Raw genomic sequence first — 115,343 nt, forward strand, 5'->3', positions numbered from 1 at the left:
GTCGCGGCACGACACTTAGGGTGCAAACGCAATCGTTTTAATTTGGAATCTAACAAAAATCGAGTAAACAGCAGGCCGTGTGCGCAATATGTTGCAGAACGGCATGCGACGAATGCTTTAAGACCGGAAGGAGCACTAGTGTGGCGGAATTGAAGTTCCAATCAATTGCCTTGCATTCACGTTTAGGAACTTCAAATCCGTAATCACACGAGATTCAATAAATTACTCGTATGGTTTTAACCCGAAGTTCGTTCAGACGGCCGCTTTACAGTGATACTAATTTCGGGCTCACCATACCAAGGCCAATCGACATTTAGGATCCCACTGCTGCATTTTGTGTTATTCATAGATCTCTGGATTGAATGATCTGGAGACAATGATGAGGAAGTGCTCTGAGCTGATGCCATCCCAGCGGTGTCGGCTTTGGGACCCTTTACGCGGTAAGCCAGGTGATCTAAGCAGGCACGACAAGGATAAATTATTGTTTGTCAAAGCTTTTTACGGGCTTTGCGCTCGGCGCCAATTGGCGCAATCTTATGGAATGTTCTGGCGAGTACAAGGTATATTGGAGAAGGATTTGCTCCTCACATCAATGACCCGAACACGCCTATATCATGCTCGACGACACACTGGTTCGCATCTATCGGCAGGCCGTGACCGGGAAAGGGGACCAGAACTAGGCTCTGGGGCGTTCCCGCGGTGGACTGACCACCAAAATACAAATGACTGCAGATCGTAAAGGGCCAGCCTCTCAACCAGCCTCTCAAAGTGATCACCACACCGGACCAGCGTGGTGATTTTAAACAAGTATCGACATTACTCGAAGGACTCTCGGTGCAACGCGTTCTGGCCGATAAAGCCACGATTCCAATGCACTTCGCGAAGGCCATCCCGCAGCGCAGGTTCAACAGAAAGTTCCGCGTATATTGGAATAGATACATTTTATTCCGACTCTCCCACGACTGAGCAATATACGTCGCGCACCAGAATCATTGACATTGCAGAATGGCAGAATAAACAACTGTTCAAACTCGAAATATGAACCACAGCCACACGAACCTTCAGGTCGCATCGGAAATCGAGAGAAAAAAGCTCATGGCATACGAAGATCCCGAAGCCCGGCATTTAGACACCCTGGATCGGGATTTGGGCCGCTTCGCCAAGCTTGAAATGGCAGCTAGTTACGTCTCACGTCCACTTGTGGCACCGGGCATTGCTCTCGTCTTTATCATTCTCGCCGGACTGGGCACAGCCATGTTGCTGGCTCAGGCCAGTCAGATGTTCATAGTTGTAGCCGCAGCTGTATTTGGCGCCTATATGGCGTTGAACATTGGCGCCAATGACGTAGCCAACAACATGGGACCAGCAGTCGGTGCCAATGCACTGAGCATGGGCGGCGCGATCGCGATTGCCGTCGTATTTGAAAGTGCGGGAGCGCTCATTGCGGGTGCCGACGTGGTCTCCACAGTAGCAACAGGTATCATTGCACCCGATACGCTCGAAACTCCCATCACATTCATCTGGGCGATGATGGCCGCACTGCTGGCCTCTGCGCTTTGGGTTAATATTGCCACAGCGATTGGCGCTCCTGTTTCAACGACACATGCCGTTGTAGGAGGCGTTATAGGAGCCGGCATTGTCGCAGCAGGTTTCGGAGCGGTGAATTGGACCCAGATGGCAGCAATAGCGGCAAGCTGGATTATTTCGCCGGTATTGGGAGCGGTCATTGCTGCGTGTTTTCTTTGGTTGATTAAAACACGTATTGTCTATCGCACAGATAAGATCGCTGCCGCTAGTATATGGGTTCCACTTCTGATCGGCATCATGGCGGGAACGTTTGCAACCTATCTCATAATGAAAGGACTGAAGCAATTGATCGATGTATCGATTGGTTTAGCCTTGATCATTGGATTAGCTGTTGGAATCGGATGCTGGTTCGCTATGATACCCATCATTCGCCGCCAAGCTCGCGGACTTGAAAATCGGAACAAGTCATTGAAGGTTCTGTTTGCAATACCACTGGTCGCTTCAGCTGCGCTCCTCAGCTTTGCACACGGCGCAAATGATGTGGCAAATGCCGTTGGACCACTTGCGGCAATCGTTCAAACCTCGCAAACCGGATCTTTAAGCGACGGCGTCGTAATACCGTTCTGGGTAATGTTGATCGGTGCAGCAGGCATTTCGTTCGGCTTATGTCTGTTTGGTCCCAAACTCATTCGAATGGTTGGTAATCAAATCACCAAGCTGAACCCGATGCGGGCATATTGTGTCTCCCTTTCAGCCGCAATCACCGTCATCCTTGCCAGCGGGCTAGGACTTCCTGTCAGTTCGACCCACATTGCGATCGGTGCAATTTTCGGAGTCGGCTTCTTCCGCGAGTGGGACGCGGAGCGTCGATTAAAGCAGGCCCGTCAAGCAGTACCGTCCGGTGAATCCTTACTAGCTGAAGAACGTCGCCGCCGGAAGCTGGTTCGCCGATCGCACGCCCTCACGATTGGAGCCGCTTGGGTAGTCACTGTTCCTGCTGCTGCAATCCTTTCAGCGCTGCTGTTCGCACTCTTGAAGCAAATTCCCGTCGGGATCGTTTAGCCCCAACATCGGATTCTCGCCCAACCTTGCCAAAAGCTTTCCCGCGTGGATTGTCCAGACCGGTCTCTACGTATCCGGCGCGATCAAAGCCGTGGCTTTGTCTTACCATAAGCCATAATTTCAACTTGCGGGCCGGACGTACAGCATATATATTCTTAATATGCCTGATCATTCGTCCCGACCATCGTCATTGCCAGATATTCCAATGGATGCACTGAGCGAAGTCCTAAGAGACTTTCGCTTGAATGGCGTCAATTATGGCCGCTGCGAGCTTCGACATCCATGGAGCATCGCCTTTCCACAGCAGCCGTTGCTGCGTTTTCACTTCGTCAGCCAAGGCCCATGTTGGATTCATACCCAAACAGAAGGCTGGCAGGAATTGCACGATGGCGATCTAGTGTTGCTGCCACAAGGCGTCGCGCATCGACTGGCCAGTTCACCGGACATTGTGGGGGACTCGCTTGTCGAGTGCCAGATAACCAGATTGGAGAGCAAAGTCTGCGAAGTGGTGCGGGAAGGTTCAGGTGCGGCCAGCACCCTTTTTTGCGGGTCCATGGCTTTAGGCGCCTGCGCGCTCAATCCCTTGATTTCTTTAATGCCACCCGTAATTAAGGGCTGCGATGTTGCAGGTAACGACCCAATCGTTGGTCCTTTGCTCGCAGCGATGACTGCGGAGACAGCCAAACCACAGATGGGTAGTGCCACCATCTTGTCACGCATGGCGGATCTGCTGACAGCTCGACTCATAAGGTGCTGGGTCAATTGTACCGGAGCTTCGACTACAGGCTGGCTGGCCGCTATCCGCGACCCGCATATCGGCCGTGTTCTGGCTGCAATGCACCGAGACCCCGGACATAACTGGACTCTGGAAAGCCTTGCAAGTCTGGCGGGCCAGTCGCGTTCGGTTTTCGCTGATCGCTTCAGCATGATATTGGGTGAAGGAGCGGCCCGCTATCTGGCACGGCTTCGTATGCAGCTCGCCCGGGAATTATTGGGGCAAAACGGCATGTCGGTTGCCGAAGTTGCAACACGTTTGGGCTATGAATCCGAGGCATCCTTCTCTCGAGCGTTTAAGCGTATCACTAACGTTTCGCCGGGCGTGGTGCGCCGCACGATTTCCGGACGAACGGACATGCAATTCGGATTATAGGATGCATATCATCCGATAATATTCGTTTATGAAGTTCTTCACACTCTGGAGATACTTCAATGACAGACACTACACTTCAACTTGATGATGCAGTAACAGACCTTGGTGCTGAAGCGCCAACAGCGTGGAGCGCTGCAACCTGGTTCGCGGTCCTCTCAATGGCTGCCACCAGTTTTGCGTTGGTATCGGCTGAGTTTCTGCCGGCAGGCCTGCTGACCCCGATGGCACGCGATTTGGGCATCAGCGAAGGTACTGCTGGACAAGTCGTGACCGCCACCGCTTCCGTCGGCGCGGTAACGGCGATGTTAAGTAATGTTCTCATCGGGCGGTTAAACCGCAAGGCCGTGCTGGTTAGTCTCAGCGCGCTGGCCATCGGATCCAATATTCTTGCAGCACTTGCCACCGATTTCTGGCTGCTACTGTTGGGGCGTGCTGGACTGGGCATCGCTCTTAGTGCATTTTGGGCACTTTCAGTTGCCGTGGTAGCGAGGCTCGTCGGCACCAACGCGACGGGCCGAGGTATGGCTATAGTTACACTTGGTGTCTCACTTGCCACAATCGCCGCACCGTCGATGGGTGCGTTAATCAGCGACTGGCTAGGCTGGCGGAGTGCTATGGCCATGACCGCCGGGCTGGCCGCGCTTGCGATGTTGCTTCAATGGATAAGCCTGCCGACATTGCCCGCAAGCACAAGTAACACCCTTACTGATGTCCTTCGGTTGACACGACGACGCGGTATTCAACTAGGCATGCTTGCTATTCTTTTGCTCATGACGGGGCATTTTGCCGGCTCTGTCTATGTGCGCCCTTTTCTCGAACAGGTAACGCTCCTTACGACAGGCCCGATCGCCCTGGCCTTGCTCGGGTTCGGAATCGCCGCAGTGATTGGTAACATGGCCGGGGGCCGTATGGCCGATACCAATATCCGTACAGCCCTCGTAACCACCGCTGCGTTAATGGCATTGGCCGCGCTTGCTTTGGTGCTCTGGGGCGCGCACATCGGTGTTGCCTTTAGCTTTGCCACATTATGGGGTTTTGCATTCGGTATGGCACCAGTAGTGCTACCGACCAATCTATCCCGGGCAGCTCCTGACGCGCTCGAGGCAGCAGGGAGTCTAATGGTTACTTCCTTCCAGATGGCCATCACTATCGGCGCGGTTGTCGGTGGTTATGTCGTGGACACTTTTGGTGCCACGGCACCCTTAACACTTACCGCTATTCTTGCGGCAGTAACCGCTATACTGGCGCTGCTACAACCTCGCAACTAGCTCGTTATGAGGTAAGTTGGGAGCCTGACGCAGAAGATGCGGCAACAACCTGTCGCATCTTCTGGATGCAGCCACTACCGTCCCTGTTCTCGCAGATCATAGTGTTTAAAAATGGAGCGATCTGCAACCGTGAGCTTGTGAGTTCAACGCAGGATCGATATTTCCGAACTCAATCGCTCCAAGAGCAACAAACATATAACTCAGACGTGCCTGCGGTAAATGAGGTGGAGCCGGTGATTAATGTCCCAATAATTTTCGATTATTTGTGATTAGCAAGCCCTCCAAAAACGTCCGGAACGCTTTGACAGCGCGCTTTGAAGTCATCTCAGGAACGCTCGAATTAGCAATCCATTGTGCCGCACTGCTGCTTGCAGCATTGATAAGTCGCGCTGCTGCTTCGGTATCAATTTCGACAATGATGCCATCTGCTAGCAATCTATCAAGGCTTTGAGCCATGGCTTTAATGCAGCCGCTGGCGTTTGGCCATCCTGAGGGGTCGCCAAATACCGCCGGACCGTCACGAAACATAATGCGCTGGATCTCAGGTTCAAGCGCCATTTCAATATAGGCCGCATTCTCATCAACGAAGCCCTGCCACGGATCGGGAGCGGTTTTAGAAATCGCACGTAATCTTGTCGCCATCTCCAAATCAATTTCGTTGATTACAGCTTGCAACAGGCCTTTCTTGTCGCCAAAGTGATGATAAAGAGCACCTCTTGTTAGCCCAGCAGATGCCGTGAAGTCATCCATCGATGCTTCCGCATATCCAACTGCACCAAAGGCCCTGCGGCCCGCAGCGACAAGCTTCGCCTTTGTTTCGACAATCATTTCGCTCCGCGGTTTGCGCATAGTCGCTCCCTTATTCTCATACGCCACGTATATTAGTTGACATACGCGGCGTATCAAGTATGTAATTAACATACGTACCGTATGCAAGTTTTATATATCATCACTTAGAGGCTGCACTGATGTCTAATCCATATAGGGAAATTTTCAGCGCTCCAGGCGCTGTGCGCTTTTCAACCGCAGCATTCTTCGCGCGCATGCCTTTTGCGATGGCACCAGTTGGTATTGTCGCCATGCTGGCCCAGACCCATGGGGAATATTGGCTCGCGGGAGCGGTTTCTGCCACGTTTGCGCTAACCAATGCATTTGCGGCACCGCAAATATCGCGACTCGTCGACCGTTTTGGTCAAAGCCGCGTCGTAATACCCACTACTGTCATTTCGGTAATAGCTTTCGTCTTTCTAATAGCGGCTACAAATCAGAGTTGGTCCAACTGGACGCTATTTGTTTCTGCATTCTTTGCAGGTTCTATGCCTAGTATCCCCGCGATGGTTCGGGCTAGATGGACAGAAATTTTCCGTAACCGCCCAGAACTAAATACCGCATTTGCGTTCGAATCAGCTGCGGATGAACTTGTTTATATTTCGGGGGCTTCGCTTTCTGTTGCATTGGCCGTGTCACTGTTTCCCGAAGCGGGAATGCTTATAAGCACAGCTTTTCTTGCGGTTGGAACTACTGCCTTCATTCTCCAGCGATCAAGTGAACCACCAATTCGGTCAATTGATCTGACTATCACGCGGCGTTCGGCGATCTGGTCGCGTCCAGTTCAGATTATCACGCTCGCGCTCATATTTGTCGGTTCCACATTTGCAACAGCGGAAGTCAGCGCCGTAGCAATCACCAGAGAACTTGGTCAACCCAAAGCAGCCAGCATTGTTATCGGTGTCTATGCCATCGGTTCATTCATCGTCGGAATAACGCTGGGAGCACTTGCGCTTCGCATGCCTCTGCATCGCCAGCTGATGATTGCCGTGAGCATTCTGGCGTTGACTGCTCTGCCTCTACCCTTTGCGGGAACATCGACATTGGCTCTCGCAACGGCTGTGTTCATCAGCGGCATTGCCATTTCTCCTACATTCATTACGGCCTTCGGATTGATCGAGCGTCGGGTGCCTGAAACAATGCTAACCGAAGGAATAACCTGGGTTATGACAGGCATAGGCATAGGAATGGCGTTTGGCGCTTTCGTTTCGGGGTTGGTTGTCGACCATTTTGGCGCAGCAAATGGGTTTTGGGTTTCAGTGGCGGCGAGTTTCATGGCAGCTGCAATCGTCGCGCTTAGCCAGGCCAGCCTCTCGGGAGAGACGAAAAGCGAGGAATACTGCGCTTCTTGTGCAATTGAGCTGGGCGAATAAGAAGCGCACCCATGCCTCACTTGATTATTAGAGAAAACGCGTACCACTGTATATCTAAAGTCAGGCGCAGCCGTGCGCTTGGCTCCCATTGTTAATGCATCATGGGCGGTCGCCAATATAGCCGATACCAGGATATTGATTACACAGTTTCTCTTCCCTCACGGGCTTCTAGAATACGGTCGATAATACCCCATTCTAGCGCTTCTTCTGCAGTTAAAAATCGGTCGCGGTCCATTCCACGCTCAAACTCTTCATAGGAGAGACCACAATGCTCCGCGTAAAGACGGGTCATGCGTTGTTTGATCTTCAGGGTTTCCTCCGCATGTATGAGAATGTCGGACGCCTGCCCCTGAAAGCCGCCAGACGGTTGATGGATGAGTATACTGGCATTGGGCAATGCGGCTCTTTCATTCGGCTCACCCGCCATCAGCAGGAACGATCCCATCGAACGGGCGGTCCCCATGCAAAGCGTATGAACTGGTGCACGAATAAAGCGCATGGTGTCATAAATTGCCAAGCCACTTGTAACGACGCCGCCCGGCGAATTAATGTAGAGATTGATAGGCTTCCTCGGGTTCTCTGCCTCGAGAAAAAGTAGCTGTGCGCAAACCAGAGCCGAAACCGTGTCGTTGACCTCGCCGTTAAGAAAGATAATCCTCTCGCGAAGAAGGCGAGAGTAAATGTCAAAAGACCTCTCCCCGCTACTTGATTGCTCAATGACCGTAGGGACAAGCTGCATTGCTTCGCGCATTGGCGAACTCCCAGAATTCCGGAATTAAAGTGAGGTGATACAGCGTCAGGCGGCGTGCATGAAAGGCGAACCGTTGTTGTTCGCCGCCTGTTTCTTCGTTCGATCAAGCCGTGTGTCAGTCAATTCATGGACAATCCGCAGATGTGTGCCACCCGACATATTCGGGATGATTGTAAATGTTACTATGCTTTCAAGGAAAGGTGGGGCGTCATCACGCATTCTATACCGAACTTCTTCGCTAGGCTTGATAACTGCCGATTCTGTATCGATCAACGCGTCTTTCGGCAACCAGCTTTCCCTAATTTCCCGATTGCTGATCGCGCGCCAGACCTTTTCGGGCAAAGCGTCTAAATCAAATTCCAAGTTGATACAGGCGGCCTGCTGCTTGGCCTTGTCATCGTTCATTGGTCCATATCCTTCAGCAAGGCCTTAAGAGTTTCAATGCGTTGAGGCCAGAAGGTATGATACTTAGCCAACCATAGTGCGATGAAGGCCAGCCCCTCAGGATCGACCTCGTAGTTCACAAAGCGGCCTTGTCGTTCTTCCTTCACAAGCTTTGCACCCCGCAGAACCGCGAGATGCTGAGACATCGCAGGTTGACTGATCTCCACACCCTCGCGTAACGCGCTGGCGTTCAGGCTACCTGTAGCCAGCTTCTCAAAGATTGCGCGGCGAGTGGGATCTGCCAGCGCTCGGAATACATCATTCTTAATCATGCCATCACATAAGCCAATACTTATGTGATTCGCAAGGGAATCGTTGCAGTTTTCGATACCGCGACCTACACTTTCCATATAACCGGCCACTGGTTGATCAAAATCCATCAGCTGAACAAGCGCTGAAGCACTCACGATACTTGTTGTGTATTAGCTCCTCAAAATAGTCGGTGCCCCTGAAGCCGTATCTATGATCGCGACCTTAGTCGCGCCGGACGTTGCATAGTCGCCAGTTCGCAGTCTCAAATTAGTGACGTATCCATCGACGGGTGAACGGATAGTCGTGCGGGCAAGGGTAGCTGGCGCCGCCTTATAGGCCGCGCTTGCCACAGCCGCTGCGCCGCTCGATTGCTGAGTGGCTTCTTGTGAAACAATCCTTGAGTTCACTGCCTCTGCGCCATTGTTTGGCGAACAATCATATGCCTGGCTTTGAGATCACCCTTTATAAATTACACGCAAGTCGCAGCCGATTGGACTTTCTTACTAAAGAGTGACGAAACGGTGCAAAATGTTATTGCCGAACTCGATTACCGCTCAGTCAACGCCTTTATCACGATGTTCAAAAAAGCGTCGAGGAGCACTTCCGCATTCTATTCCGCGCAACGTATTGCCCATACACCTTCAGCGATCTTAATAATGGAACGGGTCTGATCGCCGGCGATAACTAGTGGTGGCTTTGATCGACTTCACCACTTTCATTGGTACTTCAGTCATCGGAATCCGCATTACAAACCAAGGTGGGTTCTGCCGTTAAAGAAGCTTCCGCATGGCACAGCGGCTTGCCATTGGCAGCCCCGCTCGCGCCTCGGCGTCTAAGACGCCTCTCAGCCATGGGGAAAGTTCCTCACAACTAAGCGTATTAAACCCCAGACGTTGATAAAAGAGCTCGTTCCATGGGACATTTCGGAAGGTAGTTAGGGTCAGTGCATTGTTTCCTTTATCAATGGCGAACTGCTGCGTAGCCTCCATTAATCTCCGTCCAAGGCCGCGCCCCTGGTGATCTGCATGAACGGCCACCTGCCAAATGTGCAAGGCATCGTCGATCGGCTCGGCGTTGAGGAAGCCCACAATTCCAGAACCTTTCCGCTCGACGACGAAGGCGATACCATTTGCGATCAATGTACGGTGATGTTCCTCTGACTGCACATTATCATCAGCAACCCATTTGAGCGCCGATACTTGTCGAAATATCTCACCGGAGCTCCGTTCAATCTCAGGCAAAACGGTAGCATCGTATTCTTTGGCAAATCTTATGATTGTCATATCCCCAACTTAGTTAAACGACCCTTGATTGAGAAGGGCTTTCGAGGTCTGAAGGTTGAGACGGAATAGAGAGGCGCTTCTGGAATGATGGAATAGCCCCCTAATTGCCCGGACAGTTTCTGCCACTTAAATAAGTGATAGGACTACTGTTCACATTATGACTGGTAATAGCATTAAGATGGAAATTCTTTCCGGCCCTGAGCAGCGTCGACGCTGGAGTACAGCGGAGAAGCTTGCGATGGTCTACGAGACGGACGCGACGGTCAGTCTGGTCGCCCGTCGTCATGGCATTGCGCCTAACCAGCTGTTCACCTGGCACAAGCTTGCGTCACAGGGTGCATTGGTCGCAACGGCAGCCGAAGAGGAGATTGTCCCTGCCTCGGAATATCGGGCGCTTCAGGCTCAGGTGAAGGAATTGCAACGCCTTCTGGGCAAGAAAACGATGGAGGGGGAAATTCTCAAGGAAGCCCTCGAAATCGCCAACGGCCCAAAAAACCCATGCTGCACTCAATCTCGCTGCCGAAGGACGTTTTGCGATGAAAGCGGTATGCGAGACGCTAGGTGTTGCCCGGTCGAATATCGCGGCGCGAGCCACAGGCACCCTTTCCAAAGCCCTAGGGAGAGCTCCGCTTCCCGACGCTGATCTGGTTGCTCAGATCAAGGCGATCATTGAAGAAATGTCGACCTATGGCTATCGGCGCGTTCATGCCACTCTGCGGCGCAAGGCCCGTGAACAGGGCTGTTCATGGCCAAATGCCAAGCGGGTTTATCGCGTGATGAAGCAGCATGATCTGCTCCTTCAGCGCCATACCGGAGCTGCCGGTGAACGCAGACACGACGGGCAAATCGCCGTCGAGCGCTCCAATACCAGATGGCGCTCCGATGGCTTCGAAATCACGTGCGACAACAAAGAAAAGGTCCGCGTTGCTTTTGCGCTCGACTGCTGTAACCGGGAAGCAATCGCTCATGTGTCCACGACAGAAGGCATCAAGAGCGAAGATGTGCAGGATCTTGTCATCACGGCGGTAGAAAACCGCTTCGGGCGCATCAATATGCTGGCAGAGCCCATCCAGTGGCTTACCGACAATGGTTCATGCTTCATTGCGAAAAACACCGCGTCCCTGCTCCGGGATATCGGTATGGAGCAGTGCAGAACACCAGTGCGCAGCCCGCAGTCAAATGGAATGGCTGAGGCTTTCGTCAAAACATTCAAGCGCGATTATGTCCGGATCAACCCGAAGCCGGACGCCGAAACTGTCATGGCTCAACTGCCATTATGGTTCGAGCATTATAACAATCTTCACCCGCACAAGGCTTTAGGATATCAATCTCCACGAGAGTTCCTGAGCCGAAATGCTCAATCCTGAAAATGTCCGGTTTTTAAGGGGCAACTCCACATTGAAGCAGCAACGCCGAAAACACCTATCATACCAAATTTATCGAACAGTGCCTCAGCAGTTGCCAACAAAAAGGGAGCCTGCTGCAGATCCGTTAGCGCTTTTCAGGGCCACTCCAAACTCACAAATGCAAGCAAGGTAAAGTGCTGGAACTTAAATTCGGACCGAACGCGACCATTTTATCGGTTAATCTCAATAGAAAAGCGATAATACTATAGCTTCTCTAAAGAATTACCATGGAACCATAGACAGCGTAACTGTATTTGAAAACTCAAATTTGAGCGGTTATTGCGATTTGCAGCGCTCTATGGAGCTAAGTGGCGACTCTCTCAGCTTTTTGGCTTCATCCCACAAAAACCGAATAAAATCACACAGACCGAAACCACAACCTTTGCCATTGACTCTCATCTATGGCTAGTGTGTCCAACCATCGTCGGATTATAGTCCTAGCTCACGTCAAAAGCTGGCGGAAAATGCCACTTGCCTTTCCGGTTCTTCAGAAATGCGATTTTCTTGGCGTGATCGCCTTGGTTTCAAACTTGAAGCTACTTTGAAAGGACGCGATTGGGACGCTTTCTTGTCGCGAAAACATGAAAATGATAGGATCAAAATTATCCCGTCGTAGGCGTGCTATCACCTATGTGCTGCAGCGTAGTTTTAGATACAACGCGAATGTCGGCCAAGTCTCGCACAATCCTTACCATGCATGTCAGCCATCAGGTCAGCCCCCTCACCGCGCTTTTGCAAAGCCGGGATCGGTAGCGATTAATCGCTCCAGCATCGGCACGATCAGCCTTCTGCCGAATTACAGCGTTAATTGGTGCCGCGTCTGCGGGAGAGCCGTACCACTTGGTCTGCCGGCTTGGCCTGATTGAGAGGGGACCGGTCGCCGCAAATGTGGATGACATCTCCTTTGCCGCCGCTGCTCATATCAGTTGCCGTCTCGGTGAGATAGCGGGCCGGAGTTGTGCCAAGCATCCGCCGGAACATAGCGATGAATGCACTCGGGCTCTCATATCCCAGGTCGATTGCGATGTTCGTTACGGATTCGCCGTCCGCCAGCCTTTGAAGCGCAAGGCCGACATGCAGTTGCTGTCGCCAGCGACCCAATGACATGCCCGTTTCACGCTGGAACAGCCTCGTCAGTGTGCGATTGCTCGCACCGACACGAGCGCCCCATTCTTCGAGATTCAGCCTGAGTGAAGGATCGTCGAGCAGCGTATCTGCCAACCGCTTCAGTCTCCGGTCGGCAGGCATGGGCAGACGCAACGGCTCCACCGGTGCTCTCTCAAGCTCGTCCATCAGGACTGATGCCAGCCGCGCCTCCCGGATATTACCGTCCGAGGAACTGTGCGGCTCGTTGACGAAACGCAGGATCAATTCGCGCAGGAGAGGCTGGACGAAAAGAATACCGCAATCTGCCCGCTGGCCCCGGCTCTCGTCAGGTTCGACATACAGATTGCCGATCGAGACTTGGCCAGTCGCCCGCGCAAAATGGGGCACACCGCTCGGAATCCAGATAGCGCATTGCGGCGGAACGGTCCAGACACCTTGCGCGGCCTCGACCGTGATGAGCCCCTCGATGACATAGAGCAATTGGTCCTTGCGGTGCTTGTGCGGTTCCGTCTCGCCAGCAAAAGCGAGTTCGGCTTTGAGGCCGACAACGGGGCGGGCTAAAGTATCTGGAAAATCATGGGAAGGAAGAACCGGGATGCTCATGGATGATACCTCAACGCTCTCGCCTGACTGTAGCTTTCCTCTCCATTCCCAAGTTTTGCAACATAGCACGCTTCACGCAGTTTGGCTGCTGTGAATCGGCCATGGTTTGCAGCGAAACGGCCACGCATCAGGCAGATCTCGGTGGTATCAAGGGGTTAACCGGTGCCCGTTGCAGGGTGGCGGCGAGGAGCAAAGCGACGATCCCCACCCAGAAGACGAGATAGAACCCACTCACATAGGATAGCACAGTCGCCTCGCGCGCAACGACGGAAGCGACGCCTGACACACCGCTGGCGGCGCGCTGGACAACAGCAGGCTGTCCAGCCTCCACACCCGCCTTCAGCATGACGCTATGGGTATCCGACGAAAGCCGCAGCACTAGCGCTATAACGCCACTTGCCACGCCAGGTGCGAAGATGCGCGCAAGAGGAGCATAGACCCCGATGGCCGCCGCGTGCGCCGGGTTCATGTTGACGATGATGGTCGGGATAATGCCCATAAGCGTCAGGCACTCTCCGATGGCAAAGAGAATGAGGACCGGAACATATTGATCGATCCGCCATTCGTTGTTGATGCTGGAACCGCACCAGGCCGAGGTGAATACAATGATACTCAAGCCTGCGATTAGCAACAGACGTGCGTCCACACGCCGTGCGAGCCACACAACAACCGGCGTCATCGCCAGATAGACGCCGAAGACGATAATGGCGGCCGATCCAGTCTGGAGCGGCTTCAACTTTCCGATCGCGGCAAGGAAATTCGGGATCAGTACCGACGTCGGCGCCATCAGTACCCCATAGAGACAGGCGATCAGGAGCGCGGTGCGGACATTGTGGTTTCCGAGCGCGCTGAAATCGACGAACGCATCCTTTTTCAGCGCGATATTGACAATAGATATCACCAGCAGGAATGCGCCACCCGCCAGGCAGGCCGTCACCACGCCGGAATCGAACCATCCCAGGGACTCGCCGAGAGAGCATCCCGCAAACAGCATGGCTAGGCCTAAGGAAAACATCGTCATGCCTCCCCAATCGCTATTCCGCAGCTTGTCGTGATCGATCGACGTCAGGGGAAGCGCTTTCCAGGCCATGAATGCGATGAGAGGCCCGGCGAGTGTGGCAGTCCAATAGATCCACCGCCAGTCAATGACATCGACGTAAATCCCGGAAAGGCCAACACCAACATCGGTTCCGAACGAAGCCCGCAGGCTGTAGACCGCCATCGCCATGAGCCAGAGATGCGGTTTCAGGCTCCGTAGTGCCAGTGAAATCGTCAGCGGGAGATAGGTTCCCAGGCATAGCCCTACGACGACATGGAGGAAAACGAGCAAATCGTAGCTGCGCACGAAGGGTATTGTCAGGGTTGCCAGTGCAATCGTCACACTCGCCACGATGATGACGCGGGCCGGGCCGAAAATCAGCGATAGCCAGACAGTGACAGGCATGGTCAAAAGCTGCGCCGCGTTCATCGCTGTGCTCAGCCAGGCCCCTTCTATGACGTCGAGACCGAACGCCCCTCTCAGGTCAGCGAGGGACATGGAAAAAAGCCGGCCCTGCAATGTAGTGAAAAAAGCGCCCACGAAAACGACCGCCACCGTCAGCGCAGGATTTGGCGTTCGGGCACCGCGCCAGAGATGTGAGATGGAAGGGACTTTATCGAGCCGCATCGGCGTAGGTCTCTTTTGTCCCAATGAGTTGTTCACGGCCGTAGGCGGCACCCCTCGTTCCGAGCGTATCAATCCGCGCCCCGGCGGACATGCCTGGCCTCAGGAGATCAAGGTCCGCTTGCCCCGGCTGGAGTTCAATGCGCACCGGGATACGTTGAATGACCTTGGTGAAGTTGCCCGTTGCGTTGTCTGTTGGGACAAGCGACGATTCGTTTCCGCTCATCGGGGCAATTTGCTCGACGCGCCCTTGAAAGCGATGTCCGGGAAGGGCATCGATTACAACTTCCACCGGTTGTCCCGCACGGACACTCCTGAGCTGCGTTTCCTTATAGTTTGCAATCACATAGGGTCGGGTGAGAGGCACAATCGTGACAATCTGCGTTCCTGACGCCACAAGGCTGCCTATTTGAACACTGCGTCGGCCAAGCCTACCGCCAAAAGGTGCGACGATTCTGGTGTAGCCCAATTCGAGCTTTGCCGACGCAAGGGAAGCCGCAGCAACATCACGATCCGCCACGCGTTGGGCGCGTTGTCCCGCCAGCGTAAACAATTGTCGTCGCGCAAAGGTCAGGGCTGCGACTGTCGCCTCGCGAGAGGCTTTCGCCGACGCCAGTTCCGCCTTTGCGTCATCGAAAGATTTCCGCGAAACAGAGCCATTAGTTACGAGCTGGATTTTTCGGTCATAATCCTGTTGGAATTGTGTGAGGCGGGCTTCCGAAGCGCGAAGCGACGCGTCAGCTTGCTCAATCGCAACGCGCCGTTCGGCTTCCTCATTGCCGAGATTGTCGAGCACGGCTTGTGCTTTTGCGAGCGATGCTTCCGCCGCTTGGACGCGCACGGCATAGTCATCGCTCTCGATTTCGGCGATGATATCTCCGGCTTTAACGGCTTGGTAATCCGCGACGGGAAGGCTCCTGACATAGCCGCCAACGCGTGCGCTCAATACCGCAGGCTCGGATTTGACAAACGCATTCTGCGTAGATTGCGTCGGGCGGTCACTCGTCCACGCATCCCAGTTGGAAACCGTGTAAGCGACCGCGCCTATGACGGCGGCACATGCCAGCCACGGGGCCAATCTGAGATGCCTCACGCGCGGTAAAGGCGGCTCTTGGTCGGATGCTGAAGGTGAAGTGGCGGTTGTTGCTGCACGACTTGGCATGAAACTTCTCAACTCGAATTCTATAGTTTGTTGAGAAAGATATTTCAACAGTTGCGGATTCTTTGCGCTTGCGAGAAGGACAGAAAACCGTTCAACGCGGCCAATTTATTCTGCTGTTATGAAATTTAATCCGCGAGCAATACTTTCATCAAATCTGCGACGTGCTGCAATCCTGCATCCTTTGTCCGCCGCCGGTGCCATGCTAGATGCAGAGCGAATCCCGGCACATCAATTGGCGTTGGCAAAATAGTGAGGCCGTCAGCTAGCACGGCGACACGTGAGGGCAGCATCGCTATCATGTCAGAGCCACGCAGGAGTTCAGCCACCATTCCAAATGACGGAACCACCAAACCGACACGCCGCGCTCGCCCGATCCGCGAAAGTTCCATGTCCAACGGACTGCGTCCTTCTCCCTTGCCCGAAACGAGAATGTGCGGAAAATCCAGCCATCGGTCGAGATTGAAGCCGTCCGCAGCCGGATGGCCCTCACGAAGCGCAATGACATAGTGCTCATTTAGCAGCGTATCGCGATGGATATCGTCATCGTCATCCGGAAGGACGGAAACGGCAAAATCGATCGTGCCGTCGATCAGTGCCGCCCGTGCCGCATCTGTTCCGTTCCACGGCAGGATCATCAAATCTATGCCGGGCGCTGAGGTCTGCAAAGCGCGCTGAAGCGGCGGCAGCACGAAGAGCGCCGGATAGTCTGCCATTGAAAGACGCAGGGTTTGCCTAATCTCCTTGAGCCGAGGCTCCGGCAGATCGACAAGGTCTGCGATCCCGGCAAGCAGGGATTTGAGCGGAGCACGAAGCGATTCCGCCCTGGCAGTCCGACGCATCGTTCCGCGTCCGCGTTTGAGGAGTTCATCACCAAACAATTGGCGGCATCGCTGCAAGGCAGCCGAAGCGGCGGGCTGCGAAAGGCCCACCCGGTGGGCAGCCCTGCTGACATGTGTTTCATCCAGCAGCGCATCGAGGATCACAAGCAGGTTCAGGTCGATCGATCTTAAATTCATGCGACAAATAATAAGATAGAAAATATATCGATTGGAATAATTTTCCGACTTCCAGCATCGTCTCTCCAACAGAATATTGGAGTTGATGATGACCAAGACCCTTGTGCTTCTCTTCCATCCCGATCTCAGCCGTTCCAAGTCAAACGCTGCACTTGCCGGGAGGGCGGGAGCCCTGCCCAATGTCGAGGTAATCGACATGCAGGGGACCTATCCCGGCGGGATGGACATGTACCGTGACGGCGAACGCGAAGCGGCGCGATTGCTCGAAGCGGCCCGGATTGTCCTGCAGTTCCCGGTTCAATGGTATTCGACGCCGCCGCTCCTGAAAGCCTGGCAGGATGCCGTGCTCACACGCATGTTCTATATCGCGTACGAGGCGGAGGGGCGCCATCTTGAGGGTAGGCCGTTGATGATAGCGGCAACCGCTGGCAACACGGCCGAAGCATATCGGCCCGGCGGGGCCAACATGTTCGCGATTGCCGACATATTCACGCCCCTGCGCGCCACGGCGAACCGATGCGGACTGATTTGGACGACCCCGTTCGTCCTATATTCTGCCGACAAGCTCTCTGCCGGCGAGATCGAGACCGCCGGCGAAAACTATGCCGCCGCCCTCACAAACTGGATCGCCAATTCCGGTTCAAAGAAGAGGATAAGCGATGACAAAGGTGCATGACACATTGCTCGGTACGCCTTTCTGGTTCGTCCTGTCCGCGCGGCTGCTTTCATTGGGCATTCTTAGTCAGTTCCTGAGTGCCGGAGTGGCGCTGTTCATCGGTGCATGGGATTGGCAGATACACCTGGTGATCGGAGGAGCCCTGCCCCTGCCGATAATAATCTTGTGCGCCGGTGTGTTTGCTGTACCGCGCCTGCGTGGTTTCAACTGGTGGGCTGGATTGGTTTTCGCACTCTATATCGTCCAGTTCGCATTGGCGGCTGGGACGGATTCGCTGCCGCTCGCATTCCATCCATTTAATGGAACGCTCCTGGTGATCGCCAGTCTGGTTCTGCTTGCCAAACTCCAGCGCCGATTGACGAAGAGCAGTACGGATCTGGCAACTTCCCGAGCGCGTAGCGTGGCGAGAAGATAGAGCCGATAAGAAGACGCGGCCGTTGCGCTAGCGCGTCGCCCTGTTCGATGCCCCGGACGGATGCTTTCGGCCAAGTCAAGCCGGTGGCCGAGATCTAAACGAGAGAATAGCTGAAGAATGCAGCCAGGTCGCTTATCGGGCCTACGACGCGTGCCGAGCACCTCGCTGCCACGCTGCGAGCAGTCTCGGTCTCGCGAATGATCTCCGTGGCGCGACACAGGTCGGTATTGGCCGCCAACGCCTCCTCGACATAGGCATCGAGCCTTGCATCGCGATAGAGGCGCCACCGATGTGGCGGCGGTTCTTCCTCGCTCACGACCACGTGGTCGATGTCGAGGATGGGCACGGCGGCTTCTGGGCGCTCCGTTATTGTGCTGTGCTGAACATGATAGGCTGGCCCCCCAAGCAACCGGCTAGCAACGGGCCCGACAGGAACGGAAGCGCACGTTTCATGGCCGCGCCTCCGTGGTCGCAACACCTGTCGCAGGGGTGATCTCGACGGTCGCTGTCATGCCTGCTGCGAGATCGACACCGGACGGCACACGATCGATATGAATGCGCACCGGGATGCGCTGGGCAAGACGCACCCAGGAAAATGTCGCCGCCACATTGGGCAGGCCGAGATGACCGGGCGCGTCGTTGCTGTTCTCGATCCCGCGACCGAGGCTTTCGACATGGCCAGCGACTGGCTGATCAAAGCCCATCAGCATGATCCGTGCCGGGTCGCCAACGCGAATCTGCCTGATCTTGGTCTCCTCGAAATAGCCGGTGATCCAGAAGCTGTCGGCGTCCAGGACGGCAACCTTCGTCACACCGGCCGTCGCATAGTCGCCCGGACGCAGCCTCAGATTGGTGACATAGCCATCGACCGACGAGCGGACGGTCGAGCGGGCAAGGTTGAGTTTGGCCAGATCGAGCGCCGCCACCGCTGACGAATAGGCGGCGCCGGCGACCGCGGCCGCGCCGCTCGATTGCTGGACCGCCTCCTGGGAGACGACGTCCTTGAGTTGGCTGTGCCGCCGTGCCGTTGCCTGACGAACGATCATATCCTGGTGTCTGGCTTCCACGTCAGCCTCAGCCAACGCAACGGCGAGCCGGAGCCGCTCGGGGTTGATCTGGTAAAGGATGTCGCCCCGGCGCACATATTGATTGTCCACCACGGGAACGGTGCTGACCGTGCCGGAGACTTCCGGCGCGATCTGCACGACATCGACGCCAACTCGTCCATCGCGGCTCCAGGGCGTCCGCTCGAAATGGTTCCACACCTTCAGCGCGATAAAGGCGGAGACGGCGACGAGGCAAAGGGTCAGGGCGTAGCGGCCCAGCAGGGATAGAACAGGGTTCAAGGCAAGAGTCCGATCGATGGCAGGTACTGCACGAGCAGACCGTAGATGATGACAAAGGTGGCAATCTCGACGAGCGGCCGATAAGCGAACAGGCGATTGAGGCCGGCGGCGGCGATCAGGCGGAGCGTCGCCATGGTGGCGACCAGCGCAATGAACGCGAGCACCACCAGGCCGGGGATGAGGACGCCTCCGACATTGAGATCAACGATCATCGGTCGTGGTCCTCACGTCTGCCGGGGGCGCCGAGCGCGAACCGCAGGTCGATGAGCAGGTCGATAATCCGCAGGCGGCTCCAGAGCGCGCTGCCCGCCACCGTCTCGATCAAGGTCTCGATCCGCTGATCGAGGTCGAGGAGGTCGGCAGGCGTTGACGACTTCCTGCCACTGAAGCGCCTGGCGATCACGGATAGAAGTTCGCTCAATTCGACGCCGGCCTCGCCCTTGATCTGCGGGATCATCTTGCGAATCTGTCCGGCGACATGGCCGATGCGAAGATGGTGCAGCGTATCGTCGAGCACATCCGGATAGGCTTTGCCGGTGAGCCGCAACCTTGGCAGCAGCAAGGCTGTCCGATCGATCATCAGGCTCGCCCAGCGCGCCTCGTGGGGCGCAGCGGCGAGCACGCGCCGGCCGACGTCCCGGCGGCTCAAGCGAAGCAAGCGGTTGATCGCCGCATCGACCGGCACGGCCTGGAACAGGGACATGCTCACCGCGCCGAAGACGACCGCCGCAAACAGCGCGATCACACTGTTGAGGGAGGTGGCGAAGTCGCCGGTGTAATGGGGGCCGAGACCCGAGAGGATCGGAATGGTGAGCGTGATGCCGAGCGCCATGAAGGTCGTCGGCAGGCGTGCCTGGAGAGAGCCGGCGAACAGGAACGCCGGGGCGAGCACCGCCACAAGAACATGGAAGTCCGTGACCTGGGGCAGGATGACGAAGCTGTAGATGAGACTGATTACGACCCCGTAGATCGAGCCGATGATATATTTGACGACAAAGGGCACGGGCGCATCGAAATTGCCGAACAAGGTGCAGCACACGCCGAGAATGGAGACGGCCATTCCGCCCTCCGGCCAGGCCGACCAAATCCAGAAGGCGCAGCCGATGAGGATTCCGACGATGGCGCCGAGCGCGGCGCGACCCGCCATCCTGGGATCTCGGTGATAGACATAGCCCTTCGCTCGCATCGGTCCGTGAAGCGACGTGACATCGCGCAACCGCCCGGTCGCTGCGATCTTCTGCTCGAGCCTGTCGCAGTCCTGTAGCAGACCGACCATTTCCGCGAGATGACCTGCCAGATTGGCTGCAAGCCTGTCGCCGGGCATCGTAGCGTCGGCGCCCAAACTTTTCTGGACTGATCGTGCGCGCGTGATGAGCTGGGATGCGGTAGCCTCCCGATCTTCCGCTTCGGCGTTTGCGGCCCAGGCACCGATGTCACCGACCAAGGCGATCAACTCACCAGACGCATTGCCATCGCCCAAGCGAAGAGCCTCAATCCGATCTTCAATCTCGGCCGCGAGCCACAGCAAACGGGCAAGCCGGTCATGGATGAGTTGCAGTATCTGGCGTGGGGGTGTTGGCGCCGGATCATAGGGCAGATGCGTGGCAAGTCCCTGGATTGCTAGCAGGTCCGCTGCAAGCTGGTGACGGTCACGACGGTTTTCTCCCGGGGTTCCACTCAGTGCATCGCCCGCCAGCCGACGGGCGTCCCCCAGAGTGGCCGACAACTTGCCGGTAAACTGGCCGGTCATGCGTTTCGGCAGGATGTAGCGATGTATCAGGACAGCGCACAGAATCCCGATCGAGATTTCCTGGACGCGCACCGACGCCGTCTCGAAAACCCCTCCAGGATCAAGCACACTCGGAAAGCCAATCAGGCTCGCCGTGTAACCCGCAAGCACAAAAGCGTAGGCTCGTGGCGTGCGGTCCAGTAGCGAGAAGAAGAGGCACAGGCCGATCCAGCCTGCGAGGATCATGCTGCACACGATGGGGTTGTTTACGAAATTCGGAACGATCGCGACCGTCGCGATCGCGCCGATAAACGTCCCGGCAAAGCGATACACACCACGGCTGAGTGACGCTCCGGCGGACGTCTGCGAGACGATGTAGACAGTGACGATGGCCCAGAACGGCTTGGGAAGCCCGATCCGCAGCGAAATGTAGTACGCTAGCATCGCCGCGGCGAAGCTCTTTGCCGAAAACAGGATCGCATCCGCATCCGCCTTCATGGAGGGGGTGCGAAGGACGCTCGTTCGAACTCGCAAGGCTTCAAAGGCCTTGTATGAGAGGGTGTTTGGAGGCTGCGCGGTGTTCATTCCTCCAGTTGTGTCCGATTTGCATAAGCAAATAAATTCGGTATTATGACATAAAATACCTAAAAATGGCCATTCCGATGCCTATGCTGCGATCCGCTGTTTCAGTTTTCGATCCCGACCTCACGCTTTTGCCTGCGGTCGCCCACAAGCTTGATTTCGCCGATCATGAGGCAGAGGTGCCTCTTCACGTACACCGAAAGGGTCAGTTGATCCTTGCTCTACATGGAGCCGTCACATGCACCGCGGGCAACGAGATATGGATCGTGCCCCCGAATTGCGGGGTCTGGATTCCCGGCGGCGTGCCCCATAGCGCCCGCGCGACCGCGAACGCCCAGCTCAACTATCTGTTCGTAGAACCGGGGTCGGCGGAGCTACCCGAGAGCAGCTGCACCCTCTCGGTTTCCCCTATGATCCGCGAGATGGTCGACCGGCTTGCCCGGGAGCGTGCGGACTATCTGGCCGACAGCCATGCCGCACGGATCGCGCAGGTGATCCTCTATGAACTTGCGCAGATGCCGCATGAGCGGTTCAATCTACCGATCTCCAGCCATCCGAAAATCCGGGCGATGGCAGATGCTCTGACGATCGAGCCTTCAGACCGCAGTACGCTGAGCGATTGGGCGAAGCGGGTCGCAATGAGCGAGCGGTCACTGGCGCGCCTGTTGATCCGGGAGACGGGACTGACGTTCGGACGCTGGCGGCAGCAACTTCACCTTATCGTCGCGCTTCGTGAACTGGCCAGTGGCGGGACGGTGCAGAATGTTGCCGCTGAACTGGGATACGAGTCGGTCAACGCATTTATCACTATGTTCAAGAAAGCCTTGGGAAGCACGCCAGCTCAGTATTTTGCGCAACGTAGTGCGTCCATGTATTAAGCCGAGAAAGCAAAGCTGCATTGGGTTGCCGATCTCCACAACTACCAGCCACTTTGCATACCCGGTAAAAGTCTGAGGACGAGAAAATCAAATACTGCCCCGCTGTCGCCCAAACTGCCACGACTCCGAGCCGCCCTGCACGATGCCCGTAACCTTGAGGCCGAGCTGATGGTCGATGACCGGGCATCACGGAACGAGGGCGAACACGTGGCTCTTCTCGGCCACGGCGAACTTGCCGCTCGATCGCTTCACAATCCCCGGTAAATATGCAGATGACGCTCTCGCCACCCGGGGTCGCGCTACTTGACGTTGGAATTCTAACAAGATGACTATAGACTTTGTGATAACAAACACCGATGTGAAATCATAAAGTACTGTCCTTCTTTGAAGTGTCTGAAACCCCAATAAGGTAATCAGCGACGCGTGAGCTACGATCAGAGCTCTTGTAAGCTTGATTGCTCGAAGCGTGTTTGGGAAACATGCATGGAAGACATTTCACAAAAATTTCTTATTGCCGTCCTGTTTGGCGGACGGTCAGCCGAGCACGATGTGTCGGTGCTTTCCCGGGGGCCATAGTTGGACAATCGCTTTCCCAAACGAAGAAACGCCTCACGAATTGCCTAAGCGATGTACTTTCCCGGCTTACACGGCCTGCGTGGTGAAGATTGAGCGATACACCGAAGGCAGAAGTGGCGAGTGTGCCGCTTGCTGGACGTGGCATTAGTGGCTCCGTAAATGCACTCGACAAGGGTTTAGCAAAACGTCTGTTTAATGGCATCTGGTCGGTTTGCGTGGGTGTTGTCACTGCTATCCGTACACGGTAGACTTGGGCGAAAGTAATGCTGTCTAGACTTTGCCAAAATCGCAAGCCGCCATTAATATTGTCGCCAAGCATCTGAAAAACCAACGTTCTCGCGAGGAAACAACAACCTAGCATTCAGGAACGCGAGCGCAATCGTCAATGCTGCCGGAGAAGGTCGCAACATTTTCAAGATGCTCCCTGCAGCATCCTTCCCGTAGGCACAGACATCGTTCGACAGCCACACCCGACCGTTTCTAATAGCGCCTGGGGGTTGTGTTCGTCCGGGAACATAGAATGTAGGTCCAGGTTGTGACTTCATCGTCTATCAAAATTAGCCGGCGGACCTAGCTTGTAGGGTGGCCGCGTCACATGGTTTCGTATTGCTGAAGGTTAATCGCAGCATGTAACTCTGTTGCGCTTGGCTTTACGAACCTGACAAAAATCATACCTACACAAAAGCAAAGGGCACAAAACGGATCACCTCATGTTCGGAAGACGCTTTATGCTGTGCTCGCGCCGCTCATGCCTGCGGCTCCAACGCAGACCGGGCCACATCATCGCGCCGCAAACCGAGACGTGCGCGCTCATCCAGTTATTCACCCTTAGCTGTGAGAGCAGCAACCCGAACGCGTCGGTCTTCTTCATCCACTGTCGTATGGACCAGAGATCGCAACATCAAAGGACCCAGATTTGCCGTAGCTGTTGCCTGATCTATCCCAACGCTATCTGCTAGTGCACTCAGGCCAATAGTCTTTTGTCCCGCGATAACACCAAGCACAATTATCTGTTGGCTGGTCAATCCTATCGGACGCAAAAACTGTATCAAGCTGCCGCGAGATAATGCAATTGATCCTTTGCACGGCTATGCAGAGACTGTAATACGACAAGCCTCTCATATCCTTTACCGTTTCTTTCTCGCGAGATTCTGTGTTGCAAACCTGTTGGTATTTCTCAACTAATGCTCCTCTGTTCTAAAGCCATCGCTCAGTGCTTGGCTAGCTCGGAATAATTACATGATGAATAGCGCGCGTTATCGCTGGTTGCTTTATCCGGAACCACACAGCATACAACGCAGGAAGGAAGAGGAGGATCATCACCGTCCCCGCTGCAGTTCCTCCAATCAATGTGTATGCCATGGACCCCCAGAACACTGAGTGGGTTAATGGTATGAACGCCAGAATTGCAGCAAGTGCCGTCAGGATCACTGGTCTTGTCCGTTGCACCGTCGCCTCAATGACAGCGTTGTAGTCATCGAGCCCAGCCGCCTGGTTCTCCTTGATCTGCTCCGTCAGGATCAACGTGTTGCGCATCAGAATGCCAGCCAGTCCGATCAAGCCGAGAATGGCGTTGAACCCGAAGGGTTGATTGAACAAAAGCAATGTCGGAACCACCCCGGCAAGACCAAGGGGTGCGGTTAGCATAACCATTGTCATGGTCGACAAACTGCGAACCTGCAGGATGATAACGATCAGCATGGCAGCAATCATCAGCGGGAACACCTGCGCAAGCGCAACATTGGCTTTGAGAGATTCCTCGATGTTGCCACCCATCTCGATGCGATATCCAACGGGAAGCGATGCGATCAGCGGCTGCAGGGCCTTCATGACCTGTTGGGAAACCTCCGGAGGCTGCGTCGCCTCGTTGATATCCGACCTGATCGTGATGACCGGGGTCCGGTCACGACGTTTCAGGATAGGTTCTTCAAACCGGATCTCCGAGTGCCCGAGCTGATCCAACGGAACCTGACGGCCATCCCTGCTCATCAGCGAGAAGTCGGCGAGACGTGACGGATCGAGGCGATTTTCGCCAGCACTTCGCGCAACGACAGGCACGTTGCGGATATTGTCGCGCACCTGCGTGATGGGGATGCCGGAGAGCAGCATCTGCAACTGCTGGGCCGCCTCCGATGGAGAAAGACCAATCAGATTGAGCCGCTCCTGGTCGGGCACAAATCGCAGAACAGGTGTGCGGTTGCCCCAATCCCTGTTGGCCTGACGAACATCGGGCACGGTCTTCATGATCGCCAGAGCCTGCTCGGAAATCTTGTAAAGCTCATCCTGATCAGGACCCATGATCCGGAACTCGACCGGGAACGGTGTGTATGGACCAAAGACAAGTTGGGTCACACGCACGGATGCCTCGGGAACGAGACCCTCTGATATGGCACCTCTCAAGCGGTGTTTGAGTTCTTCCCTGGCGTGGGCGTCAGGCGTCAGCACGACAATTTTAGCAAAGGCGGAATCGGGCAATTCCGGTGCCATGGCAAAGAAGAACCGGGGTGCACCCTGTCCTACGTAAGACGTAACGATATTGGTTTCGGGCTGGGTCTGCAGCCAGTCTTCAACCCTCTTCACCGCCGATGTCGTGGCCTCGATGCTCGTGCCCTCGGGCATGCGCACTTCGACCAGGACCTCTGGACGATCTGATGTCGGGAAGAACTGCTGCTTCACGCCGCCCATGCCGACAACCGAAACGGCCATGGAAATGCCGACCACAGCGCAGACCATGAACTTATGGCGGACGGCGAACTCGATCACGGAACGCAAACGACGATAGTTCGGCGTGTCATAAATAGCGTGATGACCGCCCTCGACCGGCTTGATGTTGGGCAACATCTTCACACCGAGATAGGGCGTGAAGGTGACAGCGACGATCCAGGATACGATGAGCGCAAAGCCCACGACCCAGAAGATGTTGCCGGCATATTCGCCTGCGGTCGACTTGGCAAAACCCACGGGCATCAGTCCGATGATCGTGACCAGAGTGCCGGACAGCATCGGCGCTGCCGTATGGCTCCAGGCATAGGCGGCCGCCTTGATGCGGTCCATGCCCTCTTCCATCTTCACCACCATCACTTCGATGGCAATGATGGCATCATCGACAAGAAGGCCAAGCGCGAGGATCAGCGCGCCAAGCGTAATGCGGTCGAAGAAACGCCCAGTCTCCAGCATGATGAGGAAGACCACCGCAAGGGTGAGTGGCACAGCAAGTGCGACAACGATGCCAACGCGCCAGCCGAGTGCCACCAGACTGACAAACAGAACCACGCCAAGCGCCATCGCGAACTTGAGCATGAACTCGCCGACTGCCTCATCGATATTGACGGCTTGATCGCTGACTTTGGTCAGCGTCATGCCCAGCGGCAGTGTCTGTGCAATGGCGGCGGAGCGAGCCTCGAGTGCCTTGCCAAGATCAAGGCCATTCCAGCCTGCCTGCATGACAGCGCCCAGCATGATTGTCGGCTCGCCCTCGTGGCGGATGATATAGGTGGCAGGATCCTGATAACCGCGCCGCACCTCCGCCAGATCGGACAACTTGAGCGTACGTCCAGCAGCTACGATCGGTGTGTCAGCAATCGCCTGGACGCTGTTATAGGCTCCGTCGAAACGGATAAAGACTTGTGGGCCGCTTGTATCGATAGAACCGGCCGGCGTAACCGTGTTCTGTCGCTGCAACGCGGAAGCGATATCTTGCGCGGATATGCCGAGTGTCGCGAGCTTCGCGTAGGAGAACTCGACAAAAATCTGCTCGGGACGCTCGCCGACGATGTTGATTTTCTTGACGCCGGGAACATGCAAAAGATCCTGGCGTATGACCTCCGCTTGCCGCACGAGATCGCGCATCGGCATACCCTTTGCCTTCAGTGCGTAAAGGCCGAAGCTGACATCGGAGTATTCGTCGTTGACGAACGGACCCATAACACCCGGCGGAAGATTGCGGGCTTCGTCCCCGAGTTTCTTGCGCGCCTGATAAAATTCTCCAGCGACTGCGCTGGCCGGGGTGTTGTCCTTCAGTGTCACCGTGAGGTAGGCGTAACCCGGTCGCGTCGTCGTCTCGACACGGTCGTACCATGTGAGTTCCTGGATACGTTTCTCGAGTGGCTCAGCGACAAGGTCCTGCATTTCCCGCGCCGTTGCGCCCGGCCAGACCGAGGTGACCGTCAATGTCTTGATGGTGAACGACGGATCCTCGGCGCGTCCCAGCTTCACAAAGGCGTAGGCTCCGGCGGCGGCGAGAAGAACGATAAAGAACAGGGTGATGGCGCGTTCGCGAACGGCGATGGCGGAGAGATTGAAGTTCATCAGTTTTTCACCTCCTGTTGCGAGGCAATCCTGACGGTCACGCCATCGTCGAGAAGATGTGCGCCCAGAGCAACGACCTGCTCTCCGGTGCCAATCCCCGTGACAAACGCAGTCTCCTCGCCAATCTGGCGAACCTTGACCGGCGTAAACTTCACAGTCGATGGGGTGCCGTTGACAATCCACACGCCCGTGCGGCTACCGTCGTCCAGAATTGCACCCACTGGTATGGCGACCTCCGACTGGCGGTCGGCATCGAGAATTTTAATCGTCACTGTCGAGCCGAGGGGCGCGGAGGCTGCGCCTCCTTCGAGAACGTACCGGGCTTCGTAGGTCCGGGTTTGAGGATCAGCCGAATCGGATATTTGTCTCAGCTTGGCGTTTCCGCTGAGTCCGTCGCTTCCATAGACACTGGCCTGCGCTTCCGATCCCACCTTAGGTCGCAGCGTCTCAGGCAGCCAGATGATCGCCTCGCGAGGACCTGCCTGCGCCAGTTGTACGACCGTCTGGCCAGCAGCCACCACTTGCCCCGGATCACCGGCCGTTTCGACAACTGTTCCATCCGAGTCTGCAAGAAGAGTGGTGTAGGTCGCCGCATTTTCGGCCACCTCTGCGTCTGCCTCCGCCGCAGCCAGCTGTGCCGTGGCAGTGTCGAGCGCTGCTTTCGCCTGTTCGTAACGCTGGGGCGTGGCAGCCAACCCATTCTTCACCAGGGCCGCATAGCGCTTTTCGTCCGCCTGCGCCTGAACCAGAACTGCACGTGCTGCGGTAACGGTGTTGCGTTTCGCCGTCAGCGCAAGCTGCAGATCAGTCCCGTCAATCCGCATCAACGGTTGGCCCTGCTTCACCTGCTGGCCGACATCGACCAGCCGCTCAACGATCTTGCCAGGGACTCTGAATCCCAGGTTGCTCTGCACGCGGGACGCGACCGTGCCCGTGAATGAGCGTTCCGCTGTACCGGTGGTCGTTGCCTCCGCCACCCTTACGAGGGGAGAAGCCGTTCTTGGGTCAGCGGCCAACGCTTCCTGCTTGGTGGGTTCAAAAACCACGAAAAAGGCCCAGGCTGCGCCGGCCGCTGCCACGAGACCTACGAAAGTCAGGACAAGTTTGCGTTTCATTTTGAGTTTCTCTTCTTGACGGGCGACATGGATTATTTAGATTGCGATATAAATCTATGTTTGATATAGATGTCAAATGAAATCTAATAGGAGGCCGATATGAGAGTGAGCCGGGCACAGGCCGAAGAAAATCGCGAAACGGTCATTAACGTTGCAAGCCGTCTGTTTCGAAAGCATGGATTTGACGGAATTGGCCTCAAGGATCTGATGAAGGGCGCCGGCCTTACGCAGGGCGGTTTCTACAAGCAGTTCGCATCGAAGGACAACCTTGCTGCATTGGCGTCGAGGCGTGCGATGGAAAGTGCGACCCGGAGATGGTCGACGGCGGCCGCGAACAGTTCCGATCCCCTTGAGGCGGTAATTGCGTTTTATCTTTCCTCGGACCACCGGGGCGAGAAGGCTGAAGGCTGCCCTCTGGTGGCGCTGGGATCTGATGCCACCCGCCAGAGCGAAGAGGTCAGGCGACCGTTCGAGGACGGGATACGAGCTCACTTCGAGGTTCTGGATGAACTGATGGAGGACAGCAAGGGCTCCGATCCCAGCGCAAAATCGATGGCGATATTGTCCCTTATGGTCGGGGCTGTGACATTGTCGCGGATCATCGAAGATGAGCATTTATCTCAGGGCATCCTCGACGCAGCGGCCGGCGAGGTCAGACGCATTGCGCAGGGCGACGAGGTTGCTTGAAAGCTAGGCCGAGCCGCTGGCGTGGCGTGGATAGGGCTGAGGCTTAGCCCCGCCCTGGCAAGGTGAGTGCATCCCAAGGCTCTTGCTTAAACCGCATGCCTATAAAAGTGTGCCTCACCGCATCGTCGGACAGGGTGCCGAAGGCACGCCTCTTTATTACAGTGAAACAGGTAAAAACTTATGCGTCGTATCGTTGTTACAGGAATGGGAGCTGTCAGCCCCCTTGGTGCAAATGTCGGGATCTCCTGGTCCCGCCTGCTTGCGGGACAGAGCGGTATCCGACGGTTGACCGACGATATCGTCGCAGACCTGCCGTCCAAGATAGGCGGCGTTGTTCCTTCTATCATGGAAGATCCAGAAGGCGGCTTCGATCCCGACACGATCATGGCTCCCAAGGATCAGCGCAAGGTCGACAGGTTTATCATCTTCGCACTGGCGGCCGCTGAAGAGGCTCTCGCACAGGCGAACTGGACGCCGACGTCGAATGAAGACCAGCTAAGAACAGCGACGATCATCGCATCGGGGATCGGCGGCTTTCCCGCAATCACCGAAGCCGTGCGTACCGTCGATCAACGCGGTGTACGCCGTCTTTCGCCTTTCACCATTCCCTCGTTTCTCGTCAACCTCGCAGCGGGGCAGGTTTCGATCCGCCATGGCTTCAAAGGCCCCCTTGGTGCGCCGGTCACCGCGTGTGCCGCCGGTGTTCAGGCAATCGGCGATGCTGCAAGGCTCATCCGATCCAATGAAGCCGACATCGCGATATGCGGCGGAACCGAAGCCTGCATGAATATCGTCAGTCTGGGCGGTTTTGCCGCCGCAAGATCGCTATCGACCGGGTTCAATGAGACCCCGAGCAAGGCATCGCGTCCCTTCGATGTGTCGCGTGACGGGTTCGTCATGGGCGAAGGGGCCGGCATGCTGGTCATCGAAGCGCTGAGCCACGCTCTTGCGCGCGGCGCCACGCCGCTTGCCGAACTCGTCGGATACGGCACGACAGCTGACGCCCATCACATCACCTCCGGACCCGAAGACGGCAACGGAGCGCGCAGAGCGATGGAAATTGCCATTGCACAAGCAGACATTTCCGCATGTGAAATTGGCCATCTGAATGCTCACGCGACTTCAACTCCCGTTGGGGATTTAGGAGAGATGAGGGCCATCAAAAGTGTTTTTGGTTCTGACAGATCGATCGCTGTCAGCGGCACAAAATCGGCGACCGGACACTTGCTGGGTGCTGCAGGAGGCATGGAAGCCATCTTCACAATTTTGGCTCTCCAAAACCAGATCGCACCACCGACGCTAAATCTCAATGACCCGGATCCTGAGGCTGACGGTATCGATTTTGTTGCTACTCATGCGCGATCACTGAACACTGAATTCGCCATATCAAATGGCTTTGGTTTTGGCGGCGTCAACGCAAGCGCAATTTTCCGACGGTGGGACTAATAGGTTGGTGGCCCTCACTTGCGATTGGCTGATCCCAGTCTTTAAAGCGACCACAATCAGGCCATGTCAGTGCAAGATAACATGGACCCATCGCATTTTTGACCTTCGTTAACGCAATGCAGAGCGTCCATGAAGTTAAATCCTGTCGTGATTTCCAATGCGCGTATCCTCGGTGCCAAACGTCCTGATCTATTGCTTCACATCTATTTCCCAGCAGCGACAAGTTGGATATTTTCGTCCTCGCGCACATTGGTAGGTTTTTGCAGTATTTGGTATCATCATCGGCGAGTATTTAGGTTCGTCTGCCGTCTTGGCTACCTTATCGCTCAGGCTGAAGGGAATTTCGATGCCGTGGGCGTTCTTGCAGGCTTCTTGATTTTAGCGATGTTATTTTTCAAATTCTGTTGTTCAGGCACTTATGGGGCCATTTAACAGTCTCTGACGCGAAGTGTTGTATTGTCTAGGAGGAGCAACCGGGGGAGCTTGTCTTTAACGACGACAGGTGGCAGCTGGCTGCCCATCCTGGAGAAAAGTCGCCTCACAGCCTTGGTTTTACGGCGTGCTTGAACCAGTATATCGGAAACATCGCCGTCGGCGTCAGTTTCACCCTAGAGCCAGAATATCTTCAACATCAAGTGTTATCGATGCAAACCGGTGACAGGCCCACACTGCGGGGGCGACAATTTCGCGCGAAAAAAGCCCCCTTTTTGACCTGACAATGAGCTCGCAAGTTTCACTATATCTCAATACCAAAATGCGCGTTCAACAACTCAGCAGCGCGTGCGACCGCTCAATATTGGCGCCAGTAAGGCCCACGAGTCCAGCGCGAACAATCGACGTGAATAGTGCTGCACGATAGGCAGACTGACCTCCTCAATAGTTAGAGACTGGAAGCTGCGCTTGATTGCAAGCAATCGGCAGACACGAGAAGCAGCCGTTTAATGCATATGAAGAGGTCTTGACAGGTTGAAATTTGTTGTGTGTTATAACACTCGACACATTACGATTTGAATAGGAAGTATTATGATCCAGCAACACGGTATGCACCGACTACAGGAGCGCCTCACCGATCCTTCGTTGTTGCGCGACAAGGCGTATATCGCTGGCGAGTGGGTGAGCGCCGACAGCGGTGATACAGTCGCTGTCATTGATCCGGCGACGAATCTCAAGATTGGTTCGGTGCCCAATATGGGCGCATCTGAGACTCGCCACGCCATCAAAGTTGCAGAAAAAGCTCGTCACGGCTGGGCTGCCCTGGCTGCCATGGAACGCGCAATAGTATTGCGTCGCTGGTTCGACCTGATTGTTGCAAATCTTCCGGATCTTGCAGTAATTATGACAGCTGAGCAGGGGAAGCCTCTGGCTGAAAGTCAGGCAGAGATCCGCTATGCAGCCTCCTTCGCGGAATGGTTCTCGGAAGAAGCAAAGCGCGCATATGGCGACCTGATTCCTGCACCGCGCGCCCGGACTCGCATTATGGTCCTTAAGCAGCCGATAGGCGTTGTCGCAGCGATCACCCCGTGGAACTTCCCCGCTGCGATGATTACCCGCAAATGCGCTCCGGCTTTTGCTGCAGGCTGCTCCGTTGTAGTGAAACCCTCCGAATTTACGCCATATTCGGCGCTGGCCCTGGCTGAGCTTGCGGAACGAGCCGGCATACCGAAGGGTATTTTCAACATCGTAACCGGTGACGCTGCAGCAATCGGGGGAGAGTTGACCTCAAGCCCGATCGTGCGCAAGATCAGCTTCACCGGTTCCACCCGCGTCGGCAAGCTCCTCCTCGAACAATCGGCAAATACAGTGAAAAAGGTCGCGATGGAGCTTGGCGGTAACGCCCCACTCATCGTCTTTGATGATGCTGATCTCGATGTCGCTGTGCAAGGGGTTCTCAACGCAAAATTCCGTAACACCGGACAAACCTGCATCTGCCCGAACCGTATATATGTGCATGAAAACGTCCACGATGTATTCATTGACCGGCTGTCGACCGCAGTTCGTTCAATGAAGGTCGGCGACGGATTTGTCGACGGCGTGCAACAAGGCCCCCTGATCAATGAGGCAGCATTGACGAAGGTGGAACGTCATGTCGCCGACGCGCTCAGCAAAGGCGCGAGAATTGTGGTGGGGGGAAAGCGCCACGTGCTCGGAGGGACTTTCTACGAGCCTACCGTACTGACGAACGTGGATGCGACAATGCTATTCGAGAACGAAGAAACGTTCGGCCCTGTTGCCCCCGTGCAGCGCTTCTCGGATGAGAAAAGCGTCATCAAAGCTGCCAATGCTACCAGCTCCGGGCTCGCAGCTTACATATTCACCCGCGATCTCGATCGAATGTGGCGGGTTGCCGAACAGATCGAGTCCGGGATTGTCGGTGTCAATGAAGGACTTGTGTCGAACGAGGTTGCGCCGTTCGGCGGCATCAAAGAATCCGGTATCGGTCGCGAAGGCTCAAAGTACGGGATCGAGGAGTTCCTCGAGTTGAAATATGTCTGCATTACTCAATCCGCAACCTGAAGGCCCGTCTACATAAAGTAGATGGGCCTCATATAGACGCATAATAAAAGGGGAATAACGTGAAAATCACGAATACTATGAAACAAGGAGTTCTGGCCGGCGCAACCGCCCTTATGGGAGCAATGGCCTTTGCAGGAGCTGCGCAGGCAGGCAGCGCCTTGGAAGCCATCAAGTCGCGGGGCACGCTCGTCTGCGGCGTCGGCCAAGCAGTCCCCGGCTTTTCAGCACCAGCAGCGAACGGTGAACTCGCTGGTATCGATATCGATTATTGTAAGTCGATGGCAGCCGCCATTCTCGGCGACTCTTCCAAGGTAACTTATCGTCAGACGTCCTATTCAGAGCGCTTCGTGCTGCTGTCTTCAGGCGAGATAGATGTTCTTGCTCACGACACGACGACCACGCTAAACCGCGAAGGCGCTCAAAGCGCTCGGTTTACATCGCCAAACTATTTCGATGGGTACACCTTCATGGTGCCGAAATCACTCGGCGTGGACAGCCCGGACAAATTAGCCGATGCCACAGTTTGTATCTTGCAGGGCTCGACCTTTGAAGTGAACACTGAGAATTTCTTCAAGTCGCGCGGACTGAAATATACACCGCTGGTACTAAGTGCATGGGAACAGCTTGACGCTGCCTTCTTTGGAGGCCGTTGTGATGCCTTTGGCGGCAACTACGGCAACCTCGCGGGATCACGGGCCGGTAACGGCAACGTCGATGACTACATCATCTTCCCAAACTTCATAACGTTGGAGCCCTACGCTCCGGCCGTGAAGAGCGGTGATGAGCAGCTCTTCCTTATAGCTCGCTGGGCTATGTTCGCTCTTGTCGAGGCCGAGCGACTCGGCATCACGCAAGCAAATGTCGCAGATCTTGCGAAAAACTCGGTTGATCCGGAAGTGAAGCAGATATTAGGTACAACGCCGGGTAACGGCAAGGATCTCGGCATGTCAGATGATTGGGTCGTGCAGATCGTCTCAGCCGTCGGGAACTATGGCGAGAGCTTCGAACGTAACCTTGGAAAGGCGTCGCCCCTCAAACTCGACCGCGGTCTCAACGACCTGTGGACGAAAGGCGGCCTCATGTATGCAGCACCGTTACGTTAATGCGTAGCGAGCGCCTTCAAAACGCGCTGTTTGTCGCGGCAGTCATCGCAATCCTTGCATGGCTGTCGCACAACCTTGCGTCCAATCTCGCCGCCCGTGGCATCAACATTGACTATGGTTTCCTCTGGGGACCCACATCATTTCCGATCGGGGAATCCCTGATTTCTTTCAGTTCGGGCGACAACTACTTCCGCGCCCTACTAGTCGGGCTGCTGAACACAGTCAAATTGGCCTTAGTCGCAATTATTCTGTCCACGGTGCTTGGTCTTCTTATTGGCCTCGCAGGGCGTGCGAGCCATCCACAGCTTCGTACAGTGGCAAGAACGTATATTGAGGTTACGCGCAACACACCGCTTCTACTCATCCTCGTTGTCTGCGCGACTGCAGTACGGGTGCTTCCGCCGCCACGTCAAGCCTGGAATTTTTGGGACTCCGTCTTCGTCTCGAGCCGTGGTGTTCATATTCCGACCGTGCTAGTCGGTGATGCTGGGCCCGCTTTGGCCATTATAACTGTGGTCGGCTTTCTCAGCTGTTACACGTTTTGGCGTCTCATGGTGCGCAAGCGCAACGAGACAGGCCTTTTCTCCCGTCCTGCGACACGCGGCTTTTTCTTTTCGATCGCAGCACTTGTGGGCGTCGTTATATATACATTCAGTTGGTGCGAGATCCAGAAACCATCTCTAACAGGCTTCAATTTCCGTGGCGGCATGGGCATGACCCCGGAATACATCGCGATGTTGGCCGGTCTCTCTTTCTACACTTCGGGGTTTATTGCCGAGATCGTGCGGGGAAGCCTTGCAGCATTGCCAAAAGGACAATCGGAAGCAGCCGGCTCACTTGGCCTCAGCCCATTGCTAACACTCTATCTGGTTCTGGCACCGCAGGCTTTGCGGCTCATGCTACCACCGTTGGCCAACCAGTATTTGAACACGATCAAGAACACAACGCTGGCGGTCCTCATTGGTTACCCGGATCTAGTTTCCGTGGGAAACACCGCACTTAATCAGACCGGACGAGCTATTGAGACAGTCTCCATATATCTAATAATATACCTCACGCTCAGTCTACTGACCTCTGCGGTCATCCGATGGCTGGAAAAGCGCGCTCAATTGGTGAAAACATGAGTGAACTGACCACAACACTTCGACGTCCTTCGAATGGTGGCTTTGCAATCTGGCTCCGCCCCTATTTCCACCCATGGACGCATGCCCTACTGACGCTGATTATTTCCAGTGGTGTGCTGTACCTATTTTCGCGCTTCTATCAGTGGGCAGTCACCGATGCCGTTTTCGGACCGGCATCACCAGACATCTGCCGCGCGGCAGCGGGTGCCTGCTGGGCATTCCTTCACGAGCGCTATCACATCATACTGTTCGGCAGCTATCCCATAGATCAGTACTGGCGTCCGTCGCTAGCGGTCGTGCTGGTACTCACCATCCTCATCTTCAGTGGATTCCGTCGTTTCTGGAAACCGACATTAGCACTGGCTTGGGTCCTAGTTATGGTGACCAGCCTACTCTTGATGAGGGGCGGTATTCTGGGTCTGCCATTTGTATCGACGAGCCGTTGGGGTGGGCTGCCGCTGACGGTCGGTCTGTCCGCCTTCGGCATCGTGATTGCACTTCCGCTGTCGGTACTAATCGTGCTCGGTCGACAGTCGAAGGCGGCAGTAATCCGGCGCTTTTGCTCACTTTATGTTGAGATCGTGCGTGGCCTTCCGCTTATCGCAGTGCTGTTTATCGCCTCAACCATGCTCCCCTTTCTACTGCCCGGCGGCAATCTGATCGACAACATTCTGCGAGCGCAGGTTGCTTTGATCCTCTTCCAGGCAGCCTACCTTGCGGAGGCGATCCGCAGTGGTCTCGAAGCCGTACCGCGCGGACAATCGGAAGCGGGGCTCAGCCTTGGCCTCTCAGGCAGCCTAATCTCGCGCCTTATCGTTTTGCCACAGGCATTTCGAATTGCTCTACCCGCGATTATCAACACTTTCATCGAGTCTATCAAAGACACAACGCTGATCAGCATCATCGGCCTCATCGACGTGCTTGGCGGAGCTCGCGGCGCGATCGCCGACGGCGCTTGGCTCGGCTTCTATCGTGAAGCCTACCTCGTCGTCGGCAGCGCATTCTTCATATTTTGCTTCATCCTCTCTGTGCATTCTCGACGACTTGAGCGGGAATTTGCTCACGAGAAGCGTTGAAGATGGGCAACGAGGAAATCATATTGGCCGACGAAGGCTACGTTCAGACTTACAAGACGCTCGTGCAGGATACGCTCAATGAGCAGATCTATCAGCAAATCAAAGAGAAGCTGATTGTGGGGGAATTTCGTCCCGGGGACCGCCTCGTCCTGCGCAACCTGGCGGCAGCGCTGGGTACAAGCGTCGTTCCTGTTCGCGATGCGCTTCAAAAACTAGAAAGTCTCGGTGCGCTGCGACTTGAACGCACCTTTTTTGTCCCCCGCCTGACTATCGGTGAACTCACCGAAATCAGGGATATCCGTGTGGCACTTGAGGGGCTGTCGGCCGCTCGTGCAGCGTGCACTTCAACCCCCGAAAGCCTCGCAGGGTTGCGCGTCCATTTCGACGCGATGACAGAAGCCGCACGCGGCAACGATACCAGCGGTTTCCTGCGCGCTAATGCACGCTTTCATCTACACATCGCGGACATGAGCAACTCGCCCATCTTGCGAGACATGATCGAGCCGCTTTGGCTGAGGATGGGTCCCTCTGTGCGCCTTGCCAAGGCCGAACCCGGCAAGCTGATAAACGCTATTCCCGACCACGAGATCGCATTCGCTGCCATCGCATCCAAAGATGCCGCTGCAGCGTGCAACGCAATCGTTGCCGATGTCGTCAACTGTTTTGGCATTCTAGCCGATGCATCTCGGAACACTGGCAAATGATGGCGCGACTAAGCACTGAGCAAGCGCAAACCGTTGCGCTACACCATTTCGGCATCAACGGCCAGGTCACCGAACTTGGTGGGGAACGCACTCAGAATTTCCGTATCGTCGCGGCGGACCGCACCACATTCACACTCAAGGTTTCCGATCCGCATGAAAGCGCTGAATGTATACTGCTCGAAAGTGCTGCGCTTCTTCATATAGCGAAAGTAGCGCCTGACATCGCGGTTCCCCGTATTATGCATGCTCTAAACGGAGAGCTTTCAGTCTACCTCGGAGCGGCGGATGGGCGGCGCCTGCGGATCCTGACTTATCTTGATGGCACGCCATTTTCCTTTGTAGAGGCACCGACGAGCGCGCTACGAAATACCATCGGGTGGGCGGTCGGTACACTTGATAACGCACTGGCGAGCTTCGACCATCCTTTTGCACGTCAGCGTGACCTGATCTGGGACGTCAAAAATATCAGTCGTCTGCGTCCTCATCTACAATTGATCGACGCAAAGCGTCGCCCTCTGGCCGAGGCAATGCTTGACCGCTTCGAAGCAGTGGTAAGCCCGAGGCTGGCACACTTACCCACGCAAGCAATACACAGCGACATGAACGGCCAGAATATCCTCATCGGTGGCGACAGAATGGCAGGGTTCATTGATTTCGGCGATCTTGTCCATGCGCCCCGTCTTGTCGATCTTGCTGGCGCCACTTTGTTGCAATTTCGAGACGGGGAGAACGACGTGAAGGACGCCGCCGACGTCGTTGCCGCCTACAACGAAGCCGCGCCTTTGACCTATCTTGAAGTGGAATTTCTACAGGATTTTATGATTGCCCGCTGCATCATCAATGTCCTGGTGACTGAGTATCTGGCGGATCAAAATACGGCTAACCGCGATTACATCATGAAAAACAACCACGTCTCCTGGAAGCGGTTAGTCCGATTGTCGTGCATGCCACAAAATCTATTCAAAAGCCCCTCCTGAAGCGAAAGCACATTCCATGAGCATACCCGTGATGATCAACGCGTTCGACACGAAGAAAGCCGGAAACCTGGATGAGCGCACCCGCAGTCTCGTCGAGCGCCGCCAGCGCGTTTTGGGGCAGCCATATCGCATGTTCTATGAGGAACCCGTGCATTTCGATCGGGCAAGCGGTGTACGGCTTTACGATAGTGAAGGCAATACCTATCTGGATGCGTATAACAATGTGCCATGCGTTGGTCATTGCCATCCTCGCGTAGTGAATGCCATTGCCGAACAGGCGGCACGGCTCAACGTGCATACGCGCTATCTTGATGAAGGCATTGTTGGTTATGCGGAGCGATTGCTCACCCACTTCCCCACAGCAACCAATCGCCTGATGCTGACCTGCACCGGCAGCGAAGCTAACGATCTCGCGCTGCGCATCGCGCGCATTCATACTGGTGGTACAGGCTTCATCGTCACCGCTAACGCCTATCACGGTATTAGCCACGCGATCGCCGCCATGTCACCATCGCTCGGCCTGAACGTGCCGTTAGCAATCGACGTCCGCACTATCGCAGCACCCGATCCACGCCTCGCCGGCTCTACCGAAGAGGTCGGTGCGTTCTTCGAGCGGGAAGTGCGGGCCGCCGTCGTTGACATGCTGCGCCACGGCATCCGTCCCGCAGCACTTCTGGTTGACACGATCTTCTCCAGCGACGGCGTCTTTGCCGAGCCGGCTGGCTTCTTAGCGGGAGCGGTCGCCGCAATCCGTGAGGCCGGCGGTCTTTTCATCGCCGACGAAGTACAGGCCGGTTTCGGTCGCTTGGGCGGGCATATGTGGGGCTTTCAGCGCCATGGACTCGTGCCGGATCTCGTTACCATGGGCAAACCGATGGGCAACGGCTACCCCATTGCAGGCGTCGTCGCGCGCGAAGAAGTGCTCGAGCGTTTTGCCCGTGAAGCGCGTTACTTTAACACTTTTGGCGGCAACCCAGTCGCCTGCGCCGCTGCCTCGGCGGTTCTCGACATCCTTCAGGAAGAAGACCTGCTGGCGAATGCAGTAAAGGTCGGCGCGCATATGAAAGCCAACTTCGAAGCCCTGTCGCAGTCTCAATCTGTTATCGGTGATGTTCGCGGCGAAGGTCTCTTCCTTGGCGTTGACATTCTCGACAGTACCGGCGCGCCCTCCCCGCGCATCGCAGGTGATCTCGTCAACGCCCTTCGTCGCCGTCGGGTGCTTATCAGCGCGTCGGGGCCGCTGGGCCATGTCCTCAAAATCAGGCCGCCACTCCCATTCTCCATAGCCGACGCAGACGAACTGGTACAGGTCTGCGAGGATATATTGGGTACTCTCTGAAACGAAAACCAGGTTGGCGATGTTTCGTCTTCCGAAAAGCCGGATCAACCGCGTCGCCCGGTGGGCAAAGGCGCAGCATTGCAGGAGGAGCTCGAATGGCGAGCGAAAATGTCATACGTGCCGACGATCTTCAGGCAAACACGGTAAAAATAGCGGTGTCGAAGACCGAGGTGGCCATCGAACTTAAGAACATGCACAAATGGTATGGTGAGTTTCACGTTTTGCGTGACATCAACCTGAAGGTCATGCGCGGCGAGCGCATCGTTGTTGCCGGACCGTCGGGATCAGGCAAATCGACGATGATCCGTTGCATCAACCGTCTGGAAGAGCACCAGAAGGGCCAGATCATCGTTGATGGTATTGAACTCACCAATGACCTCAAGAAGATCGATGAAGTGCGCCGTGAAGTCGGTATGGTGTTCCAGCACTTTAATCTCTTCCCGCATCTGACTATTCTGGAAAACTGCACGCTTGCGCCGATCTGGGTGCGTAAAATGCCAAAGAAGAAGGCGGAAGAAGTCGCCATGCATTATCTGGCACGCGTGAAAATTCCGGAACAGGCGAACAAATATCCGGGCCAGCTTTCTGGCGGTCAGCAGCAGCGTGTGGCGATTGCGCGTGCGCTTTGCATGAACCCGAAGGTCATGCTGTTTGACGAGCCGACCTCAGCACTCGACCCGGAAATGGTTAAGGAAGTGCTCGATACGATGGTGAGCCTTGCCGAAGAAGGTATGACGATGATTTGCGTAACCCACGAAATGGGCTTTGCGCGTCAGGTTGCAAACCGCGTGATCTTCATGGATCAGGGCCAGATCATCGAGCAGAATTCGCCGGCCGAGTTCTTTGACAATCCTCAGCACGAGCGCACCAAGCTGTTTCTCAGCCAGATCCTGCACTAGAGCATTCAACCCTAACGCGGAAACTGATTTTGCGTAAACAGAATACTAAAAACCAATAGTTTGAGCATTTCCACAAACTCGCTCAGCCGTCATTGGCGGTTGAGCGATTGGTCAATCCAACGCAGAGAGAATGGCATCTGCAATAACCTCGATCTTGTCATTGCCCGGCATAACACCGACGACCCGTGCGGTCGTTCTGTCTATAGCTGCCGTTACGCGGCCAGCCGCATCAAATTCGACAATATCCTCGAGCATCATGGCGCGAGACCAGATTGCAGCAATCGGATTGGCAATGCCAAGATGAGCGATGTCCAGCGGGGAGCCATACACTGATTCGAACATCGACGGAGCGCTGCGGTCCGGATTGATGTTGGCGGAAGCGCCAAAGCCGAGACCGGCCTGAATAGCTGCTCCGAGGTCTGACGAGATATCACCAACCAAGTTGGAGGCGACGTCACAGCGCTATCACCATGCGAGCTGCCATTGCATCGATGTGATAGCTCAACACTTCAACATCAGGAAACTTATAGAACTCCGTCGAGTTTCTGCGCATTGGACTAGGCGCTTTAACGGGTTACCCGGCAGCACCGAGCAGTATAGAATCGAAGGCACGCAGCGTCTCGACGCCGTCATCGGGCATCATCGCGCCGGTTTCGTTGTAATACGCGCAGGACGAAGGAAATACTGTATCCACCAGCTTGAACTCCTTGCCAGCTGCCGTTTTGAGAACGGCCCAGGCCATTTTGGTGACTGATTTACCGAAATGACCTGGGCCGGGTATGAGCGCGATCAAATAGGTTTTCATGGGATAGTTCTCCGAACCAGTCAGCAAAGAATCGAAGAAAAGGGCATCGCGATCGTCGCGGTGCCCTTAGCAATTTCAGTTCAGGTTCTCCTCTGTACGCCACTGCGCCGTGTCATCGAGCGCCTTGCGCAGGCGGTTTACGGTCTCGTTCACCTGCTCCTCGTTGATGATGAGGGGCGGGCAAAGTGCCACGACGTCACCTATCGCGCGGACGATGAGACCATGTTCGTGTCCGGCAGCAAATGCGCGACTACCGATTTTGCCCGCGGCAGCGAATGGACGGCGGGTTTCTTTATCAGCTACTAGCTCAAGACCCGCGATGAGACCCGCGCCGCGTACTTCACCGACGAGCGGATGCTCCGCAAGCTCCGCAAGACGAGCCTGAAGGATAGCGCCCATGCGGGAAGCGTTATCGATGAGGTCACGCTCTTCGATGATCTTGAGGTTCTCAAGTCCGACAGCGGTCGCGACAGGATGGCCAGATGCAGTAAAACCGTGACCGAAGGTGCCGATCTTCGCCGTATTGTCGGCGATTGCATCGTAAACAGCTTCTGTAAAGACTACAGCGGCAAGCGGCATGTAGGATGATGTCAATTGCTTGGACATGATAATTATATCCGGTTTGAAGCCGTAATACTCGCAGCCGAAACTCGAGCCCAGACGGCCAAAACCGCAGATCACCTCATCGGCGATAAGCAAAATGTCGTGTTTGCGACAGAGGGCTTCGATGCCCTGCCAGTAGCCGGACGGTGGAGGCATCACGCCGCCCGCAGCCATCAGCGGCTCGCCGATAAAGCCGGCAATAGTTTCCGGCCCTTCTTCAAGGATCACGGCTTCGGCTTCGGCAATCAGGCGCTGGGTGAACTGCGCCTCATTCTCACCAGGCAACCCGTAGCGGTAGAAGTGCGGGCAGGTTAGGTGGCGGACCGGTATAGCCGGAAGGTCAAAGTCGCGATGGTTGTTCGGCAGGCCGGTCAAGCTGCCAGAAGCGATGGTAATGCCGTGATACGCACGAGTACGGGCGAGGAATTTTTTCTTCTGCGGACGTCCGAGCGCGTTGTTCATGTACCACACCATTTTGATCATGGTATCATTTGCTTCAGAGCCGGAACTGGTGAAGAACACGCGAGTCAATGGCTCGGGGGTCATCTCGATTATCTTCTCGGAGAGACGGATGGAAGGCTCATGCGACTTGTGGCTGAACGTATGATAGTAAGGCAGTTTGGCCATCTGCTCTGCCGCAACCTTAACCAAACGCGGCTCATCGAAGCCGACAGCTACAGACCAGAGACCTGCAAGGCCTTCGATATATTCCTTGCCAGCGTCATCATAGATATAGATGCCCTTGCCGTGATCGATAATCATTGGCCCTTGGCGCTCATGCGCGCGGGCGTCGGTATAAGGATGCAAAGTGGTCGAAATATCAACATGGGCGAGGGAATTGGAGAGCTTACCGCTCATAGTTATTTTCCTCCTTAAGGCGTTTCCGCGAACGCGGGTTCCCAATGCGGCGGATGTTAAACCTCCACCGAATTAATGTTTATCCAGTGTCCTTCCGGCGACTGTGAGAAGCCAAAGACTGCGGGGCAGATATCCATCTTTGGCAAACCACGACTACATTCCACGCTTCGAACTTCATCAAAACGGCTGAAAAACTGCTCTCAACGGCCTGAATAAATTCGGCTTAGGCGAAGTGCCACCACATCATGCTTGTATTTCCCCAAAGACCGAAAGAATCTCGGTTAGAAGACCCCCTGCATTCCTGTCTAGTGTTATAACACATGCCTGTCGATGTTTTTGGTGTCAAGCGTTATGTTCGGTGTTATGACAAGAAGATACAAACAGGAGAATCTATGAAAAGCCGTGAGATCGTCCGCGACGGGGCAGCTGCACCTGATCTATCCCCAGTGTCCCGTGATATGCTGCACGAGCAGATCTATGAGATGCTTAAACGCAATCTTATGATGGGGCGATTCACGCCCGGTCAGAAACTGCCTCTACGTGGACTTGCAAAAAGTCTTGGAACCAGTTTGATGCCAGTACGCGATGCTCTGCAAAGACTGGAGAGTGTTGGGAGTGTGGTCTCGACGGCCAGTCGCACAATGATGGTGCCTATGTTCAGCAGCAAAGAGCTGCACGACATTCGCGTCCTGCGAACCATTCTTGAGAGTGCGGCGTTGGAACGCGCAGTTCAAAACCACACACAAGAGCAACTCACTAGACTAAAAGTCTATGTGTCTGACATATGCCACTCTAGGGACATTAGCGATCTGGACCTGTTTCTTGAAGCGAATTACCATTTTCACATGTTGATCGCCGAAATGAGCAATCTGGCTTTTATTAGTCAGCTTCTGGAACCTCTGTGGATGCATATTGGCCCATCGGTCCGACAATCAGTTCCCAACGATGCTCTATTTAAAAGTTCAGCGCAGAACCACATCGATGTCTTTGATGCAATCGTTGCCAAGGACGTCAAGGCAGCGATAGCTGCTTTGGAGAACGATATCTCCGAAGGCTATAATTTTTAAGTGGTGTGAAATGCATGCTGCGTGCATTACGCAATTCTAACGATTCATCTTAAAGGCCGCGCATTCGCGAAAAAACCCTCGCTCAGTCACTGGGCCAGCCCAATCTAATCCTCTTGAGTTTTGTCTTCGTGCAGTACCGCAAACCAATTACGAGCAGCTGGCGAAAAATCAGAAGGGCCTCTACTTAACACAATGGCTGATTTGGTTTACGCAAACCGTGCTAGTTCACAACAGCTCGCACTGTAGCATTTGTACTTTCATCTCACCAAGGCGCATTTATTGCTTTCACAGCGCATTCGCTTCGCGGCAGGGCCCGCTGAGCTTCACGCACTATGCTTTAAACGTAGATGGAATATCGGCTTGGTGCGCCATGCTCAGATGCTCTGGATGCTGCTCTTCGCAGTGATGACAAAACGCGGACAGTGTTGCAACAGCCACAAGCATTGGGAAAGGAGGCGCAGCATGAGGTATTATGCCGGACTGGACGGTGCGCCGTGAAGGCGCGGGAGGTCATCATGAAGTGAATGTGATCTCCTATGCTTGCTGATTTTCGACCGGCGGCTGCAATGCCGCCCAGCCTGTGGGAGCAACAGGTGGAAGGGGGCCGAGAAGCTCAATCGGGCGTCGCCGATAGAGTGTCATAAGCAGATCGGCCTTAAATGTACCGGATGCGGACCATCGTCTGTAGGCCGGGCTACCGCAGTATCTATGGCGAGACAACGAAGTAGGCGATTGAAGCCTCGGAATAACCGGTAACGCCTCCAAGTCGCGCGATGGCGTGGGAGGCAAGACATGCGATCGGAAGCGGTGAGGTTCGTCTATCCTCTCTGCTGGGCACGGGAACCGTGTCCGAAACGGGCACAGCTCTCTTGGCCCGTCTCCTGCATCGCCTGGGGTAAAGCCAACCGCCTAACGATACGAAGGTTGAAGATCGGAACACGGGAACTCGGCACGCCTGCCCAGTGCGGACTGGGCTAGCTGCGACGGCCAGAGACGGACGATGCCCACGCGGAAAAGACTGCGTTGGCGGAATACCTTCGCCGGACCACAGGCCTCGAGTTGTCATCGGAAAAGACGAAGGTCACGTCCATGACGGACGGGTTCGAGTTCCTCGGATTCCGCTTCGGCATATATTGGGATAAGCGCTATGGCTACGGCCCGCGCGCCCAAATCCCCAAGGCCAAGGCTTGTGATCTTCGTTGGAAAGTCAAGCAACTGACAGGTCGCAACACCTCGTCCAGTCTTGGCAATAAACTCAAGGAGATCAATCCCATCCTGCGCGGATGGGCGAACTATTACCGTCACTGCGCCTATGCAGGCCGGGTGTTCACCAGTCTTGACTGGTACACGGGCATGCGAATCTGGCGTTGGTTGCGAAGGAAACGCCCAAAAGCACGAGAACGCGACTTATGGGAAGCCTATCAACCCAGCAGTCGCCGCACAACGAGACGGCTCTGGCGCGAGGGTCCGATCGAGCAACATCTGCTCGCTTGGACACCCGTTTGCCGGTTCCGCCGCGCATGGATGGAGACGCCTGACTTCGCCGTGTCTTCTGGAGAGCCCGATGCGTAACGAAAGACGCACGTCCGGTTCGGCGAGAGGCAGTGAGAAACCCGCCGTCGAAAGGTGGCCCGGCGCTCACTGCCTACTCTACTGTCTTGAAAGAGAGGCCGTTTGCATCATCGACGAGACCGGCAGGCTCCTCAAGAACTGATTTAAGTATTGATCACCTCAGGATGGCAGATTGAGAAGGTTCGGCTTGGAGCTTGGCCATTGCCATAATGGCTCTTCAATGGATTGGCCCGAGCTGGCGTGCCGGTGATCTGCATCGAGGCGTCCTAAGCGCAGGTTAACAATACCGATCGGAACGATACACGTGGTATTGCTCAGACGACGCGGATCAACCTATATCTACAGTTGCACGTAAAGACGCCGGCTCATTTCTGATTGAAAGTAGAGTCAAAAAGCGCACTAATTGTGCCCTTTAGTACACATCCGCCCTCGCCCGCGAAGCAGGCGTTACCGGATCCCAATTAAGTCAACGCGCATCGAAGCTAGAGCGTGTCCTTTGAACGCTGAACCGATTTTGAAGTGACAATCGGCAATTTGTCTGTTTCGAGGTTTCCAGTATGGAGGCTTTTGATGGCTCGAACATTAAGCGCTGATTTGCGATCACGCGTTTTGAAGGCCGCAAGCGACGGAATGGCGGCACGCACTGCGGGTGTACGGTTCGGGGTGTCAGTAGCGACAGCGATCCGTCGGGTTTCTCGTGCGCGATGGTGAGTTGGAAGCATGGCATCCGGGTCGACGACGCGGTTCAAGTCTTGTGATCATGGACAATTTGCCTGCTCATAAGGTTGTCGGCATCAAAGAAGCGAGTAACGAGGCAGGTGCACAACTGCAGTATCTGCCGCACGACAGTCCCGACTTCAATCCAATAGAAATGGCGTTCTCAAAACTCAAAGCACATCTGCGTGCAAAAGCCGAACGCACCGTCGAAGCTCTGTGGGATACCATCGGCCAAGTCATAAGATTGTTCGAACCAAACGAGTGCGCCAAATACTTACAGCTTGCTTCTATGACCCAACATAAAACGGATACGCTCTAGATCACCCGCATTGCTGTCCGGCGCTTTCCAACTCCTTAACGGTCATCAGGACGCTCTCCGCGGCTGCATGGAAACAGAAGGGTTTTCAGTGATCCTTCAGTTGATCCAAGCGCGGTTCAGATGGATAGATGGCGGCGTGCCCAGCAAACAATCTTGAGAATCTTTCACTGCATTGATTCAGCGATCTCGGCAGCTGAGAGCCGGCCCAGATATGGTGCGAGGATAACACCTGGGTGAGCAACTACCACATACAATCCTTCAATGCTTGGAACAAAACCGCGCAACGGCACTCCCCCGTCAGTCATGGGACGATACCCTGCAGCAATGGAACGCAGTGATGGTTTCAGTGATGAACCAAATATTTTAGCAATCGTTTCGGCAGTTTGTACTCCAAGTTCAGCAAACCCTGATTCACCTGCGCTTGGATAATCTTCCGCTGAAACAAGACCGCCAAATCGCCCAGGGCGCAGCTCTACATCATCTCCCAATAGAAGATGATTGATCGTCGCTTCCGCTGAAAAGCGCATGAGAACTGCTGGAGCAACGTGAACGGGAAGCACAATTCCCAACTTAGCAACGAGCGAAGTCGAAGAAGCACCGTTTGCTATAATCACAAAGTCCGCCGCCAGAATTCCAAGCGCGGTTCGTATCCCAATCACACGGCTTCCCCGTGTTTCTATATCATCAACACATGATCCACAAACAACCTTGGCACCTGCTTCGCGTGCAGCCTTGAGAAGTTGGTGCGTCAAATCAATGGGCTCCACAGCAAAATCATGGGGAGCCCATGCGGCCAATGGCGGAGGAGTGATAAGCAGCGGCTCTAACTCTTTCACCCGTGAGCGACTTAGATATTGGATACTAGCACCGGCGTTCTGCTGTTCCGCGATCAGTTTCGATGTATTCTCTTCTTGATCGCACCAAATGAGAGCTCCACGTGTCGCGATCGGAAGGGATCCAAGTTCCGATTCAAGACGATCAAACTCAGCAATCGCGTCCAGCTTCGTGGCAAAGTTAATCGGATCGTCTGAGGGCAACGTACTGGCTGTTCCTACCCAACCATACGACCACTTGGTAACGCCGCCAGCGGGCTCCGGTTCTTTTTCTAGAACTGTCACTTGCATTTGTTGTCGCGCGCAATGCCAAGCAATCGACGCGCCCATAATCCCTCCTCCCACGACAATGACACTTGCCGGGCGGCGCACGTTAAATTTCAATTAGTTGCTCCTAAAAAGTTGGATCGAGTGCTGCGAACAATGCACTAATGGCTAGAACGTAATCCGTAAGTCCTAAGATTTAACATTCTAAAGGATTCCGTCGCTACCAACCTCTATTCCGCCATGCGAAAAATAGACATCTCCGGTAAAGACCGGCCAATCTTAAAATGCGTTCTTGGTATCCAACCTTGCATCAGGCGACGCTTCAACCCGGTAACCATCAAAATAGCTTCTACCATGGCGAGCCAATTCTTGATCTGTTAGTGACAGCAGGGCCATCTGCTTGCCCTACAGCTTCCGCGAATGCTTGGGCTGCGATGTTTGCGAGTATGGAATCAAGCCGATATAGGAGGCGTGGCCCCCACTTTCTGTTTTCAGTCCACTGATTGCGCCCGAGAAGAATGGGGTCGATCAGAAGAGGATAGAGTTGGAAAGGGCTTTGTTGCAAAATTCAACGTGTGGTGGCAAATCCGGTCATCGGCTTGACCGCGGTTCGCGGAACCGGAGGAGAAATATTCCCAGCGCCATCGCAGCCATGCTCGCCAGAAGCACGGCTGCGACTTGGAAAAGTCCTTCATAGCCTAAAGCTATGATTACCAGAGTGCTGAGCAGCGGGGAGATAAATTGTCCAGTGAAAACCGAAGCCGTCAACAGTCCACCGGCTAATCCACGGCGATGTGGTGGAGCAAGAGCGAGCGTGAGCGCAACAAATGTCGGGGACACCGCTGCATAGCCCGCACCGATCAGTGCCGAACCTGCCAAGGTGAACAAAGGTGTCGCTGAAGTTACCAGCAGCAAGAAACCCGACGCCATAGCGGCAAACCCGGTTGCATAGATGCCGGGGTAACCGATAGCCCGCTGTATCCGGGAGAAGACCAACGCCACGCTGCCGCCACTCAACATCAGCACGCTAAGTGTCAAGCCAGTTATTGCGGGATTGCCATAGCCCCTGGCATCGAGGAAGAATGGTAGCTGCGTCGGCATGATGAAGAAAAACATGTTCGTTACCGACTGTAGGACAACCAAACCAAGAAATGGCAGATGCCATTTTCGCTGCTCAGCTGAGCCGGTCAAATAGGAAACGTGGCTCATTGAAGGCTTCCGCTGCGGCTCCTTGATCACCATCCATGCAATCGGCAGCACCAGCAACGCCAATCCATACACACCAAAGGCGGATCGCGGCGATACTATCGCAACTAAGCCCGCCAACAGGATGAAGATCAAACCGCCAAAGTTTCGCGCAGAAATTTGTAGGCCCGTCAGCGCGTTCCGGGCCTCACCAGAAAAATAATCACCGATCAGCGCCGTCTGCGCAGTCATGATAAACGCAACGGCGACCCCCAATACAATACGGCTCATGAAGATCGTCGACAAGGTAGGGAGGTATAGTCCCGCGCTGCCCGCGATCGCAAAAAGTATAATACCGGCAAGAAGCGGAATGCGTCTTCCGATCCGGTCCACTGCAAGTCCCGCCAAGGGAGCGAGGAGAGCAACACTTAACGATGGAGCCGTAATCAGAAGCGGCGTAAGCAATGCGGCGTGGGGGGCGTCTGCAAACAGTTTACGCAAACCAGGGAGCGCAGGGCTGATCGTCGCGTTCGCCATTACGGTGAGCGTCGCCGCCATCAGAAGCGCGACGGCGCGACTATCGCGCCAAATCGGTATTTCCGTCGTTCTTGATATGCTTTCCATCTGATTTCCCTTGCACCAATTGTAGTTGCAGGAGATGCTACAACTTTAAGCCAACTTGAGGTCAAGCATGAAAATGATGGATATTGCAGAGGTAGCAAAACGTGCATGCGTCCCGCCCTCTACGCTGAGGTACTACGAAGAAATTGGGCTTATACTATCCATTGGCCGGCATGGATTGCGCCGACAGTTCGACGGAGACGTACTGTTGAAGCTCTCCCTTATCGCGCTCGGCAGAACGGCAGGTTTCTCCCTTGCCGAAATCGCTGCGATACTTGGACGGAACAGCCATTTAGAGTTACCGAGGGAGGAACTGCTGTCCAAGGCGAATGAGTTGGAACGGCAGATGGCTGGTCTGCGCATTTTGCGCGACACGCTGCGGCATGTCGCCGGTTGTAGAGCGCCAAGCCATCTCGAATGCCCGAACTTCCGTAAGCTCCTGAACACAGCGTTGAAAATTGCAAAACCTCGCAAAACACCAACACGGACGGGGGTATAGAATAGACCAGATGGCGCGCCTGCGATACAGATTCTGATTGGAGCCAGTTGCTGATCCTTGCGATTTAGGAAGAAAATCCGGAATGGACCCAACAACGGACTGACCGCGCAGCACTATGGTGGCCAGTTAAAATGTCACAATGGGTCGCTTAATGTCCTCATTTTACCCGCTCGCTCTGGCTGCTGGCGCTTACACGGTTGGCGGTGAACCCAATAATCCCAGGCGAACATAACGACTGTATACCGCGGCAACACCATTGTCGCGTCAGTCATCACTGGCTCGGCCTCGTTGCCAATGAGTTGCGGATCATCGTCTTTGGCGCAGTCGGTGATCTATCAGTTATGACCTTGCTCCACTCAACAATGTCGATGCCAGAACATGAAAGTCGAAACACGTGTACAGCCAGGTCGAACTTAAGCCAGTATCTCGTAACCGCAATAAAACCCATGTTGACGAAGCTCTCATCGAGTGATTTGTTTCCTTAAGCATCGCAGTATAAGAGCCACTTCAGAGAGTTGTGCTTCTTGTGTTCACCCAATGGAAAATTGAGCGTGGCCTCGTGCCCTTTCGTTCTGTTTCGCAGCTTGAGATCGCCGCAAACCGCCTCGATTATCTCTGTCGCAATGACAATTCCCAGACAGTTACCAGGGAGTTTCTCGTGGAGCCTGTAACAGCTAGGAGCAATTTCAACAGGGCCTTCACGGGACATTCCTCCACCATCGTCGCCAATATGGATGCTGGCTCATCAATAATCCGGCTGCGCGGCCTTTTCCTCATCTCCAGGATCGTGCAGCTTAGGAAGCCGTCTTCAGGGGGGTCGGGCGTAAACTTCCAGACCCTACATTATTGCAATCAAGATTCTCTTCCTTGTCGGGGTGGCAACAAACACAAAGGTATACACCTAACGGTGAACGCGCTGTACGAAATGGAAATTCCCGAGAACAACGAACTATCATACACTCGAGGAGATCCGATCTTACGTTCATTCAACCACGCACGTTCTATAAATTTGCCACATTTTAAGAGTTGTCGTCGATTTCATTAGAAAGAAGTCTGCAGTCTTTCGAGACGGCGGACAATTCGAATGTATCAGACCCGAGCCACGAATAATTTAAGGACAGTGAAAGCTGAGTTTGGATCACCTATGTCTTTCCTAGAAACTATTCGACGTAAGTTCTTCGCGATCACACCTGAATATCGGCGTTTTGTCCGACCTTTTCCAAAGTTTCATGAATTGCGGCAATCATTAAAAACTAGCGGCACAGTCGTTGGATTTTACACGAGAAATTCATTTTATGCGGACGAAGCCAAACGCATGGAAAAGTCTGCCAGACGCTTAGGCCTTACCGTTGAAACAACTGCGATGGATGGTGCTGGATCGTGGGTAAAAAATGCAGCCCTTAAGCCTACGTTCCTTCTGGAAGCGCGGGAAGCACACAAGGGGCCTTTGTTATATGTCGATGTCGACGCAGTTTTCCATAAAGATCCCTGGCCGAAGCTCGATGCTATTGACGCCGATATTGGGGTTTTTTATTCGCGTGAAGGCAACTTAATTTCGGCAACCATTTTCCTTGCGGACACCCCGGAAGTCCTGGAATTGTTGCGTCAGTGGAAAAATGCCTGCGACAGTCAACCGGAAATCTGGGATCAAGTGACTTTGCAAGAAATCCTGTCAAATATCTCGGATAAAAGGCTTAGTATCGCGCGGTTGCCCGTGTCATTCTGCTGGGTTTTTGATCGATTCAAAAATGGCTTTTCGGATGAAGTTTTTATTGAGCAGCTTCAGGCCAGCCGTCAAGCCACCTCGAAGAGGAGGTTGTTTGGCCGACGCAGCAAGAGGCTGGTTCGTCGCGATGAGCGTATAAAGGAAATCGAGCATATTCTAGCGGAAGATCCCTAATCCAGGTCGCGCTTACAAACGGCGTAGCCTTGGGTGTATATTGAGAGAGCTTGCCTCCTAGCAAGGTTTGAGCATCTACGTGAGATCATACCACTTGTATGTCGTTTGGTAGAGATTCTCAACCAACCGAAACACAGCAGTGGGTAGGTCCGCGCTATTGCTGAGCATCATGAAAGTGATCAACCAGCGTAAGCTTGACCGTGTCTCCGTCCATCAATCGGAGTTGTTCACGAAGAATAAAGGGCGAGATCAATTCGAGATGCTGCCGCATATGAGAGCCAATCCGGCGAAATACCCAAACATTCTGCGTGCCTGCGTGGGCCGATAAGATGGCTCTCCATGCCTGTCCGGTTCCGCGACGGGGTTTCAAGAACTTTTTGTGAAGGCTATTATTACCAATCGCGTTCTGAGGTATTGTGAATGCAGCAGGAATCTTTCCTTTGTCCAGAGCTTTGAACCCTTGTCGTCGAGGAACCTCGTGAGGAAGGGTTGGTACAAAAATATTCAGTGAACCCGCAGCAAAACGAATGGGCCAATCGTAGGGAGCAGAATCGATTTCTTCACTGCCCGGAATATGCAATCGTGAATGATAACCTAGGCCCTTTTCGACAATTCCCTGCACTAAAAGTAGCATCGGTGGAAAAACCCCTGGCAGTTTCGTGATAGTTTCTAGAATTTTTTGTGACAACTGATTGATCTATCTCACAGAGTACAATCGTCAACGTTTTTCTTTTACCGTTTACCGTCATTGCTTCGCTCGGCTTGGCTTGATAACAAGATTCACCCGAACTCCGTAAGGGTGCTATTGAACTCTCACAATTGACCGCTGATTAGCCTTGGCGGCGCAGCGGGACGCACATGCATCTCAAAAATCCTTTGATCCGCGTTTCAACATCGACCTGCAGGGTGCAGCGGGATTTGTGACTGATTGTCGTTTTGTGGCGGGCGAGCACAAATTAGCGCCCCGGGGCTAATCCCCATTCAAAAAGCGTTCGCGCCACCAGATCATGTTTCCGGGCAGGCTTTACGGTGTTCGGTGCATAATGTTCTGCAGCATCTCGCGCTCAAGCGTCAGATCTGCAACGACCGTTTCAGGCGGGTATTTTCGTCTCCGAACGCGTCTGCCGCTCCGTCACATTTCCTTCGGTCGTATCTGGCTTCCAGTTATAAGATGTTGGTCCGAAATACCGTGCTTGCAGCACAAGTCAGCAACTTTCGTGTCTAACTCCTGCTCCTTCAGCACCGAAATAATAAGGGTCGACGAGCCACGGGCCTTGCCGTCAATCTGTAAAAATGTGTCCGAAACGCCGTGCCGTTAAACTATTGGGATTTCAGACGTTCTTCAATCATCAGGCAACTTTTGAACAGATACAGGAATTTTAACAATCCGTACAATTCATTGATCCCCTGAGCGCGCTATCTTATAACGCAGCTCAGGATGGACTCTCTCATGCTTTCAATCGCTCATCACCACGTGCGAAAAGCACAAAGCAATTTCCTTGTTAGCACCCAAATCCCGGGCCCACTTTATCAAAACCGGGCCATCTCCGTCATCAGCAATCCCTCCCCACACATCCTTGAAAACCTCTACACCGGATGAACTATCAAAGAAAAAATATCCTGGGTCTGCAATAGGTGTGGATGCATAGATGACCGTCCAGGTTCCAGAATGAAGCGCCGCGTCGATTTGAATGTTTGCTGGCTTAACCTTTTTATCGAGATTCTTGGCGACAAGGGACGCGTAATCGGCTTTATTCTGCTTCGTGAGGCTTTGTTCCACTCCCGTGCAAGGATTGGCAGCTATTGCGTGTTGGCTGCAACCAAGTACACAAAAGAGAACTGCTCCAAAAGTACGACCAGGTAATTTATACATCTTATAACTCCGCTGAGATCGCTTCCTAGGATAATTCATTTTGTTCTGTGCAAGCACATCGCAATTTCACCATCCAGAATTGGAGCGAAATGTAAAGTGCCATTTGGGAACGCCGCTTCCACCGACACATTTTAAAGAAAGGGCTTTAGCATTGTGTAACATCGGTGGAGTACGAGTGCCGCCGGCTTGGGGGCAACGAGCTTCAAAAAGTTCGGTGGAGTGATTGCAGGTTTTTCTTTGCAAGGCTGCGCAGACATGAGACCTGCGAGGCGCTGGAATGATATTGATCCAGCCAGGCAACACGTCAGCGTTAGCGATGGGTTCACGAATATGAAAACCACTGTCTCTAACCTCGCTGGACCACCAGGAAAAGAGCAGCAATCAAAAGCACAAAAAGCACAGCGGCACCAGCGGCTATAGCCAACAAAGCAAGCCACGTTCGAGGGTCGCGAAGGCTTGGCCTTTGCCCGTTGGCCTTCCTTGCACCAAGGAATGCTAAAGCGCCGAGGATAACCGGCGTGCCACCGCCAATTATCATTGCCATCGCCCCGTCTGGCGCAGTCGTTTGCCAGATCATCCCGAACAGATAGATGCCGGCAACCGTTCCAACGATGAGAGCCACAAGAACGAAAAGAATGCGCAATGTTTGTCTTTCGGTGCAACGAAAATGCTGTCGATTATTATTACACGGGCAAGTATGCGACGTTGCCATTTATATGTGTAGCATGCTTGGTAAGTCGAGGCAGGAATGCTGTGGTTCATTACATATAACTCACATCTATCGTGTTCATGAAAGACTTGCAACGAGTGATGAAGATGGCGGAGCCGATGCGATGGTTAGGAATATCCAAAGCCATCTGGGACGCGGTGATCGTGGCGCTGATGGAGGAAGGATGCTCTTTGGAAAAGGGCGGCGGCTTTGATCATTCAAAGGCGTCACTCTAGCGGAACAGTATGCTCATTGAGATGGAGTACGACATCTGGGGCGAGGGAGAAATTGTCATCGTTGCAGACGATGCGTTAAAGCTAGGGGCGCATCTTCCATCGACCTTGCTCATGAAGTCATGATTGCTTTGACACGCTGATTCCTTCATTGCCTTAGCGCGAAGCTCCCAGAGCTTTCCTTCCAAGTGCTTAACGTGAGGCTCGTGCAGTTGTTCTAAACCAACGCTCTCGACCATCCCCATTAAACGGATGAGGCGAGGCTGCAATCCAGCGGGAAGCCCCTCGATTTCGGTATCCACAGTGTGGTCCAGCGTCGCCGTTATCAACGGCAGCCATGTGGACACAGGAGATGATGCAGAATTGGTTAGAAATAATTGCAGAGACAAATTAGCGGCATACCGAACGGAGTTCGGTGATGGCCAGTGAGAAACAATGCATCAAATGCCGGGAGCAAACACCTAATTTTGCGGCGGACGGAGTAGGCAGAACTCTTCGCCCCGAAAGCGAAGTGCAACATAGCTACATTGGTTCATATGATCGATCAAGCAAGCTTTCTGGGGAGCTGACATTTCTTCCATCGTACAGCGCTCTTCTGCACATACCTGACTATAACTCTGACCGGTGGGAACATGCGCGACGAAGAGCGAGGTCTTTGGTCCCTTCGGGTTGAGGGTTTCATATGCGGCTGTCAACCTCTCGAAAACCGCACGATCCTGCCCCACAGGGTCAAGGTCGATCCCCATCTCGCCAACCTCGCCGACCATTGTCATGTAGCGCAGATGTTTTGATTCGGAGCAAACAAGACGATCAGCCTTTGCGGGAATCGAATACGTCAAGGCAATCGCACTGAGGATAACCGCCATCTTCCGCATCATTTTTCTTTCCGTCCGTGCTTGAGGCACCATGTAAAATTTTGGTTTTGCTGTCAATTACTTGTCTCTGTTGCCACGTCAACACCCAAATCTACGACAACTCAAGCCATCTTAGCGTCCGCTTCAAGGAAAGTCATTCATAACGCCAAACGACCACAATTGGGGTCGAAGCCGACCTTTATCAATCCCTAGACGAATGCCTGAAATGAAGGAGCATAAGGGTCGGCAGCGCTGATTACCAAGAATCCCGTTCTCTCACCAGCAATACACCTTCGATCGGGAGCAGTGGAAACACACTGAAACTTGAAGGCAGAGACACCGCGATAACGTGAATTTTATCATATATGGGTGATCCCGCTGCTTAATGATCAAGTTTCGATTTTCAAGGTGGAGGCCGCAAAACTGCGACAGATCCTAACAACGATATGCCACTGCTATTTCCGCTTTTAGCGCCTTTGCATCGCAAAATTCACGATCCAGCTATACAGCACTGAGAGTGAAGACCGGCGGTATCATGGGCTGGTTCGGCTGGGAGAAACTCTTCAATGGCGACACACCCCCTTGATATATAGCTGTTCCGGCAGCTCGGCCTACTGACCCGTCCGCTTTCCGTCATGCTTATCATCAAGATGATTGTGATACGGGTCATAGCCATGATCCCGTGCGGCTTCGGTTTTCAGCTTTCGACCGTCTGGTTCGGGGTCATAACCTATCTGAAGACAGAGGGCAGCGGACGCTGGTCCGTGGATCGATTGATCGGCAGACAGTTCCAGAGCATCCTGAAAAGTGTGAAACGGTTTTCGGAGAAGATGCGCGTCAAAATACACAGTTACAGCGCCCAAAAGGGCGGCAGATACCTACCGCCCTTTTGCCGTTCGGTTGAAATCAGCCCGCTGTGAATCGAGCTGTTCGTGGTTCTTTTCGACTTTCTGTGCCTCCATGTAGCTTTCGTTCAGAAGCTGATAAGGAGGGAAAATCTTAGTGTAGACGTTGGCCCATTCCTGAGCATCGTTACAATGCCATGTCTTTTGGAGTTCGGAAGCCACCGCTGCCGTGTCCATTGGCACGACACCGGCCTGAACAACACGAGCGAGCGTAATTTCCTGCGCCATCTTGGAATAGGTACCGGATACATCCGCCACGGCGAAAACCTTGTAACCATCCTGAACGACAATGATTGCCGGGAAGGTTATACATACGCTGGTGATGTTGCCTGCGATAATCAAGGGGTTGCGTCCCGTTGCAATGTTCACACGAGTTTATTGCCAATTTAATGAATTAATGAAGCCCGGCGCTAAAACTTCAAGTTCCTTGGGCTTAATAGGAATCTGTTGCTATACTTCATCAGGGTCTGGAGCCTATCCTTCTCGCCTCATTCAGCGCCGAAGGTTCCGGGCTTGAGTTCGTCGAATTTCGCAGCCATCGTTGGATTACCATGTGTCAGTCGTTTGACTGTCAGATCCTCAGCCTTGTCGTTTGCTAGCCGAAGGTTGTTGGCCGATTTGTGAAGCGCTTCTTTTGTTTTTTCCAAATCTTTAATGGCTTCATCTATACGCTTGACTGCTTCTTCAAAACCATCTGAAGCTAGGCGCCAGTTTCTCCCGAACGCTGCTTTAAAATCGTCGAGCTGGGATTCAAAGCTGGTGATGTCAACATTTTGCGCTTTCATCAGCGCCAGCTCTGTCTTGTATTTGAGGGAATTCATTGCCGCGTTGCGTAAGAGCGTGATAATTGGGATGAAGAATTGCGGCCGGACAACATACATTTTCGGATATCGATGGGATACGTCTACGATTCCTGTGTTGTAGAGTTCGCTCTCAGGCTCCAGCAGTGAAACCAGAACGGCATACTCACATCCCTTTGTGCTGCGATCCTTGTCCAGCTCTTTGAAAAAGTCCTCATTCTTCTTTTTTGTAGCCGTCTCGTCGTACTCGTTCTTCATCTCGAACATGATCGAAACAATTTCCGAGGCTCCCTCGTCCATATCGCGGAAAATAAAGTCACCTTTGCTGCCGCTGCGCGCGTCATTGTCTTTTTCAAAATAAGCGCGGGGGAAGGCTGTCGCCCGAATTCTGTCGAACTCGATGGCGCAATGTTGTTCAAGCGTCTCGCCGATCATCTTTGTCGATAGCTTCGCTTTCATATCCCTCAAACGCTCAATTGCGTCATCGCGGTCGCGGAGCTGTGTTTCATATTTGTCCTTAAGTGCCGTTTCAGCCAGCTGCTTTTCAAGTTCTACCCGCGAAAGACCGTTCCTCAGCTGCTCGCGCTCTTTCTCTATCGCACTGACCGCTTGAGTTACGGCAAGTTTATGCGAAAGCTCACCCACATCGAGCCTAGCCTTTAAGCTCTCGATTTCAGCGTCCTTCGTTGCAGCAGCTTTTTGTAATTCAGAAATGAGCTTAGCTTCTGCCAGTTTCGACATCGCTTCCTGATCACGTTTGGCGTTATCGAGATCGTTCACCAGCTTGTCACATTGCTTTTCGATCTCACTTAGAGCCTCGGCAACCGCAAGTTTCCGAGTAACTTCGCCTGCCTCAAGCTTTGCCCGCAATTCCTGGATCTCCAAATCCTTAGCAGAAGTCGTTTTCTGCAATTCGCTGGCGACCTTGGCCTGCGCAAGCTCAACTGCGTTCCGCTTGTCCTGTTCGGCCAACTCCAAACGCTCATGCAACTGCTTCTCGAAATCGCCGTCTCTTACCTGCTTAAGAATATTCGCATATCCAGCCTCGTCGATCTTGAAAGCCTTGTTGCAATGCGGGCAGACGATGTCGTGCATGATTGTTTCTGTTTCCTGTTGCGACCCATTGTCGAGAAAGATAGACGTATAATAGCAACAATGACACAAGAGGAAACGATGACGACCGGTACAGTTAAGTTTTTCAACGCCGAGAAAGGTTTCGGCTTCATTACTCCTGAAAATGGCGGGGCAGATGTGTTCGTTCACATCTCAGCTGTCGCTTTTGGCGGCGCACTTCAGGACGGACAAAAAGTCAGCTACGATATCGGACAAGACCGCAAAACGGGCAAGTCAAAAGCTGAAAACGTCAGCGTAATTTAGACTACAGCGGGGAACTGACCTCAGTTCTCGGCCTCGAAAGATCTTCGTCCCATGTGGCTTTTAACCACTTTCCATTCATGTGGGGCGAAAACTACCGTAGAGTGCTCATTATACGCCTATATTGATTCACGTTCGGGTAAGCCTGCTAAGTATTTGTTAAAAAGCCAATCTCTTCTCAATGCTCTGACAGGGTATCCTCCCAGTTTTGACCACCACAGTAGAAGCCAAGCACGATCCACTTTGTTACCTTTAGCATTGACATCAATTGAAACTCGCCGTTCGAATCCGATCCTCCGTAGCCCCTCACGGATATCGTTCCCCAATGTGCCCGCTCAGCAGCGCAATCGAAGCCATGCACGAAGTCCAAAACGGAATCGACTGATTCTGCCGGAGAAGGATTGATCTTCATCGCGTCATAGGAAGCTGTTACATAGTTTTGTAGCCAGCGTTCGATAACTGCATCCCATTCGCGTAAAGCTCGGATCCCCACACGGACAACCTCGCAGATCGGTGCGTAGTCGCCCGTCTTGATCTTTGAGTCGATGAATGTTGCATGTTTGCTAGGCAACTAATCGTACGTTTCTCAATGTTAGCCATTTCGCACCCGGTTTGCCCAATTCGCAGAGGTATAAATTAATTATACCTCTATTTCAGTAGGATGCGATGCCTTCGTTTGCTCAGATGCAACGGTAGAAAAACTTTTTCGCCCTGACGCTAACATGGTCTGTTCCGACCAAACTGATTTTATCAGCCCGAGGCTCCGACGAACCTCCTGAGTGATACGCGGCATCTACAATCGGAAATACGAAGTACCGCCCTAGCTTTTCGGCCGGAAGTTGTCGTTCCGGTTTCGAAAACCCACGCCGACTTCAATCGGACGAAGCCTTTTTGTAAGCGACACGGTAGCTTGCCCCCGTCCGTTCGACAAGCGCGAAGCCGGGGTCGCGCAGGTGCATACCGGCGATCAGCAGCCGATCCGAAGCGACCGAATCCAGAAGCCTCTTTCGTGTTTCGGCTGCAAGAAGCGCATCCTGATCGAACGCGATAGAGACCTCGGGGCGCGGAACCTGAATCTGCGGAAAATGAACGATGTCGCCCCAGACCAGCAGGCTCTTGTTACCTGAATCGAGCCGATAGCCGGTGTGCCCGGCGGTGTGGCCCGGAAGAGGAACCACTGTTATGTTTGGAAGTACCTCACCAGCGTCAAATGTACGAAGTCTGTCGCGATAGCCGTCGAACGCCTGACGCGCTAAGAGAAAGCTGCCGCGGGCGCGCTCGGGTGCGCGGCTCAGATTGCCGTCATCCTGCCAGAACGCGACTTCCTGATGGTGGGCGACAAGTTCGGCATTCGAGAAGATGGCTTCTCCAGAAACACCCATCAGCCCCCCGATATGATCGGGATGGGCATGCGTCAACAGGATCGCATCGATTTCGGAAGGGTGGATGCCCGCAAGCAGAAGATTGGTTTTTAATCGGCCGCCCCACCGCTTGAAACCACCTGCTCCTGTGTCAATCAGGACCGTGCGACCGCTGCCGCGCACGAGATAGCAGTTGATGTGGATCGAGGTGTGATCCTTTATCCCCGCCTTTTCCTGCATACGGGCGGCATCGGCCGGGTCGATATTCGCGAGGAAATCGAAACTGGCGTGGAGATAGCCATCGCTGACGGCGGTGATTGTTAAGTCACCGACCTGTTGTGTGGGAAATGTAAGATTAGACATCGGTTTCTCCAGGCATCAGCTCAATTGCGCGCGTGAACGCTCGACGCTTCATAGCCAAAGCAACGAATGCGCGCGGTGAGGCCGGTATTGCGTCTTATGGCGTCGTCCAGCCCCTCCATGAACCGAGCCATGACTGGCGGCGTCCGAAATTGCTCAAGGCGATACTGGATTTCTGCGAAAGCAGGGTTCCCCCGGCCATGCCGGACAGCGACATAGACAATATACACGTTGGCCAATGCGGCACGGAGAACGCCTGTGCAAAGTTCTGTACATTGCTCCGCGAGGTCTGTGAGTGCTTCGTCCGGCGGCATCCTGTCTGCGGAAATATAGATCGTGACATTCGGCATCGGTGCTACCGCACCTTTCCGACAGCGGCTTCATCGTCCTTGGTCAACTGCGCCGTCATCGGCACATAGACATGGACGCCTTCAGGTAGATGCTCGATGTCAGGCAGGGTGCCGCGCTCTACCTTGGCGAGCCAGCGGTGTTCCGGGACCTTCTCCATAGCGACCGCCTGCATCGCAGAGGGAGTGAGGCCCAGCCGAAGCAGAGGCTCGGGGCCCGTTGCGCTCAACGCCAGATATTCGCCCTCACCAATGCTCGGCGCGCGGTCGATGCCGCCATAGAGGTTCCGGTGCCAGTCGGTGATGTGCTGTTGCCAGCGTGCGAAATTGCCGCCGCCCTTCTGACGGTATTCTTTACCCATCAGGATGTCGAGGCCGTCTATCGAATGAAGGGCGAGATAGACCGGGCAGCCACCGCTCAGCGCCTTGAAGCGCTGCGAGGTTTGGAAGCCGGTCACCGAAATGAGTGCTGGCAGCTTGTCCAGGCTGTAAAAGTCGTTCCATTCCGCTTCGCTGCCCGGATCGGCAAAGCTGCATTCTACCGTATAGATCATTGCACCACCTTCGACCGAAAGCACAGCGCTCCGGGTCTTGTCTATCGTTGATATTTTTTCATGATAAACTGCCGATCCATGCCTACATATCGACAATGGATCATGCTTCAGTGATCCAATATCAAGGTGACAGCGAATCGAACGCCGAACCGTCCTGTCAGGAGCCGTCATGCGCCGCAAGATTCCCAGCAATTCCGCACTCATGGCGTTCGAGGCTTCGGCTCGTCATGGAAGCTTCGCTCGTGCGTCCGACGAACTGGCCTTAACCGAAGGAGCGATCAGTCGGCAGATAGGCCGGTTGGAAGCCTTCCTCGGCGTCACGCTGTTCGAGCGGATCGGTAATCGTGTCCGGCTTTTGCCGAATGGAGAGCGTTATGCGTTCCAGGTCCGCGAGACACTCGACAGGCTGGAGCGTGACAGTCAATATCTGATGGGGCAGCCCGGCGACGGCGCGAGCCTCGACATCGCAATCTTGCCGACGTTCGCCACGCGTTGGCTCATCCCGCGTCTGAAGCCGTTCCAGGAGCAGCATCCGAATATCACCCTGCATCTTGCTGAACGGATGGAGCCATTCGTTCTAACAGGCAGCGGGTTCGATGCCGCCATCCATTTTGAGCATGCCGCCTGGACGGGAATGAAAACGCACAAACTGTTTCACGAGACGTTGGTTCCGGTTTGCCATCCGGTACTTCTCAATAGAGACGAAGAAACGGTATCCCTGGATAAACTGCCGCGCCTTCATCGGCGCCAGAACCCGGATGCCTGGCAACACTATGCGCAGGAAACCGGGATCGCCCTGACCAATCCTGCGATCGGTCCGCGCTATGATCTTCACTCCATGCAAATCGAAGCCGCGTTGGCAGGTCTCGGCGTCGCACTGGTGCCGCGCCTCTATATCGAAAGCGAACTGGCGGAGGGGCGACTGATAGCGCCTTGGCCCGACGGTCAGTCGATTTCCAAGACTTTTTGCCTCGTCCTGCCGGAGCCAATCCGATTGAGTGAAGGGCCAATTCAAGTGTTCGCAAATTGGCTTCTCAAGGAAGCTTGTGCTCCTCAGCCGCTCAGCACTTTCGGAACGGGCCTCTCTGAGAAGCATAACCACGCTTGACAATAGCCCGTGAGGTCCGCGATTGATCATCGTTAAACTGATTGCGTTTAAAATCCCGAAAAATAGTTGAAGGGTGCCTTCCAAGCTTGCAATAACGTCAACAGAGCGCTTTGCAGTGCGCTAGAGTACTATATTTTGCCAAAGGCTCAATGGCGCTCCGTCCTAAGCGCCGCCTAACTTTACGTGTTGTAATCACGTTTTGGATTACAAGATTATTCGGTAAACTGAACGACTACACCGCTTTTAACTAGTTTTGCCAGTTCTTCTGCGTCCCAATTTGTAAGTCGGACACAGCCGTGGCTAGAAGTCTTTCCAATGCGGGATGGATCCGGTGTTCCATGTATCCCATACGTCGGCTTTGAAAGTGCAATCCAAACAGTTCCAACCGGCCCATTCGGGCCTGGAGGGATTGTCAAAATCTGCTCATTATTGCCCTGCTTGAAATTAATCCGCGGATTGTATGTATAGTTCGGATTTATCGCTATTCTCTTGACTTGAACTGTGCCCGAAGGCGACGGGGTATCAGAAGATCCGATTGTTGCTGGATAGGCGACCACAAGCAAGCCTTTCGCGTCGTATCCACGTACTTGCTTGCGGGGCTTATCAGCGATAATGTAATTAACTTTCGCGCGTTTTGGCTTTCTCAGGTTGGGTACTTTGATAACAGACCCCGGCTGATTGAAATTAACGCCTGGATTAATCTCCTTCAAGAAGGCCTCGTCGATTTGTAGACGTTCCCCGAGCATTTCGATGACAGATGTATAGGCCATTGACTCTAATTGTGCTTTCTCAGCGTAGTCACTGGGGATTGAAGCAACGAATTGCCGCCCTACATCTTCGTTGGTAATAACATACTCTTTGAAAGCGGGGCCGCCGGTTATGTTCAGTTCGGCCTCGATTGCAGCCAAGTCGGCAGGGTTTAGAAATTTACCAGTTATTTCACCATACGCCGCTGCAGCTTTATCGACGTTACTCCCCAAACGTCCATCGATTGCTCCTGGAGAAGCCCCTGCCCTGTCGAGGAGTATCTGATAGGCCGCAATCTGATCCTTAGCACCGGTACCTGTCGGCATTTCGATAGCGGGGGCCATGTCTTCGGCCGACGGAACATAGTTTGACGTTGCTGATTGATGCTTGGACTGGTTCCTGTCGATGCTTCCGGTCGTGGTCCGGTCGAGATTGTCTTTGGACGTTATTTGACGTCCACCAGCGGTTGCATTACCCACTTGCTGTTGACCATTCACACGGAAATAGTTTTTTCTAATTGACGGAAGAGACCGCTTGGATCTCTGATCTGAGTTTCGATCATTTGTTGCGTTGATCGCTTCAAAGAACTGATGCGGATTTGTGGAAGGCAACAATGTTGCAGACCAACCCGTCGTTGATTGGAGACACGCCGACAATCCAAAGACCAGTGCAAAACGGGCATAACAACAAAAATTTCGCATATCAGTAGGACCTGTTAAACTATTTTCAAATAATACTGATATGGTTAAACCTTTGTTATCGCCTGCAAAATCTGAAAGATTTATTGAGTTTATCGTTCATTCTAGATGCACCAGAAGGCGATTTTTAGTTAAGTCTGGTTTCAGGACAATCCTCGGTGTATAGCGTCCCCGAGTCTATTGCATTACAGCGCTCTACACTGCCTTGATGCACCGATCGGTTTTGGTCACACTGACCCTACGCGCGGCCTATTTCCCAAGTGCGCATCAATTCAGGACGACCAAGTTCCCTCATCGAGTTAAGTACACGCACGCCGATCCTGACTTCAATTATTTCGTCGACAAAGTTATTCGCTTCGGGTTTTGGTCGATCAGCATCTTCCATGGGCCTATCAGGATCTCACTGCGACGGCCCTGATTGGCTTGAACTGGTTCTTCGACCCTGCAGAGACCATCTCGGACCGCTCGAGTGATCGTATTGCAGCACTTGGCGGAGGTATAACCGTGCAGCATCGCATGACTTATCGGGCGAATATTTCGTCGAGCAATATGGTTATGCAGCCGCAGAAGCAACGCCACCGATTGGCAAGATACTCTCGAAAGGCGTGCTTTATGGGCACGGATGCGACGCGCGTCGCTTCTTATAATCCTTGGGTTTCGCTGTCATGGATGATTACCGGCAAGACGGTTGCCGGTATGCAACTTTATCCGCGCCGCAATTGTCTCGATCGTGAAACGGCGCATTGAGAAAGGTCAGTTCGCTGATCTGGTGGTGCCGGACAAGGGCTTCTTCAATTGCAGCGAAGACGAGATTTCATTTCTGACGTCGGATCTAACCATGGTCGACGGCAAGTTCGTCTATGGTGCAAACGCCTTCGCGGATCTAGATGAATACCCAATCCCGCCTGCCATGCCTGACTGGTCGCCGGTGCGTAAATTCGGTGGCTATGCAGCATGGGTCTCACAGCTGCCGATTGGCGGTTTCAACGGCTTCTTTCGAGCACTCGGCTGTGCCTGCTGAGCCATTTTAACCGCATCTTATTCCGAAAACCGTTTCATACTGTACGGGACGCACGCTAATTCAACTCAAGATTTATCAGGGGGCCCAATCGGCTCCTGATTTCTCCAGGCCAGAGTGATGGCTTCGCTTCCGAAATTCCACACTAGAACTGATCACCCAAAGGCATTGTTATCGCACATACGCCTACGCTGAGGAATACCGGTCGCCCCTCCTGTTTAACGGGAACGGTTGTTCGAAAATCGATATCGAGCTCGCCTGACAACAGTCATGGGTAGGCCGAGGTCCCAACGACTACATTCCCTCACTTTGCTTTGCTGCGCACAACCTACCATCGGCGACGATAGAGGACCATCCCGGCGTAATGGAGAATGTGATCAGTCCTTATTATGGACCATCTGCGCGGTTTGTTGGTTCTTGCGTTTTGGCCCTAAACCGCATTTTCTACGCCCATAGATAACGGGCAATGCTTCGGTTTTCAGTGTTGCGCTGGCGCTTGCCGATGTCATGATATTTACCAAATCCCACGGCGTGAAGACGCGGATCATGTCTGGACTTCGCCCGCCAGCCGCGCCCTGCGCATAAAGGCCCAGTCGATGAGTTCGGCCATAGACGGCCCAAGAGCCTTGCCCATATCGGTCAACGCATACTCCACCTTCGGCGGCACTTGGGGATAAACGGAACGGGTCACGATCCCATCCTTCTCCAACGCCTTCAGTTGCTGGATGAGCATCTTTTGGTTCACCCCTTCACACCGCCGTTCGAGTTCGGAGAAACGAAGCGCTTCCTTGGCCCCAAATAGTTGGCAGATGATCACGATCTTCCATTTGCCTTCGAGAACCCGCACGGCGTCCGTTGTCGCGTCCGCCCATTTGCGCTGCTGCTGCGGGTCTCCGCATCTCCACTCTCGTTCCTGGGCCATACTTACCTTTTGGTGGGTAGCCCACCTATCTGTTGGTTCTTGTCCAAATCGCAGTCTTCATTATCTTGATAGGCAGCACAACAGGAGCATCAGCATGAAAATCGGCATCATCGGAATCGGCTATATTGGCGGCACTCTCGCCCGAAAGCTTGCATCGGCGCGCCATGAGGTCAGGGTGGCGAACTCCAAGGGCGTAGATGCCGTCAGGCCATTCGCCGACGAGATTGGAGTCATTGCTGCGGACACAAAAGAAGCCATCTGCGGCGCGGACCTTGTCATTCTTTCCATTCCGCTTCTCGCCATTGAAAACCTGCCGAAGGACCTCTTCAAGGAACTGTCCGCCAACGTTCCGGTCATCGATACCAGCAACTACTATCCTGGTCTGCGCGACCCGCAATTCGCCGACCTCGACGCAGGCGAGATCGAGAGCGTCTGGGTCTCCAGACAGATCGGTCGCCCCGTCATAAAGGCCTTCAACAACATCCTCGCATATTCCCTGGCGGAACTGGGCCAGCCAAAGGGAGCGGCCAGTCGACTGGCCGTGGCGGTCGCGGGAGACGACGAAGCCGCGAAGAAGATCGCCATGGCAATCGTAAACGAGGTTGGGTTCGATCCCATCGACGGCGGATCGCTCGCTGAATCGTGGAGGCAGCAGCCGTTAACACCGAGCTATTGCTGCGACTTCGACGAACCCACCATGCGCAAGGCGCTTGATGCCGCGGTGAAGGGTGAAGCACCCACAAGATGGTCCATATTCATAAACAAGATGGCAGCGCTTGAGCCAAACTCCACGCACGCGGACCGCGTTGCCATGAACCGCTCGTTCGCCCCACTTCGATAAAACAACATTACCTTAATCTCGATCCGCAACTCGAAGAGATCTTGTTGCGGATCCGCGACAGCCGGAACGCAACAAATCCTGCAGATGACGGGGCAGGAGACTTTCTATTATCCAATAGCGTGAAAGGCCTGCCAAGCGGGGAAATCTCTCAACTTAATTGCCCAGCAACAATACCGAAACCGCATGCAATGGATCAAGCCATTGAATTTATGGTATAGTCTTGAAATTGGAGCCTTGGCGACTGAAGCTGTCCCATGCGATCAAGAATAATTGGCCCCAAATTGCGATCACGGCCAACCATAATACAAACAATTCTGTCGCTACTGATGATCTGGAAAACGCCTGATCCGCGGATTTTCATCCAGAGCCTTCAGCTTGTGGGCGTCGGATACATCCGTGCCACCATATTTGGCCTTATACTTTTAAAGGCTTACACTGCTGATCCCGTGCTTGCGGCAAACCTCAGCAGTCGGCAGACCCGCCCACTGCTCCTTCAAGATTCCGATAATCCGCTCTTCAGTGAACCGTGGACGCTTCATCCGTCCGTCTCCTTGTTGCTCTGCTCCCTCAAAACTGGACCGTTCATAATTAGAGTTCTCGCGCTACTTTCCTGGCTGGAGAAGGAATGGAAAGCATCGAAGTTTTCGGATGCCCAAAAGAGTTTATTCTCAAGCAGAGGAATGACTGGGTGCCAGTAGGAGAGATTTGTCGCAAGAGCGGGATCAGCCAAGCAACGCATTTCAATTGGAAGAAAAAATACACAGGTTTGCTGCCCAGCAGACGAACTCCGCTGCTCCGGTACTACATGCAAGCCGATGACGACCTTGAACATATCCGGGAACGGCGCAGACCGGATAACCCGCTCAGGTTTGCTTTGTAGCTCTGGGTCCTGCGGCTATCCCGGTCGTTCAAACTTGCGCTTGGCAAATTGGTGTCTTTCGATAGGCCCTGTTGTTGTATTTAAGAAAAGCTCAGGCAACAGTTTCCGGTTCCGATCATATTTGGTTTTCAATGCTTTTCTTTTCGATATAGTCCGCACATTCAAGAAGGAGTTATGCCAATGCAGCATTCGCATCGTGCTTTGGCTTTCAACCGCATAGGCTGAACGGAATATGACCGAAATTTCACCTTCCGGACCGATGGGTGCACTCGGCCGGCTACATCGCTGGATTAACGGACATAAAGCGCGGCGAGCGGCGGTAGTAATCGGGTTCTTCAGCGTGGTTTGGGTTTTGTTGTTCGGTGGGTGGATCGCAATTGCGTTGCTGCGCGGATCGACTGAACGTAACGCCGGAGCGGTAGCGCTACTATACGTCATTATGCCCTTTCTCTCTGTTGTTATGCTTTTACTATTTCACCGTATGGCTTATCGCCGATTTTGGGATGATGATCGAAAAAGGGCTCGCAACAAAAGTACGAAAGAGTGGGCCCTTGAGACTGATAGTGCCCCGCCCGCACCGGCTTTTGATTGGCCTTTGACGCTTCAGGCCCGGCACGGAATTATCTATGTACTCGCCATTACGGGATTGCTGTTTAGTTTTACGCCCTATCAACATCAGGCTGCAATTGTACAATTCATGGTGAATATTAGTTTCGGTTCGGCGACACTACGGCAGTTATCAGGGCTGTTGTTTGGATATCTGCCTCTGTTCTTTTTTGCGGTGTGTACCATGGGAATAACACATCGCCAGCAACGGCGTAATGATGCTGGCCTGCTTAGTAATCGAGAACGACTATTGCTTCGGGCTGAGATGAATTGGCTCATGTCATTCGGTATTGCCCTCGCAAGCGTTATGCTTTTGAATCAGACCTTCGGACACATGATTATTTCCCATCTCTGATATGCGGTGCATCCGCTCGCGCCCGAGGCGATTGCGCTTCGTGGAAGCATAGCTGCGTTTAGTTTCACCATGTCAAATTTTGCGACATGTGTGCACGATCTACTATTATGGGCTCTGACGCACTTTGATGACCTTATGCATAGGCTGGCTTTGGCTTTGCAAAAAGAAATAGCGCTATGGTTCGTTCGCATCGCCCTCTGAACTCATGCATACCGGCTTTGCCATCAATAAAACTCCGGTCGACGACGACAAGATCATTATCACTGTCGTACGATAAGTAGGTCGGGCCTTTGTCGGTTGCGTTCAAAATCGATAGGTATACACAGCCGACCGACAACACCTGGCAAATCTTCCGGTCGGGGATAAAATTCGTTCGAGTGGCTATTGCAGCGCGGCGGTTCCACCGCGATGCAGTGCTATGGGGCCGAAGGATATTTACCGAAGCTTCGATGCAGATGTTCTGGCGCCGTGAGCGCGGCGAACCGCGTGGCTTGACTATATTGTCATCATCCTGGGCTTGCTTTTGGCGGATGACTGTCGGCGAATTTCGACCGCGGGCTGATGGTGCCGGCGAGCAATGCGCCTTGTTGCGTGTCGTGCGACGGCGCAGCAGCCCTCATTTCGTTTCGACGACTGTGATCGAGACCACTCGCGCCTGGCTCTCGGAGCAGCCTCAGATCAGTACTGTTGCCCGCGACCGCGGTGGCACCTCATGGAAAACAACAGTCGGGCATTCTTGGGCGCGGTTCGCAAATCAATGCCCAGATAAGAACAGCAATTGGGGCCATCGCAGTCTACCTAGGCCTACTGACAAACCGCCAAGCGGATCCAATATCAGGGATACCTCGTCCGTGAAGACACAAACGCCGCCTTTCTTAACCTCGCCCAATCTGGCCTCGCGGTCAAGGAAACCGTCCGGCGAACTGGGCATAGTCGCGGTCTCGTTAGACGGGTACTACTTGGTCAACGATCCGATGCATTACGCGCGCGAACTCGCTTGAAGTTCACCTACCATGGCTCGATCCACAATGGAGCGCTGGTAATCTCGGCTCGATCTATTCTGCCAGCAGGTGCAAAGCCACGTTTGAACATAAAAAATTTGCCAGAAACTTGTTTTTTTGAAGAACAGGGGGTCCCGTCGGGCGCTTATCCCGGTTATGTTGTAAATAAATAAGATATGTGGAACAGGAGAGAAAGTTGAATATGTATCATTTGATGCTACCCACGTTTTTTATTGTGGCAAGTATTCTAACGGGCTGCCAGTCGCTCGACGATCTGGATCGGGAAGCTTATCAACGCGCTTGTGATAATCTTGACATTCCACGTGGCACGCCTGAATATTCTCAGTGCATGTTGCAGCAGCAGCAGATGGATAACGATAATTTCCAGCGTTCTATGGATCGCCAGACCGAAGAGCGTCTTATCAAGAAGATGTAGCGGACTAAATCGGCATGTACGGTATCGTACGTGCCGTTCTCACTGAAGTGAATGAATCAACCATGAGATTATGAGATTTTCCAAAACAAATAGCCTTCTTTCCGCGTTTGTAATTCTGACCTTTTTTCTCAGCGCGATAGGCAGCAGCGTGGCTCAGCAGCAGGCCACCCCTCCCCGTCCGTTGATTGCTGGCGTCTATATCAGCACACCATTTGTAACTAAGGACGGTGATCGCTATTCGGGCATGGCGATTGAGCTATGGGAAAAATCGGCAAAGGCTCTGGGCCGAACATACGAATATCGCGATTATCCCTCTTTTGAGGCCTTAATTACAGCCGTCGAAAACGGTGAGGTTGAAGCCGCGATATCGAACCTGACAATCACGAAAGAGCGCGCCGCCCGATTGCTATTTTCTCAGCCCTGGTACGATGCCGGATTGAGAATAATGGTCGCCAATGAGAATAGCAGTGGTTTTTGGCAGGTAATCAGCGGTCTTGAAAATGCCGGCCATTTGCGCGCCATGCTGTGGCTTATGGCATTTATTGTTTTAGCGACGATCTTTCTCGCATTTTTCTATCGGAGGTTCGACAAATCCTTTCCCCGAAAGTGGCATGTCGGATTGGCTGAGAGCTTCTATGAAGTTATGTCAGTCACAACATCGGGAAAGATCACGCGGCCAAATGTGCTTGGCTGGCTAGGTCGTATTTCAGGTGGTCTTTGGATGGTGTGTGGGGTGGCGGTCATTGCCTACGTAACATCGTCCGTTACCAGTGTGATGACGGCTCTTTCGCTCACGCACCAGATCAACTCCATTGCAGATCTACCCGGACGAACAGTTGGTGTGCTTGGTGGAAGCGTAGCGGAGATTTATGGCCGTGGATTACGGCTTGATGTTAGAAGCTTCGCGGCGACACAAGACGCTATTGACGCTCTTGATAATGGAGAAGTTGATGCGATTGTCGGAGATGCGCCAGTGCTTGAATATTTCGTGCACTCAAATCCGGGCTCTGCATTTTCGGTCGTAGGCGCGATTTTCCATCCTGACAAGTACGGTTTTGGCTTTCAGCATAATAATCACCTCGGCCATGAGGTGACTTTGCAGATATTAGCCCAACAGGAAACCGGAGAACTTGGAGTTCTCCGTCGCAAATATTTTGGAAATCAACAATGATCGGAGAAGGATCATCATCTGAACCATCACGGGCGCGGGTGTCCGAATATACGAGACTACTCTGCCAATGACAGCGCCTCCCGTCCCGATTTGATTGATGCATCGCCGATTGTCTCGCCATTTTTCGGTATCAAACGGTCTGTATATGCGCTGCCCGTCAGGTTATGGCGTACATAGCGTTCCAACAGTCGTTGCTGCGATTTTACAGCGTAGAGAGGATATCGGTTCAGCAGTTGGTTATTTGCGATCGATAACCCAAGAGTCAGGGGAGCTCTCTGTCGCGCAAATGCAAATAGTGGGCTGAAAGCCAATGTTGCATCTGCGTTATAAGGGTGAAAATCGGTCATCCTTGATTGGATCGCCGCAGCGTAATTAGGGGCTTTGTAGCTTGTTCGCACTGTGCACTATAGCAACTCAGCGCGGAGAACTCATGGGCGTATTGATATTATATGGCACGAGGCGTCACTGCTGTGATGGTTTCGATAAGGAGAAATTGGGGTCAGTCTAGCCCGGCTAGCAGATGGATGAGAATGTCCCTTGCGATAGAAGCCGCAGTCGGGCGTTAGACATCTAATTTTTCGTGATACAGTCATTTCCACCCTCAGGGGACGCTTACTTCTACCCGGCCGCTCTTTCGTCATTCGAAAAGTCTCCTTCTGGAAGCGGCAAATCGTGCACGTCAGTAATAAAATTCAGCGGAGCGGAAGACCGACGTGTTGTCATACTGGGGAAGAATTATCGGGGCTGCAGCCGCTGCTTTTGCACTGGAATTAATAGCTACACCCTGTTTCCGTATCGTGTTCTGCTACCGATCGCGGCTTTGGTCATTCTCTCTCGACATTGGGACGATCATCGTCCTGAAATATAATATGCCAAGGATATAAAGAAGTAATACGATACATTCTATCTTATTTTGCGCAGTTTCGCATTGTGATAGTGATCACATCATCCCTTTTGCCGTTCTATTATTACATCACAAATGTGAACCGGTTTGTGTTGTCCTCGGATCAGCGTGACTGTCGCAGTTAAACAATCATAGAACACTATCGCATGAAGCGGCGGACGCACCAGCTGAGACCATAATAGCCTCTATGAATCCATAAATAGCAAGGTCTTCACGCTCCGACCCTGCAATAAGAAATCAAACGGTCGTTGCCCAGAATTTAGTGGTTGCCATTTCCTGCAAGACCGATTCCTGCAATCAGCGAGCCCCATACCTTCAGGCGTAGGCCGACAGCCTTCACAACGCCCGTGGCCGCAATGAGGTGCCCTGCAAATCCACCAATATTGTTGGTGTAGGTTTGAACAAGGCAACCGGTGCCGTCGAGCATGATCTTCTCATGTTCTTTATGCTCAAGCTCCAGGTAGACAAGTAACGATCCGCGTGGCGCACGCCCATTAAGTTCAACCAGTTGTCCTCCCGGCACGATCTGACCTGTTGAGATGGCGGGCTGCACATGAACGACCCGTGCAGGAAGAACTGTGTTGCTGAAGGATAAGCCAATGTTGGTGTCACACGCGATTTCTGCGGGCATTCCTTCATAGATTGTCGAGCGCGCAACTTGCGAAAAGCCCGCAGTAATCCTAAGCGGCAGATTGTCTGGACGGTCTGGAATGATCACCATCGCTGGACTTAGTATGAGAGTTGAAGCGGGACTTCCCACGCTCAAGGACAATTGAGTTACGACACCATTGGTGAACGAGCGAACCTCCGTCATGCTTAGCGCGACCCTGCCGCTTTCGACTGTCGCCTCGGTAACCTTGCGTTGCGCGGGAAGCGATTGAGAAATTTCCACTTGCGCCAGGCTCAGCTGGGCCTGTGCCGCCGCCAGATCGGCCTCGCCAATCTGGAAAGCTGATTCCGCTAGGCGCACAGTATCCTTCGTGCCGGCGTTCTTAGCGAATAAAGCCTGCGCGTTCTTGAGGTCACCTTTCAGCTTTTCCAGCGATGCACTCGACACGACTACGCTCGCTTGCGCGACCTTCAAGGAGTCACTGGCTTTCGATTCTGCGGCCGCAATTCTGTCGAATTCGGCTTCGGCTTGCTTGAGCGCCGCTTTCTGCGCGCTGCTTTCAATCCGGAAGAGTAGGTCACCGGCGGAAACCCTCTGCCAATTTCGTACGGCGATTTCGGTTACGGGGCCACTGGTTTGCGCTACGGTTGACACGGTACGAAAGGGTACCAGGCCAGAATATGATTTTGGGTGGAAGTAGAAGATCACGACGAAAAGGAAAAAGGCCAGAATGGCCCACAGGAACACCGCGGTCCGCATGTTCCATACCGTCATGGATTCGCCCCGGCGTCTCAACTGGTAGTAACGGATAATGACTGGAAAAGAAGTAAAGAGAAGCTCAAGCATCTTGCGGCTCCTCTGGTTTGGCGGGGCCCATGGCAACAACTTCGTCGCTCGGCTCCGGCGGGGCTACGACCGGCGAAAAAGCGGCTTCGGGCACGACTTCGTGAATATTCGGCAAATGGAAGCGCGACCAGTCCGCCAATAAAGCGAGGAGGATTGCAGTTAAGGGAAGAAAAACGTGGAAATGCTCAAGCGGAAATATCTCGTAGAGGAGAGCAATCGTCAACAATGTTGGGATTGTCTTAGCTAGGGGGGTCCCCTTCGACCTGTGCTCTGCCCAACGGTCGAAGACTGCATAAAGCGTCACAATCCCATAGAGCGCGACACAGATAAGTATTAACCCCACCCATGCCAGCATGTCTGTTTCGCCTGGAGCCGTGAACCACGATGGACTTGTGTGTCCGAGACCGCTTTCAATCCCCATCAATCACCTCCTCAGTAAGTAATCGCCGGAATTGTTATCGAGCGGCTGTAGAATTCTACTATACAAAGAGTGGTAATGAAAGTTATCAATGAGCTTTCGGTGTCATCCCGAATTTGGGCATTTATGAGCACAGCATCTCTTTATTATGCCTGCCAGTATTGTGGTGCTCATTTTTCTCGTCTCCAAGAGGAATGGCCGATCTTGAGTCGTTTACTCCACCCCGTTTGGCTGAGCGAGGTATCCTAGACAAAACACTGCCGACTTGAAGTAGAGTGCCAGCTTCAGTCAAAGATCGCCTTCGAATCCCTTTTCAATGGAGCTGGTTTCGATCCCTTTTTGCGGGAGGTTACGAGATATTCAGTGGAGAATAGCAAAGATTTGTCCAGCTGCGCGGATAACCTTGGTGCTTATTTGACGCGTAGTGTGCTTAGTTTCTCCCAAGATTAAACCAATTTCTGCTTGAGGCAGACCGCCGAACAAGAGCATTGTAACTTTTACTTTGGCATAAAGCTGAGCGGTGATAAGAGGTCATGATCGAACCTCGTGCCTCGATTTATCACTGCCATCGTTTTCCGCCTGAGATTATCGCCGAAGCGGTGTAGCTGTATTCCCGCTTCCCATTGAGCTTTCGCATGGTTGAAGACATGCTGGCTTACAAAGGGATTATCGTTACCCACATGACGGTACGCGAATGGGCTGAAAAGTTCGGATGGCAATATTCCAATTTTGGTCCGTCGCCGTACACCCCGCCTTGGCGACATATGGCATCTTGATGAGGCTGTCGTTACGATCAACGGCGAACGACACTTTCTGTGGCGCGCCGTTGATCAGGATGGGTTTGTGCTGGAAGTTCTGATCCAGAAACGTCGCGATACCAGAGCCGCAAAGCGCTTCATTCGAAAGATGCTGTCAGGTCAGGCGCAGTTCCCCGCGTCATAGCCACGGACAAACCGAAATCTTATGGCGCTGTCAATCGGGAGATCGGCCTCACCGTTTGTGATCATCGCCAGCACAAAGGTTTAACAATCGGGCCGAGAATTCTCATCAACCTATAAGACGGCAAGAGCGGAGCATGAAGCGCTTCAAGTCATCAGTACGACACTTGCAGCGTTTCGCATCCATTCACGATCCGATCTACAACCTTCACCATTTCCCGCGCGACCGCTTCACCTCTGCCATCCAGCGCGAACTACGCCAGGCCGCCGCCACCATATGGCGCGTAATCACATGCCTCAAATCAGCGTAAACTCGACTTCATAGATCGGGATATGACCACACACAGGTTAAGGTTACACTGCCGCTGCCCTTTGTGGAAGTCAATGCCGGTATCGCTGTTCTACCTGCCTACGCCTTCACCGCCTTACGTGGCCGCGGCATCGTTGCCCGTCCCCTGACGGATCCCGCCATCGTGCGCGAAGAGCGCCTCATCACGCCTCGTGACCGCGATCAATCGGCAGCCACCGTCGCTGTGCATTCGATCTTGCGGAACCTGCTTCGCCAGATGATTTCCGAAATTCCGGGAACGGGCAGCCCGAACTAGAGCCTTTGAGCTTGCTTCACGAGCCTTTGCACGCTCAAATAAAACTGCACCGCTGTTTAGAATCATCTGAAAAAGTCGATACTGAACATCACACCGCCGAAGGTCGGTCGCGTCGCCAGCAAGGGAATGCAGTCTCATGAATACTTACGGAAAACTATTTTCAGCCGCGCTTATCGCGGCTGCGCTCAATAGCACGGCAGTTGGACAAGTCTTCGCTAAAACATTGATTTATTGCTCCGAGGCATCTCCTGAAATGTTCGACGCGGCGCAGACAACATCCGGTGCCGTCTATGACGCATCGGCGCGCAACGTGTCCAACGGGCTTATCAAGATCAAGCGCGGCTCAACGGAGCTGGAACCCGGTCTCGCGGAAAGCTGGGAGGTTTCTACCGACGGCAAGGAATATACGTTTCACCTGCGAACGGGCGTGAAGTTTCACACCACAAGTTTTTTCACCCCTACACGTGAATTTAATGCAGATGATGTGATCTTTACTTTCGACCGCCAGGGAAACAAGGAAAACCCCTACTACAACCAAGGTACATGGCCGCAATTTGGAGCCTATTCCTTTCCCTCATTGATCGAAAAAATCGAAAAGATTGACGATCACACTGTCAAATTTGTGCTGACGCATCCTGAAGCGACTTTTATCTCGACGTTGTCACTGACATTCGCCGTCATTCAGTCCAAGGAATATGCCGACAAGCTCGTCGCGGAAGGCCGCATTGCGGAATTCGGCCAGCAGCCCGTCGGAACGGGCCCCTATCAGTATGTAGCTTATCAGAAAGATAGCGCCATCCGCTATCAGGCCAATCCCGATTACTGGGCGGGCAAGCAGAAGATCGACAATCTCATCTTTGCGATCACACCTGATGCGGCGGTGCGCTATCAGAAACTGAAGTCGGGCGAGTGCCACGTCATTGCCGCTCCCAACCCTGCCGATATTGCGGAGATGAAGAAAGACCCGGCCGTCGAAATGCTGAATAAGGAAGGTTTGAACCTGTCCTTCCTCGCATACAACATCCAACAGAAGCCGTTTGATGATGTGCGCGTCCGCAAGGCGCTAAACATGGCGGTTAACAAGGCTGCGATCATTGATGCAGTCTATCTGGGCTCAGCAGTTGTTTCGGTGAACCCGTTGCCACCAAGTGTCTGGGGCTATAACAAGAACGTCAAGGACGACGCTTATGATCCCGAACAGTCACGCAAGTTGCTCGACGAAGCGGGCGTCAAAGACCTGAAGATGAAAATCTGGGCGATGCCTGTGCAGCGGCCTTATATGCCAAATGCGCGCCGCGCAGCCGAGCTCATTCAATCGGACTTCGCCGAAGTGGGCGTAACGGCGGAAATCGCCACCTATGACTGGGGTGAATATCTCAAGCGTTCACTGGACAAGGACCGCGATGGCGCTGTTATGCTTGGATGGACCGGCGGCATAGCCGATCCCGACAATTTCCTTGCCGCGCTCTTGAGCTGCCAGGCCATAGGTAGTGCCAATCGCGCAAACTGGTGCAATCAGGATTTTGAGAAGTTGATCCAAGCTGCCAAACTGACAACCGTCCAGACAGAGCGGACCAAGCTCTACGAACAGGCACAGGTCGTGTTCAAGGAACAGGCTCCCTGGCTGACAATCGCCCATCAGATCGTCCAGCAGCCCATCAGCAAGAAAGTTAAAGACTTCCGCATCGATCCCTTCGGTGGCTATCTGTTCGAAGATGTTGATATCGACGAATAGACTTCGTCCCCGCCGGTTTGATCGCTGGCGTTGATTTGCGAATAGCGGGCAGGAACGCCCGCTATTCTTCTTTGGTGCTCAGATGAAATCCGAGCCAAGCTGACCAATAGAGCATTTCCAATTTAAACCGAATTGCTGAAAATGCTCTATCTATTTGTTTTTAAGCATTATCCGACGCAAAACCGCTTCGTACTTTTGCTGGAAATGCTCTAGCCGAGAAAATAAAATGGATATCGTAGACCGCTTTCTAGCCTATACCTGCATCAACACAACCGCAGTGCCCAATGCGGACAAACTCCCCTCGAGCGCGGGACAAACCGATCTCGCAAAGCTGCTCGCCCGCGAAATGCGCGCCATGGGCATGGAAGTTGAAGAACGCGATCATTCGATTGTTGTCGGCACTTTGCCCGCCACCCCGGATGCCGATCATCAATTCCCGACAATTGCATGGGTCGCCCATCTCGATACGTCCAGCGAATATACGACCGACACCCACGCTCATGTGGTGAATTATCAGGGCGGGGATATTCTTCTCAACGAAGCGACCGGCTCTGTCATGCGACTTGCGGAGTTCCCGGAACTGGAACGTTATATCGGCGACCGGATCATTGTTACAGATGGCACCAGCCTGCTGGGTGCTGACAACAAATCCGCCATCGCCGAGATCATGCATGCCATGCAAATCCTGATTACCCATCCCGAGATTGAGCACGGCACGGTTAAGGTCGTTTTCGTTCCTGATGAAGAAATTGGACTGCTCGGAGCAAAGGCGCTCGACGTTCCTTCCCTGAAGGCTGATTTCGCTTATACGCTCGATTGCTGTGCGGTTGGCGAAATCGTGTATGAGAACTGGAACGCGGGCGAGTTTCGCCTGACTTTCAAAGGACAGCCAGCCCATCCAATGTCAGCCAAAGGCAAGCTGCGCAACGCCATACTCTATGCCCAGCAGTTCATCGCAATGATGCCTGGTGGTGAACGCCCGGAATATACGGAAGGCACCGAAGGCTATTATTGGGCTAAGGGCATTCACGGGACCGTTGCTGAGACAAGCTTGATTATCGATATTCGAGATTTCACGAAGGACAGTTACGAAGCACGTCGTGCCTTTATCGAAAACCTTGCCCAGAGTTTCAACCAACTCCATGGCGACGGTACAGTTCACGTAGACTACAAGGCCGTTTATCGAAACGCCGCCGAAAGCCTGCAAGGCGAGAAGCGTTATCCGGTCGTGCTTGCCCTTCAGGCCATGAAGGCAATAGGCGTCGTACCGACACCCCTACCGATGCGAGGCGGCTATGACGGTGCAGTGCTGTCCGAAAAAGGGCTGCCATGTCCTAATCTGTTCTGCGGCGCACACAACTTCCACTCGATTTACGAATTTCTGCCGGTTGGATCGCTCAATAAGGCGTCGGAGATGGTTGTCGAAATACTCAAGACTGCGCGAATAACCGACAGAAGCGCAGATTGATCAAGATCAGACTGAACACCGAGGATAAGTGAAGTCATCTCGTCTCCTCACTTCCTGTCTGTCTTCTCGCTACCGCCAAGGCGGTTTGTCTTTAGTATCCTATGGCGGCGCCAGCGACTGCGCGACTATCAATGGCGCCGTAATAGCGGTTGTCGCCGCCTTTTTCGATGGCTGCCATGTCCTTTCCTCCGACAAGAATACCTGCTGCCTCGCCCCAGACCGGCCAATCGTGATCCTCTCCGACCTTATACCCCATACCGGTTAGCAACCTGATCGTATCTGGTGAAAGCGCATTCGCTTCCATATAGACCCGGTCAGGCAGCCACTGGTGATGGATGCGCGGGGCATCAATCGCCTCCTGAATATCCATGCCGTGATCGATGACATTCATGATCGCCTGCAGCGTGATTGTGATAATGCGCGAACCGCCGGGGCTTCCTATGACCATGAACGGGTTTCCGTCCTTCGACACAATAGTTGGGCTCATCGAGGAGAGCGGCGACTTGCCCGGTTCGATGGCATTGGCTTCGCCTTGTATGAGACCATAGAGATTGGCCACGCCTGGCTTGATGGTGAAGTCGTCCATCTCGTTGTTAAGAAGAATGCCAGTTCCCTCGGCCACCTTGGCCGTGCCGAACGATCCGTTCAGCGTATAGGTCACAGCAACCGCATTGCCTTCTTTGTCCACGATCGAATAATGCGTGGTTTCGTTGGTTTCCTTGAATTCAGCTGGCTTGAGAGCCTCGCTGACACCGGCGCGATAAGGATCGATGCGGCCACGAATTTCTTCTGCATAGGCCTTGCTGGTAAGCTTCTCAATTGGATTGTCGACGAAATCCGGGTCGCCCAATGCCGTGTTGCGGTCGACATAAGCGTGGCGCATCGCTTCCACCATCAACCGCGTGGTTTCAGCGGAACCATAACCTAGATAGGAAATCGGATAGCCCTCGAGAACATTCAGGATTTCGCATATAATCAATCCACCCGAAGAAGGCGGCGGCGATGAAATGATGTCATAGCCGCGATAGCTGCACTTTACCGGTTCTAACTCACGGACCTTGTATTGTTCAAAATCAGCCTTGGCGAGAATGCCGCCATTTTCGTTGCTCGATTTGACGATCAGATCGGCAATCTCGCCTTGATAGAAGGCCGATGTGCCCTTTTCCGAAATCGACAAAAGCGATTTTGCCAAATCCGGCTGAATAAGCTTCTCTCCCAAGCCAAGCGGCTTTCCGTCTTTCAAAAAGATTTTCGCAGCCGCAGGATCTTTTGCCAGTCTTTCATTGCCGTCGGCAAAAGAGAGAATATCCCCCAGCTCAAGCGTAAAACCGTCCTTGGCGAGCTTAAGTTCTGGCTCGATGAGTTCTGCGCGCTTGCGGGTGCCATATTTTTCGCGTGCTTCCTCGAGGCCAGCCACTGTTCCAGGTACGCCGATGGCCAGATAGGTTTCAGTGCTGGCGCCTTCGACCGGATTGCCGCTTCTGTCCAAATACATCGTCTTGGCGGCAGCGAGCGGTGCGCGCTCGCGAAAATCCAGAAATGTGCTCTTGCCGTCATTGAAACGGATTGTCATGAAGCCGCCACCGCCGAGATTACCGGCTGTCGGATAAACGACTGCCAGTGCATAGCCGACGGCAACAGCAGCATCGACGGCATTGCCGCCGTTCTTGAGCACATCGACACCGATCTGCGAGGCAAGATGCTGAGCTGTAACCACCATGCCGTTTTGCCCTTCCGCCGGGGCTGGTGATGCCGCGTGAGCCGAAGGTAGATGACCCGCAATGGCGACGACAGCGGCAAGGGAAAGCGATTTCAGTCTGTAATGCTGCATGTCTTTCCTCCCACGTGTTCTCCCCAACGGGAGCCCAGGCAACAACGTCCGCAATATCTTGCACAAAAGCAAGGGTAAGCAATTCTGTTTAATGAAGGTTGCGGATAAAACTTCAAGCAGTAATAATATGCAGCATTCGGTTGAGATATTGCCAACGTTGAAGCTGAAACCCGAGATGAAGCTGACATCAATCAGTTGCTCGCCAAAGCCAGTGCCTCCGCCAACTTCTACCCGAGCCACATAACCGTTCGGGCTGTGGTTAAATTCCATTTCAACTTATGCGATCTCACCATGCAGGAGAAATCCATGACCTATGGTCAATGTGTCTGCGGAAATCTTAGAGTAACGCCTCATGGGCCACCACAACTGACGGCACTGTGTCACTGCTTCGCTTGTCAGCGCCGGACAGGATCGTCGTTCAGTGCTAATGCTTTCTTTGCGTCAGATTGCGCTGAAATTTCCGGTGCATCCACTGAATTCATTCGAACAGCCGAAAGCGGCCGCAAAGTCCGGATGCATTTCTGTCCAAATTGCGGCTCAACCGTTTATTGGCTGCCCGAAGCTGCACCTTCCGTGATTGGCGTAGCAGTCGGTTCGTTCGCCGATCCGGCTTTTAATACACCCTCACTATCTGTATTCGAGCAGTCGAAACATGAATGGGTGCTCCTTGATGAGACAATGAAACATTTCCCCCGCTTGCCGGATAGCGAATAACTGCAACCTGTTAGCGTTGCTATCCTTGCATTTTGCTTAGATTTAGTGAGTCTCACGTTCAATTAAGGACTATATTTTCAAGCGAATTCTGAAAGAGGCTTTCATGAATCCTGCTATCAGTTTGTTCCATTCAATCTCCGATCAGGACGGGACCGGCAAGTCAGAAATCAGCCGTTTCTCCAGATTCGTCTCTGCCGCGAAAACAAATGCAGAGACGTCAATCGCGAGAATCTCATACTTAGCCGCGGAGGTTTTCATCTCGGACACGCGCTGGCGCCAAAAGTAAGGCGCACCAGGAGCGTCCTCCGACAGGCGATTTTCCGGGAGTTGGCAGGATCGCGGCAAAACCGCGTTCAGCCCAGAACTGCGCCAGGGTGCATAGCCATCTTTGGAAGCAACATATTTTGACGGTCCGGCCCCATGCGAGAGAAGCACAATTGGCAGTGCGTCGCCTTTTGCCGGCGCGGTCAAGCGCAGTTCAAGTGGTGCGCGTCCCGCCACCGGCAGGACGATCAGGGATAGGCTACGGTCAGTGCCGCCTGGAGCGTTGGGATAAACCGCGACAGGTCGATGAGATTATTCATGTGTTGTCATCCTTTTGAGCTCCCTATGGGCACTGGGTCAAGAAGAGCAGTTCATTCATCTGTTGGCCTGGATGGCTGTCTGATTGAAGATAATTTCTGCATCGGCGCCTGCTGGCAGGCGCATCGGCGCATCTGGTTCCGTCACAGCCCGCAATACGGCCCGCGCCACGTCGTCGGCCTCTGTTTTCTCGGTCGAGCTGCGCATCTTTGCAAAATAATCTTTCACGAAAGCTTCATATGGCGCCGGAACGTCCATCCCCATGCGTGCCACGGCGTTCTTTCCAAAGGCGGTCGTTGGGGCTGACCCTGGCAGGACAAGCCGGGCATGGATGCCGAATTGCGCAGTCTCGAGGGCAAGGCTCTCCGTGAACGCATTGATGGCGGCCTTGCTGGCGCTGTAGACCGACAGTGCCGGGAACGGGCGCAACGTGACGCTAGAACTAATGTTGACGATGACGCCGGACCGGCGCGAACGCATGCCCGGCAGCACAGCCTGAGTCATAGCCATCGTGCCGAGCACATTGGTCTCGAAAAGTTCGCGGGCCTTGGCCATGTCTACACCCTCCAGCACGTTCAGCATGCCGACCCCGGCATTGTTGACGAGCGCATCAACAGCACCGGCGTCAGCGACGGCCTGCGCGATGCTGGCTGCGTCGGTAACGTCGAGCCGTAGGATGCGCAGGCGTTCGTGCCCTGTCATGACAACTGCCGCCGGGGCGCGCATGGTCGCGATGACCTCCCATCCCTGAGCGAGGAAGAGTTCTGTCGTGGCGAGACCAAAGCCCGACGAAGCGCCGGTGATAAGAATTTTGGGCATAACGTATCTCCTGTCGTTGCTACTACGAGAGATGGACAAAAAATCCCGGACTTTCTATATTTGAAAGTCCGTATTTTTTCAATGAAAGTCCGATTATATGGCTATCTCGACGACAGACCCCCTTGCCAGCGTCGTTGCGCTACTCAAGCCGGAGCCCTCAATCGCCAAGCTTGTCACGGGCGGCGGGCGCTGGCGCGTCGAGCGCACAAACATGGCAAGCCCCTTCTACTGCGCCATGGCCGAGGGTACCTGCCTGCTGACCATTAAAGACCGCGCGCCGCTTCTCCTTGAAGCGGGAGATTTCGTGCTAGTACCCGAAGTCTTCGATTTCACCATGTCGAGCATAAATCCGCCGCCAAGCGGCGTCCCGCACCTGCCGCTGGAGACCGGGCCAGGGATGTTCCGCCTGGGCGAACAAGACGCACCGTACAAAATGCGGTGCTTAGTGGGCCACTGCAGCTTTGCCTCGCCGGACCGCGAACTTCTCGTTTCGCTCCTGCCAGCGGTCATCCATGTGCGCGCACATGGACGCTTGATCGCGCTCGTTCAGATGATCCAGGAAGAGACGCAAAGTGATCGTGCAGCCCGAGACATGGTGCTCAGACGCCTTTTGGAACTGCTGCTGGTCGAGGCCTTGCGCTCCGTCGAAAGCACGATGGCAGAACCTGGATTGCTTCGCGGCCTCGCCGATCCCCAACTCGCCTTGGCGCTGCGGCAGATCCATGCAGACCCCGGTGCAAGCCTGTCCATTCAGGGCCTGGCCGCAGCAGCGGGCATGTCGCGCTCCACATTTTTTGACCGCTTTCACGGCGAGGTCGGATCCGCGCCCATGGAATATGTAGCGGCTTGGCGGATGGCAGTGGCAAAGGACATGCTGATGAAGGGCCATATCGCGATGACCGAGCTCGCACGGCGTGTCGGCTACGGGTCGGTCAGTTCATTCAGCATGGCGTTTTCGCGTCATGTCGGAACACCACCCGGCGCTTTCGCCGCCAAACACCAGGCCGCGTAAATCGCACGTCGACCAGTTCTCATCCGATGACTGCAATGTTGGGGATGTCCCGGATCGTTAATGATCAAAGGTGGTAGCTTTTAGGAAATTAGGCCTTGGCTGTGAACGGCGGACATGGGGTCGAAAGCCGGCGGTATGTCAGCGTTGCTATCCCAAGACTGATCACTCCAGTTTGCAGGTCGGGACGAACATCTCGTTATAGTCTGCGTTCATTTTACTCGCTTGTTCCATGTATTCGAGCGGCGTTCTGTTCGGCGGCCGCGGCCAGGTGAAAGCTTCGTTAGCGCTTTTGCGAGCAGCTGCCCAACACGCCAGGCTCCGCGGAGCCGATCCATAAGATGACACCCCGTTACCGATTTTCGCCTATTGCGAAGCTCGTTTTTCAGCCTCGGCGCGCTCGCTTGCAGGATCGTAGACATTTTTGACCTGATACTTCCCATCCGGCGAAACGAAACCATCCTCAACGCTAAATGATAACGCCCCGTCTGCCCGACAGAGAATATGATTTTTCTCGACCACTTCTGGGCCATAAGATGCCGGCAGGTAAGGCCAGCGAATAATAACCTCTAGCGCATCTCCCCCTCTGCCCCATGGAACCGATGTCTACCATCGCATCGGTCGGGGACTTGTACACACTATTGGAAACCCTATAGGCCGAGCCGACTGCGATCAATTTGTGATCCATCTCTTCCGCTACGCTGTCGTCCACAACAACTAAGGCCGTCAGAGCCAGAAGAACACCGGATTTTCACATGAATGGCCTCATAAACACTCTCATCCTGCCGGAATCTACTCGTCAGCATAATGTTCGATCCCGACTTCCGCTATATGCAGATTATCGTGAAAGGTATTCCATCCGGTCCAGATTTGCACTTTGCCTGACTTTCCAACAAGCCGCCGTTAGGATAAATCCGACAAACAGACAATTTGACATTTTCGATCATGAACATACTTGCAATTTCAGGCAGCGCACGCCGACAGTCCACCAACACGGCTTTCTTGAGAGCAATGCAATCCATTGCTCCGGCAGATGTGATCATCAATGTGTTTGATGGTATCGGGGATTTGCCGGTCTTTTCGCCCGACCTCGAGGGTTCTGAGGAGCCCGATAATGTGCGGCTTTTCAAACGGGCGATTTCGGAAAGTGACGGGTTAGTCATATCAAGCCCCGAATATGTCCGCAGTATCCCAGGCGGCTTGAAAAATGCAATCGACTGGCTTGTTTCCGGTAATCAGGTGATCGAGAAACCTACTGCACTCGTCCATGCCTCGCATCGCGGAGACGATATGCTGGAAACGCTCAGGACGGTGCTTTCAACGGTAAGTTCCGGTTTCAATGAAAGCCTGTTCTTCCGGCTTGCTGTCATGAATGAGGCGCCGGAACAGATTCAGAAAATACTCGAGATTCCGTCCAACCGTCAGGTTGCCAAACGGTTTCTCGTTGACTTCGCCTCCTTTTGTCGAAACCGCCTCGAGGAAGATGCGAGCTTACAGACCTGACGTTCAGGGAATATTTTGGCGCAAGCTAACGGCAGCACCTGTGAGGTGCTGCCGTTAAGCTTCAGGACTATTTCAGCTCAGCGAGCATATCGTCATAGACCTTGCAGGCGCCCTCTAGATCAGTCGCCGCCTGCGTTTGAGCAGCCGACATTTTCTGGGCAACGGTTGCAGCCTTCTGAGGGTCCTTGGCTGCAAGCTCCTGCATCTTTTGCGAGACCTCAGTGGCCTTTGCAGTGGCTTCTTCTGCCGTGCAGGCAAAAGAAGGAGTAGCTGCAATTACGAGTGTGGCGGCTAAAAGATATGCTTTCATAACAATCCTCATTAGTCATTTGATTCAACGCTCCTTGAATACAGCGCAATCCAACCGATGACACCACCGAACCGCTCAAATTACGTTTCCCGATGTTTTATTACTTCAGAATATCAATACGGCGATTACGTTTTGAAACGTAAGCCGAGCAGAAGCCAACTCGACCAGTTGCAGAGGATCCGCGCCCTCAACGCCGATAGTGAACGATCATTGCTGCAACTTCGTCGGGCTCGTTGCGGCGTAAAGCGTCCTCATTCTGAAGTTCTGGAGCCCATTTCCGGATAATTGAACGCCAAAGCTGAGCAAGCTCCGGACCCAGAAGCCGGTTCAGAAGCGAGCGCGAATAAAAGTGGCATCCGACCAATATCACAAGCAGAACCCCGCTTGCCGTGCTTACAATATAAATGAACCGCATAAAATCTAACAAAAGCCAGGCGATCAGTTCATTTATCTGACCGCCCAACGACGGCACTTTCGACAACAAAAAGACAATCAACGCTGAGACGATAATAATCGAAGCCAGAGCGACCATGGCTTTTCTGATCAAGAAATAGCGCTGATAACAGCGTCCAAAACTCCCCTCGCCCACAATCTTATCGAAAGCAAGCGTCTGTCGATAAAAATCGTCTGACTTTCCGACTGGGATGCGTTTCCAGTCCATGAGCGTATGCAGCCCCTCCAGTTGACGGCTGGCAAACTGCGATAACAATATGGCTGAGCCAAAGTTGTGAAGGAAATTCATAGGATGGCTCCACGTGTTAGCATCGATCGCGATTGAAGTCGTTGATCATATTGTTGAAATCTTGATTGAACGCGCGGACATCCATAACAACAGGGTCGGAAAGGCTGCTGAACCCCTGATCCTTGTAATCGCCTCTTTCAGCACGCTGAATGGCATTGCGTCCTCGCGCCAGGACGCTATTGACCGAACGCATCATGCTCGTGCAACCATCCGGCCTATTTTCGCGGATCTTTTTATCAAAGCCCTCCGCCATTTCATTGACCTGATTGAGACTGTCGCCAAACGCCCGAGCGGCTTTTTCTTCACCCTTCGACTGGAAGAACTCGTCGGCAAGTCGAGCAGTCTGCTTTGAATAAAGGATTATGCCCGCGCGGAAATACTCGACCGTATCCTTCTGGGCCTGCTCAAACGCAGTACGGGTGTTTACCTCGTCCCGTTTGCGGATACCGTTGTAAAACTCTTCCTCCGCCGCTGCGACTTTTGCCATCGCGGCAACGTACTCGTCATCCTTTTCACGAGCCTTTTTTCCCTTGTCTGCAAGATAACCCTTTGCCTGAGTGTAAATATCCAGTTCCGCATTCAGCGGCTCAACTTCTTTCAACGCCGCTGTAAGGGCTTTTGCAGCCTCGTCGATTTCGGGGAGTTCCGTAGGCATCGCCAGAGCTTTATCGAGCGTCTCACGCATACGCTTGATGTTATACGGACTTTCGACGGAATAGTTCTTGAGCTCATGGCCCTTTTCCAGCGTCTCCTGGTAATATTTTAGATGATCGGCGAGATTGGCTCCGAAAGACGCACTGCCGTTTGCTGCGTCAATATAGGTGTTGTATTTCGCAATCTCCTGCTGCTGGGCTGAAGGCTGCTCAGCCTCCGCAGTTGATTGCCCGTTCTTCTGGTCGTTGCAGCCCGCAAGGCAGACTCCGGCAGTGAGGCACAGCGCGGTTAGAAGCGATTTCAAAGTTGATGTCATAATAGTTCAACGTCACGCTAAAAGCGTGATCGAGCCCTTTCTTCGTGTCATGGAATTAATTCGACTTTTGTTGGATAGTTGGCGCGATACCAGCGTGTCGAAAAACACAGGCGGACAATCGCCCTTCAAATCGAGGAGGGATTGATCATCCGATGAGCGCCGTCACATTACTCGGCAAAGAATGTCGCTGCTATAAGCCATGCTGCTATAACAAAGAGCGGTACTGACCAATATTCCATCTTTATGAAGAACAGATCGTGCCGAGTTGCACTGTTCCCGCAAGAGCGTCCGGTCTTATCGTCGGAAACAAACTGCGACCCCGTTTCTTTGTTGAGCGCGCGCCCGGCTATGCAGTTGACGATACCGGCTACTATCAGTGAGAGCGCAATATCAAGAGCTTTCGTCCAGTCAGGCAACTGCAAGGTTTCCGTCACCCAAAGTGTGCCGAGCAAAGTGGCAACCGTCACCGCTCCAATAATGATCACGGAGAGAAACCCCCATCCGCGCCAGACAATAATCATTTTTTCCATCCATATTCTAAATCAACACCGGCCCATCCTCCCAAGGGCGCAAGCGCTGTTTAGACGGATGAATTATTATTTGCAAACCGACGAGTGGGATTTGCGTGTTCACTTAATTGCAGGAGAATGCGGGGAACGCACATCGCGATTAAGGCTGTGTTGAGTGATATCCCATCGTCAAATAGCCTCCTAGGGGCATATGTCGCAACTCAAGCAGACAACGGCGGGGCCAGACATTCAAGCAGCTGTCGAGAACCGAGGCACCGTAACCTTCACCAATCTCCCCTTGTCCGCTTCACCTCTGTCATCCACCACGAACTACGCCAAACCGCCAATATTATTTGGCGCGATATCGCTTACCTATAACCTGCACAATCACACCATCATATATCAACACGCTTCCGGGAATAGGTTAAGGTTACGCCGCCATTAGAAAAGCTGCCTTTTATGTAACCATGCCAGTATGACGAAACCCCGCTCTCCCGTCAGTCAACTTCATTGCATAAACCGATGTCTCAAGCGGATTAAGTTCAAAGGAGCGCCTCCCGCTCTTGCCTAGACCGAACCACGCACTGACGGGCTTCCGCATAAATTTCCGGCGAGCCTTTGACGGCAATCCGTTATCAAATGGGAGCTGGGGCGTATTCGAGCGAGAGCTGGATTGTCTCCGCCTCATCCTACCACATCAACTCAACGATGACTGACAGACCGAAATCGATTCCGGACGTAACACCGCCAGCGGTGATCAGGTTGCCATCCCGTGCCGCCGTGCTGAGTGGTGGAAGCATTCGTTCAGTGGCGACGAGGTTTGAAATTGCCGCGTCTTCAGTCGTAAAATGGTCCCAGCGCCATCGTGCGACCGGATCGGTTCATCCCGGCAAGATGGGCGGCCACCGCAAGCGGATACTCGAACCGCATCGTGATATCATTGTGCAACGGCTCGCCGAGACCCCCCACCTGGCACTGCATGGCCTGAAGGCGGCGTTGACCGAGCGGGGTATTTCCGTCTCGCACAATACGATCTGGGAATTCATTCGCAGTGAAGGGCTGCGCTTCAAAAAAAGTATGGATCGCCCGGTTTGCAAGAGGATTTTTGCGATGTTCTGATCAGTCTGCGTCAACGTATACAGTCTCATGAGTAAGCTCATTGCCAAGATGGACATCCGCACGTTCAGAGCCCCAATAAACACTTCGGCACCCAGTGCCATTTTTTTGACCGGGCTTTCTAAACGCCGTTCGACTGTCAGGCCATCTTTACGATCCTTCCTGCAAACTTCGGTGGGCTACGCGTTTCATAGTGCATAGCCGATCCTATTACGCAGCTATTGGGTAACTGCGGTCAAAGCCTGTTTCCTTGCGCAAGACGGCCCACGCTATCCTTGCCAGCTTATTTGCCAGCGCTACAATCACGGCGTTACGGTGTACGCCTCGCTCTATCATGGCCTTCAGCCATCGCCCGAGGCGTGTCACTTGTTGAAAGCGACGGTAACGCCGCGCGAGCACCATGGATGAGCAGAGTGCGCAAATAGGTGTTGCCACGTTTCGATATCCCAAGCAGTCGGGGTTTACCGCCGGTGCTGTACTGTCTGGGGACCAATCCGAGCCAGGCACCCAGGTCGCGCGCTTTGGTGAAGCTGCTCGCATCACCCACCGCAGCGACCAGGGCCGTTGCGTTAAGCACACCAATACCGGGTATCGAGGTCAGTCTGCGCATAGCGGCATCACCGCGTGCCAGCTGGATAAACTCGGTATTCAAGGCTGCAATTTTTGTGTCGAGTTCCTTCCATTCTGCGCGTAACTCGCCAATCAACTGGTATGCTCGCGACGGATACCTCATGGCTCTCTGCAAGCATGCCGTTTTCGAGACGGGCAATCGTGCTGGCAGACGTGCCAGCACGATTGGCTAGATCCGCCACGCCGCTTGGCAACGGCATTTCGTCAGCACGTGCAGCCACGTCATGTTCAGATTGCTAGTCAATATCTGGGCGATTGTAACTCTGGTCAACCTTCGTGCTCACATCGATTATTCCTGGCTTCGCAATGACTAAAATTCGGCGACTTTGCCCCATGCGCTACGGTTCAACCGTTCGGGTTTGTATGGTGTCGGATCAACGATCGGCTTCCGTCCCAAAACTATGTCAGCAATCATGTGCCCCGCGCCCGGACCGATGCCGAAACCATGTCCGCTGAAACCTGCAGCAAGGATAAAGCCTGGAACTGTTTCGATCTCACCAATCGCCGGCACGCCGTCCGGCGTACTGTCGATATAGCCTGCCCAACGGTTGGTAATCGGTGTCGTGGCAAGCTCAGGCAAAAGATCACGCGCTCTTTGATATGTAAGTCTGATCTGCCCCTCATCAGGCTTCGGATTAAGAATGCGATTTCTTTCCATTGGTGTGATTTTATCTAGGGACCACTTGCTTAGCGTTTCATGGCCTGAGCACCAGCCTTGAATGCCACCTGGTGCAAGGCTCCGCCAGCGACGTGCGAACATAGGTATGAATTCGCGACTGAACCGTAGTTGCTGCGGTGTTACATCCACACGAGCCTGGCCGCTGATTGCCAGGGTGTAGCCGCCATTATAGCGGTGTGTAAGGGAGACTTGCGAGGTATGCAAAGCATTCGGTAGTCCATTGGCTCCGGGTCCAACGGACAAAATCGACGCACGGACCGCAGCCTGCGGAAAGCGAATACCAAGCTGATTACAGAAGGACGATGCCCATGCACCGCCCGCCAGTACCGTGGTCTTCGTCTGAATCGTGCCTGCTTCGGTTACAACGCCAGAGACGCGTCCGGCGCTCAGTTCCAGGCCGCGCGCTGCGCAATTCTGATGCACCGTTCCGCCAGCAGCCATAATGCCACGCGCCACAACAGGAACAGCGCGTGAGGGATCTGCTATACCGTCTGTCGGAGAAAAAACGCCACCCGCCCACGCCCGTTTGGTTGCTTTGCCGTGTTCGGCAGCTTCTGAGGCGCTTAGCATATGCGTTGTAACGCCGACAGATTTGGCAAAATCGCGCCAGCGCGCCCAGCCCCCAATTTCTGCCTCGTCTTGTGAAAGATAAAGCAGTCCACAGCGCCTGAAGCCCGGATCTTCACCAGTTTCCGCCGCAATCCTATCCCAGAGTTCAAGGCTTTTCGTTGCCATGGCGAGTTCACGCGCATCGCGGTTCTGCTGACGGCACCACCCCCAGTTGCGGCTTGACTGTTCGGCTGCAATGCGACCTTTTTCGACGAGCGCAACCTTCACACCGCTGCGTGCAAGGTAATAGGCAGTAAATACACCGACAACGCCCCCACCGATGACAACAACATCCGCCTCTTTAGGCAAAATCGGATTGGTTTCGATGTGCAATAGCGGTGCAGACATGTGCAGGACTCCAGTGTTTCGCATATCCTAATCCGGCAAGCGAAGCGCAGTGCATCGGAGTTTGCACTTACACAGAATTTCATATGGTTTACTGAGGTTTCTACAGGGGATTATTGTGTGTAAGGCAAGTCTACTTCGTATGATAACTGAAGATGGAAAACCGTAAACCGCATGATTGCAGCTTGGACCGAAAAAGATAATAATCCGAAATAAGAATACCGAATGAATGGTTTTGACTATGAAGCTCGACAAAATTGACATCAGAATTTTATCCGAAATGCAGAAGAATGGGCGGATAACCAATGTCGAACTTGCCGAACTCGTCAATCTGTCACCTAGCCCTTGTCTGATGAGAGTGAAAAAACTTCAGTCTGAAGGATATATCACCGGATATTCGGCACAGATTAACGTGTCAAAACTCGGACACACGCTGACCGTATTTACCGAAGTCACACTCAAAAACCACCGGCAGATTGATTTTGCACGTTTCCTAGCAACGGTGGAGAAAATTGATTCCGTTATCGAATGCCATCTCGTATCAGGCGGTTACGATTATCTTGTTAAATTCGTCACCGCGGGAATCGTCGAATATCAGACGATCATGGAGCGTTTGATTGATATGGATGTTGGCATTGATAAGTATTTCAGCTTCGTTGTGCTCAAATCACCGATAGTGAAAGCACATCTCCCGCTCGACGTTATGTTCACCGAGTAGACCTAGAGTATCCGTCTTGATCAAGCCATTTTTGGTGCCCAACAGCGATGCGCTTTTAGGCGTGCATTTGCTAGCACGATGAGCTTTCGCATGACGGCTGTAATGGCGACCTTTGGCGGTTTTCCCTTTGCTCTGAGCTGATCGTATTTGGCTTTGAGGTCAGGATTGAAACGGGTAGCTCCCAGAGCAGGCATGTAAAGGACCCGTCGGATATTGGCGCGGCCACCGGCTATAAAGGTCTGGCCGCGCCATTTGCCCGACTGCCTCGTCATTGGGGCCAGCCCGGCAAGGGCTGCGGCCTGATTGGTTTCAAGTCTCCCCAGTTCTGGCATGTCTATGATCAAGGAGAAGGCAATGATTGTCGAGAAACCTGGTATGGACGTGAGGATAGAAAAATTTGCAGCCAATTGTGCATCCACTTGAATGATCGCTATGATTTCTGCTTCTATTGCTTGCATCTGGCGCTCAATCTGCTTGAGCCTTTCCGCATTCTGGCGCTTGAGCAGAGGAATGGAAAACGCCTTGGCGCGGTTCTTCGCTGCGGTGCGATCTTTGAGACGAGGCGATCAAACTCTAGCTCGACCCATTAAACGGTCTGCATATCCACGATCCGCCCCTCGCCACTGTTGGGAGAGCTCGAACTCTCTCGCAGTGGGACGAGTATCTCCCAGTTGACAGGAAACACCATAAGACAAGCAGATCGTAGAAAACTGGGAGCGATTTCCCACTTTCGGGTTACGTTGTAATAACTCATCTTCTGGTGAAGTCACGGACCAGTTCTGGGTCTTGTTGCAAGCTATCGAGCCAGCGGGTATCGAGTTTTGGCACCGACGAGAACAGAAGCCGCGAATAAGGATGGCTGGCGGTACTGCCCATCATATTGGGGCTTAATTGCTCAACCTTTTTACCTGCATACATCACAACAACTTCATCACAGATTGCGCGGACCGTCGAGAGATCGTGGCTGATAAAGAGATAGGACAACGACAATTCGCGTTGCAGTTCTTTCAGTAAATCAATAATGGAAGCAGCGACCACCGTATCGAGCGCCGATGTAATCTCATCGCAGATTATCATCTTAGGATCTGCAGCGAGAGCGCGCGCCAGATTGATACGCTGTTTCTGACCGCCCGATAGTTCACCGGGTCTGCGATAACGCATGTTGCGCGGCAGACGCACCATATCAAGAAGCTGGTCGATCCGGGCTTCACGGCTTTTGCCGTTCATACCGTGATAAAAGCGAAGCGGGCGCGCCAGTATATCTGCAATCGATTTGGCCGGATTGAGGGCCGTATCAGCAAACTGGAAGACAATTTGCAATTCGCGCAGTTGCTCACGACTGCGATGACGCAGATCGCTTTGCATTTCCTTGCCTTCAAATAGTATCTTACCGCTCGCGGCAGGCAGAATACCCGCAATAACACGCGCAAGCGTGGACTTGCCACAACCTGACTCTCCGATGATGCCCAGGTTCTGTCCTCGTGACAACTCGAGGCTGACATTGTTGACCGCAATCATCGCTGGTTCGCCAGACTTACCCACCATGCCATAACCGGCGAGCACCTTATCAACGACGAGAAGTGGCACAGGCTTTTCAACTGCGACAGTTTCAGGTTTCACATGTAAAGCGGGCTCAAAGGCAGCAAGCAATTCCTGCGTATAGGGATGCTGGGGATGATGCAGAATATACTGCGTAGAGCCCACTTCCTGCACTTCGCCGCCTTTGAGCACGACAATACGATCTGCAATCTGCGCAACGACTGCCAGGTCATGAGAAACATAAACGCCAGCGATATGCTTCTTTTTCATCACCGATTTGAAAGCACGCAGCACCTCAATCTGCGTTGTCACATCAAGGGCTGTCGTTGGCTCATCAAATATTACAAGCTTGGGATCACCAATAAGGGCCATCGCCGCTGAGAGGCGCTGCAACTGTCCACCGGAAACCTGATGCGGATAGCGATCACCAATCGTTTTAGGATTGGGCAAGGCCAATGCCTTAAACAGTTCAACAGCCTTTTTACGCGCTTCTTCCTTCGACATCAGCTTGTGGATCTTTGTCACCTCAATGACCTGATCCATGATGCGATGCGCTGGATTAAAAGATGCCGCCGCACTTTGCGGCACATAGGAAACTTCTGTACCACGCTTCTTCGAACGTTTGCGCTCCGATAGGATGACAATATCCTGACCGGCAACAGCAATACTACCACCGACGATCCGGCAACCCGGACGCGTATAGCCCATCAAACTCAGCGCAATTGTCGTTTTGCCAGAACCGCTTTCACCAATAAGCGCTACAATTTCACCTTCAGCAATTTCAAAACTGACATCACGAATGATTTCAATTTTGCGTCCTGAATCCGTTTTGGCATCGACGCGTAGGTTGTTGATCTCAACAAGATTGCTCATTCATTCGCTCCTGTCGCGGATCTTCTGCGGTAGATTGTCGATCAGCAAATTGACGCTGATTGTGAGGCTCGCAATGGCAATAGACGGAAACACAACAGCCGGTGCTGCAAAGGACAGCCCGCCGATGTTTTCTTTAACCAGAGCGCCCCAATCGGCAAATGGTGGCTGCACGCCCAGACCGAGGAATGACATGCTGGACAATAGCAGCACGATGAACACAAAACGCAGACCAAAATCGGCCAGCACTGGTCCAATGATGCCGGGCAAAATTTCCGAGCGGATGAGATAGCCGATCTTTTCACCACGTGCGCGAGCAACCGTCACGTAATCCATCGTATTGATGTTGATAGCAAGTGCGCGAGCAAAACGATAACTGCCGGGTATATAGATGACGGCCATAGTGATGATCAGGACCGGGATAGATGAGCCAACACCTGCTACGATAACCAGTGCGAGAATTTTGCTTGGGATGGATGTTAAGGCGTCAAGAAAACGGCTTAGTGCGGAATCGAACCAGCCACCAATTACGGCAGCGGTCATGCCGAGCGTAACACCAAGAAAGCAAGCCAGGAAAACAGCAGCAATTGAAATACCGACCGTGAAGCGTGCACCATAAATGATCCGCGAAAGCATATCGCGACCCAGGTAATCAGTACCCAACGGAAACTGCGCACTCAATGGACCAAAAAAATCAAAGTCGACAATTTCACCAACAGGATGCGGCGCAATCCAGGGAGCAAGAATTGCAACCAATGCCCAGCACAGGATAATCAGGAATGAAACTGTACCAACCAGATTAACTCGATAGCCGAAGCGCGGAGACTTGGTCTTTCGCGGATTTGAAACGGAAGCGGTCATGATTATCGCAGCCTCGGGTTGGAAACAATAGCGATCAGATCCGCTATCGTGATGAGCAGGAGATAGCCAAAACAAAAGATCATCGCGCAAGTCTGGATCAAAGGCAGATCGCGTGTTGCTACCGCATCAAGCATTAGTTTGGCTATCCCGGGATAATTGAAGATCGTTTCTACGATGATAACTCCACCCAGCAGATACGACAGTGAGAGTGCAACCGCATTCACAATGGGGCCGAGCGCATTGGGAAGCGCATGAACCGTCACCATCCGGCGGCGTGATGCGCCTTTGAGCAGGGCCATTTCAACATAGGGTGTATTGAGTGTCTCAAGCACGGCTGCTCGCGTCATACGGATCATCTGCGCCGAGATCACAAAGCTCAGCGTGATAACCGGCATGGCAAAGACTTTCAAAAGACCGAGGAAAGATGTCACCTCATTGGCCATCGAAAGTGCCGGAAACCAGCCAAGATAAACCGCGAACACCAGCACAGCGATCGTCGCTACCATGAATTCCGGCACCGAAATTACCGAGATTGTGAAGATGGATACAACACGATCATAGATTGTGCCGCGCATGATCGCCGCCGTAATACCGAGAAACAAAGCAACCGGCACCGAGATTGCGGCTGTGACACCGGCAAGCTTCAACGAGTTCACCAGCCGGTTGCCGATAAGATCAGCAATCGGCACATTATTGACGTAAGACACGCCAAGATCACCGCGCAACAGGTTGCCCAGCCAATACAAAAAGCGCAGGAAAGCAGGTTGATCGAGGTTCATCGCTTCGCGAAGCCCCGCAACCGCCTCAGGCGTTGCTGCCTGGCCGAGCAAGATTTCTGCCACATCTCCGGGCAGCATCGCCGTTGCAAAGAAGATCGTAAATGCAACAATCAAAAGCGTAACGACTGCAACAACAAGGCGTTTGGCGACGAGGTTCAACAATGGCGATTTTATGGTCATGCGCAACCCAATATCGGGGGAAACGATCAGTTCGGGCAAAACCAATGTTTTGCCCGAACCCGAAAAGCAAAGCTACCTGACCAAAGGTCAGGCTTCCAGCCAGGCATGTTCAGCGAAGGAATTGCCCATCAGATTTCCGCTCGGCAACGGACGAATACCTTTGACCTTTCCGCTATAAGCATCGAGACCATCATAAAATGTTGGAATGATCGTGCCAGCATCGGCACTCACGATCTCCTGGAGTTCGCTGTAAATTTCGATCCGCTTTGCGTCGTTGGTAAGGCCACGTGCCTCTGAGAGCAGAGCATCAAATTTCTCGTTCTGAAATTTACTCTCATTCCAGCTTGCGTCAGACTTGTAAAATTGTGAGAACATTGCATCAGGCGTGGGGCGGGGATTGATATTGCCGAAGCATATTGGCGCTTTGAGCCAATAGTTCGACCAATAGCCATCGGCTGGAACACGCTGGACATCGAAATTAAGACCAATCTCGGACGCAGCCTGCTGCAAGACCATTGCGATCTCGACAGACTGCTGTGCTGCACTTGAAGCAACAATTGGAATTGTCTTACCAATGAGGCCTGCCTCTGTGAGCAATGATTTTGCTTTTTCAGGGTCGTATGGAGCTGGCGCGAGGTCTTGTCGATAAAAACGGCTCGACGGTGGGATTGGCTGGTCATTACCCAGTTGCGCGAAACCTCGAAACACCGCCTTACTGACGAGGTCTCGGTTGATAAGATGTTTGATTGCCTGTACAAATTTTCCGTTGTTGCCCGGTTCCTGATCGAGACGAATAATCAGATTGGTATATTGGCCGGCAACGGTCCGAAGCAACTGGTGACCTGCATCGGTGATCTGGGCAGCCGCCCGGGGATTGACATTGGCAATAATGTCCACGTCACCCGCTAATAACGCATTCAGACGCGCTGTCTCCTCTTGGATCGCAAAGATTTCGATCTCATCAAGATAAGGTCCGCCCCCTTGCTTCCAATAGTTTTCATTGGATTTCATGCGTGAGCGAGTGCCGGGGCTAAATTCCGTGGTTTTAAACGCACCGGTCCCTATACCTTGATTAAAGTTGCTGGTTCCATTTTTTACGATGAGGAATGCCGGTGTTCCCATCAAAGCGGGAAAATCGGCATTTGCACCCGTCAATTCGACGGTAACCTCATGATCGCCGGTCTTTGTGACAGCATCGATTTGAGAGGCAATCGTTTTGGCGCTGGATCCGGTTGCCGGGTCCTTGTGGCGTAACAGCGTGAAGACGACATCGTCGGCGCCGAACGGCGAACCATCGTGAAAAACGACGTTCCTGCGCAACTTGATTATCCAGCGTTTGGCATCGTCCGTTTCGAACGCCTCTGCCAGCTCCATTTGTGGAGTGAGCGTATCATCAAGCCGAGTGAGGCCATTATAGATGCTGTTGACACGAATATAGTCGATATTGAATATCGCGCGTGCAGGATCGAGCGTATCGGCGGTGCTGCTGGCATAAGTCGCAACGCGTATTTTGCCACCTTTTTTTGCGGTCTGCGCAAATGCTTCCGTCGCTTGCGTCGCAATTGCACCTGCGCCACTCACCGTCATGCCTGCTGCCAGCAGCATTTTAAGAACATCGCGACGCGATGCGCCCGAGCGGAGGTTCTGATCAAGAGTTAACTTCTCTGTTTCACTAAGATTTTTGTAGGAGATGTTGAGTTCGGACATATCCAGTTCACCCTCTTTGGTTTTGTTATCAGATTATGCTGCAAAGGCGGAACGCATCCTGAATGGCCGAGTAAATGTCTCGACTGGCGATAGCGTCGCCGATGCGATGAATTTCAAAGCCACCACGTGCTGGGCTCGTGTCTATGGCTTCAGGTGGTTCGAAATGTGTTTCACCGAGATTGGCTGCATTTTCTCTTAAGGCAAAAAAAATATCGGCGAGTGGGATTGTGCCGTTATCGACAATGACTTGGCTCGCCAAACGTGTCGTGATCTCACCCGTCAGCTCATTTTGGAAATAAGCTTGCAACCCGTTATCTTTCCTCTCCACCTTGATAAGTCGGACATCAACGGTTCTCGGAATATTTAGTTCGGCAAACTTTTTTCGGAAGCCAGATTTGTCGGTGTAAGACATTTCAAAAGCCAACATTTCGTCCAGCATCGCATAGTGAATTTTCTTACCTCTCGTAGTAAGTTCCAAAGCGCATGACGCCGCACTCTGGCGACCGGTTCCGTCGAAGATCAAGATATCTTCGTGAGCCGGAACGGCATTGGTGAGAATATCCCAAACACTGGTGCACAGTTCACCGCCATCAATAAACTCCAGATCCGGAAGCCCGCCGGTTGCCACAATGATCACATCGGGCTGTTCAGCTAGAACATCAGTTTCGTCGACATATGCGTTCAGACGGACATCGACACCCAGTCGATCAATTTCCTCCATTCGCCAATCGACAATTCCCAGGAGATCACGGCGTTGCTTTGGTGTGGCCGCAATACGTATTTGGCCGCCCAACTCAGCCGCTGCTTCGAAAAGAACAACGTTATGCCCGCGTTCCGCACTCACACGAGCAGCTTCCAGACCAGCCGGCCCGCCACCGACCACAACGACTTTCCGGGAGGGGGCCGCTTTTGTCAGTTGATGTGGCAAGACAGTCTCGCGGCCGCTCGATGGATTATGTACGCAATGCACCTTTTTATAGAGACAATAAGATGCACCCACACAGGGACGGATACGCTCCTCCTCTCCCCGCATGATTTTATTGACAATCTGCGGATCGGCGATATGAGCCCGCGTCATTCCAATAAGATCGACGATGTTTTCACGAATTGCATAACGAGCCGTCGCCACGTCCCGTACACCAGCTGCGTGGATGAGCGGGAGTTTTACTGCCTGACGAAAAACTTCAACCTCTTTAAGAAACGGAGCACTTTTTTGAAAGAGGCCCGGCATATTATGTTCTGAAAGGAGTAGATCGGAATCCATGCGCCCATAGATGCTATTAAAGTAGTCGATTGTCCCTTCCGATTGAAAAATCCCGGCAATTTCGGCACATTCTTCCGCACTCAAGCCACCGTCTCCACCTTCGTCGATGACCAACCTTATACCAACAATGAAGCGGTCCCCGACCTCCTTACGAATGGCTTCGTGCACCAGGAGGCCAAAGCGCGCTCGATTGCGTAAAGAACCGCCAAACTCATCCGTGCGCCTGTTGGTCAGAGGAGAAAGGAATTGCCCGATCAGATGTCCACCAGTGACGGTTTCAATCCCATCAAGTCCGGCGTCCCTGCAGCGGCGCGCCGCCTTTGCATAATCCGTTACGATCCGCGCAATGTCGTAATGATCCATTTCGCGCGGAAAATTTCGGTTGCGCGTCTCGCGAACGCGCGATGGAGCAACCACTGGCAACCACGAACTTGAAAAGGCCGTTGCGCGCCTGCCGAGATGCGAAACTTGCGAGATGACCGCACAGTCGTGCTTATGAATACGCTCGGCCATCGCAGTCAGATGTGGAACAATGGCGTCGGAGCTTAAATTGAGTTGTCCACCGCCCCAGCTTGAATCACGTGACGACATGGCGGAGCCACCAATCATTGTCATAGCCAGGCCGCCCTTGGCTTTCTCTTCATGATAACGCTGGTAGCGTTCAAGCGGCATGCCCCCATCATCGAGCATTGACGCATGAGAAGTGCTGATGATCCGATTCTTCAACAGCAAGTGCTTCAGCTGAAATGGTTGCAAAAGCGGATCACCGCTAACTGCTTTCTCACTGCCAGGTTTAGCGATCGATATCATACTCACGAAGCTGCTCCATAAACGTTGCTGGCAACTCCGGTAGGATCGCGGCGGTTTCACAACCGTTTTGACCTGCTGTTGGGTACATACCTCCAGGGAGCTTGCCTGCCGCTATTAGCCTGCAGAAAGAGAATAATTTGTAGGTTCAAAAAACGTATGCTTGCTATACACTAAGCGTATGACAGAGCATCTCTCACGCAGGATCCCTTCGCCGCGAGCGCTTCTAGTTTTTGAGGCAGCCGCCCGCCATGGCAGCTTTACGGGTGCGGCCACGGAGTTCAATGTTACACAGCCCTCGATTAGCCGATGCATCGCACAGCTCGAGGATGAACTGGGTTTCCAGCTGTTTCAGCGCCATTCAAAAGGACTGATCATTTCTGCCGCAGGAAATCACCTCGTCGCGTCGGTGCGGGAAAGCATGACGGCAGTGAGCAAAACGATAAAGAATATCCGCGAAAATGCGGGGAAGCGCACGATCACAATGTCCATGTCCAGTTCGTTTGCGACCCACTGGCTGATCCCCAGACTGGGCGATTTTAATGAAGCTTTTCCTGACGTTAATCTCCGCTTTGAACTGATTTCAGGCGTAATGCAGGAGGTTACGGGCGACGTCGATATTGCAACTCGCATAGTGGACGACAACGATCCCCGCTACGCTATCTGGGATTTCGCGCCAGAGATCATTATGCCAGTCTGTAGCCCCCAGTACCTCGCGCGTAATGGGTCAGTAGACCGTCCGGCATGCCTGCCTCATCAGGTGTTTTTGCACCTTACAGATCACAGTAGGGCGCAGTGGAAGCCCTTTCTGAGCGAACAAATTGTTGAAACTGGCGAAGTCGGCACATGGAATGAATTTTCGGATTATGCGGTGATTCTGCAGGCAGCAACCCAGGGCAAAGGTCTCGCTCTCGGCTGGGTTAGCGTGATAGCCAGCGCTTTACATGACAAAACTCTGGTTATTGCGTCCGATAAGCGACGCGAGACCGGTCGAATTCACCGCCTGATTGTTCCCAGAAACAGGACCGTCCCACCCGGGACCCACGAAATATGTGAATGGTTCCAGTTAGAAATGGCCGCAGACCTGGCAAAAATCGACTGCAAGGAATCTGACAGCTAAAGCACCGGTAAAACAATGCCATTTTGAGACTTCACGTGGACTGGGCGGAGAACCCATTCTTTCGAGAGCCTTAACGCATATGCGCGCGCTCGTAGACATCAGATTTGTCCCGGCGTCCGACGGCGAGAACCAGCACGATCAACCTGCCGTCCAGCACTTCATATACAAGTCTGTAACCAATACTACGAAGCTTAATTTTATAACGCTCCCTGCTCCCGCTCAGACGATCTCCGGGAACATGCGGATTACTTAGTCTTTGCTGTAGCTTGGCGGCAAATTGCTTACGGGTATTGGCGTCCAGCTTCGACCATTCCTTCCGGGCAGCCTTGTGAAATTCAAGAGAATATTCAGTCATCGAAGACAATGTCGCCGTCTTCGATTTTTGCTTTGAACGTTTTGCCTAAATCAGCTACGCGCTCGTCAGTCAGCTTGCTGAGAGCCGCATCTTCAAGCCGCTCCAGCATCACTTCATAAACACTTGCCGGCACGCAGTAAAATGCTGGCTCATTGCGGTTTAAGATGGCAACGGCTGCGCCTTCACCAGCCCGAACTGTTCCCATGGGGTTTTTCTTGAGCTCCGATACGCTCGCTGTAACTTCGGAAAGGACAATGTGAACCATTTTGCCAGCCTTCTGCCTCTTGTTAGATGCTATTAATAGTACCTTTTAAAGTACTTTTCAATGGCTTCCTGCTTATGAAGAGTTAAAGAATCCGTTATGTCTTCCCTGTCGGCAATCCAAGCTTTAGAGTACTAAGTCGTAAACTCATAAAAGATGGCTTCAGACGACTTCTTCGTCCAAGTGGTCACCGCTGTAGATGTCGAGGTCAAGCACCAATCCACGCCGTCCGATCGCGCAGATTGTCGTTGGAGAAAGGCTTTGGCCCTCATTAAAGCCTGAGAGGAACAGGCCTACGAATATGTTTCCCCGGAAGCGTAAGGATAATGCTCTCCACGCCTCCAAATCCGTGCTCAAGGCGGCAAAGAGTGTGGCAACCTGCTTGTCGAGTTCGCCAGGACTTTCATCGGGTGCGGACAGCATCCAGTAGCCGCTCCAAGCCACAATTTCTTTCCCTTTAGGTGTAGTCCAAGTGCCGCCTTTTTTCACGCCCTTCGTCGGCTGCACCCCAAGAATGCGCGATATCTCTTCTGGATCGAGATCGTCCCCGTGAAAGCGGAGGGATGCAGCAGTTCGGTGCACTTCAGCCATTAGTCCTCAAGCCTTTCTGTCTTATACACGAGCGCGATTCCAAGCCGCTCAAAATCACTTTCTCCTACGCACAGTTCATGATTCAAGGGCCTTTATTTGAAGGAGGCAATTTATGACCCGTCGGCGTTTTGATCTGACCGATTTCGAGTGGGGTATAATCCAGCCGCTACTGCCGAACAAGCCGCGTGGAGTGCCACGGATTGATGACCGTCGAGCGATCAACGGCATCTTATGGCGGTTCCGGACAGGCTCGCCATGGGCAGACCTTCCCGGTCGGTATTGTCCATATACCACTTGCTACAACCGGTTCGTGCTATGGCGCAAGGCGGGTGTCTGGGATCATGTTCTGGACGAGATTTCCAAAGCTTTCGATGGCGATATCGTCATGATCGACAGCTCCTGTGTCCGTGTTCATCAACATGCGGCGACGGAAAAAGGGGGATCAAGACGATGGCTGCATGGGACGTTCCCGTGGCGGCCCGACCATCAAAATCCATGCAGTTGTCGATGCCGATGGTCGACCGATCCGTCTCGCGCTCACAGCTGGCCAAGCCCATGGTGGCCGCATGGCGGAACCATTGTTACAGACAATCTCCAAGGGTGCGATCCTGCTGGCGGACAAGGCCTACGATACCAACGCTATACGAGCATTTGCAAAGCAACGGCAGGCATGGGCCAATATTCCGGCCAAGAGCAATCGGAAGGGAAGCTTCCCTTTCAGCCAATGGGTTTACGGACAGCGCAATCTCGTTGAGCGTTTCTTCAATAAACTCAAACAGTTTAGAGGGATTGCCACCCGTTACGACAAAGTACCGATGAACTTCCGGGCCGCCGTCAAACTGGCAGCGGCAAGAATTTGGATCAGATCGTTATGTTGAGGTGGACGGCTCCCAACGGCATCAAATGTGCCAGAATGAGTTCGTTGAAATCCCAATCGAGGGAGACCGCCCGTGGAACAGATGATTGGCATTGGTATGGATACGTCAAAGAGCGTTTTCCAGTTACATGGCGTGAACGCAGCCGAGGAACCAATCTTGCGCAAGAAGCTCTCGCGTAAGGAAATGATGAAGTTCTTCGAGAAGACACCGCCGACAACCATTGCAGTTGAGGCATGCGGTGGTTCGCATCACTGGGCCCGATTGTTGGGATCGTTGGGTCACAACGTGAAGCTGATTGCTCGGCAACTGGCCAAGCCGTATGTCAAACGCGGCAAGAACGACGCTGCAGATGCCGAAGCATTGTGTGAGGCGATGAGCCGCCCGACTATGCGCTTCGCTCCGGTAAAGACAGCTGACCAGCAAGCAGCCTTGATGCTGATTGGGGTCAGGCAACGATTGCTTCACAATCGCACCCAACTGGCCAATGCCATTCGCGGTTTCGCGATGGAGTTTGGTATCATCTCCGCCAAGGGCATGTGCAAGATCGAACCGCTGTTGGAGCAGATCGCCGCCGATCATAAATTGCCCGAACTGACTCAAGAACTCTTCGCCATGCATGGCGAGGAGTACCGCGAATTACTTTCTCAGATCAAAGCGATCGATGAAAAGCTGATGAGGCTGCATCGTGCTGACGATTGCAGCAAACGTCTGGCCGAAATCCCCGGCGTCGGCCCGATTGGAGCGTCACTTCTGTTGATGAAGACACCGGACCCGAGGATGTTTAAATCGGGCCGGGACTTCGCAGCCTGGATCGGCCTGACACCGAAAGATCATTCGACAGCCGGAGTCAAGCTTGGTGTCATCACCCGCGCTGGCGATGAATTGTTGCGAAGCGTATTGGTTGTTGGCGCGACAGCCCTTCTCCAGCAGATCAGAACGGGTCGAAGTAGGCATGCCTCGCTCTGGCTCCTCGGGCTTCTGCAGCGAAAGAGACCAAAACTGGTTGCCGTGGCTCTCGCCAACAAGATCGCTCGTATTGCGTGGAAGCTTATGGTGAACGGCGAGACGTACCGGCAGGGAGAAAGACAGACACAGGCAACAAAAGAGATTGGCCATCACGGTGAACGGAGACAAAATGCTATCGTGTTGAGCTGATGCTTTGAACTTGCAAGAGAAAAGCAGATGATGCGATCGGACGATCCAAGTCGTGTGAAACTCCGTTAGACTCATTGGCCACCGAAGGTCGCCGTTATGTTAGGAACCCACGTTGCGGAAATCATCTTGGCCAGTGGTCATCAAGCCACGCTGAAAGGCCGCACATATGAAAGCAAGCGATCCGATCAAAAATATCTGCAAAAACACTTGCAAGCGGGAGCCGTCCACATATGAGTCTACGGCCTAACTCATCTTCTGGTGAAGTCACGGACCAGTTCTGGGTCTTGTTGCAAGCTATCGAGCCAGCGGGTATCGAGTTTTGGCACCGACGAGAACAGAAGCCGCGAATAAGGATGGCTGGCGGTACTGCCCATCATATTGGGGCTTAATTGCTCAACCTTTTTACCTGCATACATCACAACAACTTCATCACAGATTGCGCGGACCGTCGAGAGATCGTGGCTGATAAAGAGATAGGACAACGACAATTCGCGTTGCAGTTCTTTCAGTAAATCAATAATGGAAGCAGCGACCACCGTATCGAGCGCCGATGTAATCTCATCGCAGATTATCATCTTAGGATCTGCAGCGAGAGCGCGCGCCAGATTGATACGCTGTTTCTGACCGCCCGATAGTTCACCGGGTCTGCGATAACGCATGTTGCGCGGCAGACGCACCATATCAAGAAGCTGGTCGATCCGGGCTTCACGGCTTTTGCCGTTCATACCGTGATAAAAGCGAAGCGGGCGCGCCAGTATATCTGCAATCGATTTGGCCGGATTGAGGGCCGTATCAGCAAACTGGAAGACAATTTGCAATTCGCGCAGTTGCTCACGACTGCGATGACGCAGATCGCTTTGCATTTCCTTGCCTTCAAATAGTATCTTACCGCTCGCGGCAGGCAGAATACCCGCAATAACACGCGCAAGCGTGGACTTGCCACAACCTGACTCTCCGATGATGCCCAGGTTCTGTCCTCGTGACAACTCGAGGCTGACATTGTTGACCGCAATCATCGCTGGTTCGCCAGACTTACCCACCATGCCATAACCGGCGAGCACCTTATCAACGACGAGAAGTGGCACAGGCTTTTCAACTGCGACAGTTTCAGGTTTCACATGTAAAGCGGGCTCAAAGGCAGCAAGCAATTCCTGCGTATAGGGATGCTGGGGATGATGCAGAATATACTGCGTAGAGCCCACTTCCTGCACTTCGCCGCCTTTGAGCACGACAATACGATCTGCAATCTGCGCAACGACTGCCAGGTCATGAGAAACATAAACGCCAGCGATATGCTTCTTTTTCATCACCGATTTGAAAGCACGCAGCACCTCAATCTGCGTTGTCACATCAAGGGCTGTCGTTGGCTCATCAAATATTACAAGCTTGGGATCACCAATAAGGGCCATCGCCGCTGAGAGGCGCTGCAACTGTCCACCGGAAACCTGATGCGGATAGCGATCACCAATCGTTTTAGGATTGGGCAAGGCCAATGCCTTAAACAGTTCAACAGCCTTTTTACGCGCTTCTTCCTTCGACATCAGCTTGTGGATCTTTGTCACCTCAATGACCTGATCCATGATGCGATGCGCTGGATTAAAAGATGCCGCCGCACTTTGCGGCACATAGGAAACTTCTGTACCACGCTTCTTCGAACGTTTGCGCTCCGATAGGATGACAATATCCTGACCGGCAACAGCAATACTACCACCGACGATCCGGCAACCCGGACGCGTATAGCCCATCAAACTCAGCGCAATTGTCGTTTTGCCAGAACCGCTTTCACCAATAAGCGCTACAATTTCACCTTCAGCAATTTCAAAACTGACATCACGAATGATTTCAATTTTGCGTCCTGAATCCGTTTTGGCATCGACGCGTAGGTTGTTGATCTCAACAAGATTGCTCATTCATTCGCTCCTGTCGCGGATCTTCTGCGGTAGATTGTCGATCAGCAAATTGACGCTGATTGTGAGGCTCGCAATGGCAATAGACGGAAACACAACAGCCGGTGCTGCAAAGGACAGCCCGCCGATGTTTTCTTTAACCAGAGCGCCCCAATCGGCAAATGGTGGCTGCACGCCCAGACCGAGGAATGACATGCTGGACAATAGCAGCACGATGAACACAAAACGCAGACCAAAATCGGCCAGCACTGGTCCAATGATGCCGGGCAAAATTTCCGAGCGGATGAGATAGCCGATCTTTTCACCACGTGCGCGAGCAACCGTCACGTAATCCATCGTATTGATGTTGATAGCAAGTGCGCGAGCAAAACGATAACTGCCGGGTATATAGATGACGGCCATAGTGATGATCAGGACCGGGATAGATGAGCCAACACCTGCTACGATAACCAGTGCGAGAATTTTGCTTGGGATGGATGTTAAGGCGTCAAGAAAACGGCTTAGTGCGGAATCGAACCAGCCACCAATTACGGCAGCGGTCATGCCGAGCGTAACACCAAGAAAGCAAGCCAGGAAAACAGCAGCAATTGAAATACCGACCGTGAAGCGTGCACCATAAATGATCCGCGAAAGCATATCGCGACCCAGGTAATCAGTACCCAACGGAAACTGCGCACTCAATGGACCAAAAAAATCAAAGTCGACAATTTCACCAACAGGATGCGGCGCAATCCAGGGAGCAAGAATTGCAACCAATGCCCAGCACAGGATAATCAGGAATGAAACTGTACCAACCAGATTAACTCGATAGCCGAAGCGCGGAGACTTGGTCTTTCGCGGATTTGAAACGGAAGCGGTCATGATTATCGCAGCCTCGGGTTGGAAACAATAGCGATCAGATCCGCTATCGTGATGAGCAGGAGATAGCCAAAACAAAAGATCATCGCGCAAGTCTGGATCAAAGGCAGATCGCGTGTTGCTACCGCATCAAGCATTAGTTTGGCTATCCCGGGATAATTGAAGATCGTTTCTACGATGATAACTCCACCCAGCAGATACGACAGTGAGAGTGCAACCGCATTCACAATGGGGCCGAGCGCATTGGGAAGCGCATGAACCGTCACCATCCGGCGGCGTGATGCGCCTTTGAGCAGGGCCATTTCAACATAGGGTGTATTGAGTGTCTCAAGCACGGCTGCTCGCGTCATACGGATCATCTGCGCCGAGATCACAAAGCTCAGCGTGATAACCGGCATGGCAAAGACTTTCAAAAGACCGAGGAAAGATGTCACCTCATTGGCCATCGAAAGTGCCGGAAACCAGCCAAGATAAACCGCGAACACCAGCACAGCGATCGTCGCTACCATGAATTCCGGCACCGAAATTACCGAGATTGTGAAGATGGATACAACACGATCATAGATTGTGCCGCGCATGATCGCCGCCGTAATACCGAGAAACAAAGCAACCGGCACCGAGATTGCGGCTGTGACACCGGCAAGCTTCAACGAGTTCACCAGCCGGTTGCCGATAAGATCAGCAATCGGCACATTATTGACGTAAGACACGCCAAGATCACCGCGCAACAGGTTGCCCAGCCAATACAAAAAGCGCAGGAAAGCAGGTTGATCGAGGTTCATCGCTTCGCGAAGCCCCGCAACCGCCTCAGGCGTTGCTGCCTGGCCGAGCAAGATTTCTGCCACATCTCCGGGCAGCATCGCCGTTGCAAAGAAGATCGTAAATGCAACAATCAAAAGCGTAACGACTGCAACAACAAGGCGTTTGGCGACGAGGTTCAACAATGGCGATTTTATGGTCATGCGCAACCCAATATCGGGGGAAACGATCAGTTCGGGCAAAACCAATGTTTTGCCCGAACCCGAAAAGCAAAGCTACCTGACCAAAGGTCAGGCTTCCAGCCAGGCATGTTCAGCGAAGGTATAGCCCATCATGCCGCCAAGCGGGTTTGGCTCAAGGCCATTCAGCTTTGGCGAAATCGCATCAACATTAGACATAAAGACCGGAATGACCGTTCCAGCTTCGTTGGATACCAGGGCCTGCATTTCGCCATAGATTTCCTTGCGTTTTGCTTCGTCCAGCGAACCGCGAGCTTCAAGCAGCATGGAGTCGAACTTATCCGACTTATACTTGCTTTCATTCCAAGGTGCATCGGTCTTATAGAGCAATGAGAACAGGATATCCGGCGTCGGACGTGCATTGATGTTGCCGTAATGGACCGGATCTTTCAGCCAGTGGTTTGACCAGTAACCATCAGACGGGACACGATCAATGGTGACTTTCTGACCAATTGTGGACGCAGCCTGTTGAAGAACCATGGCATAATCAAGCGACGAAGATGCAGCTTCTGCGGCGGTAATGCGGATTTCCTGATTAAGCATACCGGCTTTTTCAAGCAATGATTTTGCACGTTCAGGATCAAACTCACGCTGCTTGAGTTCTGCATTGTGATACTTGCTGGTTGTTGGAACCGGATGATCGTTTGCTATTTCTGCAAGTCCACGCAGTACCGACTTCTGAATAACTTCACGATTGGTCAGATACTTCAGCGCCTCAGCAACGCCAGCCTTATCGCCTGGCGTCAGATCAAGACGAACATTAAGGTTGGTGTAAGTACCAAGCTTGGAAATAAAAAGCTTCGCAGCCGGATTGTTTTCCAGAACGCGAAGCGAGCGTGGATTAAGGTTTGCACCCAGCTGAATATCACCGGAAAGCACCGCATTCATACGCGCGCTTTCATCAGAGATTGCAATGAACTCAAACGAGTCGAGGTGTGGGCCGTTGTTCTTCCAGTAGTTTTCGTTGCGCGCAGCCATCGAGCGGACGCCTGGCTGGAATTCCTTACAAACGAATGGTCCCGTGCCATTGCCCTTGGAAAAATCGGTAGTGCCATCTGCAACGATCATAAAATGATGCATCGCGAGAATGGTTGGCAAGTCTGCATTAGCGCTTTCCAGCGTAATTTCAGCCGTGGTGTCATCGATCTTCTTGACACCTGTGATCTGCTTCGCGATCGCATTCACTTTCGACCCAACAGCTGGATCAAGGTGACGATTAAGCGAGAAAACGATGTCATCCGCGGTCAGCGACTTGCCATCATGGAAAGTCACGCCCTTGCGAAGCTTGACAGTCCAGACCTTGGCGTCAACGCTTTCCACACTTTCAGCTAGTTCCATCTGTGTTTCACCCTGACCGTCAAGAAATGTCAGGCGATTATAGAATGCGCAGCAGCGCACATAATCGGTCGCGTTGGAAGCTTTAGCCGGATCAAGGGTATCGGCAGTGGAGGCGCTGAAACCAGCAGCCTTGATGAAACCGCCTTTGACAGGTGTGGCAGCATATGCAGCTGTCGCACGACCAAGAATGGTCGTACCGGCTGCAGCGGCGACGCCACCCAACAGCATCATCTGCAACAATTCACGCCGGGTTGCCCCGCGACGAATTGCATTCTCAATCATCCGGTCGTCGGAAGAAGTCCAGTTGATTATCTTCTCGCTCATTGCAGTTCCCCTTGTTAAAGTTGCAACTGGTGCGCCGGTTTATAGTCACCGATTTCACCGCAGTTTAGAAATTCAGTTATTAACAACACCTCGTTGCAATGTGAGCCGAAACAGGCTTGGGGAGAGCGATTTGACCCATTACATGGCGGGCATTTATTCGAGATCCCAATTTAATCCGGTGGATTTGCCTTGAATCCTCACCTTTGGTGGCCATGACAGTTTGTTATGGCGATGCACGTAAATTGCGCTGAATTGGTGAAGAGCAGCAGCATAATATTGCGAATCTTATGAGTTTACGAAATTCCTGCGCGCAATTCTGCTGCTGTTCGTCAAACTTAGCCCTTCATCGCCGCACGCACGTCTTCATCAGCAAGCGTCTGATCAAGTGTCTTGCGCGTGCGTTCGATAATCGCGTCCACATCTTCGTCGGTGCAGCAAAGAGGTGGGGCATAACCAAGAACACCATTCGCAAAAGCACGGATTACCAAGCCGTTATCCCATGCACGGTCGAAGATGCGGCGTGCCGGATCAGCCGCAGCAGGAAGTGGTGTCTTGCTTTCCTTGTCAGTTACAAGCTCAATTGCAGCCAACATACCGCGACCACGCACATCGCCGACTAGCGGATGATCAGCAAGTGATTGCAGCCCTGCCAGGAGGCGCTGACCAGCTTTACGACCATTTTCTAGCAGACCATTTTCATAAAGGCGCAGGCATTCAAGGCCAACCGCTGCGCTGACGGGATGCGCAGAATAAGTATAGCCGTGGCCGACTGCCGCCTTGCCTGCACCATCAGCAATGGTGTTGTAGACATGCTCACACATAAACACGGCGCCCATCGGTACATAGCCCGATGTCAGACCCTTAGCGGTCGTGATGAAATCCGGCACAACATCATCTTCCGAACAGGCAAATAGTGGGCCTGTTCGTCCAAACCCGGTGATCACTTCATCGGCGATGAATAGAACATCATATTTCTTGCAAAGCGCATGCATTGCACTGAGCCAGCCAGTCGGCGGTACGAGTACCCCACCCGATCCCTGGATGGGCTCAACATAAAATGCTGCTACGCGCTCTGCGCCCAACTCTTCGATCTTGGCACGAAGCGCTGCAACCGATGCATCGATGATTGCTTGCGGATCAGAGCCCACCGGATTTCGATAAGCATAATGCGATGGAATTTTATGTTGCCAGTCATAAGGCACACCAAAGCCCGCATGAAATACTGGAAGAGCTGTCAGACCGGAACCCGCAGCCGAAGAGCCGTGATAACCATATTCCACCGAAATGAACTGGTCTTTCTGCGGGGTGCCCTTGGCATGATAGTAATAGCGAATGAAACGGATTGTACTATCGATCGCATCGGAACCGCCAAGCGTGAAATAGACGTGATTAAGATCACCCGGCGCACGATCTGCGAGTTCAGCGGCCAGACGAATGGCAGATTCTGAACCAAGGCCGAAATAGCCGGTTGCATAGGGAAGCTCTTGCAACTGCTTTGTGGCCGCTTCGACGATACTGTCCTGGCCGTAGCCAACATTGACACACCAAAGGCCCGCAAAACCGTCCAGCAGTTTATGGCCGGATGCGTCGGTCAGAGTCGCGCCCTTGCCCGACTTCAGGACACGCACACCTGCGGCTTCATGACTGCGGAATGATGAGACCGGATGCACCAGATGGGCGCGATCAAGTTCGATCAGCGAATTGCTCAGCATAATATTCTCCAAATCAACCTAAAGCCTGATTTACAAGCGCATATGTGCGATAGCCCGTATCGCGATGTTCTTCATTGGTGCGCTCCGCACGGCGCATCGTGATCCCGCCTCCAACATGAACAAGTCCGCGCTCTGTGAGCCAGATGCCCAGATCTGTTGAGATACTCGTATCGATGCGGACAAACTGGCCAATACAATCGGAGAGCAGAAAATCGATCAGCGAACGCGCGTCATCATCGTTCTTTGCAACAATTGGCCCAATGACCTGCCCGCGGCCAAACTCACGAATAGCTGCGAATGCTTCAATCTGATCAGCCTTTTGAATAACGGCAAACTTCGCGCACTTACTCAAAAGCTGCATAAGCGTCGCACGATCAATTCCTGTGGCTTGATGATCCAGCGAAACGAGACGCGGGAAATCGTCAGCACGAGCCCAAACGACATGTTCCGGCGAGTCAACTTTTTCAATAACACCTTGATGTTGAATGATTTCACCATTTGCCACAAAACCAAGCTTTTCATAAAGCGGCAAGCCATCTTGCGTGGCAACAAGCAGGCATGTGCGCCCGCTTGCAGCATCAAGCGCCGCCTGCATCAATTTGCGTCCAAGCCCGCGCCCGCGCATCGCTTCATCGACAATAACCATATTGATAGTTGCAACATCATCCCCCAATGGCGTTGCCATGGCAGTTCCGACAACCAGTCCGTCTTCAAGAGCTACAAAACCATTACTCAGCGCCAGCACCAATGCCCAATCGTCACGACGATGCGGCCACCCTGCCTGCTTTGACAGCACAACAGCGCCATCAAGATGATCCGGCGTCATCGTTTCAAGTATGATTTGCGACATGGTCATAGTGTTTATCCGGCAAAGTTCTTCTTGCCTTCAAATTAAAATGCCATGCGCAGCAGTTCATCCCGACCAACATCCAAATGCGATGCGTTTTCACTTTCCTTGTAGGCCCCCGCCGCATCTTATGCCGCGATACCATCCCCGTGGGCCCGTTATCATTTAAAAATTCGGCTCTAGAGCCAGTCGATCAATCAGCTTTACGCAACACTCTGCCATAGCTCTGGCCAGATACGAAACAATCTGCTTCGTACCTACATGAATGCAGTGATTAGTCTATTCGCCGCTCATTATGATGTATGACAACGGCGCAGTAGTGCCCGCAAGCCTCGTAAGGATCAAATCATGGCCCAGTTCAGACCAAAATACATCACCTTTGATTGCTACGGCACACTGACCAACTTTCAGATGGCAGAAGCTGCACGCGAGCTTTATTGCGAACAGCTTGATGAAGAGAAGATGCAGCAGTTCATCAAGAATTTTGCGGCCTATCGTCTTGATGAAATCCTGGGCAATTGGAAGCCCTATAATGAAGTCGTTCATAATGCGATTGAACGCACCTGCAAGAAGAACAATATCACCTTCAAAGCAGAAGACGCGCGCACCGTCTATGAACGGGTTCCAACTTGGGGCCCGCATGCGGACGTGCCAGCTGGTCTTTCCAAAGTTGCTAAAGAAATCCCGCTCGTCATTCTTTCAAACGCGATGAACGAGCAGATCCACCACAATGTCGATAAGCTCGGCGCGCCATTCCATGCTGTTTACACAGCACAGCAGGCACAGGCTTACAAGCCACGCTTCAAGGCGTTTGAATACATGCTCGACCAGCTCAACGCCAACCCGGCAGACATACTGCATGTCTCGTCATCGTTCCGCTACGACCTGATGTCAGCACATGATCTTGGCATCAAAAACAAGGTTTGGGTCAATCGCGGACATGAGCCAGCAAATCCTTATTACGGCTATACCGAAATCAAGGATATTTCCGGTCTCGCCGGTGTCGTTGGACTGTAAATAAGGTTTAGCAAGATGCAATTTAAACCCTACTGGCACGATACGACACCGCCATTCACAGCTGGCGAGAAGAACCCGCCAGAAGGGCATTATGATGTTGCCATTATCGGCGGTGGTTTCACCGGAGTTTCGGCTGCATTGCATCTTGCCAAAGCAGGCAGCCGCGTCGCGGTCTTTGAAACTGGGCTTGTCGGCTCCGGCGCTTCAGGACGCAATGGCGGGCATCTCAACAACGGCCTAGCGCATAGCTTTATCGCGGCAAAACAACACCTTGGCGCAGAACGCGCCAAGGCTCTTTACAAAGCCTTCGACGATTCCGTGGATACTATCGAAGGTATCGTCGCCGAAGAAAATATCGATTGCTCTTTCCGGCGCGCTGGCAAATTGAAACTTGCTTCAAAGCCTGCACATTATGATGATCTTGCGAGCAATTTTGAAGCCATTCACGCGGAAGTCGATCCTGACATTGTCTTACTGCGCCGCGATCAGCTTTCAGGCGAAGTCGGCTCAAATGATTTTCACGGTGCCATGCTTTCCAAGAAAAGCGCCATGATGCATATGGGGCGCTATGTGACTGGCTTGGCGGCGGCAGCAGCGCGTCATAGTGCAATCATTTTTGAACACACAACGGTTCAAGAGCGCAAAAAGCTTGGCAGCCAGCACCAGATCGTGACATCGCGCGGCACGGTAACTGCCGACAATGTCATTCTGGCAACCGGCGCCTATACGACCGACAGCTTTTCCTATTTCCGCAAGCGTATCATCCCGGTTGGCAGTTTTATCATTGCAACCCGGCCGCTGACACAAAGCGAAATTGCCGCGACCATGCCCGGCAATCGCACCTATGTCACGTCGATGAATATCGGTAATTACTTCCGCCTTGCACCCGATAATCGTATGATTTTCGGCGGTCGCGCACGTTTCTCAACCACTTCCGACCAGCGCTCAGATAGCAAAAGTGGTGCAATTTTGCGCGAAAGCCTCGTCAAGATTTTTCCGCATCTCGCCAATGTGGAAATTGATTATTGCTGGGGCGGTCTCGTCGACATGACTCAGGACCGCTATCCGCGCGCAGGTTTTGCGGATGGTGTCTGGTATGCGATGGGCTATTCCGGCCACGGCGCACAGATGTCTACACAGATGGGAATTTATCTGGCCGATGCTATCCTTGGACGAGGCGACAAGAATCCTATTTCCGGCCTCGAATGGCCAACCATTCCAGGCTACTCCGGCAAACCGTGGTTTCTGCCACTGGTCGGCTTCTATTACAAAATGCTCGATAAGTTTCAGTAACTTGAGAAGCAAAAAGGGCGGTTTAACCGCCCTTTTCTCGTTGTTTAAAGTCCGCCGACATGCAACGTTTTAACTTCCAGATATTCCTCGATACCCATTTTTGAGCCTTCGCGACCAAGCCCCGACTGTTTCACACCGCCAAACGGTGCAACTTCGGTCGAAATGAGTCCTGTGTTCAGGCCAACCATGCCGAACTCCAGCGCTTCCGCAACACGCCATGAGCGTTTTAGGTTCTCGGTAAAGAAATATGCAGCCAGACCAAATGGCGTTCCATTGGCAATTTCAATTGCTTCCTCTTCCGTCTCAAATCGGAAAAGCGGCGCGACAGGCCCGAAGGTTTCTTCCGATGCAAGCAGCATATCGGTTGTGGCGTCACCCAGCACAATCGGACGTGCATATTGACGGCCTTCCGGTATGCTTTCGCTTTGTGCAAGAATTTTTGCACCGCGTCCAAGAGCATCACTCACATGTCGTTCGATCTTTTCAATCGCCGTGTGATTGATCATGGGACCAATCGCAACACCGTCTTCCGTACCAATACCGACTTTCATTTTCGCAACGCGTGCTGAAAGCTTAGCTGCAAAAGTATCGTAAATGCCTGCCTGCACCAGAATGCGATTTGAGCAAACGCAGGTCTGACCACCATTGCGGAATTTTGAGGCAATAGCACCTTCCACAGCCTGATCGAGATCAGCATCGTCAAAAACGATAAACGGCGCATTACCGCCCAATTCGAGGCTCAAACGCTTGATGCTATCGGCGCCCCCCTTCATTAACAGCGAACCAACACGCGTCGAACCCGTGAATGAGATTTTACGCACGGTTTCATTGGCCATCAGCTCATTGCCAATTTCACTCGGCATGCCGGTAACGATGTTGATGACACCAGCAGGAATCCCTGCCCGCTCAGCGAGAACGGCAAGTGCGAGTGCTGAAAATGGCGTGAACTCCGAAGGCTTGATGACAACCGTGCAGCCAGCAGCCAATGCAGGTGCTACCTTTCGCGTAATCATCGCATTCGGGAAATTCCATGGTGTGATGATCGCACAAACGCCGACTGCTTCCTTCAACACTAGAATACGACGATCTGCCGTTGGCGAAGGAATGCTGCCGCCATCAATGCGGCGCGCTTCTTCAGCGAACCATTTAACAAATGACGCACCATAGCGGATTTCGCCCAATGCTTCATTGAGCGGCTTTCCTTGCTCCAGTGTCAGCAGAAGAGCGAGATCCTGCTCATGCTCGATCATCAGCGCAAACCAGCGTTCGAGCAGAGCTGCACG

At 53.3% G+C, this 115,343-nt stretch carries 102 protein-coding genes and 14 pseudogenes (2 of these 116 only partly in view); 50 read left to right on the forward strand and 66 right to left on the reverse strand.

The window, feature by feature from the left end; translation table 11 throughout:
* The 4 genes from CES85_RS23115 to CES85_RS23130 form a co-directional block, all read left to right on the forward strand.
* On the forward strand, positions 1-19 hold the 3' end of the coding sequence (locus CES85_RS23115) for a helix-turn-helix transcriptional regulator (RefSeq protein ID WP_095448193.1). 1,130 nt of this gene lie to the left of the window's left edge; 19 of the gene's 1,149 nt are visible here — the last part of the coding sequence; its start codon lies beyond the left edge, outside the window; its stop codon occupies positions 17-19.
* Between the two features lie 1,076 nt (positions 20-1,095).
* The gene (locus CES85_RS23120; RefSeq protein WP_095448830.1) at positions 1,096-2,589 is read left to right on the forward strand and encodes an inorganic phosphate transporter; all 1,494 of its coding nucleotides are present in this window, start codon (positions 1,096-1,098) and stop codon (positions 2,587-2,589) included.
* A gap of 160 nt (positions 2,590-2,749) precedes the next feature.
* The gene (locus CES85_RS23125; protein ID WP_095448194.1) at positions 2,750-3,739 is read left to right on the forward strand and encodes an AraC family transcriptional regulator; all 990 of its coding nucleotides are present in this window, start codon (positions 2,750-2,752) and stop codon (positions 3,737-3,739) included.
* Positions 3,740-3,798: 59 nt separating this feature from the next.
* The gene (locus tag CES85_RS23130; protein ID WP_095448195.1) at positions 3,799-5,007 is read left to right on the forward strand and encodes an MFS transporter; all 1,209 of its coding nucleotides are present in this window, start codon (positions 3,799-3,801) and stop codon (positions 5,005-5,007) included.
* A gap of 237 nt (positions 5,008-5,244) precedes the next feature.
* On the opposite strand, the gene CES85_RS23135 is transcribed toward CES85_RS23130, so the two are convergent.
* Positions 5,245-5,856 (reverse strand): TetR/AcrR family transcriptional regulator, encoded by a 612-nt coding sequence (locus CES85_RS23135; protein ID WP_095448196.1) that lies wholly within the window; start codon positions 5,854-5,856, stop codon positions 5,245-5,247.
* A gap of 119 nt (positions 5,857-5,975) precedes the next feature.
* On the opposite strand from CES85_RS23135, the gene CES85_RS23140 reads away from it, so the two are divergent.
* Positions 5,976-7,208 (forward strand): MFS transporter, encoded by a 1,233-nt coding sequence (locus CES85_RS23140; RefSeq protein WP_095448197.1) that lies wholly within the window; start codon positions 5,976-5,978, stop codon positions 7,206-7,208.
* Positions 7,209-7,347: 139 nt separating this feature from the next.
* Here CES85_RS23140 and CES85_RS23145 read toward each other — a convergent pair whose 3' ends face one another.
* From CES85_RS23145 to CES85_RS23160, 4 genes are all read right to left on the reverse strand, one after another.
* Positions 7,348-7,959, reverse strand: a complete 612-nt coding sequence (locus CES85_RS23145) for an ATP-dependent Clp protease proteolytic subunit (protein ID WP_095448198.1) — start codon at positions 7,957-7,959, stop codon at positions 7,348-7,350.
* Between the two features lie 45 nt (positions 7,960-8,004).
* Positions 8,005-8,364 (reverse strand): SRPBCC family protein, encoded by a 360-nt coding sequence (locus CES85_RS23150; RefSeq protein WP_095448199.1) that lies wholly within the window; start codon positions 8,362-8,364, stop codon positions 8,005-8,007.
* Complete coding sequence (locus tag CES85_RS23155; protein ID WP_095448831.1) at positions 8,361-8,675, reverse strand: ArsR/SmtB family transcription factor; 315 nt, start codon at positions 8,673-8,675, stop codon at positions 8,361-8,363. Before CES85_RS23155 ends, CES85_RS23150 begins: the two co-directional genes overlap by 4 nt.
* A gap of 750 nt (positions 8,676-9,425) precedes the next feature.
* Positions 9,426-9,938, reverse strand: coding sequence for a GNAT family N-acetyltransferase (locus CES85_RS23160; RefSeq protein WP_095448200.1), 513 nt, complete (start codon positions 9,936-9,938; stop codon positions 9,426-9,428).
* Between the two features lie 157 nt (positions 9,939-10,095).
* Here CES85_RS23160 and CES85_RS23165 point away from each other — a divergent pair.
* A protein-coding gene (locus CES85_RS23165) for an IS3 family transposase (RefSeq protein WP_095448201.1) occupies positions 10,096-11,305 on the forward strand; the annotation gives its coding sequence in 2 pieces (ribosomal slippage) (positions 10,096-10,430 and positions 10,429-11,305; 1,212 coding nt in all).
* Positions 11,306-12,065: 760 nt separating this feature from the next.
* On the opposite strand, the gene CES85_RS28255 is transcribed toward CES85_RS23165, so the two are convergent.
* The 5 genes from CES85_RS28255 to CES85_RS23190 form a co-directional block, all read right to left on the reverse strand.
* A complete protein-coding gene (locus CES85_RS28255) occupies positions 12,066-12,128 on the reverse strand; it encodes a DUF2274 domain-containing protein (RefSeq protein ID WP_350340782.1) in 63 nt (20 codons plus the stop codon).
* A 20-nt stretch (positions 12,129-12,148) separates the two neighbouring features.
* Positions 12,149-13,054: an AraC family transcriptional regulator gene (locus tag CES85_RS23175; RefSeq protein ID WP_095448202.1), complete on the reverse strand. Its 906-nt coding sequence runs from the start codon at positions 13,052-13,054 to the stop codon at positions 12,149-12,151.
* 127 nt (positions 13,055-13,181) lie between these two features.
* On the reverse strand, positions 13,182-14,720 hold the full coding sequence (locus tag CES85_RS23180; RefSeq protein WP_095448203.1) for an MFS transporter: 1,539 nt from the start codon (positions 14,718-14,720) through the stop codon (positions 13,182-13,184).
* Positions 14,707-15,879 carry an HlyD family secretion protein gene (locus CES85_RS23185; RefSeq protein ID WP_095448204.1) on the reverse strand — a complete coding sequence of 391 codons (1,173 nt, stop codon included), beginning with the start codon at positions 15,877-15,879 and terminating at the stop codon, positions 14,707-14,709. Before CES85_RS23185 ends, CES85_RS23180 begins: the two co-directional genes overlap by 14 nt.
* A 125-nt stretch (positions 15,880-16,004) precedes the next feature.
* Positions 16,005-16,895, reverse strand: a complete 891-nt coding sequence (locus CES85_RS23190) for a LysR family transcriptional regulator (protein ID WP_095448833.1) — start codon at positions 16,893-16,895, stop codon at positions 16,005-16,007.
* Between the two features lie 88 nt (positions 16,896-16,983).
* Between CES85_RS23190 and CES85_RS23195 the strand changes: the two genes are divergently transcribed.
* Together CES85_RS23195 and CES85_RS23200 are read left to right on the forward strand one after the other, a co-directional pair.
* Positions 16,984-17,571, forward strand: a complete 588-nt coding sequence (locus tag CES85_RS23195) for an NAD(P)H-dependent oxidoreductase (RefSeq protein ID WP_095448205.1) — start codon at positions 16,984-16,986, stop codon at positions 17,569-17,571.
* A complete protein-coding gene (locus CES85_RS23200) occupies positions 17,555-17,986 on the forward strand; it encodes a DUF6220 domain-containing protein (RefSeq protein ID WP_095448206.1) in 432 nt (143 codons plus the stop codon). Before CES85_RS23195 ends, CES85_RS23200 begins: the two co-directional genes overlap by 17 nt.
* Positions 17,987-18,080: 94 nt before the next feature.
* On the opposite strand, the gene CES85_RS23205 is transcribed toward CES85_RS23200, so the two are convergent.
* Genes CES85_RS23205 through CES85_RS23220 form a run of 4 tightly spaced genes read right to left on the reverse strand, consistent with a single transcriptional unit; the run spans position 18,081 to position 21,646 of the window.
* Positions 18,081-18,395 carry a hypothetical protein gene (locus CES85_RS23205; RefSeq protein WP_095448207.1) on the reverse strand — a complete coding sequence of 105 codons (315 nt, stop codon included), beginning with the start codon at positions 18,393-18,395 and terminating at the stop codon, positions 18,081-18,083.
* A 40-nt stretch (positions 18,396-18,435) separates the two neighbouring features.
* The gene (locus CES85_RS23210; protein ID WP_095448208.1) at positions 18,436-19,332 is read right to left on the reverse strand and encodes an HlyD family secretion protein; all 897 of its coding nucleotides are present in this window, start codon (positions 19,330-19,332) and stop codon (positions 18,436-18,438) included.
* Complete coding sequence (locus tag CES85_RS23215; RefSeq protein WP_095448209.1) at positions 19,329-19,544, reverse strand: DUF1656 domain-containing protein; 216 nt, start codon at positions 19,542-19,544, stop codon at positions 19,329-19,331. Before CES85_RS23215 ends, CES85_RS23210 begins: the two co-directional genes overlap by 4 nt.
* Positions 19,541-21,646 carry an FUSC family protein gene (locus CES85_RS23220; protein WP_095448210.1) on the reverse strand — a complete coding sequence of 702 codons (2,106 nt, stop codon included), beginning with the start codon at positions 21,644-21,646 and terminating at the stop codon, positions 19,541-19,543. The genes CES85_RS23215 and CES85_RS23220 overlap by 4 nt, the downstream gene beginning before the upstream one ends.
* A gap of 77 nt (positions 21,647-21,723) precedes the next feature.
* Between CES85_RS23220 and CES85_RS23225 the strand changes: the two genes are divergently transcribed.
* The gene (locus CES85_RS23225; RefSeq protein ID WP_095448834.1) at positions 21,724-22,521 is read left to right on the forward strand and encodes an AraC family transcriptional regulator; all 798 of its coding nucleotides are present in this window, start codon (positions 21,724-21,726) and stop codon (positions 22,519-22,521) included.
* A gap of 87 nt (positions 22,522-22,608) precedes the next feature.
* On the opposite strand, the pseudogene CES85_RS28345 reads toward CES85_RS23225, so the two are convergent.
* Positions 22,609-22,833: pseudogene (locus CES85_RS28345) on the reverse strand (DUF3363 domain-containing protein); the annotation flags it as partial.
* A 353-nt stretch (positions 22,834-23,186) separates the two neighbouring features.
* Here CES85_RS28345 and CES85_RS28350 point away from each other — a divergent pair.
* On the forward strand, positions 23,187-23,345 hold the full coding sequence (locus CES85_RS28350; protein ID WP_208636314.1) for a hypothetical protein: 159 nt from the start codon (positions 23,187-23,189) through the stop codon (positions 23,343-23,345).
* Positions 23,346-23,915: 570 nt separating this feature from the next.
* Here the strand turns inward: CES85_RS28350 and CES85_RS28420 are convergent.
* From CES85_RS28420 to CES85_RS23245, 3 genes are all read right to left on the reverse strand, one after another.
* Entirely contained in the window at positions 23,916-24,149 is a 234-nt protein-coding gene (locus CES85_RS28420; RefSeq protein WP_157743485.1) for a MarR family winged helix-turn-helix transcriptional regulator, read from the reverse strand.
* A 169-nt stretch (positions 24,150-24,318) separates the two neighbouring features.
* Positions 24,319-27,405, reverse strand: coding sequence for an efflux RND transporter permease subunit (locus tag CES85_RS23240; protein WP_095448212.1), 3,087 nt, complete (start codon positions 27,403-27,405; stop codon positions 24,319-24,321).
* Positions 27,405-28,520: an efflux RND transporter periplasmic adaptor subunit gene (locus CES85_RS23245; protein WP_095448213.1), complete on the reverse strand. Its 1,116-nt coding sequence runs from the start codon at positions 28,518-28,520 to the stop codon at positions 27,405-27,407. Before CES85_RS23245 ends, CES85_RS23240 begins: the two co-directional genes overlap by 1 nt.
* A 99-nt stretch (positions 28,521-28,619) precedes the next feature.
* Between CES85_RS23245 and CES85_RS23250 the strand changes: the two genes are divergently transcribed.
* The 11 genes and pseudogenes from CES85_RS23250 (at position 28,620) to CES85_RS23300 (ending at position 40,389) form a co-directional block, all read left to right on the forward strand.
* Positions 28,620-29,207, forward strand: a complete 588-nt coding sequence (locus CES85_RS23250; protein WP_095448214.1) for a TetR/AcrR family transcriptional regulator — start codon at positions 28,620-28,622, stop codon at positions 29,205-29,207.
* Between the two features lie 180 nt (positions 29,208-29,387).
* Positions 29,388-30,653, forward strand: coding sequence for a beta-ketoacyl-ACP synthase II (gene fabF / locus CES85_RS23255; protein WP_095448215.1), 1,266 nt, complete (start codon positions 29,388-29,390; stop codon positions 30,651-30,653).
* Between the two features lie 89 nt (positions 30,654-30,742).
* Positions 30,743-31,040, forward strand: a pseudogene (locus tag CES85_RS23260) (ABC transporter permease); the annotation flags it as partial.
* Between the two features lie 636 nt (positions 31,041-31,676).
* Positions 31,677-33,167, forward strand: coding sequence for an NAD-dependent succinate-semialdehyde dehydrogenase (locus CES85_RS23265; RefSeq protein WP_280523398.1), 1,491 nt, complete (start codon positions 31,677-31,679; stop codon positions 33,165-33,167).
* Between the two features lie 59 nt (positions 33,168-33,226).
* Positions 33,227-34,270, forward strand: a complete 1,044-nt coding sequence (locus tag CES85_RS23270) for an amino acid ABC transporter substrate-binding protein (protein ID WP_157743486.1) — start codon at positions 33,227-33,229, stop codon at positions 34,268-34,270.
* A complete protein-coding gene (locus CES85_RS23275) occupies positions 34,270-35,394 on the forward strand; it encodes an amino acid ABC transporter permease (RefSeq protein WP_095448217.1) in 1,125 nt (374 codons plus the stop codon). Before CES85_RS23270 ends, CES85_RS23275 begins: the two co-directional genes overlap by 1 nt.
* The gene (locus CES85_RS23280; RefSeq protein WP_095448218.1) at positions 35,391-36,470 is read left to right on the forward strand and encodes an amino acid ABC transporter permease; all 1,080 of its coding nucleotides are present in this window, start codon (positions 35,391-35,393) and stop codon (positions 36,468-36,470) included. The genes CES85_RS23275 and CES85_RS23280 overlap by 4 nt, the downstream gene beginning before the upstream one ends.
* A gap of 2 nt (positions 36,471-36,472) precedes the next feature.
* Positions 36,473-37,174 (forward strand): GntR family transcriptional regulator, encoded by a 702-nt coding sequence (locus CES85_RS23285; RefSeq protein ID WP_095448219.1) that lies wholly within the window; start codon positions 36,473-36,475, stop codon positions 37,172-37,174.
* On the forward strand, positions 37,171-38,151 hold the full coding sequence (locus CES85_RS23290) for a phosphotransferase (protein WP_095448220.1): 981 nt from the start codon (positions 37,171-37,173) through the stop codon (positions 38,149-38,151). The genes CES85_RS23285 and CES85_RS23290 overlap by 4 nt, the downstream gene beginning before the upstream one ends.
* Positions 38,152-38,167: 16 nt before the next feature.
* Entirely contained in the window at positions 38,168-39,490 is a 1,323-nt protein-coding gene (locus tag CES85_RS23295) for an aspartate aminotransferase family protein (RefSeq protein ID WP_244923362.1), read from the forward strand.
* A gap of 95 nt (positions 39,491-39,585) precedes the next feature.
* On the forward strand, positions 39,586-40,389 hold the full coding sequence (locus CES85_RS23300) for an amino acid ABC transporter ATP-binding protein (protein ID WP_095448222.1): 804 nt from the start codon (positions 39,586-39,588) through the stop codon (positions 40,387-40,389).
* Between the two features lie 111 nt (positions 40,390-40,500).
* Here the strand turns inward: CES85_RS23300 and CES85_RS28355 are convergent.
* Positions 40,501-41,194, reverse strand: a pseudogene (locus CES85_RS28355) (isocitrate/isopropylmalate family dehydrogenase).
* A gap of 75 nt (positions 41,195-41,269) precedes the next feature.
* Entirely contained in the window at positions 41,270-42,655 is a 1,386-nt protein-coding gene (locus CES85_RS23310; RefSeq protein WP_095448223.1) for an aspartate aminotransferase family protein, read from the reverse strand.
* A 320-nt stretch (positions 42,656-42,975) separates the two neighbouring features.
* Here CES85_RS23310 and CES85_RS23315 point away from each other — a divergent pair, with 320 nt between their 5' ends.
* Both CES85_RS23315 and CES85_RS23320 read left to right on the forward strand, forming a co-directional pair.
* The gene (locus CES85_RS23315; RefSeq protein WP_095448224.1) at positions 42,976-43,722 is read left to right on the forward strand and encodes a GntR family transcriptional regulator; all 747 of its coding nucleotides are present in this window, start codon (positions 42,976-42,978) and stop codon (positions 43,720-43,722) included.
* A gap of 1,089 nt (positions 43,723-44,811) precedes the next feature.
* A complete protein-coding gene (locus CES85_RS23320) occupies positions 44,812-45,294 on the forward strand; it encodes a group II intron maturase-specific domain-containing protein (protein WP_244923363.1) in 483 nt (160 codons plus the stop codon).
* A gap of 482 nt (positions 45,295-45,776) precedes the next feature.
* On the opposite strand, the gene CES85_RS27905 is transcribed toward CES85_RS23320, so the two are convergent.
* Positions 45,777-46,043 carry a hypothetical protein gene (locus CES85_RS27905; RefSeq protein ID WP_095448226.1) on the reverse strand — a complete coding sequence of 89 codons (267 nt, stop codon included), beginning with the start codon at positions 46,041-46,043 and terminating at the stop codon, positions 45,777-45,779.
* 2 nt (positions 46,044-46,045) lie between these two features.
* On the opposite strand from CES85_RS27905, the pseudogene CES85_RS27910 reads away from it, so the two are divergent.
* Positions 46,046-46,314 (forward strand): annotated as a pseudogene (locus CES85_RS27910) (transposase); the annotation flags it as partial.
* 180 nt (positions 46,315-46,494) lie between these two features.
* Here the strand turns inward: CES85_RS27910 and CES85_RS23335 are convergent.
* Both CES85_RS23335 and CES85_RS23340 read right to left on the reverse strand, forming a co-directional pair.
* Positions 46,495-47,547 carry an NAD(P)/FAD-dependent oxidoreductase gene (locus CES85_RS23335; RefSeq protein ID WP_157743487.1) on the reverse strand — a complete coding sequence of 351 codons (1,053 nt, stop codon included), beginning with the start codon at positions 47,545-47,547 and terminating at the stop codon, positions 46,495-46,497.
* A gap of 474 nt (positions 47,548-48,021) precedes the next feature.
* Positions 48,022-49,239, reverse strand: a complete 1,218-nt coding sequence (locus CES85_RS23340; protein ID WP_095448229.1) for an MFS transporter — start codon at positions 49,237-49,239, stop codon at positions 48,022-48,024.
* Positions 49,240-49,315: 76 nt separating this feature from the next.
* On the opposite strand from CES85_RS23340, the gene CES85_RS23345 reads away from it, so the two are divergent.
* Positions 49,316-49,735: a helix-turn-helix domain-containing protein gene (locus tag CES85_RS23345; protein WP_342352149.1), complete on the forward strand. Its 420-nt coding sequence runs from the start codon at positions 49,316-49,318 to the stop codon at positions 49,733-49,735.
* 1,084 nt (positions 49,736-50,819) lie between these two features.
* Positions 50,820-51,635: a putative nucleotide-diphospho-sugar transferase gene (locus CES85_RS23355; RefSeq protein WP_244923364.1), complete on the forward strand. Its 816-nt coding sequence runs from the start codon at positions 50,820-50,822 to the stop codon at positions 51,633-51,635.
* 154 nt (positions 51,636-51,789) lie between these two features.
* Here CES85_RS23355 and CES85_RS23360 read toward each other — a convergent pair whose 3' ends face one another.
* The 7 genes and pseudogenes from CES85_RS23360 to CES85_RS23395 all read right to left on the reverse strand — a co-directional run bounded on the left by CES85_RS23360 (position 51,790) and on the right by CES85_RS23395 (position 58,104).
* A complete protein-coding gene (locus tag CES85_RS23360) occupies positions 51,790-52,323 on the reverse strand; it encodes a DUF120 domain-containing protein (protein WP_095448232.1) in 534 nt (177 codons plus the stop codon).
* A 768-nt stretch (positions 52,324-53,091) separates the two neighbouring features.
* Positions 53,092-53,508 carry a hypothetical protein gene (locus tag CES85_RS23365; RefSeq protein ID WP_095448233.1) on the reverse strand — a complete coding sequence of 139 codons (417 nt, stop codon included), beginning with the start codon at positions 53,506-53,508 and terminating at the stop codon, positions 53,092-53,094.
* A gap of 346 nt (positions 53,509-53,854) precedes the next feature.
* A complete protein-coding gene (locus tag CES85_RS23370; RefSeq protein WP_095448234.1) occupies positions 53,855-54,151 on the reverse strand; it encodes a hypothetical protein in 297 nt (98 codons plus the stop codon).
* 298 nt (positions 54,152-54,449) lie between these two features.
* Positions 54,450-54,797 (reverse strand): type II toxin-antitoxin system RelE/ParE family toxin, encoded by a 348-nt coding sequence (locus tag CES85_RS27265; protein WP_342352147.1) that lies wholly within the window; start codon positions 54,795-54,797, stop codon positions 54,450-54,452.
* Between the two features lie 114 nt (positions 54,798-54,911).
* Positions 54,912-55,328, reverse strand: coding sequence for a hypothetical protein (locus CES85_RS23380; RefSeq protein ID WP_095448235.1), 417 nt, complete (start codon positions 55,326-55,328; stop codon positions 54,912-54,914).
* Positions 55,329-56,182: 854 nt separating this feature from the next.
* Positions 56,183-56,569: pseudogene (locus CES85_RS23390) on the reverse strand (isochorismatase family protein); the annotation flags it as partial.
* A 128-nt stretch (positions 56,570-56,697) separates the two neighbouring features.
* The gene (locus tag CES85_RS23395; RefSeq protein ID WP_095448238.1) at positions 56,698-58,104 is read right to left on the reverse strand and encodes a DUF2130 domain-containing protein; all 1,407 of its coding nucleotides are present in this window, start codon (positions 58,102-58,104) and stop codon (positions 56,698-56,700) included.
* A 78-nt stretch (positions 58,105-58,182) separates the two neighbouring features.
* Between CES85_RS23395 and CES85_RS23400 the strand changes: the two genes are divergently transcribed.
* A complete protein-coding gene (locus CES85_RS23400) occupies positions 58,183-58,386 on the forward strand; it encodes a cold-shock protein (protein WP_095448239.1) in 204 nt (67 codons plus the stop codon).
* A gap of 175 nt (positions 58,387-58,561) precedes the next feature.
* On the opposite strand, the gene CES85_RS27270 is transcribed toward CES85_RS23400, so the two are convergent.
* From CES85_RS27270 to CES85_RS23420, 4 genes are all read right to left on the reverse strand, one after another.
* Positions 58,562-58,954, reverse strand: a complete 393-nt coding sequence (locus CES85_RS27270) for a ribbon-helix-helix domain-containing protein (protein WP_244923365.1) — start codon at positions 58,952-58,954, stop codon at positions 58,562-58,564.
* Positions 58,955-59,255: 301 nt separating this feature from the next.
* Positions 59,256-60,107 carry an MBL fold metallo-hydrolase gene (locus CES85_RS23410; protein WP_095448240.1) on the reverse strand — a complete coding sequence of 284 codons (852 nt, stop codon included), beginning with the start codon at positions 60,105-60,107 and terminating at the stop codon, positions 59,256-59,258.
* A 20-nt stretch (positions 60,108-60,127) separates the two neighbouring features.
* On the reverse strand, positions 60,128-60,454 hold the full coding sequence (locus CES85_RS23415; RefSeq protein WP_095448241.1) for a hypothetical protein: 327 nt from the start codon (positions 60,452-60,454) through the stop codon (positions 60,128-60,130).
* Between the two features lie 5 nt (positions 60,455-60,459).
* Complete coding sequence (locus tag CES85_RS23420) at positions 60,460-61,005, reverse strand: sugar ABC transporter (RefSeq protein WP_095448837.1); 546 nt, start codon at positions 61,003-61,005, stop codon at positions 60,460-60,462.
* Positions 61,006-61,174: 169 nt separating this feature from the next.
* On the opposite strand from CES85_RS23420, the gene CES85_RS23425 reads away from it, so the two are divergent.
* Positions 61,175-62,113, forward strand: coding sequence for a LysR substrate-binding domain-containing protein (locus CES85_RS23425; protein ID WP_095448242.1), 939 nt, complete (start codon positions 61,175-61,177; stop codon positions 62,111-62,113).
* Positions 62,114-62,115: 2 nt separating this feature from the next.
* Here the strand turns inward: CES85_RS23425 and CES85_RS28360 are convergent.
* Both CES85_RS28360 and CES85_RS23430 read right to left on the reverse strand, forming a co-directional pair.
* A pseudogene (locus CES85_RS28360) lies at positions 62,116-62,233 on the reverse strand (IS30 family transposase); the annotation flags it as partial.
* Between the two features lie 92 nt (positions 62,234-62,325).
* Positions 62,326-63,297 (reverse strand): annotated as a pseudogene (locus tag CES85_RS23430) (L,D-transpeptidase); the annotation flags it as partial.
* A gap of 624 nt (positions 63,298-63,921) precedes the next feature.
* On the opposite strand from CES85_RS23430, the gene CES85_RS27275 reads away from it, so the two are divergent.
* Both CES85_RS27275 and CES85_RS27280 read left to right on the forward strand, forming a co-directional pair.
* On the forward strand, positions 63,922-64,305 hold the full coding sequence (locus tag CES85_RS27275) for an amidohydrolase family protein (protein ID WP_157743488.1): 384 nt from the start codon (positions 63,922-63,924) through the stop codon (positions 64,303-64,305).
* Positions 64,289-64,579, forward strand: a complete 291-nt coding sequence (locus CES85_RS27280) for a hypothetical protein (protein ID WP_157743489.1) — start codon at positions 64,289-64,291, stop codon at positions 64,577-64,579. Before CES85_RS27275 ends, CES85_RS27280 begins: the two co-directional genes overlap by 17 nt.
* Positions 64,580-64,953: 374 nt before the next feature.
* Here CES85_RS27280 and CES85_RS27285 read toward each other — a convergent pair whose 3' ends face one another.
* Both CES85_RS27285 and CES85_RS23440 read right to left on the reverse strand, forming a co-directional pair.
* Entirely contained in the window at positions 64,954-65,124 is a 171-nt protein-coding gene (locus CES85_RS27285; RefSeq protein WP_157743490.1) for a hypothetical protein, read from the reverse strand.
* Positions 65,121-65,498, reverse strand: coding sequence for a winged helix-turn-helix transcriptional regulator (locus CES85_RS23440; RefSeq protein ID WP_095448243.1), 378 nt, complete (start codon positions 65,496-65,498; stop codon positions 65,121-65,123). Before CES85_RS23440 ends, CES85_RS27285 begins: the two co-directional genes overlap by 4 nt.
* A 94-nt stretch (positions 65,499-65,592) precedes the next feature.
* Between CES85_RS23440 and CES85_RS23445 the strand changes: the two genes are divergently transcribed.
* A complete protein-coding gene (locus CES85_RS23445) occupies positions 65,593-66,339 on the forward strand; it encodes an NADPH-dependent F420 reductase (RefSeq protein WP_095448244.1) in 747 nt (248 codons plus the stop codon).
* Between the two features lie 338 nt (positions 66,340-66,677).
* Here the strand turns inward: CES85_RS23445 and CES85_RS27920 are convergent.
* A pseudogene (locus CES85_RS27920) lies at positions 66,678-66,878 on the reverse strand (transposase); the annotation flags it as partial.
* A 75-nt stretch (positions 66,879-66,953) separates the two neighbouring features.
* Here CES85_RS27920 and CES85_RS23455 point away from each other — a divergent pair.
* The 4 genes and pseudogenes from CES85_RS23455 to CES85_RS23470 all read left to right on the forward strand — a co-directional run.
* A pseudogene (locus CES85_RS23455) lies at positions 66,954-67,114 on the forward strand (transposase); the annotation flags it as partial.
* Positions 67,115-67,451: 337 nt separating this feature from the next.
* On the forward strand, positions 67,452-68,180 hold the full coding sequence (locus tag CES85_RS23460; protein ID WP_157743491.1) for a hypothetical protein: 729 nt from the start codon (positions 67,452-67,454) through the stop codon (positions 68,178-68,180).
* A gap of 1,197 nt (positions 68,181-69,377) precedes the next feature.
* Positions 69,378-69,617 carry a hypothetical protein gene (locus tag CES85_RS23465; RefSeq protein ID WP_157743492.1) on the forward strand — a complete coding sequence of 80 codons (240 nt, stop codon included), beginning with the start codon at positions 69,378-69,380 and terminating at the stop codon, positions 69,615-69,617.
* A gap of 148 nt (positions 69,618-69,765) precedes the next feature.
* Positions 69,766-70,788, forward strand: a complete 1,023-nt coding sequence (locus tag CES85_RS23470) for a transporter substrate-binding domain-containing protein (protein ID WP_244923366.1) — start codon at positions 69,766-69,768, stop codon at positions 70,786-70,788.
* 1,163 nt (positions 70,789-71,951) lie between these two features.
* Here CES85_RS23470 and CES85_RS23480 read toward each other — a convergent pair.
* Both CES85_RS23480 and CES85_RS23485 read right to left on the reverse strand, forming a co-directional pair.
* A complete protein-coding gene (locus CES85_RS23480; RefSeq protein ID WP_095448250.1) occupies positions 71,952-73,148 on the reverse strand; it encodes an HlyD family secretion protein in 1,197 nt (398 codons plus the stop codon).
* Complete coding sequence (locus tag CES85_RS23485; protein WP_167388324.1) at positions 73,141-73,569, reverse strand: hypothetical protein; 429 nt, start codon at positions 73,567-73,569, stop codon at positions 73,141-73,143. The genes CES85_RS23480 and CES85_RS23485 overlap by 8 nt, the downstream gene beginning before the upstream one ends.
* Positions 73,570-74,099: 530 nt before the next feature.
* On the opposite strand from CES85_RS23485, the pseudogene CES85_RS23490 reads away from it, so the two are divergent.
* From CES85_RS23490 to pepT, 4 genes and pseudogenes are all read left to right on the forward strand, one after another.
* Positions 74,100-74,815 (forward strand): annotated as a pseudogene (locus CES85_RS23490) (IS6 family transposase).
* Positions 74,816-74,878: 63 nt separating this feature from the next.
* Entirely contained in the window at positions 74,879-75,109 is a 231-nt protein-coding gene (locus CES85_RS23495) for a type 2 periplasmic-binding domain-containing protein (protein ID WP_244923367.1), read from the forward strand.
* 136 nt (positions 75,110-75,245) lie between these two features.
* Positions 75,246-76,844 (forward strand): ABC transporter substrate-binding protein, encoded by a 1,599-nt coding sequence (locus CES85_RS23500; RefSeq protein ID WP_095448251.1) that lies wholly within the window; start codon positions 75,246-75,248, stop codon positions 76,842-76,844.
* Positions 76,845-77,070: 226 nt separating this feature from the next.
* Positions 77,071-78,312, forward strand: a complete 1,242-nt coding sequence (gene pepT / locus CES85_RS23505; RefSeq protein WP_095448252.1) for a peptidase T — start codon at positions 77,071-77,073, stop codon at positions 78,310-78,312.
* Positions 78,313-78,403: 91 nt separating this feature from the next.
* Here the strand turns inward: pepT and ggt are convergent, their stop codons facing one another.
* On the reverse strand, positions 78,404-80,143 hold the full coding sequence (ggt, locus tag CES85_RS23510) for a gamma-glutamyltransferase (RefSeq protein WP_095448253.1): 1,740 nt from the start codon (positions 80,141-80,143) through the stop codon (positions 78,404-78,406).
* A 306-nt stretch (positions 80,144-80,449) separates the two neighbouring features.
* Here ggt and CES85_RS23515 point away from each other — a divergent pair, with 306 nt between their 5' ends.
* Positions 80,450-80,857, forward strand: a complete 408-nt coding sequence (locus CES85_RS23515; protein ID WP_095448254.1) for a GFA family protein — start codon at positions 80,450-80,452, stop codon at positions 80,855-80,857.
* Positions 80,858-81,109: 252 nt separating this feature from the next.
* On the opposite strand, the pseudogene CES85_RS27925 reads toward CES85_RS23515, so the two are convergent.
* Both CES85_RS27925 and CES85_RS23525 read right to left on the reverse strand, forming a co-directional pair.
* Positions 81,110-81,441, reverse strand: a pseudogene (locus CES85_RS27925) (alpha/beta hydrolase family protein); the annotation flags it as partial.
* A 55-nt stretch (positions 81,442-81,496) separates the two neighbouring features.
* The gene (locus CES85_RS23525) at positions 81,497-82,258 is read right to left on the reverse strand and encodes an SDR family oxidoreductase (RefSeq protein WP_095448255.1); all 762 of its coding nucleotides are present in this window, start codon (positions 82,256-82,258) and stop codon (positions 81,497-81,499) included.
* 97 nt (positions 82,259-82,355) lie between these two features.
* On the opposite strand from CES85_RS23525, the gene CES85_RS23530 reads away from it, so the two are divergent.
* A complete protein-coding gene (locus CES85_RS23530) occupies positions 82,356-83,270 on the forward strand; it encodes a helix-turn-helix domain-containing protein (protein WP_095448256.1) in 915 nt (304 codons plus the stop codon).
* A gap of 942 nt (positions 83,271-84,212) precedes the next feature.
* Positions 84,213-84,770, forward strand: a complete 558-nt coding sequence (locus tag CES85_RS23535) for an NADPH-dependent FMN reductase (RefSeq protein ID WP_095448257.1) — start codon at positions 84,213-84,215, stop codon at positions 84,768-84,770.
* Positions 84,771-84,837: 67 nt separating this feature from the next.
* Here the strand turns inward: CES85_RS23535 and CES85_RS23540 are convergent, their stop codons facing one another.
* The 4 genes from CES85_RS23540 to CES85_RS23555 all read right to left on the reverse strand — a co-directional run bounded on the left by CES85_RS23540 (position 84,838) and on the right by CES85_RS23555 (position 87,313).
* Positions 84,838-85,080 (reverse strand): hypothetical protein, encoded by a 243-nt coding sequence (locus CES85_RS23540; protein WP_095448258.1) that lies wholly within the window; start codon positions 85,078-85,080, stop codon positions 84,838-84,840.
* 187 nt (positions 85,081-85,267) lie between these two features.
* The gene (locus tag CES85_RS23545; RefSeq protein WP_095448259.1) at positions 85,268-85,822 is read right to left on the reverse strand and encodes a DUF6097 family protein; all 555 of its coding nucleotides are present in this window, start codon (positions 85,820-85,822) and stop codon (positions 85,268-85,270) included.
* 16 nt (positions 85,823-85,838) lie between these two features.
* Positions 85,839-86,792 carry a DUF3829 domain-containing protein gene (locus CES85_RS23550; protein ID WP_095448260.1) on the reverse strand — a complete coding sequence of 318 codons (954 nt, stop codon included), beginning with the start codon at positions 86,790-86,792 and terminating at the stop codon, positions 85,839-85,841.
* A 167-nt stretch (positions 86,793-86,959) separates the two neighbouring features.
* Positions 86,960-87,313 (reverse strand): hypothetical protein, encoded by a 354-nt coding sequence (locus CES85_RS23555; protein ID WP_157743494.1) that lies wholly within the window; start codon positions 87,311-87,313, stop codon positions 86,960-86,962.
* Positions 87,314-88,054: 741 nt separating this feature from the next.
* On the opposite strand from CES85_RS23555, the pseudogene CES85_RS27935 reads away from it, so the two are divergent.
* Positions 88,055-88,381 (forward strand): annotated as a pseudogene (locus CES85_RS27935) (IS630 family transposase); the annotation flags it as partial.
* Between the two features lie 246 nt (positions 88,382-88,627).
* On the opposite strand, the pseudogene CES85_RS23570 reads toward CES85_RS27935, so the two are convergent.
* Positions 88,628-89,117, reverse strand: a pseudogene (locus CES85_RS23570) (IS110 family RNA-guided transposase); the annotation flags it as partial.
* A 240-nt stretch (positions 89,118-89,357) separates the two neighbouring features.
* Positions 89,358-90,683 (reverse strand): NAD(P)/FAD-dependent oxidoreductase, encoded by a 1,326-nt coding sequence (locus CES85_RS23575; RefSeq protein ID WP_095448263.1) that lies wholly within the window; start codon positions 90,681-90,683, stop codon positions 89,358-89,360.
* Positions 90,684-90,921: 238 nt separating this feature from the next.
* Between CES85_RS23575 and CES85_RS23580 the strand changes: the two genes are divergently transcribed.
* A complete protein-coding gene (locus CES85_RS23580; RefSeq protein WP_095448264.1) occupies positions 90,922-91,398 on the forward strand; it encodes an Lrp/AsnC family transcriptional regulator in 477 nt (158 codons plus the stop codon).
* A gap of 20 nt (positions 91,399-91,418) precedes the next feature.
* On the opposite strand, the gene CES85_RS23585 is transcribed toward CES85_RS23580, so the two are convergent.
* From CES85_RS23585 to CES85_RS23610, 6 genes are all read right to left on the reverse strand, one after another.
* Positions 91,419-91,856, reverse strand: coding sequence for a transposase (locus tag CES85_RS23585; RefSeq protein ID WP_095448265.1), 438 nt, complete (start codon positions 91,854-91,856; stop codon positions 91,419-91,421).
* A gap of 292 nt (positions 91,857-92,148) precedes the next feature.
* Positions 92,149-93,810 carry an ABC transporter ATP-binding protein gene (locus tag CES85_RS23590; RefSeq protein ID WP_095448266.1) on the reverse strand — a complete coding sequence of 554 codons (1,662 nt, stop codon included), beginning with the start codon at positions 93,808-93,810 and terminating at the stop codon, positions 92,149-92,151.
* Positions 93,811-94,668, reverse strand: a complete 858-nt coding sequence (locus CES85_RS23595) for an ABC transporter permease (protein WP_095448267.1) — start codon at positions 94,666-94,668, stop codon at positions 93,811-93,813. It abuts the gene before it with no gap.
* Between the two features lie 2 nt (positions 94,669-94,670).
* Positions 94,671-95,627 carry an ABC transporter permease gene (locus CES85_RS23600; protein WP_404904598.1) on the reverse strand — a complete coding sequence of 319 codons (957 nt, stop codon included), beginning with the start codon at positions 95,625-95,627 and terminating at the stop codon, positions 94,671-94,673.
* Between the two features lie 87 nt (positions 95,628-95,714).
* Positions 95,715-97,334, reverse strand: a complete 1,620-nt coding sequence (locus CES85_RS23605) for an ABC transporter substrate-binding protein (protein WP_095448268.1) — start codon at positions 97,332-97,334, stop codon at positions 95,715-95,717.
* Between the two features lie 28 nt (positions 97,335-97,362).
* Positions 97,363-99,408: an NADH:flavin oxidoreductase gene (locus CES85_RS23610; protein ID WP_095448269.1), complete on the reverse strand. Its 2,046-nt coding sequence runs from the start codon at positions 99,406-99,408 to the stop codon at positions 97,363-97,365.
* Between the two features lie 178 nt (positions 99,409-99,586).
* Between CES85_RS23610 and CES85_RS28260 the strand changes: the two are divergent.
* Positions 99,587-99,784 (forward strand): annotated as a pseudogene (locus CES85_RS28260) (LysR family transcriptional regulator); the annotation flags it as partial.
* Positions 99,785-99,826: 42 nt separating this feature from the next.
* Entirely contained in the window at positions 99,827-100,525 is a 699-nt protein-coding gene (locus CES85_RS23615; protein ID WP_244923368.1) for a LysR substrate-binding domain-containing protein, read from the forward strand.
* Between the two features lie 70 nt (positions 100,526-100,595).
* Here CES85_RS23615 and CES85_RS23620 read toward each other — a convergent pair whose 3' ends face one another.
* The 3 genes from CES85_RS23620 to CES85_RS23630 form a co-directional block, all read right to left on the reverse strand.
* Positions 100,596-100,880, reverse strand: coding sequence for a type II toxin-antitoxin system RelE family toxin (locus tag CES85_RS23620; RefSeq protein WP_095448271.1), 285 nt, complete (start codon positions 100,878-100,880; stop codon positions 100,596-100,598).
* Entirely contained in the window at positions 100,873-101,145 is a 273-nt protein-coding gene (locus tag CES85_RS23625; RefSeq protein WP_095448272.1) for a type II toxin-antitoxin system Phd/YefM family antitoxin, read from the reverse strand. The genes CES85_RS23620 and CES85_RS23625 overlap by 8 nt, the downstream gene beginning before the upstream one ends.
* Positions 101,146-101,304: 159 nt before the next feature.
* Positions 101,305-101,733 carry a DUF4279 domain-containing protein gene (locus CES85_RS23630; RefSeq protein ID WP_095448273.1) on the reverse strand — a complete coding sequence of 143 codons (429 nt, stop codon included), beginning with the start codon at positions 101,731-101,733 and terminating at the stop codon, positions 101,305-101,307.
* 112 nt (positions 101,734-101,845) lie between these two features.
* Here CES85_RS23630 and CES85_RS23635 point away from each other — a divergent pair.
* A protein-coding gene (locus tag CES85_RS23635; protein ID WP_095448274.1) for an IS5 family transposase occupies positions 101,846-102,611 on the forward strand; the annotation gives its coding sequence in 2 pieces (ribosomal slippage) (positions 101,846-102,165 and positions 102,164-102,611; 768 coding nt in all).
* A gap of 72 nt (positions 102,612-102,683) precedes the next feature.
* Positions 102,684-103,766: an IS110 family RNA-guided transposase gene (locus CES85_RS23640; RefSeq protein ID WP_095448275.1), complete on the forward strand. Its 1,083-nt coding sequence runs from the start codon at positions 102,684-102,686 to the stop codon at positions 103,764-103,766.
* Positions 103,767-104,014: 248 nt separating this feature from the next.
* Here the strand turns inward: CES85_RS23640 and CES85_RS23645 are convergent, their stop codons facing one another.
* The 6 genes from CES85_RS23645 to CES85_RS23670 form a co-directional block, all read right to left on the reverse strand.
* Positions 104,015-105,676, reverse strand: a complete 1,662-nt coding sequence (locus CES85_RS23645) for an ABC transporter ATP-binding protein (RefSeq protein ID WP_095448266.1) — start codon at positions 105,674-105,676, stop codon at positions 104,015-104,017.
* Complete coding sequence (locus CES85_RS23650) at positions 105,677-106,534, reverse strand: ABC transporter permease (RefSeq protein WP_095448267.1); 858 nt, start codon at positions 106,532-106,534, stop codon at positions 105,677-105,679. It lies immediately after the preceding gene.
* 2 nt (positions 106,535-106,536) lie between these two features.
* Entirely contained in the window at positions 106,537-107,493 is a 957-nt protein-coding gene (locus CES85_RS23655) for an ABC transporter permease (RefSeq protein ID WP_404904598.1), read from the reverse strand.
* An 87-nt stretch (positions 107,494-107,580) separates the two neighbouring features.
* On the reverse strand, positions 107,581-109,191 hold the full coding sequence (locus CES85_RS23660; protein ID WP_095448276.1) for an ABC transporter substrate-binding protein: 1,611 nt from the start codon (positions 109,189-109,191) through the stop codon (positions 107,581-107,583).
* Between the two features lie 335 nt (positions 109,192-109,526).
* Positions 109,527-110,903, reverse strand: coding sequence for an aspartate aminotransferase family protein (locus CES85_RS23665; protein ID WP_095448277.1), 1,377 nt, complete (start codon positions 110,901-110,903; stop codon positions 109,527-109,529).
* A gap of 13 nt (positions 110,904-110,916) precedes the next feature.
* A complete protein-coding gene (locus CES85_RS23670; protein ID WP_095448278.1) occupies positions 110,917-111,759 on the reverse strand; it encodes a GNAT family N-acetyltransferase in 843 nt (280 codons plus the stop codon).
* Positions 111,760-112,098: 339 nt separating this feature from the next.
* Between CES85_RS23670 and CES85_RS23675 the strand changes: the two genes are divergently transcribed.
* Both CES85_RS23675 and CES85_RS23680 read left to right on the forward strand, forming a co-directional pair.
* Positions 112,099-112,767 carry a haloacid dehalogenase type II gene (locus CES85_RS23675; protein ID WP_095448279.1) on the forward strand — a complete coding sequence of 223 codons (669 nt, stop codon included), beginning with the start codon at positions 112,099-112,101 and terminating at the stop codon, positions 112,765-112,767.
* A gap of 15 nt (positions 112,768-112,782) precedes the next feature.
* The gene (locus CES85_RS23680) at positions 112,783-114,060 is read left to right on the forward strand and encodes an NAD(P)/FAD-dependent oxidoreductase (RefSeq protein WP_095448280.1); all 1,278 of its coding nucleotides are present in this window, start codon (positions 112,783-112,785) and stop codon (positions 114,058-114,060) included.
* 44 nt (positions 114,061-114,104) lie between these two features.
* Here CES85_RS23680 and CES85_RS23685 read toward each other — a convergent pair whose 3' ends face one another.
* A protein-coding gene (locus tag CES85_RS23685) for an NAD-dependent succinate-semialdehyde dehydrogenase (protein WP_095448281.1) crosses the window boundary here: on the reverse strand, positions 114,105-115,343 show its 3' portion. The gene runs 216 nt beyond the window's last position; the window shows 1,239 of its 1,455 coding nt (coding positions 217-1,455); its start codon lies beyond the right edge, outside the window; it ends in the stop codon at positions 114,105-114,107.

The organism is Ochrobactrum quorumnocens (genome assembly GCF_002278035.1).
GTDB classification, from domain to species: domain Bacteria; phylum Pseudomonadota; class Alphaproteobacteria; order Rhizobiales; family Rhizobiaceae; genus Brucella; species Brucella quorumnocens.

What these genes read in the sequence shown, in the direction of transcription:
- CES85_RS23120 (WP_095448830.1), top strand. Translation starts at nt 1,096, where the DNA reads ATGGCATACGAAGATCCCGAAGCCCGGCATTTAGACACCCTGGATCGG.
- CES85_RS23125 (WP_095448194.1), top strand. Translation starts at nt 2,750, where the DNA reads ATGCCTGATCATTCGTCCCGACCATCGTCATTGCCAGATATTCCAATG.
- CES85_RS23130 (WP_095448195.1), top strand. Translation starts at nt 3,799, where the DNA reads ATGACAGACACTACACTTCAACTTGATGATGCAGTAACAGACCTTGGT.
- CES85_RS23135 (WP_095448196.1), bottom strand. Translation starts at nt 5,856, where the DNA reads ATGCGCAAACCGCGGAGCGAAATGATTGTCGAAACAAAGGCGAAGCTT.
- CES85_RS23140 (WP_095448197.1), top strand. Translation starts at nt 5,976, where the DNA reads ATGTCTAATCCATATAGGGAAATTTTCAGCGCTCCAGGCGCTGTGCGC.
- CES85_RS23145 (WP_095448198.1), bottom strand. Translation starts at nt 7,959, where the DNA reads ATGCGCGAAGCAATGCAGCTTGTCCCTACGGTCATTGAGCAATCAAGT.
- CES85_RS23150 (WP_095448199.1), bottom strand. Translation starts at nt 8,364, where the DNA reads ATGAACGATGACAAGGCCAAGCAGCAGGCCGCCTGTATCAACTTGGAA.
- CES85_RS23155 (WP_095448831.1), bottom strand. Translation starts at nt 8,675, where the DNA reads ATGATTAAGAATGATGTATTCCGAGCGCTGGCAGATCCCACTCGCCGC.
- CES85_RS23160 (WP_095448200.1), bottom strand. Translation starts at nt 9,938, where the DNA reads ATGACAATCATAAGATTTGCCAAAGAATACGATGCTACCGTTTTGCCT.
- CES85_RS23175 (WP_095448202.1), bottom strand. Translation starts at nt 13,054, where the DNA reads ATGAGCATCCCGGTTCTTCCTTCCCATGATTTTCCAGATACTTTAGCC.
- CES85_RS23180 (WP_095448203.1), bottom strand. Translation starts at nt 14,720, where the DNA reads ATGCGGCTCGATAAAGTCCCTTCCATCTCACATCTCTGGCGCGGTGCC.
- CES85_RS23185 (WP_095448204.1), bottom strand. Translation starts at nt 15,879, where the DNA reads ATGCCAAGTCGTGCAGCAACAACCGCCACTTCACCTTCAGCATCCGAC.
- CES85_RS23190 (WP_095448833.1), bottom strand. Translation starts at nt 16,895, where the DNA reads ATGAATTTAAGATCGATCGACCTGAACCTGCTTGTGATCCTCGATGCG.
- CES85_RS23195 (WP_095448205.1), top strand. Translation starts at nt 16,984, where the DNA reads ATGACCAAGACCCTTGTGCTTCTCTTCCATCCCGATCTCAGCCGTTCC.
- CES85_RS23200 (WP_095448206.1), top strand. Translation starts at nt 17,555, where the DNA reads ATGACAAAGGTGCATGACACATTGCTCGGTACGCCTTTCTGGTTCGTC.
- CES85_RS23215 (WP_095448209.1), bottom strand. Translation starts at nt 19,544, where the DNA reads ATGATCGTTGATCTCAATGTCGGAGGCGTCCTCATCCCCGGCCTGGTG.
- CES85_RS23220 (WP_095448210.1), bottom strand. Translation starts at nt 21,646, where the DNA reads ATGAACACCGCGCAGCCTCCAAACACCCTCTCATACAAGGCCTTTGAA.
- CES85_RS23225 (WP_095448834.1), top strand. Translation starts at nt 21,724, where the DNA reads ATGCCTATGCTGCGATCCGCTGTTTCAGTTTTCGATCCCGACCTCACG.
- CES85_RS23240 (WP_095448212.1), bottom strand. Translation starts at nt 27,405, where the DNA reads ATGAACTTCAATCTCTCCGCCATCGCCGTTCGCGAACGCGCCATCACC.
- CES85_RS23245 (WP_095448213.1), bottom strand. Translation starts at nt 28,520, where the DNA reads ATGAAACGCAAACTTGTCCTGACTTTCGTAGGTCTCGTGGCAGCGGCC.
- CES85_RS23250 (WP_095448214.1), top strand. Translation starts at nt 28,620, where the DNA reads ATGAGAGTGAGCCGGGCACAGGCCGAAGAAAATCGCGAAACGGTCATT.
- fabF (WP_095448215.1), top strand. Translation starts at nt 29,388, where the DNA reads ATGCGTCGTATCGTTGTTACAGGAATGGGAGCTGTCAGCCCCCTTGGT.
- CES85_RS23265 (WP_280523398.1), top strand. Translation starts at nt 31,677, where the DNA reads ATGATCCAGCAACACGGTATGCACCGACTACAGGAGCGCCTCACCGAT.
- CES85_RS23275 (WP_095448217.1), top strand. Translation starts at nt 34,270, where the DNA reads ATGCGTAGCGAGCGCCTTCAAAACGCGCTGTTTGTCGCGGCAGTCATC.
- CES85_RS23280 (WP_095448218.1), top strand. Translation starts at nt 35,391, where the DNA reads ATGAGTGAACTGACCACAACACTTCGACGTCCTTCGAATGGTGGCTTT.
- CES85_RS23285 (WP_095448219.1), top strand. Translation starts at nt 36,473, where the DNA reads ATGGGCAACGAGGAAATCATATTGGCCGACGAAGGCTACGTTCAGACT.
- CES85_RS23290 (WP_095448220.1), top strand. Translation starts at nt 37,171, where the DNA reads ATGATGGCGCGACTAAGCACTGAGCAAGCGCAAACCGTTGCGCTACAC.
- CES85_RS23295 (WP_244923362.1), top strand. Translation starts at nt 38,168, where the DNA reads ATGAGCATACCCGTGATGATCAACGCGTTCGACACGAAGAAAGCCGGA.
- CES85_RS23300 (WP_095448222.1), top strand. Translation starts at nt 39,586, where the DNA reads ATGGCGAGCGAAAATGTCATACGTGCCGACGATCTTCAGGCAAACACG.
- CES85_RS23310 (WP_095448223.1), bottom strand. Translation starts at nt 42,655, where the DNA reads ATGAGCGGTAAGCTCTCCAATTCCCTCGCCCATGTTGATATTTCGACC.
- CES85_RS23315 (WP_095448224.1), top strand. Translation starts at nt 42,976, where the DNA reads ATGCCTGTCGATGTTTTTGGTGTCAAGCGTTATGTTCGGTGTTATGAC.
- CES85_RS23320 (WP_244923363.1), top strand. Translation starts at nt 44,812, where the DNA reads ATGACGGACGGGTTCGAGTTCCTCGGATTCCGCTTCGGCATATATTGG.
- CES85_RS23340 (WP_095448229.1), bottom strand. Translation starts at nt 49,239, where the DNA reads ATGGAAAGCATATCAAGAACGACGGAAATACCGATTTGGCGCGATAGT.
- CES85_RS23345 (WP_342352149.1), top strand. Translation starts at nt 49,316, where the DNA reads ATGGATATTGCAGAGGTAGCAAAACGTGCATGCGTCCCGCCCTCTACG.
- CES85_RS23355 (WP_244923364.1), top strand. Translation starts at nt 50,820, where the DNA reads ATGTATCAGACCCGAGCCACGAATAATTTAAGGACAGTGAAAGCTGAG.
- CES85_RS23365 (WP_095448233.1), bottom strand. Translation starts at nt 53,508, where the DNA reads ATGTATAAATTACCTGGTCGTACTTTTGGAGCAGTTCTCTTTTGTGTA.
- CES85_RS23380 (WP_095448235.1), bottom strand. Translation starts at nt 55,328, where the DNA reads ATGATGCGGAAGATGGCGGTTATCCTCAGTGCGATTGCCTTGACGTAT.
- CES85_RS23395 (WP_095448238.1), bottom strand. Translation starts at nt 58,104, where the DNA reads ATGCACGACATCGTCTGCCCGCATTGCAACAAGGCTTTCAAGATCGAC.
- CES85_RS23400 (WP_095448239.1), top strand. Translation starts at nt 58,183, where the DNA reads ATGACGACCGGTACAGTTAAGTTTTTCAACGCCGAGAAAGGTTTCGGC.
- CES85_RS23410 (WP_095448240.1), bottom strand. Translation starts at nt 60,107, where the DNA reads ATGTCTAATCTTACATTTCCCACACAACAGGTCGGTGACTTAACAATC.
- CES85_RS23415 (WP_095448241.1), bottom strand. Translation starts at nt 60,454, where the DNA reads ATGCCGAATGTCACGATCTATATTTCCGCAGACAGGATGCCGCCGGAC.
- CES85_RS23420 (WP_095448837.1), bottom strand. Translation starts at nt 61,005, where the DNA reads ATGATCTATACGGTAGAATGCAGCTTTGCCGATCCGGGCAGCGAAGCG.
- CES85_RS23425 (WP_095448242.1), top strand. Translation starts at nt 61,175, where the DNA reads ATGCGCCGCAAGATTCCCAGCAATTCCGCACTCATGGCGTTCGAGGCT.
- CES85_RS27285 (WP_157743490.1), bottom strand. Translation starts at nt 65,124, where the DNA reads ATGATCCGCGTCTTCACGCCGTGGGATTTGGTAAATATCATGACATCG.
- CES85_RS23440 (WP_095448243.1), bottom strand. Translation starts at nt 65,498, where the DNA reads ATGGCCCAGGAACGAGAGTGGAGATGCGGAGACCCGCAGCAGCAGCGC.
- CES85_RS23445 (WP_095448244.1), top strand. Translation starts at nt 65,593, where the DNA reads ATGAAAATCGGCATCATCGGAATCGGCTATATTGGCGGCACTCTCGCC.
- CES85_RS23460 (WP_157743491.1), top strand. Translation starts at nt 67,452, where the DNA reads ATGACCGAAATTTCACCTTCCGGACCGATGGGTGCACTCGGCCGGCTA.
- CES85_RS23480 (WP_095448250.1), bottom strand. Translation starts at nt 73,148, where the DNA reads ATGCTTGAGCTTCTCTTTACTTCTTTTCCAGTCATTATCCGTTACTAC.
- CES85_RS23485 (WP_167388324.1), bottom strand. Translation starts at nt 73,569, where the DNA reads ATGGGGATTGAAAGCGGTCTCGGACACACAAGTCCATCGTGGTTCACG.
- CES85_RS23500 (WP_095448251.1), top strand. Translation starts at nt 75,246, where the DNA reads ATGAATACTTACGGAAAACTATTTTCAGCCGCGCTTATCGCGGCTGCG.
- pepT (WP_095448252.1), top strand. Translation starts at nt 77,071, where the DNA reads ATGGATATCGTAGACCGCTTTCTAGCCTATACCTGCATCAACACAACC.
- ggt (WP_095448253.1), bottom strand. Translation starts at nt 80,143, where the DNA reads ATGCAGCATTACAGACTGAAATCGCTTTCCCTTGCCGCTGTCGTCGCC.
- CES85_RS23515 (WP_095448254.1), top strand. Translation starts at nt 80,450, where the DNA reads ATGACCTATGGTCAATGTGTCTGCGGAAATCTTAGAGTAACGCCTCAT.
- CES85_RS23525 (WP_095448255.1), bottom strand. Translation starts at nt 82,258, where the DNA reads ATGCCCAAAATTCTTATCACCGGCGCTTCGTCGGGCTTTGGTCTCGCC.
- CES85_RS23530 (WP_095448256.1), top strand. Translation starts at nt 82,356, where the DNA reads ATGGCTATCTCGACGACAGACCCCCTTGCCAGCGTCGTTGCGCTACTC.
- CES85_RS23535 (WP_095448257.1), top strand. Translation starts at nt 84,213, where the DNA reads ATGAACATACTTGCAATTTCAGGCAGCGCACGCCGACAGTCCACCAAC.
- CES85_RS23540 (WP_095448258.1), bottom strand. Translation starts at nt 85,080, where the DNA reads ATGAAAGCATATCTTTTAGCCGCCACACTCGTAATTGCAGCTACTCCT.
- CES85_RS23545 (WP_095448259.1), bottom strand. Translation starts at nt 85,822, where the DNA reads ATGAATTTCCTTCACAACTTTGGCTCAGCCATATTGTTATCGCAGTTT.
- CES85_RS23550 (WP_095448260.1), bottom strand. Translation starts at nt 86,792, where the DNA reads ATGACATCAACTTTGAAATCGCTTCTAACCGCGCTGTGCCTCACTGCC.
- CES85_RS23555 (WP_157743494.1), bottom strand. Translation starts at nt 87,313, where the DNA reads ATGATTATTGTCTGGCGCGGATGGGGGTTTCTCTCCGTGATCATTATT.
- CES85_RS23575 (WP_095448263.1), bottom strand. Translation starts at nt 90,683, where the DNA reads ATGTCTGCACCGCTATTGCACATCGAAACCAATCCGATTTTGCCTAAA.
- CES85_RS23580 (WP_095448264.1), top strand. Translation starts at nt 90,922, where the DNA reads ATGAAGCTCGACAAAATTGACATCAGAATTTTATCCGAAATGCAGAAG.
- CES85_RS23585 (WP_095448265.1), bottom strand. Translation starts at nt 91,856, where the DNA reads ATGCAAGCAATAGAAGCAGAAATCATAGCGATCATTCAAGTGGATGCA.
- CES85_RS23590 (WP_095448266.1), bottom strand. Translation starts at nt 93,810, where the DNA reads ATGAGCAATCTTGTTGAGATCAACAACCTACGCGTCGATGCCAAAACG.
- CES85_RS23595 (WP_095448267.1), bottom strand. Translation starts at nt 94,668, where the DNA reads ATGACCGCTTCCGTTTCAAATCCGCGAAAGACCAAGTCTCCGCGCTTC.
- CES85_RS23600 (WP_404904598.1), bottom strand. Translation starts at nt 95,627, where the DNA reads ATGACCATAAAATCGCCATTGTTGAACCTCGTCGCCAAACGCCTTGTT.
- CES85_RS23605 (WP_095448268.1), bottom strand. Translation starts at nt 97,334, where the DNA reads ATGTCCGAACTCAACATCTCCTACAAAAATCTTAGTGAAACAGAGAAG.
- CES85_RS23610 (WP_095448269.1), bottom strand. Translation starts at nt 99,408, where the DNA reads ATGATATCGATCGCTAAACCTGGCAGTGAGAAAGCAGTTAGCGGTGAT.
- CES85_RS23615 (WP_244923368.1), top strand. Translation starts at nt 99,827, where the DNA reads ATGACGGCAGTGAGCAAAACGATAAAGAATATCCGCGAAAATGCGGGG.
- CES85_RS23620 (WP_095448271.1), bottom strand. Translation starts at nt 100,880, where the DNA reads ATGACTGAATATTCTCTTGAATTTCACAAGGCTGCCCGGAAGGAATGG.
- CES85_RS23625 (WP_095448272.1), bottom strand. Translation starts at nt 101,145, where the DNA reads ATGGTTCACATTGTCCTTTCCGAAGTTACAGCGAGCGTATCGGAGCTC.
- CES85_RS23630 (WP_095448273.1), bottom strand. Translation starts at nt 101,733, where the DNA reads ATGGCTGAAGTGCACCGAACTGCTGCATCCCTCCGCTTTCACGGGGAC.
- CES85_RS23645 (WP_095448266.1), bottom strand. Translation starts at nt 105,676, where the DNA reads ATGAGCAATCTTGTTGAGATCAACAACCTACGCGTCGATGCCAAAACG.
- CES85_RS23650 (WP_095448267.1), bottom strand. Translation starts at nt 106,534, where the DNA reads ATGACCGCTTCCGTTTCAAATCCGCGAAAGACCAAGTCTCCGCGCTTC.
- CES85_RS23655 (WP_404904598.1), bottom strand. Translation starts at nt 107,493, where the DNA reads ATGACCATAAAATCGCCATTGTTGAACCTCGTCGCCAAACGCCTTGTT.
- CES85_RS23660 (WP_095448276.1), bottom strand. Translation starts at nt 109,191, where the DNA reads ATGAGCGAGAAGATAATCAACTGGACTTCTTCCGACGACCGGATGATT.
- CES85_RS23665 (WP_095448277.1), bottom strand. Translation starts at nt 110,903, where the DNA reads ATGCTGAGCAATTCGCTGATCGAACTTGATCGCGCCCATCTGGTGCAT.
- CES85_RS23670 (WP_095448278.1), bottom strand. Translation starts at nt 111,759, where the DNA reads ATGACCATGTCGCAAATCATACTTGAAACGATGACGCCGGATCATCTT.
- CES85_RS23675 (WP_095448279.1), top strand. Translation starts at nt 112,099, where the DNA reads ATGGCCCAGTTCAGACCAAAATACATCACCTTTGATTGCTACGGCACA.
- CES85_RS23680 (WP_095448280.1), top strand. Translation starts at nt 112,783, where the DNA reads ATGCAATTTAAACCCTACTGGCACGATACGACACCGCCATTCACAGCT.